General features: G+C 49.4%; 107 protein-coding genes, 2 tRNA genes and 2 pseudogenes. 68 read left to right on the top strand and 43 right to left on the bottom strand.

Features of this window, described 5'->3' with window-relative positions:
• Positions 1 to 192: 192 nt before the first annotated feature.
• On the bottom strand, positions 193 to 387 hold the full coding sequence (locus tag HZB62_16525; GenBank protein ID MBI5076752.1) for a hypothetical protein: 195 nt from the start codon (positions 385 to 387) through the stop codon (positions 193 to 195).
• A gap of 294 nt (positions 388 to 681) precedes the next feature.
• Here HZB62_16525 and HZB62_16520 point away from each other — a divergent pair, with 294 nt between their 5' ends.
• From HZB62_16520 to HZB62_16510, 3 genes are all read left to right on the top strand, one after another.
• Positions 682 to 1,560 carry a restriction endonuclease gene (locus HZB62_16520; GenBank protein MBI5076751.1) on the top strand — a complete coding sequence of 293 codons (879 nt, stop codon included), beginning with the start codon at positions 682 to 684 and terminating at the stop codon, positions 1,558 to 1,560.
• A gap of 103 nt (positions 1,561 to 1,663) precedes the next feature.
• Entirely contained in the window at positions 1,664 to 2,431 is a 768-nt protein-coding gene (locus HZB62_16515) for a hypothetical protein (GenBank protein MBI5076750.1), read from the top strand.
• A 447-nt stretch (positions 2,432 to 2,878) separates the two neighbouring features.
• On the top strand, positions 2,879 to 3,223 hold the full coding sequence (locus HZB62_16510) for a hypothetical protein (protein ID MBI5076749.1): 345 nt from the start codon (positions 2,879 to 2,881) through the stop codon (positions 3,221 to 3,223).
• Here the strand turns inward: HZB62_16510 and HZB62_16505 are convergent.
• Positions 3,201 to 3,629, bottom strand: coding sequence for a hypothetical protein (locus HZB62_16505; protein ID MBI5076748.1), 429 nt, complete (start codon positions 3,627 to 3,629; stop codon positions 3,201 to 3,203). The two genes, HZB62_16510 and HZB62_16505, sit on opposite strands and share 23 nt — an antisense overlap.
• A gap of 190 nt (positions 3,630 to 3,819) precedes the next feature.
• Here HZB62_16505 and HZB62_16500 point away from each other — a divergent pair, with 190 nt between their 5' ends.
• The 3 genes from HZB62_16500 to HZB62_16490 all read left to right on the top strand — a co-directional run bounded on the left by HZB62_16500 (position 3,820) and on the right by HZB62_16490 (position 5,748).
• Positions 3,820 to 4,107, top strand: a complete 288-nt coding sequence (locus HZB62_16500; protein ID MBI5076747.1) for a type II toxin-antitoxin system RelE/ParE family toxin — start codon at positions 3,820 to 3,822, stop codon at positions 4,105 to 4,107.
• 14 nt (positions 4,108 to 4,121) lie between these two features.
• Positions 4,122 to 4,430 carry a HigA family addiction module antidote protein gene (locus tag HZB62_16495; protein ID MBI5076746.1) on the top strand — a complete coding sequence of 103 codons (309 nt, stop codon included), beginning with the start codon at positions 4,122 to 4,124 and terminating at the stop codon, positions 4,428 to 4,430.
• A 535-nt stretch (positions 4,431 to 4,965) separates the two neighbouring features.
• Positions 4,966 to 5,748 (top strand): DUF3786 domain-containing protein, encoded by a 783-nt coding sequence (locus tag HZB62_16490; GenBank protein ID MBI5076745.1) that lies wholly within the window; start codon positions 4,966 to 4,968, stop codon positions 5,746 to 5,748.
• 94 nt (positions 5,749 to 5,842) lie between these two features.
• Here HZB62_16490 and HZB62_16485 read toward each other — a convergent pair whose 3' ends face one another.
• Positions 5,843 to 6,463, bottom strand: coding sequence for a DNA-3-methyladenine glycosylase I (locus HZB62_16485; GenBank protein MBI5076744.1), 621 nt, complete (start codon positions 6,461 to 6,463; stop codon positions 5,843 to 5,845).
• Between the two features lie 79 nt (positions 6,464 to 6,542).
• On the opposite strand from HZB62_16485, the gene HZB62_16480 reads away from it, so the two are divergent.
• The 20 genes from HZB62_16480 (at position 6,543) to HZB62_16385 (ending at position 26,015) form a co-directional block, all read left to right on the top strand.
• Complete coding sequence (locus HZB62_16480) at positions 6,543 to 8,651, top strand: HAMP domain-containing protein (protein ID MBI5076743.1); 2,109 nt, start codon at positions 6,543 to 6,545, stop codon at positions 8,649 to 8,651.
• Positions 8,652 to 8,772: 121 nt separating this feature from the next.
• A complete protein-coding gene (gene phnD, locus HZB62_16475) occupies positions 8,773 to 10,473 on the top strand; it encodes a phosphate/phosphite/phosphonate ABC transporter substrate-binding protein (protein ID MBI5076742.1) in 1,701 nt (566 codons plus the stop codon).
• A complete protein-coding gene (locus tag HZB62_16470) occupies positions 10,470 to 11,960 on the top strand; it encodes a HAMP domain-containing protein (GenBank protein ID MBI5076741.1) in 1,491 nt (496 codons plus the stop codon). Before phnD ends, HZB62_16470 begins: the two co-directional genes overlap by 4 nt.
• Positions 11,961 to 11,975: 15 nt before the next feature.
• Positions 11,976 to 13,313, top strand: a complete 1,338-nt coding sequence (locus HZB62_16465) for a sigma-54-dependent Fis family transcriptional regulator (protein MBI5076740.1) — start codon at positions 11,976 to 11,978, stop codon at positions 13,311 to 13,313.
• Between the two features lie 321 nt (positions 13,314 to 13,634).
• On the top strand, positions 13,635 to 13,811 hold the full coding sequence (locus HZB62_16460) for a twin-arginine translocase TatA/TatE family subunit (GenBank protein MBI5076739.1): 177 nt from the start codon (positions 13,635 to 13,637) through the stop codon (positions 13,809 to 13,811).
• Positions 13,812 to 13,864: 53 nt separating this feature from the next.
• Positions 13,865 to 16,450 carry a molybdopterin-dependent oxidoreductase gene (locus HZB62_16455; protein MBI5076738.1) on the top strand — a complete coding sequence of 862 codons (2,586 nt, stop codon included), beginning with the start codon at positions 13,865 to 13,867 and terminating at the stop codon, positions 16,448 to 16,450.
• A gap of 18 nt (positions 16,451 to 16,468) precedes the next feature.
• Positions 16,469 to 17,263, top strand: a complete 795-nt coding sequence (locus HZB62_16450) for a 4Fe-4S dicluster domain-containing protein (protein ID MBI5076737.1) — start codon at positions 16,469 to 16,471, stop codon at positions 17,261 to 17,263.
• Between the two features lie 126 nt (positions 17,264 to 17,389).
• On the top strand, positions 17,390 to 18,061 hold the full coding sequence (locus tag HZB62_16445; GenBank protein MBI5076736.1) for a molecular chaperone TorD family protein: 672 nt from the start codon (positions 17,390 to 17,392) through the stop codon (positions 18,059 to 18,061).
• Between the two features lie 227 nt (positions 18,062 to 18,288).
• Entirely contained in the window at positions 18,289 to 19,077 is a 789-nt protein-coding gene (locus tag HZB62_16440; protein MBI5076735.1) for a ferredoxin family protein, read from the top strand.
• Positions 19,078 to 19,109: 32 nt separating this feature from the next.
• Complete coding sequence (locus HZB62_16435) at positions 19,110 to 19,691, top strand: formylmethanofuran dehydrogenase (GenBank protein MBI5076734.1); 582 nt, start codon at positions 19,110 to 19,112, stop codon at positions 19,689 to 19,691.
• Positions 19,666 to 20,010, top strand: a complete 345-nt coding sequence (locus HZB62_16430) for a hypothetical protein (protein MBI5076733.1) — start codon at positions 19,666 to 19,668, stop codon at positions 20,008 to 20,010. The genes HZB62_16435 and HZB62_16430 overlap by 26 nt, the downstream gene beginning before the upstream one ends.
• A gap of 56 nt (positions 20,011 to 20,066) precedes the next feature.
• On the top strand, positions 20,067 to 20,411 hold the full coding sequence (locus HZB62_16425) for a winged helix-turn-helix domain-containing protein (protein ID MBI5076732.1): 345 nt from the start codon (positions 20,067 to 20,069) through the stop codon (positions 20,409 to 20,411).
• A complete protein-coding gene (locus HZB62_16420) occupies positions 20,404 to 21,543 on the top strand; it encodes a molybdopterin-binding protein (protein MBI5076731.1) in 1,140 nt (379 codons plus the stop codon). The genes HZB62_16425 and HZB62_16420 overlap by 8 nt, the downstream gene beginning before the upstream one ends.
• A gap of 143 nt (positions 21,544 to 21,686) precedes the next feature.
• The gene (locus HZB62_16415; GenBank protein ID MBI5076730.1) at positions 21,687 to 23,084 is read left to right on the top strand and encodes a DUF438 domain-containing protein; all 1,398 of its coding nucleotides are present in this window, start codon (positions 21,687 to 21,689) and stop codon (positions 23,082 to 23,084) included.
• A gap of 59 nt (positions 23,085 to 23,143) precedes the next feature.
• Positions 23,144 to 24,058, top strand: a complete 915-nt coding sequence (locus HZB62_16410; protein ID MBI5076729.1) for a CopD family protein — start codon at positions 23,144 to 23,146, stop codon at positions 24,056 to 24,058.
• Positions 24,059 to 24,126: 68 nt separating this feature from the next.
• Positions 24,127 to 24,312: a ferredoxin gene (locus tag HZB62_16405; GenBank protein ID MBI5076728.1), complete on the top strand. Its 186-nt coding sequence runs from the start codon at positions 24,127 to 24,129 to the stop codon at positions 24,310 to 24,312.
• Positions 24,313 to 24,338: 26 nt separating this feature from the next.
• Positions 24,339 to 24,593: a hypothetical protein gene (locus HZB62_16400; protein MBI5076727.1), complete on the top strand. Its 255-nt coding sequence runs from the start codon at positions 24,339 to 24,341 to the stop codon at positions 24,591 to 24,593.
• A 36-nt stretch (positions 24,594 to 24,629) separates the two neighbouring features.
• Positions 24,630 to 25,103: a hypothetical protein gene (locus HZB62_16395; GenBank protein ID MBI5076726.1), complete on the top strand. Its 474-nt coding sequence runs from the start codon at positions 24,630 to 24,632 to the stop codon at positions 25,101 to 25,103.
• A gap of 38 nt (positions 25,104 to 25,141) precedes the next feature.
• Positions 25,142 to 25,609, top strand: coding sequence for an acyl-CoA thioesterase (locus HZB62_16390; protein ID MBI5076725.1), 468 nt, complete (start codon positions 25,142 to 25,144; stop codon positions 25,607 to 25,609).
• 70 nt (positions 25,610 to 25,679) lie between these two features.
• Positions 25,680 to 26,015 (top strand): hypothetical protein, encoded by a 336-nt coding sequence (locus tag HZB62_16385; protein MBI5076724.1) that lies wholly within the window; start codon positions 25,680 to 25,682, stop codon positions 26,013 to 26,015.
• Positions 26,016 to 26,049: 34 nt separating this feature from the next.
• Here HZB62_16385 and HZB62_16380 read toward each other — a convergent pair whose 3' ends face one another.
• Both HZB62_16380 and HZB62_16375 read right to left on the bottom strand, forming a co-directional pair.
• Positions 26,050 to 26,568, bottom strand: coding sequence for an HPP family protein (locus tag HZB62_16380; protein MBI5076723.1), 519 nt, complete (start codon positions 26,566 to 26,568; stop codon positions 26,050 to 26,052).
• 25 nt (positions 26,569 to 26,593) lie between these two features.
• On the bottom strand, positions 26,594 to 27,196 hold the full coding sequence (locus tag HZB62_16375) for a CBS domain-containing protein (GenBank protein ID MBI5076722.1): 603 nt from the start codon (positions 27,194 to 27,196) through the stop codon (positions 26,594 to 26,596).
• A 170-nt stretch (positions 27,197 to 27,366) separates the two neighbouring features.
• Here HZB62_16375 and HZB62_16370 point away from each other — a divergent pair, with 170 nt between their 5' ends.
• The 4 genes from HZB62_16370 to HZB62_16355 all read left to right on the top strand — a co-directional run bounded on the left by HZB62_16370 (position 27,367) and on the right by HZB62_16355 (position 30,942).
• Complete coding sequence (locus HZB62_16370; protein ID MBI5076721.1) at positions 27,367 to 28,038, top strand: cytochrome c; 672 nt, start codon at positions 27,367 to 27,369, stop codon at positions 28,036 to 28,038.
• 11 nt (positions 28,039 to 28,049) lie between these two features.
• The gene (locus tag HZB62_16365; protein ID MBI5076720.1) at positions 28,050 to 29,441 is read left to right on the top strand and encodes a cbb3-type cytochrome c oxidase subunit I; all 1,392 of its coding nucleotides are present in this window, start codon (positions 28,050 to 28,052) and stop codon (positions 29,439 to 29,441) included.
• 390 nt (positions 29,442 to 29,831) lie between these two features.
• A complete protein-coding gene (locus HZB62_16360) occupies positions 29,832 to 30,782 on the top strand; it encodes a 4Fe-4S binding protein (protein ID MBI5076719.1) in 951 nt (316 codons plus the stop codon).
• A 73-nt stretch (positions 30,783 to 30,855) separates the two neighbouring features.
• Positions 30,856 to 30,942, top strand: a tRNA-Leu gene (locus tag HZB62_16355).
• Positions 30,943 to 31,055: 113 nt separating this feature from the next.
• Here HZB62_16355 and HZB62_16350 read toward each other — a convergent pair.
• Positions 31,056 to 31,238, bottom strand: a complete 183-nt coding sequence (locus HZB62_16350; GenBank protein MBI5076718.1) for a hypothetical protein — start codon at positions 31,236 to 31,238, stop codon at positions 31,056 to 31,058.
• A 179-nt stretch (positions 31,239 to 31,417) separates the two neighbouring features.
• Between HZB62_16350 and HZB62_16345 the strand changes: the two genes are divergently transcribed.
• From HZB62_16345 to HZB62_16335, 3 genes are read left to right on the top strand one after another with little or no spacing between them, the layout of a single operon-like run.
• Positions 31,418 to 32,041, top strand: coding sequence for an NAD(P)H-dependent oxidoreductase (locus HZB62_16345; GenBank protein ID MBI5076717.1), 624 nt, complete (start codon positions 31,418 to 31,420; stop codon positions 32,039 to 32,041).
• 27 nt (positions 32,042 to 32,068) lie between these two features.
• Positions 32,069 to 34,048, top strand: coding sequence for a glycoside hydrolase family 15 protein (locus tag HZB62_16340; protein ID MBI5076716.1), 1,980 nt, complete (start codon positions 32,069 to 32,071; stop codon positions 34,046 to 34,048).
• A 9-nt stretch (positions 34,049 to 34,057) separates the two neighbouring features.
• Positions 34,058 to 34,528 (top strand): cyclic nucleotide-binding domain-containing protein, encoded by a 471-nt coding sequence (locus HZB62_16335; protein ID MBI5076715.1) that lies wholly within the window; start codon positions 34,058 to 34,060, stop codon positions 34,526 to 34,528.
• Positions 34,529 to 34,534: 6 nt separating this feature from the next.
• Here the strand turns inward: HZB62_16335 and HZB62_16330 are convergent, their stop codons facing one another.
• The 5 genes from HZB62_16330 to HZB62_16310 form a co-directional block, all read right to left on the bottom strand.
• Positions 34,535 to 35,158: a hypothetical protein gene (locus HZB62_16330; GenBank protein ID MBI5076714.1), complete on the bottom strand. Its 624-nt coding sequence runs from the start codon at positions 35,156 to 35,158 to the stop codon at positions 34,535 to 34,537.
• 15 nt (positions 35,159 to 35,173) lie between these two features.
• Complete coding sequence (locus HZB62_16325; GenBank protein MBI5076713.1) at positions 35,174 to 36,370, bottom strand: response regulator; 1,197 nt, start codon at positions 36,368 to 36,370, stop codon at positions 35,174 to 35,176.
• Between the two features lie 312 nt (positions 36,371 to 36,682).
• Positions 36,683 to 36,767, bottom strand: a tRNA-Leu gene (locus tag HZB62_16320).
• A gap of 92 nt (positions 36,768 to 36,859) precedes the next feature.
• Positions 36,860 to 37,960 (bottom strand): HD domain-containing protein, encoded by a 1,101-nt coding sequence (locus HZB62_16315; protein MBI5076712.1) that lies wholly within the window; start codon positions 37,958 to 37,960, stop codon positions 36,860 to 36,862.
• A 3-nt stretch (positions 37,961 to 37,963) separates the two neighbouring features.
• Complete coding sequence (locus tag HZB62_16310) at positions 37,964 to 39,970, bottom strand: HEAT repeat domain-containing protein (protein ID MBI5076711.1); 2,007 nt, start codon at positions 39,968 to 39,970, stop codon at positions 37,964 to 37,966.
• Between HZB62_16310 and HZB62_16305 the strand changes: the two genes are divergently transcribed.
• From HZB62_16305 to HZB62_16290, 4 genes are all read left to right on the top strand, one after another.
• Positions 39,933 to 40,535 (top strand): hypothetical protein, encoded by a 603-nt coding sequence (locus HZB62_16305; protein MBI5076710.1) that lies wholly within the window; start codon positions 39,933 to 39,935, stop codon positions 40,533 to 40,535. The two genes, HZB62_16310 and HZB62_16305, sit on opposite strands and share 38 nt — an antisense overlap.
• A gap of 121 nt (positions 40,536 to 40,656) precedes the next feature.
• Complete coding sequence (purD, locus tag HZB62_16300) at positions 40,657 to 41,931, top strand: phosphoribosylamine--glycine ligase (protein MBI5076709.1); 1,275 nt, start codon at positions 40,657 to 40,659, stop codon at positions 41,929 to 41,931.
• Positions 41,932 to 42,032: 101 nt separating this feature from the next.
• Positions 42,033 to 42,530, top strand: coding sequence for a 5-(carboxyamino)imidazole ribonucleotide mutase (gene purE / locus HZB62_16295; protein MBI5076708.1), 498 nt, complete (start codon positions 42,033 to 42,035; stop codon positions 42,528 to 42,530).
• Complete coding sequence (locus HZB62_16290) at positions 42,530 to 43,375, top strand: DUF89 family protein (protein MBI5076707.1); 846 nt, start codon at positions 42,530 to 42,532, stop codon at positions 43,373 to 43,375. The genes purE and HZB62_16290 overlap by 1 nt, the downstream gene beginning before the upstream one ends.
• 43 nt (positions 43,376 to 43,418) lie before the next feature.
• On the opposite strand, the gene HZB62_16285 is transcribed toward HZB62_16290, so the two are convergent.
• On the bottom strand, positions 43,419 to 43,730 hold the full coding sequence (locus HZB62_16285) for an RNA-binding protein (protein MBI5076706.1): 312 nt from the start codon (positions 43,728 to 43,730) through the stop codon (positions 43,419 to 43,421).
• A 170-nt stretch (positions 43,731 to 43,900) separates the two neighbouring features.
• On the opposite strand from HZB62_16285, the gene HZB62_16280 reads away from it, so the two are divergent.
• On the top strand, positions 43,901 to 44,500 hold the full coding sequence (locus HZB62_16280) for a threonylcarbamoyl-AMP synthase (GenBank protein ID MBI5076705.1): 600 nt from the start codon (positions 43,901 to 43,903) through the stop codon (positions 44,498 to 44,500).
• On the opposite strand, the gene HZB62_16275 is transcribed toward HZB62_16280, so the two are convergent.
• Positions 44,494 to 45,195, bottom strand: a complete 702-nt coding sequence (locus tag HZB62_16275) for a YwiC-like family protein (GenBank protein MBI5076704.1) — start codon at positions 45,193 to 45,195, stop codon at positions 44,494 to 44,496. The two genes, HZB62_16280 and HZB62_16275, sit on opposite strands and share 7 nt — an antisense overlap.
• A gap of 154 nt (positions 45,196 to 45,349) precedes the next feature.
• Positions 45,350 to 46,978 (bottom strand): diguanylate cyclase, encoded by a 1,629-nt coding sequence (locus tag HZB62_16270; protein ID MBI5076703.1) that lies wholly within the window; start codon positions 46,976 to 46,978, stop codon positions 45,350 to 45,352.
• A gap of 192 nt (positions 46,979 to 47,170) precedes the next feature.
• Here HZB62_16270 and HZB62_16265 point away from each other — a divergent pair, with 192 nt between their 5' ends.
• The gene (locus tag HZB62_16265) at positions 47,171 to 48,412 is read left to right on the top strand and encodes an MFS transporter (protein MBI5076702.1); all 1,242 of its coding nucleotides are present in this window, start codon (positions 47,171 to 47,173) and stop codon (positions 48,410 to 48,412) included.
• Between the two features lie 6 nt (positions 48,413 to 48,418).
• On the opposite strand, the gene HZB62_16260 is transcribed toward HZB62_16265, so the two are convergent.
• Positions 48,419 to 49,138 (bottom strand): DUF1460 domain-containing protein, encoded by a 720-nt coding sequence (locus HZB62_16260; GenBank protein ID MBI5076701.1) that lies wholly within the window; start codon positions 49,136 to 49,138, stop codon positions 48,419 to 48,421.
• Between the two features lie 142 nt (positions 49,139 to 49,280).
• On the opposite strand from HZB62_16260, the gene HZB62_16255 reads away from it, so the two are divergent.
• Positions 49,281 to 49,556: a type II toxin-antitoxin system death-on-curing family toxin gene (locus HZB62_16255; protein MBI5076700.1), complete on the top strand. Its 276-nt coding sequence runs from the start codon at positions 49,281 to 49,283 to the stop codon at positions 49,554 to 49,556.
• Positions 49,557 to 49,570: 14 nt separating this feature from the next.
• Here the strand turns inward: HZB62_16255 and HZB62_16250 are convergent, their stop codons facing one another.
• Complete coding sequence (locus tag HZB62_16250) at positions 49,571 to 51,700, bottom strand: bifunctional (p)ppGpp synthetase/guanosine-3',5'-bis(diphosphate) 3'-pyrophosphohydrolase (protein MBI5076699.1); 2,130 nt, start codon at positions 51,698 to 51,700, stop codon at positions 49,571 to 49,573.
• A gap of 6 nt (positions 51,701 to 51,706) precedes the next feature.
• Positions 51,707 to 51,880: a hypothetical protein gene (locus HZB62_16245; GenBank protein ID MBI5076698.1), complete on the bottom strand. Its 174-nt coding sequence runs from the start codon at positions 51,878 to 51,880 to the stop codon at positions 51,707 to 51,709.
• Between the two features lie 132 nt (positions 51,881 to 52,012).
• Here HZB62_16245 and HZB62_16240 point away from each other — a divergent pair, with 132 nt between their 5' ends.
• The gene (locus HZB62_16240; GenBank protein MBI5076697.1) at positions 52,013 to 52,402 is read left to right on the top strand and encodes a DUF3859 domain-containing protein; all 390 of its coding nucleotides are present in this window, start codon (positions 52,013 to 52,015) and stop codon (positions 52,400 to 52,402) included.
• Positions 52,403 to 52,421: 19 nt separating this feature from the next.
• Here HZB62_16240 and HZB62_16235 read toward each other — a convergent pair whose 3' ends face one another.
• The 8 genes and pseudogenes from HZB62_16235 to yajC all read right to left on the bottom strand — a co-directional run bounded on the left by HZB62_16235 (position 52,422) and on the right by yajC (position 60,980).
• Complete coding sequence (locus HZB62_16235; protein MBI5076696.1) at positions 52,422 to 52,943, bottom strand: DUF3859 domain-containing protein; 522 nt, start codon at positions 52,941 to 52,943, stop codon at positions 52,422 to 52,424.
• A 128-nt stretch (positions 52,944 to 53,071) separates the two neighbouring features.
• Complete coding sequence (locus HZB62_16230) at positions 53,072 to 54,286, bottom strand: tetratricopeptide repeat protein (protein ID MBI5076695.1); 1,215 nt, start codon at positions 54,284 to 54,286, stop codon at positions 53,072 to 53,074.
• A complete protein-coding gene (locus tag HZB62_16225; protein ID MBI5076694.1) occupies positions 54,270 to 55,436 on the bottom strand; it encodes a tetratricopeptide repeat protein in 1,167 nt (388 codons plus the stop codon). The genes HZB62_16230 and HZB62_16225 overlap by 17 nt, the downstream gene beginning before the upstream one ends.
• A gap of 201 nt (positions 55,437 to 55,637) precedes the next feature.
• Positions 55,638 to 55,947: pseudogene (locus HZB62_16220) on the bottom strand (Bro-N domain-containing protein).
• Between the two features lie 171 nt (positions 55,948 to 56,118).
• Positions 56,119 to 57,906: a DHH family phosphoesterase gene (locus HZB62_16215; GenBank protein ID MBI5076693.1), complete on the bottom strand. Its 1,788-nt coding sequence runs from the start codon at positions 57,904 to 57,906 to the stop codon at positions 56,119 to 56,121.
• A 123-nt stretch (positions 57,907 to 58,029) separates the two neighbouring features.
• Positions 58,030 to 58,944 (bottom strand): protein translocase subunit SecF, encoded by a 915-nt coding sequence (gene secF, locus HZB62_16210; protein ID MBI5076692.1) that lies wholly within the window; start codon positions 58,942 to 58,944, stop codon positions 58,030 to 58,032.
• Positions 58,945 to 58,952: 8 nt separating this feature from the next.
• Complete coding sequence (secD, locus tag HZB62_16205) at positions 58,953 to 60,575, bottom strand: protein translocase subunit SecD (GenBank protein ID MBI5076691.1); 1,623 nt, start codon at positions 60,573 to 60,575, stop codon at positions 58,953 to 58,955.
• A 78-nt stretch (positions 60,576 to 60,653) separates the two neighbouring features.
• Positions 60,654 to 60,980 carry a preprotein translocase subunit YajC gene (yajC, locus tag HZB62_16200; GenBank protein ID MBI5076690.1) on the bottom strand — a complete coding sequence of 109 codons (327 nt, stop codon included), beginning with the start codon at positions 60,978 to 60,980 and terminating at the stop codon, positions 60,654 to 60,656.
• 307 nt (positions 60,981 to 61,287) lie between these two features.
• Here yajC and rpmH point away from each other — a divergent pair, with 307 nt between their 5' ends.
• The 7 genes from rpmH to HZB62_16165 all read left to right on the top strand — a co-directional run bounded on the left by rpmH (position 61,288) and on the right by HZB62_16165 (position 66,422).
• Positions 61,288 to 61,428: a 50S ribosomal protein L34 gene (gene rpmH, locus HZB62_16195; GenBank protein MBI5076689.1), complete on the top strand. Its 141-nt coding sequence runs from the start codon at positions 61,288 to 61,290 to the stop codon at positions 61,426 to 61,428.
• A gap of 20 nt (positions 61,429 to 61,448) precedes the next feature.
• Complete coding sequence (gene rnpA / locus HZB62_16190) at positions 61,449 to 61,793, top strand: ribonuclease P protein component (GenBank protein ID MBI5076688.1); 345 nt, start codon at positions 61,449 to 61,451, stop codon at positions 61,791 to 61,793.
• Complete coding sequence (yidD, locus tag HZB62_16185) at positions 61,756 to 61,965, top strand: membrane protein insertion efficiency factor YidD (GenBank protein ID MBI5076687.1); 210 nt, start codon at positions 61,756 to 61,758, stop codon at positions 61,963 to 61,965. Before rnpA ends, yidD begins: the two co-directional genes overlap by 38 nt.
• 2 nt (positions 61,966 to 61,967) lie before the next feature.
• Positions 61,968 to 63,554, top strand: a complete 1,587-nt coding sequence (gene yidC / locus HZB62_16180) for a membrane protein insertase YidC (GenBank protein MBI5076686.1) — start codon at positions 61,968 to 61,970, stop codon at positions 63,552 to 63,554.
• Positions 63,555 to 63,774: 220 nt separating this feature from the next.
• Entirely contained in the window at positions 63,775 to 65,157 is a 1,383-nt protein-coding gene (gene mnmE / locus HZB62_16175) for a tRNA uridine-5-carboxymethylaminomethyl(34) synthesis GTPase MnmE (protein ID MBI5076685.1), read from the top strand.
• Between the two features lie 281 nt (positions 65,158 to 65,438).
• Positions 65,439 to 65,936, top strand: a complete 498-nt coding sequence (locus HZB62_16170) for an ACT domain-containing protein (GenBank protein ID MBI5076684.1) — start codon at positions 65,439 to 65,441, stop codon at positions 65,934 to 65,936.
• A 114-nt stretch (positions 65,937 to 66,050) separates the two neighbouring features.
• The gene (locus HZB62_16165) at positions 66,051 to 66,422 is read left to right on the top strand and encodes a hypothetical protein (GenBank protein MBI5076683.1); all 372 of its coding nucleotides are present in this window, start codon (positions 66,051 to 66,053) and stop codon (positions 66,420 to 66,422) included.
• 96 nt (positions 66,423 to 66,518) lie between these two features.
• Here HZB62_16165 and HZB62_16160 read toward each other — a convergent pair whose 3' ends face one another.
• Complete coding sequence (locus HZB62_16160) at positions 66,519 to 66,788, bottom strand: hypothetical protein (GenBank protein MBI5076682.1); 270 nt, start codon at positions 66,786 to 66,788, stop codon at positions 66,519 to 66,521.
• A 195-nt stretch (positions 66,789 to 66,983) separates the two neighbouring features.
• On the opposite strand from HZB62_16160, the gene HZB62_16155 reads away from it, so the two are divergent.
• Positions 66,984 to 68,009: a 4Fe-4S binding protein gene (locus HZB62_16155; protein MBI5076681.1), complete on the top strand. Its 1,026-nt coding sequence runs from the start codon at positions 66,984 to 66,986 to the stop codon at positions 68,007 to 68,009.
• Here HZB62_16155 and HZB62_16150 read toward each other — a convergent pair.
• On the bottom strand, positions 68,006 to 68,629 hold the full coding sequence (locus HZB62_16150) for a transglycosylase SLT domain-containing protein (GenBank protein ID MBI5076680.1): 624 nt from the start codon (positions 68,627 to 68,629) through the stop codon (positions 68,006 to 68,008). The genes HZB62_16155 and HZB62_16150 overlap by 4 nt on opposite strands.
• A 257-nt stretch (positions 68,630 to 68,886) precedes the next feature.
• A complete protein-coding gene (locus HZB62_16145; protein MBI5076679.1) occupies positions 68,887 to 69,213 on the bottom strand; it encodes a type II toxin-antitoxin system HicB family antitoxin in 327 nt (108 codons plus the stop codon).
• On the opposite strand from HZB62_16145, the gene murA reads away from it, so the two are divergent.
• The 4 genes from murA to HZB62_16125 all read left to right on the top strand — a co-directional run bounded on the left by murA (position 69,128) and on the right by HZB62_16125 (position 73,529).
• Complete coding sequence (gene murA, locus HZB62_16140; protein MBI5076678.1) at positions 69,128 to 70,381, top strand: UDP-N-acetylglucosamine 1-carboxyvinyltransferase; 1,254 nt, start codon at positions 69,128 to 69,130, stop codon at positions 70,379 to 70,381. The two genes, HZB62_16145 and murA, sit on opposite strands and share 86 nt — an antisense overlap.
• 18 nt (positions 70,382 to 70,399) lie before the next feature.
• Positions 70,400 to 71,506, top strand: coding sequence for a HAMP domain-containing histidine kinase (locus tag HZB62_16135; GenBank protein ID MBI5076677.1), 1,107 nt, complete (start codon positions 70,400 to 70,402; stop codon positions 71,504 to 71,506).
• Positions 71,499 to 72,869, top strand: a complete 1,371-nt coding sequence (locus tag HZB62_16130) for a sigma-54-dependent Fis family transcriptional regulator (protein ID MBI5076676.1) — start codon at positions 71,499 to 71,501, stop codon at positions 72,867 to 72,869. The genes HZB62_16135 and HZB62_16130 overlap by 8 nt, the downstream gene beginning before the upstream one ends.
• Positions 72,870 to 73,064: 195 nt before the next feature.
• Positions 73,065 to 73,529, top strand: a complete 465-nt coding sequence (locus tag HZB62_16125; protein ID MBI5076675.1) for a hypothetical protein — start codon at positions 73,065 to 73,067, stop codon at positions 73,527 to 73,529.
• Between the two features lie 60 nt (positions 73,530 to 73,589).
• Here HZB62_16125 and HZB62_16120 read toward each other — a convergent pair whose 3' ends face one another.
• From HZB62_16120 to HZB62_16070, 11 genes are all read right to left on the bottom strand, one after another.
• A complete protein-coding gene (locus HZB62_16120) occupies positions 73,590 to 74,345 on the bottom strand; it encodes a competence/damage-inducible protein A (GenBank protein ID MBI5076674.1) in 756 nt (251 codons plus the stop codon).
• A 72-nt stretch (positions 74,346 to 74,417) separates the two neighbouring features.
• Positions 74,418 to 75,074, bottom strand: a complete 657-nt coding sequence (locus HZB62_16115) for a hypothetical protein (GenBank protein MBI5076673.1) — start codon at positions 75,072 to 75,074, stop codon at positions 74,418 to 74,420.
• Between the two features lie 23 nt (positions 75,075 to 75,097).
• Positions 75,098 to 75,619 (bottom strand): YcbK family protein, encoded by a 522-nt coding sequence (locus HZB62_16110; protein ID MBI5076672.1) that lies wholly within the window; start codon positions 75,617 to 75,619, stop codon positions 75,098 to 75,100.
• Positions 75,616 to 76,470, bottom strand: a complete 855-nt coding sequence (locus HZB62_16105; protein MBI5076671.1) for a L,D-transpeptidase family protein — start codon at positions 76,468 to 76,470, stop codon at positions 75,616 to 75,618. The genes HZB62_16110 and HZB62_16105 overlap by 4 nt, the downstream gene beginning before the upstream one ends.
• A 32-nt stretch (positions 76,471 to 76,502) precedes the next feature.
• A complete protein-coding gene (locus HZB62_16100; GenBank protein ID MBI5076670.1) occupies positions 76,503 to 76,871 on the bottom strand; it encodes a hypothetical protein in 369 nt (122 codons plus the stop codon).
• 164 nt (positions 76,872 to 77,035) lie between these two features.
• Positions 77,036 to 79,492, bottom strand: coding sequence for an NADH-quinone oxidoreductase subunit NuoG (nuoG, locus tag HZB62_16095; GenBank protein ID MBI5076669.1), 2,457 nt, complete (start codon positions 79,490 to 79,492; stop codon positions 77,036 to 77,038).
• A complete protein-coding gene (locus tag HZB62_16090; protein ID MBI5076668.1) occupies positions 79,493 to 81,403 on the bottom strand; it encodes an NADH-quinone oxidoreductase subunit NuoF in 1,911 nt (636 codons plus the stop codon).
• A 5-nt stretch (positions 81,404 to 81,408) separates the two neighbouring features.
• Positions 81,409 to 82,338, bottom strand: a complete 930-nt coding sequence (locus HZB62_16085) for an NAD(P)H-dependent oxidoreductase subunit E (GenBank protein MBI5076667.1) — start codon at positions 82,336 to 82,338, stop codon at positions 81,409 to 81,411.
• Between the two features lie 24 nt (positions 82,339 to 82,362).
• Entirely contained in the window at positions 82,363 to 83,130 is a 768-nt protein-coding gene (locus HZB62_16080; GenBank protein MBI5076666.1) for a response regulator, read from the bottom strand.
• A gap of 48 nt (positions 83,131 to 83,178) precedes the next feature.
• On the bottom strand, positions 83,179 to 83,568 hold the full coding sequence (locus HZB62_16075) for a sigma-54-dependent Fis family transcriptional regulator (GenBank protein ID MBI5076665.1): 390 nt from the start codon (positions 83,566 to 83,568) through the stop codon (positions 83,179 to 83,181).
• Complete coding sequence (locus HZB62_16070; GenBank protein MBI5076664.1) at positions 83,565 to 85,142, bottom strand: HAMP domain-containing protein; 1,578 nt, start codon at positions 85,140 to 85,142, stop codon at positions 83,565 to 83,567. Before HZB62_16070 ends, HZB62_16075 begins: the two co-directional genes overlap by 4 nt.
• Before the next feature lie 127 nt (positions 85,143 to 85,269).
• On the opposite strand from HZB62_16070, the gene ndhC reads away from it, so the two are divergent.
• From ndhC to typA, 15 genes and pseudogenes are all read left to right on the top strand, one after another.
• The gene (gene ndhC, locus HZB62_16065; GenBank protein MBI5076663.1) at positions 85,270 to 85,626 is read left to right on the top strand and encodes an NADH-quinone oxidoreductase subunit A; all 357 of its coding nucleotides are present in this window, start codon (positions 85,270 to 85,272) and stop codon (positions 85,624 to 85,626) included.
• Positions 85,596 to 86,150: pseudogene (locus HZB62_16060) on the top strand (NADH-quinone oxidoreductase subunit B). Before ndhC ends, HZB62_16060 begins: the two are co-directional and overlap by 31 nt.
• 80 nt (positions 86,151 to 86,230) lie before the next feature.
• Positions 86,231 to 86,764, top strand: a complete 534-nt coding sequence (locus HZB62_16055) for an NADH-quinone oxidoreductase subunit C (GenBank protein ID MBI5076662.1) — start codon at positions 86,231 to 86,233, stop codon at positions 86,762 to 86,764.
• Between the two features lie 34 nt (positions 86,765 to 86,798).
• Positions 86,799 to 87,989: an NADH-quinone oxidoreductase subunit D gene (locus tag HZB62_16050; protein ID MBI5076661.1), complete on the top strand. Its 1,191-nt coding sequence runs from the start codon at positions 86,799 to 86,801 to the stop codon at positions 87,987 to 87,989.
• 36 nt (positions 87,990 to 88,025) lie between these two features.
• On the top strand, positions 88,026 to 88,490 hold the full coding sequence (nuoE, locus tag HZB62_16045; protein MBI5076660.1) for an NADH-quinone oxidoreductase subunit NuoE: 465 nt from the start codon (positions 88,026 to 88,028) through the stop codon (positions 88,488 to 88,490).
• 4 nt (positions 88,491 to 88,494) lie between these two features.
• Positions 88,495 to 89,760, top strand: coding sequence for an NADH-quinone oxidoreductase subunit NuoF (gene nuoF / locus HZB62_16040; protein ID MBI5076659.1), 1,266 nt, complete (start codon positions 88,495 to 88,497; stop codon positions 89,758 to 89,760).
• Complete coding sequence (nuoG, locus tag HZB62_16035; protein ID MBI5076658.1) at positions 89,757 to 92,345, top strand: NADH-quinone oxidoreductase subunit NuoG; 2,589 nt, start codon at positions 89,757 to 89,759, stop codon at positions 92,343 to 92,345. The genes nuoF and nuoG (HZB62_16035) overlap by 4 nt, the downstream gene beginning before the upstream one ends.
• Before the next feature lie 41 nt (positions 92,346 to 92,386).
• Complete coding sequence (gene nuoH / locus HZB62_16030) at positions 92,387 to 93,397, top strand: NADH-quinone oxidoreductase subunit NuoH (protein MBI5076657.1); 1,011 nt, start codon at positions 92,387 to 92,389, stop codon at positions 93,395 to 93,397.
• Positions 93,397 to 93,951, top strand: a complete 555-nt coding sequence (gene nuoI / locus HZB62_16025; GenBank protein ID MBI5076656.1) for an NADH-quinone oxidoreductase subunit NuoI — start codon at positions 93,397 to 93,399, stop codon at positions 93,949 to 93,951. Before nuoH ends, nuoI begins: the two co-directional genes overlap by 1 nt.
• 2 nt (positions 93,952 to 93,953) lie before the next feature.
• Positions 93,954 to 94,466, top strand: a complete 513-nt coding sequence (locus HZB62_16020) for an NADH-quinone oxidoreductase subunit J (protein MBI5076655.1) — start codon at positions 93,954 to 93,956, stop codon at positions 94,464 to 94,466.
• A 2-nt stretch (positions 94,467 to 94,468) separates the two neighbouring features.
• Positions 94,469 to 94,771, top strand: coding sequence for an NADH-quinone oxidoreductase subunit NuoK (nuoK, locus tag HZB62_16015; protein MBI5076654.1), 303 nt, complete (start codon positions 94,469 to 94,471; stop codon positions 94,769 to 94,771).
• Positions 94,772 to 94,775: 4 nt separating this feature from the next.
• Positions 94,776 to 96,695 (top strand): NADH-quinone oxidoreductase subunit L, encoded by a 1,920-nt coding sequence (nuoL, locus tag HZB62_16010; GenBank protein MBI5076653.1) that lies wholly within the window; start codon positions 94,776 to 94,778, stop codon positions 96,693 to 96,695.
• 3 nt (positions 96,696 to 96,698) lie between these two features.
• On the top strand, positions 96,699 to 98,234 hold the full coding sequence (locus HZB62_16005) for an NADH-quinone oxidoreductase subunit M (GenBank protein ID MBI5076652.1): 1,536 nt from the start codon (positions 96,699 to 96,701) through the stop codon (positions 98,232 to 98,234).
• Between the two features lie 19 nt (positions 98,235 to 98,253).
• Entirely contained in the window at positions 98,254 to 99,681 is a 1,428-nt protein-coding gene (locus HZB62_16000; protein ID MBI5076651.1) for an NADH-quinone oxidoreductase subunit N, read from the top strand.
• Positions 99,682 to 99,866: 185 nt separating this feature from the next.
• Entirely contained in the window at positions 99,867 to 101,681 is a 1,815-nt protein-coding gene (typA, locus tag HZB62_15995; GenBank protein MBI5076650.1) for a translational GTPase TypA, read from the top strand.
• A gap of 71 nt (positions 101,682 to 101,752) precedes the next feature.
• Here typA and cysQ read toward each other — a convergent pair whose 3' ends face one another.
• The 4 genes from cysQ to HZB62_15975 form a co-directional block, all read right to left on the bottom strand.
• Positions 101,753 to 102,592: a 3'(2'),5'-bisphosphate nucleotidase CysQ gene (cysQ, locus tag HZB62_15990; GenBank protein ID MBI5076649.1), complete on the bottom strand. Its 840-nt coding sequence runs from the start codon at positions 102,590 to 102,592 to the stop codon at positions 101,753 to 101,755.
• Positions 102,593 to 102,723: 131 nt separating this feature from the next.
• Positions 102,724 to 103,359: a PAS domain-containing protein gene (locus tag HZB62_15985; GenBank protein MBI5076648.1), complete on the bottom strand. Its 636-nt coding sequence runs from the start codon at positions 103,357 to 103,359 to the stop codon at positions 102,724 to 102,726.
• Positions 103,360 to 103,594: 235 nt separating this feature from the next.
• Positions 103,595 to 104,356 carry a hypothetical protein gene (locus HZB62_15980; protein MBI5076647.1) on the bottom strand — a complete coding sequence of 254 codons (762 nt, stop codon included), beginning with the start codon at positions 104,354 to 104,356 and terminating at the stop codon, positions 103,595 to 103,597.
• A gap of 3 nt (positions 104,357 to 104,359) precedes the next feature.
• The gene (locus HZB62_15975) at positions 104,360 to 104,950 is read right to left on the bottom strand and encodes a rhodanese-like domain-containing protein (GenBank protein MBI5076646.1); all 591 of its coding nucleotides are present in this window, start codon (positions 104,948 to 104,950) and stop codon (positions 104,360 to 104,362) included.
• Positions 104,951 to 105,313 lie beyond the last annotated feature (363 nt).

The following is a 105,313-nucleotide window of genomic DNA, read 5'->3' as shown; positions in this document are numbered from 1 at the left end:
CTCCAGTGCGACCTTTGCTTTGAATGTTGCTCCATGGTTCCTTCTCGGTCTTCTTGCCATTGTCACTGCTCCTTTCTATCCCTCTTAGTTTAGAGCAGCTTTATCACTTATACCACTGTCCAGTTTTTCCAGACCCTCTCTTCCCGCCGGATGTTTTGAAGATATCGAACGCCCTGAAAAAGAATAGAAGTGCTATACCAGCACTTTTGGAAACAACCTCCCAAAGCCCTTCTCACAGCCCTTCTCAAAGTCCTTGTCATATAAGTCATAACGTATTATCATTAAGCACTTCTTATTGGAGGGAATGTGGTGATAGGGGAAATAAGAAAGACTTTCAGAAACAAAAACAGGCCGGGTCTTTTTCCCTCTTCCGCCGTCTCCGCCCATCCTCCTTATCCTGACAGCAATAGCATATTGCTCCGGAATATCTATACATTTAATGGTAGCTGCGTATTGAGCAGAAAACTCGATAATACTGCTAACGGAATATTAGTCAGTCAGATTAATACGTTAAATCAGTTAGTTACGACAATATCATTGTTCTTGACGACAAAGCGAAGATGGGAAATTCCGTTAGCGAGTTAACTCGCTAATCGCTGGTTATTTTAATGATTGATAGAGATGAGCGTACAAAAAATGGCAGATGAGCTAAAGCATACATAAGGCAAGAAGGGAAACCCAATGGAATTACCAAAATTTCACGAAACATTCAATCCGATCCTTGACATTTTGAGCGATGGAAAGACGATACATCACAGGGAATTGCTCAAAATTGTTGTTGATAAGTATTATTCCAATCTTCCCAAAGAGTTGCTCGACGAAAGAATGAAAAATGGAGAACTCCTTATCCTTAACCGGATTGCCTGGGGCAAATCATATTTGAAAAAGGGCGGGTTCATCATATATCCGGAACGCGGAATGGTGCAGATTACTCAGAAGGGAAAAGAAGCTGCTCAAAAACCGCTGCATCTTCCAGATATTGAAAACGACTCAAATTTCCTGCAATTTTATGCAGAGGAAAAAACTAAAACAGCTGATCGGAATGAAATTAGGAACTCTTCGCCGCAGGATCTAATTGATTCGGGTTTCTCTGCTATCGAATCACAAATTAAGAATGAGCTTTTGGAAAAGCTGAAGAATATTGATCCATATTATTTTGAAAAGGTTATTCTGCTTCTTTTAGAAAAAATGGGATATGGCGAGTTTATTGAGACTTCCAAGTCTAACGATGGTGGCATTGATGGGGTCATTAACGAGGATAAATTGGGACTTGACAAGATATACATTCAAGCAAAGAGATACAATGAAAATAAAGTTAGAGAGAAAGAAATCCGTAATTTTATCGGAGCCATGAGTGGTGACACAACCAAAGGGGTTTTTGTAACAACCTCAACATTTGATGATTCCGCCATTAAGAAAGCTTACGATGCGCATCATAAAATCATCCTCATCGAAGGAAAGAAACTTGTAGAACTTATGTATCAATATGGTGTTGGGGTTCAGGTAAAAAATGTCTATGAAGTGAAGGAAGTTGACGAGGACTTCTTTGAAGCCATATAGAAAAGAAATATGCACTTGACAATGGACAAAGAGGAGTGTTCATAACCAGCGCCTCCACAGCGACGCGCCAAATGCGGCGCGCGTTGGGTATGTTTCATAAAAGATGAAATTGCGAATCCCGTGCATGCACTGCTTACAAGAACTCGGCAAGCCCACTGACGAAATGGTAGAGGTGGAGCTCCGCGATGATGGGCTATACTCCGTAACTTGCGAGCGTGGCCACGCCACTGTCACCGCCGTTCAGCAGCAGAAATATGAAATCCTGATCGACATCGCTGCCATGGCCCTACTTGATGGTTATCCTCGGGAAGCCGTGGTGACCATGGCGGCCGCTCTCGAAAGATTCTATGAGTTTTATGTCCGTGTAATTTCTATAAAGCACCGCGTCGAGACGAAGACATTCGCCACCGCCTGGAAGCAGGTGGAGAACCAATCTGAGAGGCAGTTTGGCGCGTACCTCTTTGTTTCTTTGCTGGATAAACCCAACGGGGTTCCAAAGACAATTGAGGAAGAGCAACCAATCCTATCGGGTGTCTCAAAGGGCCAAACACGCATTTGGCGGGCCTTTCGCAATGCGGTGGTACATAAGGGTTACATTCCATCTACTGACGAGTGTCTGGCCTACGGTGATATTGTGTACCGCCACATAAACGAGCTGACGCAAGAGTTAAAGAGTTCATCCGCTGAGCATGTCAAAAAGGCGACATTTGAACATCTCTCCGGAGCGCAAAGCGGCAATGCTGGCAAGCAGGTTTCCACTATGTCCATACCAACCCTTTTGTCACTGTTTCGGTCTGAACGCCCTGCTGGGTCTTTGTCGGAAGCATTGAAGGAACTGGAAAGATACCGGATTTGGCTGCACCACAAATGAAACCCAACAAGGCATTCCAGCGGATGCCGGGAAGCTTATCGGCCTAACGGTCACGCGCATTGGCGGCACCGCTGAATTTTAACGTTGAATCGGATAAAAGCCGGGAGAACCAAATCCCATAAGGAGGTTACATGCCTAAATATTCGACAGGGTTGTTGAACGAATTTGCTCCACATATAACAGAACTTACCGAATGCAATATGCCCGACTTATCCGAACAGAAACCCTTGGCGCAAACTTGGCTATCCTCGTTTATTTTAAACAGCGCATTTTCCGCTAAATATCCCGATCCATTTCATAAGTACACAATAACCTTTCTGAGAAAATCAGAATATGCTTTCAAAAATACTTCGTTGCAAAAGACGCCCTCTCAGAATTTGTGAAAACTCCAATATTAACCTCTGATAACCCTAACTCACTACTTGAAGTTTTGCGAGTCTTCATCACATGGAAATGTCTATTTCATTGATCTACCAATCCTACTGTGTATTTGAGAAAATCATTGCGAATGGGCGTTTCTGGAAACAAGGCGATGGTTCTGCCTTAGAAAAAATCAACCTTTTATACAATCATATAAAACATGCGGAAGACAGAATTAATGAATCCCTTGTCGAGCTCGGTTATCACATCTGGCTAACAAACTCAGGAGTATCTTGCGAAAAAGGGGCCATCTCATATTTAGAAATCACTCAAACCCTAATAGAGTTAGCTGAAAATGCCGCCTACTATTGCAATCCTCGAAAAGTTCTTGAAGACATACAAAAACAAATTAATGCTGATCAACATCCATAACAACTACTGGCTCTTGATACTCATCATTGCAGTCCAAGAGAACATACATTGCCTGGACAGGCACATATATACTCTCCCATGTGCCTACGACAAGCATATTATCATCTAATTGTTCAAGGCAGTCTCGAATTTGCTTTACGGTATATCCTGTATGGATTTCACCTGCTCTGTGAAGACGCATTACTTGTTTTGAAGGTTTATCTTGCAAAAGGTTTTTCATAAAATTTGTTTCAACCAGGACGCTCGACAGCGCCGCGTAATGGCCCGGCAGGCGAGGATTGGGAATTATCATGGCGCATAAGAAGCGTTCACGCAAAAAATGGTGGGAATACGAACTATGGAAAGATGCGCCGCCTTCAGCCTCAGTGTGGTGGAAGTCTGCCGGGTTCTGGATCATCGTTTTCATTTAATGGCCGCAGGCTCGGCTATAGTGTACTCCGGTTGGGACGCTATTAATCAAGGCCATTTTGAGATAGATCGGATTTCAAGATCATCTTTAGGCGGCATAGTCGAAGCCTCTAAGGAGGGTTTTCGGGCAGGACGCCTTCCAGGTTTCTCCTTGACTTTGGGCTTTCTTGTTGCGATACTATTGTTAGATGATAGCATCATTCAGAGATGAAGAAACCGAATGCATATGGAAGGGCCGGTTCTCGAAGAAGATAAAACTGCCGGTTCAGCTTCATAATGTGGCGAGACGGAAATTGAGAATGATTGCTGCTGCAACGACTCTGGAGACGATGAGAGTCCCTCCTCATAACAGGCTTGAGGCGCTAAAGGGCGACAGGGAAGGGCAGTGGAGTATCAGGATAAATGATCAATGGCGTATCTGTTTCCTATGGAAAACCGGAAATGCCTTTGATGTTGAAGTAACCGATTATCATTGAAAAGGAGTGCTACAATGAGAACATTAAAGAATATACATCCTGGCGAAGTGCTTAAGGAAGAGTTTCTCGATCCTATGGGAATATCTGTCTATCGCATGGCTAAAGAGACAGGTCTTTCGCAGACAAGAATGGGGCAGATCATAAAGGGCGAAAGAAGCATTACTGCAGAGACCGCTGTAAAGCTGGGCAAGTTTTTCAGCGTGCCTTCGGAATTCTGGATGAACCTCCAGACACTTTATGACATTGAAGAAGCGCAGAAGCGTTATAAGAAGGAAATTGAATCCATTCACACCGTCCAGGAACTTCAGCACGCAACCTCATAGATCTGCTGCTATTTTGCCCTGTCCTCTTAGGGAGAACTCTTTGGGCCGTTGTTTCTAAATATATAGTCCGGGAATAGTAGGGGCAGATCCTAATCCTTAATTCCCAGGACTGCAACACTCAGCCTCGGTTCTGTTAGATCCTAATAAAGAAATATGCTCATATTTTCCATAATCGCGTCCAGCCCCAATTTTCTTCTTCATTCTATCCCCTCGCTCCCTGCTGGCCCATGGCTCTGCCAGTTACCGATAGACTTCGGCCCATGCTTCTGATAGCATCATCATAAGGAAACAAGGTTCCCGAAAGCATTGCGTATGAACTGCAGCACAAAAGGAGACTGACCATGGGAGACAAAGGCGGCAAGAAGGACAAAGAGAAGGGACAGAAACAGAAGTCGGTCAAGCAGGCACAGGACCTGAAGAATAAGCAGGGCAAAGAGCCAAAAAGCGCAAAGAAATAGAATTAACGAGGACAGATCCCGAGGCGGCTAAACACAGACGTATGGGATCTGTCCTTATTTTTTTCTGCTGATTTGAAATGATAGCCATATACAAAAAACTTCCGTGTACGAACTGCGGCAAATGCGGAGAAGCAACCTGCATGGCCTTTGCGATGAAGGTGAAGAAAGAGCTGGCAAGCCTGGGAGATTGTCCTTTTACCGAAGCCGTCATGCCCGAAGAAGCGCAGCCCCAGCCGGCTGCAACAGGATTCAGTAATTATGAACAGGTGAGCGATGAGCTCGAAAAAAAGGCGCTGAAGGTTGACTTCAGGGCTGCGGCAGGATCTCTGGGGGCAGAATATCAGTATTGTGGCGGCAGAGAAACGTTAAGTCTGAAGATGCTCACCCGGGATTACGAGGTCCGTAAGGACGGGCTTTTCATGGACAATAAGTACTGCCGCGATGCATGGACAAAGATCATTGTTTATGACTATATCCGCAGGCAGGGCAGAACACCGCTTACCGGAGAATGGATCAGCCTCGGCAATTTCCCCCATACTGCCTCGCACGTCAAGGCCTTTCAGGCCAGCGCGAAGAAGAAAGTGGCGGAGACCTTCGGAAACGATTTTAACGGTTTAAAGCAACGCTCTGCTGAAATGGGAGGGAGAGAGATCGAGGGCAGGATAAAGGCCGATTTTACCGGCTGTTTTGATCTTCTTCCCCGCGTTCCGCTCTATCTTTTGTTCTGGCAGGCTGATGAAGAATTTGATCCTGACTGCAAGATCCTGTTCGACAGCGGTGCAGAAGACCATATAGATATCGAATACCTTGCCTATCTTCTGGAGCTGTTCGTGAAGGAGTTGACAGGCGATGAACGTTAGAGACTGGCAATGAATGGGCAAACTTTTTACGAGTCTGATCACGCGCTCTCCCCAGTTTCTCCCGCACCATAATGCAGGAATCGGCCCTCCCGCATTATGGTGTGGCGGATCCGATTATCTCTTTTCTTCTAAAGCAGTCGATCGAATGGTCATTTACCATACCCGTGGCCTGCATATGTGCATAGCAGATCGTTGACCCCACAAATTTGAATCCTCTCTTCTTCAGGTCACGGCTCAATGCATCCGACTCATCACTTGTTGCTGCATAATCGGCCAGCTTTTTTATGGTGTTTATCTTCGGCGTATGGTCCACAAAGCCCCATATATAATTCGAAAAGCTGCCGAGTTCCTTCCGGACCTCAAGAAATCTGCGGGCATTGTTTATTGAGGACTCGATCTTCAGACGGTTTCTGATTATGCCAGGGTCCTGGATCAGCCGCTCAACATCTGCTGCCTTGAACCGTGCCACCTTTTCAGGATCAAACCCTTTATAGGCCTTCCGGTAATTATCCCGCTTGCGCAAGACCGTGTACCAGCTCAGACCAGCCTGGGCTGCCTCCAGGGTCAGGAATTCAAAGATGGTCCTGTCATCATATGTTGGAACACCCCATTCCTTATCGTGATACTCGACATAATCCGGTTTGGACAGATCGACCCAGGGACAGCGGCAACGTTCGATGAGAGGCGTTTTATCATATATGTTCTCAGCAGGCATACTGTAATATATCAAAAAGATGTCCTCAAGTTGTTATGTCGTCTGATATAATGCAATTCTGAATTGATTTAGACGAGCCATGACCAATATAAAAGATGTAAAAAAAGGCCTCAAATTCAGGATCCTTGCTGTCGTCGTATCCATACTGACGATCGGCATCATTATCGCTTCGATCATGTCAATTTCGATCCAAAAGGCCACTCTCTACAGCATTACCGAGATCAATACCCGCAGAACGGCAAATATCATTCTTCGCAATCTCGAGACAGCCATGATCGAAGGACGCAGCGACATCATACTGAAGGTCATTGAGGGGGCCGCCGGAACGGAAGGCATGGAGTCCATAGATATTGTTGATTCCGACGGTCGTCCGGCTTTTCATAATAAAAATGCGGCGGGAGCCGAAGATGCAGCAATGAAAGAACTGAAGTCTGGAAAAGAGCGTCTCATCCTTAGAGAGCCGCAGCGGTTTGTTTACTATCTGGCGCTTCGAAACGCTCAAACGTGCCATGCCTGTCATGATAAGAACAAACCGGTGTTAGGTGCGGTACGCATTGTTGTCAACATAGGGAGCGAGTATAAAAAAGCGATGTCCCTGATAACACTCGTTATCCTGATCACGGTCAGCGCCGCTATCTTCTTCAGCGTTATTCTCTGGTTCATGCTCAGGAAGATGGTCATCCGGCCCGTACAGTCAATTGAAGCTGCCGCGGTCAAGATTGCAGAAGGAGATCTCACGTTTAAGATCGACTCTGCAGCGGACGACGAAATTGGCAGAGCCGGCCGGCTTCTTGGAGAATCATTTCAGAGTTTCGAACGGATACTCCTGAGGATCAAAGGACTTTCCCAGCAGATACTGACGGTAGTCAGAGAAGTTGATAACCAGATTCAGGAAGTGCTGCGGGGTGCGAATAAAGAGGCAGAGGCGACCGAGAGCATATCGTCAGCGATCAGGGATATGAATGCAACAACCGCTCTTATTGCAGCAAAAACCCATGACCTGGCCAGTTCTGCCGAGCGCTCGTCCGGTTCCATTGAACATATGGTCCAGAACATAAGCGAGATCAACGCAAGTATGCAGCAACTGGGCGGCGTTGTCGATACAACAACAATTGAGATCGAGCACATTTCCGAATCCGTGATGGAGTTGTCGAACCGGTCAACAGACCTTTATGGTTCATCGGAGGAGACAGCCGCTGCAATTTCTGAAATAGCGCAGCTTTCAAAGGACATCGAGATAGAATCACGGGAATCAGCCATTATTTCAGCGCAGGTAACAACAGAGGCGGGTGCTCTCGGTATGTCCTCGATAGCCAAGACCCTGCATGGCATGAAGGAAATAGACTCCTCGGTCAAGCTTACCGGGCAGCGTATCGAGGCTCTCCTGACGAGATCACGCGAGATCGAGAAAGTGCTTCACGTCATTCAGAATGTTAACAGCGAGATAAACCTGCTGTCCCTGAATGCTGCTATCCTGTCATCCCAGGCAGGCGTTCATGGTAAAGGCTTCTCTGTTGTTGCCTTTGAAATGAAAGAACTGTCGGACCGTACAGAAATGTCGACAAAGGAGATCGCAGCACTGATCCATGACATACAGGAAGATGTGCGAAATGCCAATCAATCCATGAAAAAAGGCATCAGTGCGGTCGATGAAGGCATGAAGCTCGCGCATGATACTGAAAAGGCGTTTAGCACGGTCTTAAGCAGTTCTACGCGGTCATCCGAAATGACGCTGTCCATAAAAAAGTCTGCCGAGAACCAGACGATGGCAGCGGAGAGAGTTCTCGAAACGACACGGAGGGTTCAGGAGATGGTCGGTATTATTGTGCAGGCCATTTTAGAGCAGACCGAAGGGGTATTCCGATTAAAGGACGCGTCCCAGCACCTGAAAACCCTTTCAGGGGAGGTCAGTCGTGCAGCAAACGAACAGGCCTCAAGCAGTCGTGAGATCACCGGAACCACCAGACTTGTTTCTGAAAGCAGCCAGGAGATCTCTGAATCACTTATTGAACATAACAAGGGAACTGAAAAAATTTATCAGAGCATTGAGTTGGTCAAGGACATCCCCGTTGAAAGCCGGGAACTTGCACTGCAGGTCATATCTACGATCAATAACCTCAACAAGGATGCAGAGCTTCTTCTGGAGGAGATCAAGAGATTTCATTTTTCATCTGACAAAGAGAAATAACATCCCGGCCTCGGGTTGCATCCCCTGCATTCTCTCATCGCTCCGCCGGCGACTTTTGTATTACATGCGAGCCGGTTATCTTGCTGTAGATAGGAAGCCAGCATATAATAGGACCTAAGGTATGTTAAAGAAATATCTGTTTATAAGTCTGCTCCTATCCTCTGCCCTGCTCATCTGTTTTCCGCAGACCGTGTCTTCTCAAAAGAACGATGTGATCAAGATCGGCGTTGCCTCGATGATAACGCCGGTCGATGCGGTTAAATACTATCAGGACGTCATCGATTATATCGGTGAGCAGATCGGTCAACCGGTCCAGATGGTCCACAGACGGACGTATGATGAAATGGACTCTCTGCTCGAAAAGGGCGAGATCAAGATAGCCTTCATCTGCTCGGCCCCGTATGTAAAGAACCGTGAACAGTTCGGGATCGAGCTTCTTGTCGCGCCGAGTGTGAGCGGCAAACCCTTGTATCACTCCTATATCATTGTGCATAATGACAGCTCCATGAAGACCTTCCCGGAACTTAAAGGAAAGGTCTTTGCCTTTACAGACCCCAAGTCCAATACCGGCAAGCTCTATCCGACATACCTGTTAAAGACGATGGGATTTACGCCTGAAAAGTTTTTTAATAGATTTCTCTACAGCTACAGCCACAATAAATCGGTTGAGATGGTCGCAAAGAAGATCGTGGATAGTGCTGCGGTCGAAAGCATTGTATATGATCACATGCTCAAGACCGGTTCTCCCTACGCCAAACAGACAAAGGTCATTAAGCGGTCTCCGCCCTATGGGATACCTCCTGTGGTTGTGACAAAGGATATTGATATTTCAATCAGGAAAAAAGTAAAAAACGCCTTCCTCTCCATGCAGAATACACCAAAGGGCAAAGCGATCCTCGCTGCCATGATGATAGATGGCTTTGTCGAGGTTCCTGACAGGAACTACGACACCATCAGGGAGATGGAGCGTGCTGTTACACTTAGCTCAAAGGCCACAGGGAAGATAAAGGAAAAAAAGACCGTTTATTTTGGCGTCATCCCGAGGGACAATCCGAGGATCATGTATGAGAAGTATCAACCTCTTCTCGATTATCTTGCATCGAGAACGCCTTATACCTATGAACTCGTTCTGAAGAAGAATTATGAGGAGACCGTGACAGCCCTTGGAAACGGAGATATGGATATTGCGCTGCTCGGCCCGCTCACCTATCTTGAGGCACATTCAAAATACGGAGCGATCAGTATCTTAAAGCCGAAGGGGGGGGACGGCACTTCAAGTTACAGAAGCGTTATCATTAAAAAGAAGGACTCTCCTGTAAAAAATCTCTCCGAACTCAAGGGGAAAAGCGTTGCCTTTGCCTCTACCAAATCCACCTCAGGCAATCTCATGCCCCGCTACCTGCTCGCAAGTTCGGGAATTCATCTGAGCGATCTGAGCAGTTACGCAAATTTCGATTACCACGATTCTGTTGTAAAGGCCATACTGAAAGGGCAATATACTGCGGGCGCTGTTCGGGATTCGACGGCAAGGAAGTATATGAAACTCGGGATCGAAACCATTGCCGAATCGGAAATGATCCCCACAGGGCCGCTGGTCGCAGGCCCAGGCACTCCCTATGCAGTCATAGAAAACATCAGGAAGGCGCTTCTTGAACTAACCCCTCAGGACAGCAGCGGCCAAAACGTATTGAGACGCCTGGATGAAGACTATAAGAACGGTTTTGTTGAGGCATCCGATAAAGATTATAGTGATATACGATCGAAGATCAATGCTGTCCCTCAAACGTGCGGCAGGGGCTGCCATCCGAAGATAAGATTATGAACAGGTTAATCAGGTTACTTTCCAGGTTGGGCCTTCAGTATAAGTTTATTCTGATCACCACCTGTGCGATCATTGTTGTCATGAGCGTTGTTGGCTTTGTGGCGGTCGAAAGAGAAAAGAAGATTCTCTATGCAGAGGTGGAAAAGCAGGGTCGACTGCTCGGCGAGACACTTGCCATTCCAATCATTAATGACCTCATTTACGAAAGACTCGGTCTTGTGGAGGAAGGCGGACTTCTCGATAACTATATCCTTGAGATCTTCAACCGGAAGGATACCGATCTGCTCTATATCGCGATTCTGGATGAGGAAGGCAAGGTAATTTCTCATAATGACATCACAGAATACGGCAAAGTTTACGCTGATGCACTGACGCAGAAAGCACTCAGGGGTGACAGCACGGTCATCCAGCATTTCCCTGGTAAAGAGCACAATGCTCTTGATTTCGGTGTTCCTCTTTCTATCGGCAAGAAGCGGTGGGGCACGCTGAAGTTCGGCATATCACTCGAAAAGGTCGAGCATGAGATCCTTGCCACAGTCAAGAAGATCATTGCTCTGACCATTGCCCTTGTTGTTGCGGGATTTGCAATAATTCTGCTTTTAAGCAGAAGGTTCATAAGCCCCATAATCCAGCTTGCAAATACCATGGAGCAGGCGCGGAGCGACTATCTCGATCTCAGAGTTGACGTAAAGGGTCATGACGAATTGGCTGTCCTTGGCGAGAGGTTCAACAGCATGATCGAGAGGATCAGGCAGGCGAATGAGGAACTGAAAAAGACCCATGAAAAACTTGTCCAGTCCGAAAAGCTCGCCTCTGTCGGAATACTTGCTGCCGGCGTTGCCCATGAGATCAATAACCCCCTTGGCGGTATATTCAACTGTCTCCAGATGCTCAGGCAGAACGGCGGGAACCCTGAACTGAGAGAGAAATACCTGGATCTCGTCAATGAAGGGCTGGACAAGATGGAAAATACCGTCAGCAAGCTCTTATGGATGTCCCGGAAGGCCGAGCATGCGCCCGTTGAAATGAACATCAGGGACTCTGTGGACAGTGTTTATTCTTTTCTTGAGTACAAACTGAAAAAAGGCAAGATCGCATTCAGCAATGATGTGCCTGATGACCTTCGTTTCGTCTTTGACGTGCACGATTTTCAGCAGATGCTTTTGAACCTCTTTATTAATGCGATTCATGCGATGAAAGATGGCGGAACTCTTACGGTCACAGGCAACAAGAATGCTTCAGGGATGTTCATCGAGGTTTCGGACACAGGCTGTGGAATCGAGCCTGAGAATGTCAGCAGGATATTCGATCCCTTCTTCTCCACCAAGCCTGTTGGCGAGGGGACCGGTCTGGGGCTCTGGTTGACCTATGAGATTATCAGGAATTACCATGGTGAAATTTCGGTGGAAAGCGATGTAGGGAAAGGCAGTAAATTCATTCTGCGTTTTCCGGTCCCAATTCCCTCGCCCCTTCGGGGAGAGGGTTAGGGTGAGGGGTGTGACATGAAAAAAACAGTTCTGCTTATAGAAGATGAAAAGATCATGCGTGTTACGCTTGAGGATGCGCTCAAGGCCGCTGGATTTGAGGTCATGGCCTTTGAAACAGGCGGTGCAGCCATGCAATCATTCGGGGACAATTCCTTTGATGCCGCAGTAACGGATGTAATGCTCCCTGATATGAACGGCTTCGATATTGTAAGGGAGATTACAAGTAGAAGCGACACTCCCGTAATTGTGATGACAGCCTATGGTACGATCAAGGACGCCGTTGAGGCGATGAAGCTGGGCGCGTTTGACTATATCACCAAGCCCTTCAGCCTCGATGAATTTCTTCTGCTTGTCCAAAGAGCTCTCGAAATAAAACAGCTGAAGGAAGAGAATGTCAGGCTCAGGAAGGACCTCGGCAAGTGTTATTGCGGCCCCAATATTATCGGAGAAAGCGCAGAGATGAGGAAAGTATTTTCCCTTGTCGAAAGGGTCTCTGCGTCGGATGCAACTGTCCTGATTTTTGGCGAGAGCGGAACGGGTAAAGAGCTTGTTGCTACGACGATCCATTACCAGAGCGGGCGAAAAGACAAGCCGCTGATAAAGGTCAACTGCGCCGCGCTGCCTGAAGGTCTTATTGAGAGTGAGCTGTTCGGCCATGAAAAGGGAGCGTTCACCGGCGCGGCGAAGAAAAAACCCGGAAGGTTTGAGCTTGCTGATGGAGGGACTATCTTCCTTGACGAGATCGGGGATCTCCCTCTTCCCACGCAGTCGAAGATATTGAGGGTCATACAGGAGAGGCAATTTGAACGGATCGGTGGAACGACAACGCTGAACGTCAATGTCAGGATCATTGCAGCGACAAACAGCAATCTCGAAGCTCAGGTCAAAGCCGGACGGTTTAGGGAAGACCTTTTCTATCGCTTCAATGTGATCCCCATTACCCTCCCCCCACTCAGAAACCGCAAGGAGGATATCCCGGAGTTGATCGAATTTTTTATGGACAAGTTCAGGAAAAAACTCTCCAAAAATATCCGGTTTTCGAAGGATGCCGTTGATCTGCTTATCGCCTTTGACTATCCCGGCAATGTCAGGGAACTTGAAAATATCATTGAGCGGTGCGTTACCCTTTCCACGTCTGAGGTTATCAGCAAGGAGGAACTCCCCTCTTTCATGCTGCCGGAGAATCCGAGTGCAAAGAGCCTCCTTCTGTCCGACATTGCAGCCGGTGCCGAAATAAACCACATCAGGAGGGTTCTGCATACAACGCAGGGCAATAAGACAAAGGCTGCTGAACTTTTAGGCATCAGTAGAAAGACCCTTTGGGAGAAGATGACGTCCTATCGTATTGAATAGGTCTGCCTTCGATAGTGTTACGTTATCGTAACACATTTTTCCCGCAGCGTTTCCTTTTCGAAACACCACAATAAAATAATCATTTTAAATCAATATGTTGAAGCTGGCAGGAAAACTGCATATATAATATTGATTAAATGCGCAAGGCTTCAGTGGACAGGGGAACATAACGCCCCCTTCCCCCTCTTGCCTCAAGAGGGGGTTAATTCCTCCCCTGAAGATAAGGGAAGGCGAGGAGGGGTTATGATTCTTCCCCGCTTCGCTGAATGGTTACTCGAATGCAGTTTTTACGTCTATTAATATTGCGCGTGAGGTGAAATAATGTTTGGATTGGGATTGCCGGAACTTGGAATAGTGCTTACGATTGTAATTGTACTATTTGGATCTTCAAAGCTTCCCCAACTCGGCAAGAGTATCGGCGGAGTGATCACCAATTTCAGGTCATCTATCGCAGGAAAAGAGGATGTCGAGTCAAACGTCAATAAGGAACTGAAGTAAAAGTATCTATGTAAAATGGCATGTTTTGAAATTAACCCAAGGAGGCAAGAGAAATGAAGATTAAGAGAAGAGATTTTCTGAGGGCGAGCGTAGCCGCCGGAGCAGCAGTTGCATTAGCCGGCCCTTCGCTCAATGCTTTTGCTGCGGCGCCCAAGCCGTTCGCAGGCGAAAAAGTCAGCGGTAGCACAGACGCAGGGAAATGGGTACCATCAACCTGTCAGGGTTGCACAGCCTGGTGCCCGGTGGAGTTTTTTGTGCAGGAGGAACGGGTCGTCAAGGTGCGCGGCAATCAGTTCAGCAAGGCCAACAGCGGATACGTCTGCCCTCGTGGCCATTTGATGATCCAGCAGACCTACGATCCTGACCGCATCAAGGTTCCGATGAAGCGTACCAACCCGGAAAAAGGCAAAGGGATTGACCCCAAATTTGTACCGATTACCTGGGACGAGGCCCTGAATCTGGTAGCCGACAAGATGTTGGAACTGCGCAGGGCCGGTAATCCGGAAAAACTTACCTATATACGTGGTCGTTATTCTCCTACATCCACAGATCTGCTTTACGGAACACTGCCCAAAATCTATGGTACCGGCAACTATTTCTCGCATAGCGCCATCTGCGCCGAAGCAGAAAAGATGGGTCCTGGTTATACTCAGGGTTTTTTCGGATATCGTGACTATGATTTAGCCAAGACCAGGTGTCTGGTGGCCTGGGGTTGCGACCCGCTCTCTTCAAACCGCCAGGTGCCAAACGCCATCAATAGGCTTGGCGATATATTCGACCGTGGCACAGTTATCACTGTTGACCCTCGTCTCTCCTCAATCGCCGCCAAGTCCAACGAATGGCTGCCGCTCAAGCCGGGAGAAGATGGCGCATTAGCCGGCGCTCTGGCCCATGTACTTTTGACTGAAGGGTTATGGAGCAAAGAGTTTGTCGGAGACTTCAAGGATGGCAAGAACCTGTTCAAGGCAGGCGCAACTCTTGACGAAGCTGCCTTTATGGAGAAACAGACCAACGGATTGATCAAATGGTGGAACATTGAACTGAAGGATAAGACCCCAGCCTGGGCCGCCAAGATTACCCTTATACCGGCGAAGCAGATCATACGCGTGGCCCGCGCCATGGGCAAGGCAGGCTCTGCCTGTGCCGTATACATGGGGCCTGGTGTTGCCATGACCCCCCGCGGAACCTATGCAGCCATGTCTGTTTATGCGTTAAACGGTATCCTTGGCTCCATCGAGACAGAAGGTGGGGTATTCCAGTCATCCGGTTCGCCTACCAATAAATTTCCTGAGATCAAAGACGAATTTGTCGATGAAGTGGCAAAGAAGGGCAGCAAGAGTAAAAAATTGGACGGTCGCGGCGCCAAGGATATGCCTGCCATTATGGGCGGCTATACCAAAAAAACGGAAAAGGACGGTAAGGTTACGGAAAGCGTCAGTGCAAACGTAGTCACAAACGCCATAGCCGACGGTATGCTGAAGGATCCGGCAGCCTGCCAGATCATGATCAGTTCCTGGACCAACTTCACCTTCTCCTGTACAGGAGCTCAACGCTGGGAAAAGGCTCTGGCCAAAGTTCCTTTCTTTGTGCATATGGTAACCAATGCGTCGGAGATGACCCAGTTTGCCGACATAGTCCTGCCTTCTACCTTTGCCCCGACAGAGAAACTTTCTATTGTCACCAACATGGCCAACCTGCATGGCCATGTTTCCATTCAGCAGCCGGTTGCCAAGACTCTCTGGCAGGTAAAGGCAGAAGAGACCGAAGTCATGTGGCTGTTGGCCGAGAAGTTGAAGGCCAAGGGTTTTGCCAATCTGTATGACTACTATGCCTCGTTTGAAGATCCTGAGACCAAAAAGAAACCGACTACTTCCGCTGAGTTTGCCGAGATCGCCGCAAAAATCACCAGCTCGAAGGTGTGGGACGGCAAGGAGAAGATGAAGGGCGATCAGATTACGGGTTGGGCCGATTTCAAGAAAAAGGGTATTTACAACTCCGAGACCTATGCGTACAAGAAGAACTGGGGCAAGTTCAAGACCGATACCAAAAAGTTCGAGTTCTACAGCGTGACCTTGAAGAAGACCCTTGGTCTTTTCGCCGAAAAGCACAAGACCACCATCGACGACGTGTTGAAGTCCAGTGGTTATGAAGCCCAGGGCGAATTGGTCTTTGTGCCGCATTACGAATCTCCAAAGCGTCACGGCAGCGAGAAGGATTATCCCTTCACCTTCATCGACTACAAATCGAGACTCAACCGGGAGGGCAGGAGCCAGAACACGACCTGGTATCAGGAGTTCAAGAAGGTTGATGTAGGGGACGTAAGCTGGGAAGACGTGGCCAAGATTAACCCGGTTGACGCAAAGAAGCTGGGGATCAAGGATGGCGACAAGATCAGGCTGACATCCACCAACGGATCCATCACCTGTTCAGCCCGTCTCTGGGAAGGTGTGCGTCCCGGAACCGTGGCAAAGTGCTATGGTCAGGGTCACTGGGCCTATGGTCGCGTTGCCGCCAGGGAATACGGCAAGACAGCGCGCGGCGGAAACAATAATGAGCTTATGCCGTCTGATTTTGATCGGCTTAGCGGCGCTACGGCAAGAAACGGCGGCTTCACCGGCGTAAAGATCGAAAAGATATAAGAAAGGAGGATATGATAAATGCCTAAATACGGAATGGTCATAGATCTGCAGAAATGTGTGGGCTGCGGCGCATGCGCGTTAGCCTGCAAGACAGAAAATAATACCCAGGACAGGACTAAGGGGCAGGCCTTCAACTGGGCTGACTTCATCATGAAGGAAGAAGGCAAATTCCCTGATATGAAATTTACCGCAAGACCGGTGCTCTGCAATCACTGTACGGATGCGCCGTGTGTAAAGGCCTGTCCTGTAACGCCGAAGGCAATGCATAAGCACGAAAACGGCATGACGATCCACAATCAGGAAAGGTGCATCGGTTGCCGCCGGTGTCAAAAGGCATGTCCCTACAGTTCTGAGGATTTGGACAAGAGCAGGGCAGCTTACAGCGTAATCAGCTTTAATGACTTTGAGGATGCAGTTCATCCCTTTTACCATGATAAGAAGGAACTTATCCCGGGATGTACTTCCTCAGGCGCTGACGTGTCAAAGAATGCCGGGGCCACCCCTCCGCATCGCTCCATGTACAAGCATTCGGACTATGCAAATGTGAGAGAAAAGGGCAAGGTCGAGAAATGCATGTTCTGCGAACACAGGGTGGTCAACGGCGAATTGCCTTATTGTGTCGCTTCATGTCCTGCTAAGGCAAGGATCTTTGGAGATATATCAGATCCTGCGAGTGAAGTTAGCCAGCTCATCAAGAAACACAAAGCGGTCAGTCTTAAGAATAACAAAGGCGAGCTTTTGAAGCCGGGTGAAAAGGGTACGCAGCCCAATGTTTATTACATAAGGAGCTTTAAGGCTGCAGCCAATAAATAGCATTCAAAGGAAAAGGCAGCTAATGCTTAATGAGTAAATGAGTAATGGAGCAGTTAAACGCTCCATTACTCCGGTTTTATACTTGTGTGTATTCGTGTTTTCATACACTGAACAAAAGAGGTGACGATGGATATCAAGGAATTTGTCTGCCGTGAACAAGTGAGAGGTGACTGCTTCAGGCTCCTTTCAGCATGTTATTATCAGCCCGAGAAGGAGTTATTTCTTCAGGATGGTATCCTTGAAAATCTCGAATCATCGCTAAAAGAGATATCTCCCGACGCCTCAGTCTTTGCCGGCGGGATGAAGACAGCCTTCTCAATATCAAAAGAGGTAGATCTGAATGTGGATTATGCAAAGCTCTTTGTGGGTCCCAATGAGCTTCTCGCCCCTCCGTTTGGTTCAGTGTATCTCGACGGAGAAAGAAAAGTTATGGGCGACTCTACGATGGAAGTCATAAAAATGTATGAGGCCCACGGGCTTTCAATGGATAGAGAATTCGGGAATCTGCCTGACCATATTACGGTAGAACTTGAATTTATGTATTATCTGATATACAGGGAGATTGAGGCACTTGAAAAATCTGACATAGCAGCAGCACTCAGTCATATAAAGGCTCAGGAATTATTCCTGAGCAGATTTCTAAGGCCCTGGATTGAGCCATTCTGTAATAATCTGAGGGCAGGTGCAGACAGCGGCTATTATAGATCGCTTGCAGACTGCACTCTTTCCTTTGTGATGGTATTTTATCCGGGAGATGCATTCCCAGAAGAACTGCTGAGAGAAAATGTGCAGGTTTGAAGATGATTAAAGAAAAGATAGCAGACAGGGTCCTGAACACTGCGAAAAGTATTGAAACCAACCGCTCACGGTGCCTGAGAATGCGTTTTAATCGCAATTCGTGTTCAGCATGCAGAAGTATCTGCCGCTCAGAGGCAATAGTAATTGATGAAGATGTGCACATTGATCCGGCAAACTGCTCTGAGTGCATGCTCTGCGTTTCTGCGTGTCCATCTGATTGTTTTGAGATGACGGGACTCGATTTTTATTCCTTGATCGGCAGGCTTAAAAAAATCTCTGCGTCTGTTTCATTTCCTGTTCTGGGCTGCACCTCAAGTGCAAATACTGCCTGTCACGTTAAAACTTCCTGCCTCGGTTTTTTGTCAGAAGAACATCTCCTGTTTTTTTCTGTATTCCTTGAGGATTCTCTGCAGATCGATTTAACGGGATGCTCAGACTGCAGAAACGGGTTTATTGTGGATGTCCTTATCAATAGGATCAAGAGTATCGAGGCAAAGACTTCCCTTATGATTTCTGAGAGGATAAAACTCGTCAAGAAGAAAGAGGATCTGATATTTCAGGAGATAGGTTATGATCGGCGGGGATTTTTCACGGCAATAAAAAACATGACTTTTTTACATGCAGCCGGGTTATTTGACAGTGATGATTCCGGAGAAGATTTGCAATCATATTCATCAAAAAAACTGCCTTTAAAAAGAGACTTATTGAACAGGGCCTTAAAGGCGTTACCGAAAGAGGAGTCTCAGACCTTATTGAAGAGATATTTCTACCTTGTTACGGTCACGGCAGACTGCAATAACTGTTTCGCCTGTATTGGCATGTGTCCTACAGGGGCACTGAAAATAGAAAACAGCGAGGATCGGAGAGCCCTATATTTCAGCAGTTCTCTCTGTAATGGCTGCGGGTTATGTGAGGACTTTTGCATTCATAAAGCTTTGAGCATAGAAAAGGGATTTCTTGGTGAAAATCCTTTTGCATTGAGTAATACTAAAAAAGACCTGTTATGTTCAGTTTAAATACTTATTGTTATTTATGGGCTCTGAAATAAATGAATTTTGAAACTCTTCTTGAGGAGTCTGCGAGGATCCACGGCCATCTCTGCCCGGGGCAGGTGCTGGGCGTGAAGATGTCCATGCTCGGACTGAGGGAGATCGGGATCAATGATCCGAAGGGAAAAGATAGAAAGAGCATCATTGTCTTTGTCGAAATGGATAGGTGCGCGACCGATGCAGTGCAGTCCGTGACCGGCTGCAGTCTTGGCCACAGGACCATGAAATTCATGGACTACGGCAAGATGGCAGCCACTTTTCTGAATCTGAAGTCCGGCAGGGCTGTCCGTGTTGTTGCGAGGGAGGATGCGAGGGACAGGGCAAAGATCTGCTTCCCTGACATTGAAGACAAATATAGGGCGCAGCTTGAAGCCTACAAAATTATGACGGATCATGAACTCTTTGATAAGATGGAAGTAACTGTTAAAGTGAGGCCTGAGGACATGCCCGGCAGGCCGCTGAGTCGAGTCCGCTGCCGCGAGTGCGGCGAGTACGTCCAAGATATGAAGGAGGTGCACAGAAATGGCAATGTATTGTGCAGATCATGTGCAGGAAATGGCTATTACACGGTGGCAGACTGACGTTATTGTAAACGATACAATCGTTCCGGTGAATGAATTTACCCAAAATTACATCGGGAATGTTCTTTTGGGCATTGCTATGTCCCTTGGTCACACCTGCAGGGATGTGGCGGTCCATATAGACGGCAACGGACTTTCCATTTATACAGAGAAGGGTGAGCTGCCCTTGCTGAAGGACTTTGCGCGCCTGCTTGTGGAGAGTACATTAAAAGGCATGGTTTCGCCATTGAGAGGCGTCTTCTGGCTCCAGAGTCTCATTGTAACGACCAAAGTCGCTGCTGACAAAGTGACAGTGTCTGAGCGGCAGCCGGCAAGATGAAGTTTTTTTGTCGTGAAGCGTTATGCAGTTATTCCATAACGGATGTGTAATGAAAGATGGAGATTAAATCAAAGCTCTGGATAGAGGCTGACGGCAAGCCGGTCTTTGGCCGAGGCAGAAGATTTCTGCTTGAGGCAATAGACCATTACGGCTCTATTAACCAGGCGGCAAAAGAGATCAATATCTCTTACAGAAAGGCCTGGGGTTACATTAAGGCAATGGAAGAGCGACTTGGGTTCAAACTTATCGAGCGGCAGACGGGTGGCAAAAACGGTGGAGGAGCAGTGCTGACGCCTGCTGCAAGAGATTTTCTGAAAAAGTACCGGTCAATGGAAGAAGGCATCAACGAATTTGTAGATCAACGATTTAAAATGTTTTTTAAAGGGGGCAGCCATGTGTGAAATCCATGAAAATAATCCCAAATCCAATACAAAGACCATTTCTGTAGCAGATGCAGTCGGCACTGTTCTGGCGCATGACATCACAGAGATAACACCCGGCCAATTTAAAGGGTGTGCATTCAGGAAAGGCCATATAATCCAGCCAGAGGATGTCACACACCTGCAGAGACTCGGCAAGGAACATCTCTTTGTATTAGACGTCAAACCGAATGAGATGCATGAAGACGAGGCTGCTTATGCACTGGCAAATGCCCTTATGGGGGAGGGAGTAAAGATCCAGGGCGATCCCAGAGAAGGAAAGATCAATATTATTGCCAAGAGATCAGGACTTCTGAAGATCGACAGGGAATTGCTGCATCAGTTCAATATGTCAGGCGATATCATGTGTGCCACTCTTCATAATAATACTGTTGTAAAAGAGGGCCAGACTGTAGCGGGCACAAGAGCGATCCCACTGGTGGTTAAAAAAGAGGTGATTGAGTGCGCTGTCGCTATTGCGAATAATGGGCATAAGATAATTGAAGTAAAGGAGATCCGAAGACCGAAGGTCGGCGTTGTTATAACGGGCAATGAAGTTTACTACGGCAGGATTCAGGATGCATTCGGGCCTGTAATAAAAAAGAAGCTTGAGGAATATGGTGGAGAGGTCTCCGGCATATACTTTGCCCCTGATGATGAGTCGTATATAGAAGCAAGACTCAGGGAACTGATCGATGCAGGCTGCGACCTGCTGATCACCACCGGCGGCATGTCGGTTGACCCTGATGATGTCACACGCTTTGCCATACGGAATCTTGGTGCTTCTGATATCACATACGGCTCAGCAGTACTGCCCGGAGCCATGTTTCTGATAGCGTATCTTGACAGCAGCACTCAGCCTTCAGCACTCAGCGCTCAGATCGAAGAAAAAGACAGGCAGTCACAGATCACGCATTACGCATCACGCGTCACGGTCTTGGGTATCCCTGCCTGCGGCATGTATCATAAGACCACGATCTTTGACCTGATGCTTCCACGGGTGCTTGCAGGAGAAAAGATAGGAAGGAAAGAACTTGCTGAGCTCGGCCACGGCGGCCTCTGCATGAACTGTGAGGTCTGCCGATACCCTGTCTGCCCGTTTGGCAAAGGATAGCGTCTGTACCTGATCGGCACATGTTCCCTCTTTCTTCAGGGGAAGTGGTTATTTAATCAATGCTCCATAAGAACAAAAGATAATTATGATAGACTGTTAAAGACGGACCCGAAGCAGGCCACATTATTATTGGAGGGATTTTCATGGAACTGAGTTCAAGGACAAAGATCGCTGCGCTGCTTTCCCAGTATCCCTTTATCAAGGACTATCTCACCAAACTGAATACGAATTTTAAGGCTCTTGATAATCCCCTTATGCGAAATACCCTCGGCAGAATGGCGACGCTGAATCAGGCTGCCCTTGTGGGCGGCGTTGATCTCGATGCTCTCATGCAGGGTATTGCCGGGGAGATCCGAAAGATGACCAACGAGATCATATCAATTAAGAGCGATGAAACATCGCCTGAAAACAGGGAAGAGATCCTGAAGGGGATCATCAGGGATATCCATAAGGGCGTTGATATCGGGATCCTGAAAAAGAGATTCCTGGAATTGATCAAGGACGTGTCGCCCTATGAGATCGCTCAGATGGAGCAGAAACTGATAAGCGAGGGCATGCCTGAGCAGGAGGTGAAACAGCTCTGCAGCGTCCATGTCGAGGTCTTCAAGGAGTCTCTTGAAAAAAAGACCCTACCCGGCCTGCCTGTGGGTCATCCTGTCCATACCCTTATGCTCGAAAACCGTCACACTGAGTCCATCACGCAGGAGCTGGAAGGGCTCAAAGATAAGGCCGGCCTGCCGCACCTTATCGAAAAGCTCTCTCCGATAGAAAAACATTATGCAAGGAAGGAAAATCAGCTCTTTCCGATCCTTGAGACAAAGGGCATTACCGGACCGTCCAAGGTCATGTGGGCGCTTCATGACGACATACGCGACATGCTCAGACATGTAAAAGCAGGAGCAGTTGACAAGACAGTCAAAGACCTGGAGATCAAGACACTTATTACCATGATCAATGACATGATCTACAAGGAAGAACATATTCTCTATCCCATGGCGCTCGAAACACTGAGCGATGAGGACTGGTTCAAGGTCAAAAAGGGCGAAGAGGAGATAGGTTTTGCCTGGCTTGATAAGGTGGATGAGTGGGTACCATCCGGCATGTCCGGGTTGGCGCTCGCTGAAGAAAAGGTTGGCAGCATTAACCTTGATACGGGCCAGATCACGCCTGAGCAGGTAAATCTCTTGCTGACCCATCTGCCGGTTGATGTATCATTTGTGAACGAAAACGATGAAGTGGTCTATTACTCTGCTACGCAGGACCGTATTTTCCCGAGGAGTCCCGGCATCATCGGCAGGAAGGTCCAGAACTGCCATCCGCCCAGGAGCGTTGATATTGTCGAAAAGATCCTCGAAGCCTTCAAACGAGGGGAAAAAGACGATGCTGACTTCTGGATACAGATGCGCGGCAGGTTCATTCTGATCAGGTATTTTGCCGTGCGCGATACAAAAGGCAAATACCGCGGCACCCTTGAGGTGAGCCAGGATGTGACAGAAATACGTGCCCTGACAGGAGAAAGACGGCTTCTCTCCTGGGACTGAAATTCGCCTCTGATATCAGATATACGCTTGCATATGTCATGCAGAGGAGATAAGGGTGAATGATAATCCGTCGTAATGTAGTGGTGCTCATATTCCTGTCTATTATTATCTTCTCTCCAACAAGCGGTTTCTGCACTACCGAGTATGCGGGACAGACCGGCAGGATATGCAGTGACTGCCATGTCGATCCCACAGGCGGCGGAAAACTCACGCAGAAGGGAGAGTCATTCAAGGATGATCTCAGGATAAAAGGACAGTACCGGGTGCTTAATCCGGCCCAGCACGTGATCCGGTTCATCATTGGCTATCTCCATACCATGACAGCTATTGTCTGGTTCGGAACCATTATCTATGTTCATATTGTCCTGAAGCCGGCCTATGCTGCAGGAGGACTGCCCAGAGGAGAATTGATGCTCGGCTGGGGATCGATCATAATTATGGCAGTGACCGGCACCCTTCTTTCGATCGCCCGGGTGCCGACCTGGCAGATGCTCTTCCATACGCGGTTCGGCATTCTTTTGACGATCAAGGTCATCCTCTTTCTCATAATGGTATCAACAGCCGTATTTGTTACCTTTGTTGTGGGACCGAGGCTGCGCAGGAAGAAACAGAGTGAACTTAAACAGAGCCCGCAGGACCTTACCCATGATCAGCTCTCACCGTTCGACGGGAAAGAGGGGCGGCCTGCGTATGTGGCATATCAGGGCACTATCTATGATGTCTCTGCAAGCAGACTCTGGAAGGATGGCAGCCATTTCAGAAAGCATGCTGCGGGGATCGACATGACTGATGTTCTGAAAACAGCGCCGCACCAGGAAGACAAGATCCTCAACATGCCTGTTATTGGGAAGCTGATTCAGGGGGCTGAGAAGAAAACACCGCTCCAGATAAGGATCTTTTACTTCTTTGCTTACATGAACCTTTTTCTTATCTTTTCGATCGTTTTTATCATCTCCCTCTGGAGATGGTGGTGATGATGCAAAAAAGACGGATCGTTTTTGGCGCTGCAGTGATATACTGACAATTACAGGAGGCATATCTCATGAAAAAACCGGTTGTTGACTATGAAGCATGCATCGGCTGCGGGTCATGCCCGGAGATCTGTCCTGAGGTCTTTCAGATGAGGGATGACAAGGCGTGGGTTGTTGGTGCGGAAAAATGCGCTGCCTGCAATTGCCAGGAGGCGATCGATGTCTGCCCTGTTCAGGCGATCAGCTGGCAAGAATAAATTTTGAGAAGTGAGAAGGAGGAAATATGGGATATACGAATGTGGCGCTCAAAGATAAGATCATGGAGATGTTTCCGGAGATCGAGAAGTATGGAATATCAACGAGTCTCGATTTCAGCAGCGAAAAGAATGCCTATATACTGAAGTTTAAAAAGGGCAGCCATGAACTCACCACGCACCTCGAAAAAAAGGATGCAGATGAATGCATGGACGGCATAAAATGCGTCTATCTCGGTATGCAGGTAGGCCAGTTCATAAATAATTTCGGCCAGGCCGGCTGAAAGCTGCCCTCGATTTTATTGAGGAAAGGAGATGTCATGATAAAAAGAAAGATTCTTCCCGTTTTTTTAATTTTTTGGATATTTGTCGGATCCGGGTTGTCCCTCGGCAGTTCTGCGGCTGAAGCCGCTGAGACGAAATGCAAGATGCATTTCAGTCTTCGCGGATGGTCAGCCATTTATCAGACTGCCACAGGAGCGGCCACTATCACCTGCGACAACGGACAGTCAGCAAAGGTAGTGATCGATACAAAAGGCGGAGGACTCACGGCAGGGAAATCCAGCCTGAAAGGTACAGGCACGTTCTCCGGCGTATCTGATATCTCGGAGCTCTATGGCGCCTATGCAAAGGCAGAAGCGCATGCAGGAGTTGTAAAGTCTGCCGGTGCACAGGTGCTCACTAAGGGAGAGGTCTCTCTTGCTCTTGCCGGAACAGGCAAAGGCATTGACCTCGGCATTTCTTTCGGCAGATTTTCGATCAAACCGGCTGGGCCAAAGAAGGACAAGAAATAGTGACGAACGGTAAGACAGTCAGGGAAACAAGTGTCACCATGGCGCAGGTGATGCTGCCCCAGGATGCGAACCCGGCCGGTAATGTGCATGGAGGCGTGATCATGAAGCTCATTGACACGGCTGCCGCAGTCGTGGCAAGCAGGCATGCCCGCTCAAACACGGTTACCGCCTCTCTTGACCGGCTTGATTTTCACCATCCTGTCTTCGTGGGAGACCTGGTCTTCCTGAAGGCGAGCATCAACATGGCCGGCAGAACTTCCATGGAGGTCGGCGTAAGGGTGGAGGCAGAAAACTTCATTACCGGAGAGGTCAGACATACCTCGTCAGCCTATCTGACCTTTGTTGCCCTTGACGAAAACTGCAGGCCTCGGGCAGTGCCTCCTCTGATCTTTGAAACTGACGACGAGAGGCGGAGAAACCAGGAGGCCCTCACACGGAAGAAGATGCGGCTCGATCAGAAGGCAAAAGAGGACAGATGCCAGAAAGACGGCATCTGCGAACTGTAGCAGTTTTTATTGATGGCTTCGTAGGTTCTTAGGGATTGGAAGATGTCAGGTGATTTTGATAAAATAATAGATGAGCAAGGTTATTGCATATCAGAACACGGCCCGGCATTGTTTTAGTCAGATCAGGTTTGACAGCAGAGAACGGATTCTCATCTCTGTTGCAAACCACCCTGTCCATAGCATCAAGGTAATAAAACTGTTAGCTGGTATCATTCCCTATAAGACCGTATGGGAATTCAGCCTGCCAGAGGGAGTGACGGATGGTCCTGCGAAACTGATCTCGTTGTTTGCAGACAAGTCAGGTAAGAAGGTCGATCATCCTCTTGATGCTATAACAACAAAACTCCTCGCCTGCAGATCCTGCAGTGAAGCTGTCCGGGCCTTGCAGCAGTCAGAGAGAAGCTGATCGCCTGATTGGAAAAACACTGCTGACGTATCGATTAAAGCCAGAACTCCGGATAGCGTCTGTTCTTCGAGATGTTATTCACCAGCAGGGCGATGATCAGCATGATCAGCACGCCTCCGCCAACCGGGAAGATCGCATACATGAACCCGAGATTATGGATCTTCTCCCCTCCGATGACCGCAATGAGCGCGGTTGCACCGCCCGGCGGATGGAGCGTTTTCGTTGCATGCATGACCGCTATTGCCGTGGCAACAGCGACTGCTGCTGCGAGCCAGATATGGCTGTGAAAGACCTGGTATGATGCTACACCTGCGATCGCTGAAAAGAGATGGCCTCCTATGAGGTTTCTTGGCTGCGCAAGAGGACTCTTGATCGCTCCATAGATCAGCACTGCAGAGGCGCCAAAGGAGCCCACGATCATCAGCAGATCTATTTTTTCAAAAATATGGTAATTGGCAAAAGATATAAATCCGATGCCGAGGAACGCTCCGAGCCAGGACCAGGCGATCTCCGATAGACTGACGCGGGGAGGGCTCTTGGTCGTACCCTTCATCTTTTCAAAATAAGCCTTCAGCACGTTATTGCCGCCTGATCAGCTGAGCCTTCAGGATATCGGCTCGCGAAACAATGCCTGTCAGTTTGCCTGAACCGTCAACAACCGGCACCCGGTTGATATTCTTCTTATTGAAGAGGTCTATGATCTCAAAGGCTGAGCTTTCCTCCTGAACGGTTATTGCTGGTGACGCCATGATGTCAGAGGCTTTTTTGCTGCGGATCGGGGCTGCCAAACATCCCTTTCCATCCAGGCACGCAGAAATGATGCCCATTACATGTTCTGTATCTGAGCTGCCCATAGAGACCAGAAAATCTTTTTCCGAGATGATCCCGGTAACGCTCCCTGTCTCGTCAAGGACAGGTACACCGGAGATTCTCTTTTCTGCCATGATCTCTGCAACATCCCTGAGCGGGGTATGTGTCTTTACAAAGTACACGGCCCTTGTCATGATCTCCGCGGCTCTTACTGAGCGGCTGAGCCGGTCGATTGCATGGCGGTATGCAAAGCGGAATATCTCTTTCAGGTCAGCAGGAGTGATGTCGAGATATCCGGGGATATCCTTCATCGCCTCATAGATGTCAGCGTCAGAAACTTCCAGGGGAACCACTACATCTTTTTTCTGCATGGGTGTTTGTTCATCAGGTGACATTGTCTCTATGCCTCACGCTGTTTTTACCGTAAATCTTTTACTTTTACCCTACCTGCTTATGAGTCAGATGCATATGATTAGCATCATACCAGTATGCGGCGCTGCCTGCTATGGTAAAAGCAGAAAAAACAAAGGAGGTGTTCCTCATGAGCAACAAAGCAGCAAGAAATCTTTTCATTCTCGGCAGTCTCTTTTTCTTTGCGATCTTTTTAGGGCTGACCTATGACACCATGGGAAAGCTGGATAAGAGGGCCCCTGAAATCACGGAGAAGGTGAACGCCGGAAAGATGGTCTGGCACAAGTATGACTGCATCGGCTGCCATACGATCTTCGGGAACGGATCGTATTTCGCACCTGATCTGACCAAGACAACGTTGAACAAGCCGAAAAGCTATCTCAAGCAGTTCCTGATGGACCCGAAATCTGCAAACCCCAACGCATCCATGCCAAAGCTCGGTATCAGGTCTGAGGAGGCTGATGATCTTATCGTCTTCCTGGACTGGACTTCCAAGGTTGATACCAACGGATGGCCGCCAAAACCGATCCTGGCAGCAGCAGGAGGGGTCGCAGGCAGGGAGCTTACAGAAGGCCAGAAGCTCTATCAGTCCCATGGATGCTCTGCATGCCATACGATCAACGGCATCGGCGGCACAACAGGACCTGATCTTACCAGGGTCGGTGCAAAGCACGACAGGACGTGGCTCGTCGGCCACTTCAAGGACCCTGCCGCTTTTGTTAAAAACTCGGCCATGCCAAAGGTTGAGGCGCCTGAGTCTGAGATCGAAAAATTAACCGATTACATGCTTACATTGAAATAGGAGGTGATACCATGAGTGTGAAATATCAAAGTCAAAAGATAGCAGAATACTTCTATACCTTTGCGGTCGTCCTGTTCCTGGTCCAGGTGCTGGTCGGGATCATCGCAGCTCTCCAGTTCATCTGGCCGAGTTTCTTTATCCTGAACTTCAACACGATCAGGACCCTGCATATCAACGCCCTTGTTGTCTGGCTTCTTAGCGGCCTGATGGGAGCAACATACTATGTTGTGCCTGAGGAGTCTGAGACAGAGCTCTGGAGCCTGCCCCTTGCAAAGCTCCAATTCTGGGCAACGGTCGTGGCGATCACTGCTGTTGTGCTGGGCTATATCTGGATGGGGCTGAATCCCCAGGCCAACAGTCCGATCATGGGCATTAATCCGCTGAATGAGGGCAGGGAATATATCGAGGCCCCGCGCTGGGCAGACGCGCTGATCGTTATTTCGGTCCTGCTCTTTCTATTTATTAATTTCATGACCATGATGAAGACAAAGAAATGGACCGGCATACAGGGCACGCTTGTCGGCGGCCTTCTGGTGCTTGCCCTGATGTATCTGCCGGGCATGTTCTACAGCAAAAGTATGGTAAAGGACCAGTTCTGGTGGTGGTGGGTCATCCATCTCTGGGTTGAAGGTGCATGGGAGGTCATCGCCGGTGCTCTTCTTGCCTTTATGCTTATGAAGGTTGTAGGCGCCAAGAGAGAGGTTGTCGAGAAATGGATGTATATCGAGGTGGGGTTCGTTATGTTCACCGGCATCCTCGGCACAGGCCATCATTATTACTGGATCGGCACCCCAAGCTACTGGCTCTGGGTCGGCGGTATCTTCAGCTCGCTTGAACCTCTTCCGTTGCTCTTCATGGTCTGGGATGCATTCAGAACTACAAGAGAGGCCAGGAACGTAGAGAACAAGGCAGGCTTGTACTATACGGTTGCCCATGCTATCTTTAACTTTGTGGGAGCAGGGTTGTGGGGGATCATCCACACGCTTCCCCAGATCAACAAGTGGACGCATGGGACCCAGATCACGACCGCGCACGGCCATCTTGCATTTTATGGCGCATATGTCCTGCTTGTCATGGCCATGATCTATATAACGCTTCCTGCAATACGCGGTGTGAAGTCGTTTGACGCATCCCGCGCCTTTACATCTTTTTGGTGGATGACCATCTCTATGGTCTTTATCGTTCTGACGATCACAGGGGCCGGCATGGTTCAGGTCTATATGGAAAGGCTGATGGGTCTTGACTATGTGGCGGTAAAGGCAAACTATAACCTCTGGTTCTGGGTCCTGCGCGCGATCTTTGGTGTAGGCTTCCTGATCGGTGTTGGTATCTTTGTAATTGACTTCTTCAGACTCGGCAAGGGACCTGCTCCGGCAGTATCAGCCGCGCCGGAAAGGGCGTAACATTTTTTATCAGCTCTTATCAATCAGGGGGGCGGTTGCATCTGCCCCCCTGGATTATTCTGATTCGACATGCCTCGGAGCCTGAATCTTATAAAAAAGACGTAACCCCCTTTCATAAAAGGATATTTTATTTTCTTGCCCGCATGAATCCGGTCCCCCCCCTGGTCGTCTTTGTCAGAGCTCTGGTACGCCGGGCATAACTTATCAAGAAAATATGATTTACATCATATCCCCTATTAAAAAATCATAGTACGATATATAATATTATTGTCCCCAGAGGCTGCCCCTGTCCCCTCCAATAAACCGGGGCAGCCTCCCCCTTTTCCTATCTTTTTGTTCTGTATGACGTAAATCATGGCAGTGCTCCGGCTTCAGTGGTAGAGTTACATCATGAACATTACCGTTTACAGAAGAACAACCCAGATAGCCTTTATCCTGCTCGTTTTCCTTATGCCTGTGCTGAATATATTCAGGTATGACACTGCCACAAAAGAACTGATCATTTTCGGACAGGTTTGGAGCCTTGGATTGAAAGAGGCGTTCTATGCTGACCACAGTGTTCGCGCAGCAGGCCATGTTGCTTTTCAGATATTTCTGAAGGCTATCCTGCCCTGGATCGTGTTTCTGGCTATCTTTCCTCTTCTGGGGTTTCTGAGCGGCAGGTTCTTCTGCGGCTGGTTCTGCCCTGAGGGAACGCTTTTTGAGCTGGCCGACAATCTTACGCTCAAGTTTCTCGGACGCAGAAGCCTTTTTGTGAAGAGGCCGAATGATCCAGAGGTATCAGGAGAGAGGAAATTTCTCTATGTGCTCATTGCCCTCCTGAGCATGGTTGTTCTTCCGTTGATCGGCGGAGTGGCGCTTACGGGTTATCTTGTTGCTCCCAAGACCATCTGGGCCCAGATCATGAGCTGGAACTTTACCTTCGGCGTAAAGGCCGGTATTATTGGTGTTTCTATCTATATGCTGGTCACATCGATCCTGGTGCGCCATTCACTCTGCAAATATATTTGTGCTGCCGGGCTTATGCAGATGCTTTTTGGCTGGACAAGTCCTGTTTCCCTGCGGGTGAGGATGAACAATGAACGCGCCGATGAATGCACGAACTGCAAGGGCTGTGAAAAGGCATGTTTTATGAATGTTCTGCCGAGAATGAACAAACGCGACATCTCCTGCGTGAACTGCGGGGCCTGTATTGCGGCATGCCATAAGGAACTGGGCGAGGGCAAAGGGCTATTTCATTTTCAGTCTGGAGAAAAGAACTCAGCTGAAGAGTGCCGGGAGTCTCAGGGTAACTGTTCTTCCCGGCCTTGCAATAAAGAGCAGATCATCATTACAGAATGAATCCGCACCGTAAGTTATGAGCTTTCCCCAGGTTGACAAGATCCCTTTTGGAGATTAATATAGTAACCTTCGTGCCGAAGTGGCGGAATTGGCAGACGCGCCAGATTCAGGTTCTGGTGGTGGAAACGCTGTGGGGGTTCGAGTCCCCCCTTCGGCACCAACTTTTCTATTGATCAGTTGGTTCATTTCTTAATGTCTTCAATAACAGCGCAACCGAACTATCACATAGACTAATTCCCTTTTTGATCTCCACCTCGTCTTTATTGCATCTGTCTATTTGGAGATATATGCGTTCAATCCGATTGTCAGGGGTTTGCCGTTTACCATGCAGTCTGTCTTCATATTGCCTCTTGTACTGACCACAACAAGTGTTTTTCCTGATGCGCTCGGTTTAGGCTCCTCCAGGTCGCACGTGATAATGAGCCTGGTTCCTTCAATTTTCGCGTCAATAGCCATGTCTATCTCCTCAGCGTACAGGCGCCCCCAATTTTCCTCCCTTATATCTTACCAGTTACGTGATGTTCACGAGATGTTGTTACCTTCGAGGTCAAATAACCCTCACTATCTATGCAATACGTCCTCAATGACGTATAATCTAAAACAGAGAACGATATCCTTCAACAAGAGAGCAGATCATGAAAAAACTGTTGCACATTATTGCCACACCCCGGGGCGACGATTCCCGCACATTACGTGTATCAGAGGCATTTCTCGAATCATTCCGCACAACACATCCTGACTGGGTAATGGAAGAATTGAACCTGGCAGCAGAAGAGCTTCCCTCCCTCAATACAAAGAGAGTGGATGGCAAATACGTGCTGCTCGGAGGCAATGAGCTATACGGCGAGTTAAGGGAGGCATGGCAGGAGATCATATCGCATATCGAGCGGTTCCTGTCGGCTGACGCCTATCTTATCAGTACGCCCATGTGGAACTTCAGCATCCCCTATATGCTGAAACACTATATTGATATTATTGTTCAGCCCCGATATCTTTTCCGTTATACAGAGACGGGTGTCGAGGGTCTCGCCCCGAACCGGAAGATGGTCGTGATCACGAGCCGCGGGGGTGAATACGCTTCAGACGAGATGCGGCCTTTTGATTATCAGGAGCCGTATCTGCGCATGATATTCGGTTATGTGGGGATTAAAGATATCGAATTTATCACGGCCCAACCGACCGATCTGGGGGCTGAGCTTCAGGAAAAGGCCATTGCCGGGGCGCGGGAAACGGCAAAGGCGCTCGCAATTCGGTTTTAGCACGCAGAGAGGAGAATAAGCCAGACCATGCCAAGAGACATCCCCATAGGCAACGGGAACATCCTGATCGCTTTTGATAAGAATTACCAGCTGCGTGAGTTTCATTATCCCCATGTCGGCGAAGAAAACCACACCAGGGGAGAACCCTTTCGGCTCGGCGTTTGGACAGACAACAGATTCAGCTGGGTCCCTCATGGCTGGAAGATAAGGATGGATTATCTTGATGATTCGCTGGCCTCCAGCGTAGAGCTGATCAATGATGCGTTAACGCTGCGCATTGTTGCCCTTGACCTCGTCGATTTTCATGAGAACATATACTTCAAAAAGCTGGTCGTCGAGAACCTCGCGGATGAGGACAGAGAGGTGCGCCTGTTCCTGTCGCACGATCTTCATATCTACAACAATGAATTCGGCAATACTGCTGCGTACCGGCCTGAGGCAGGCGGCATACATCACTATAAAGGCGAACGTCATTTCCTGATCAATGCCTATGCCAACAAGAAATTTGGCATAGATCATTTCGCTACCGGCAACAAGGAATTCAATAATGACGTAGGGACCTGGAGAGATGCTGAAGACGGTCTGCTCGGCGGCAACCCGATCGCACAGGGCTCTGTGGATTCGGTGATCGCCATACATCTGAGGCTTAAGGCAGGAGAGCAGGAGACGATCTATTACTGGATATGCGCCGGAAAGAACTGGAATGAGGTGAACAGTCTCAACAGTCAGGTCACTAAGAGGAAGCCTGAGATCTTCATAAAACGCACCGTAGATTACTGGAAGCTCTGGGCAAATAAGGAAGACCTGCATGACAGCCTTCTGCCGGAGAATATAAAACGTCTTTATCAGAGAAGCCTTCTGATCTGCCGCAGCCAAATAAACAACTGCGGCAGCATTATTGCGGCAAACGACTCTGATGTCATCCAATATAACCGCGATACCTACAGCTATGTATGGCCCCGTGACGCAGCCTTGGTTGCTTATGCCCTCGATCTGGCAGGACATTTCGAACTGTCCAGAAATTTCTTTGCCTTCTCTGCAAAGCTGATTGAAAGGGACGGTTACTTCCTTCACAAATACACGCCGTCCGGATCCCTGGCAAGCTCCTGGCATCCCTGGCTGAAAGACGGTAAGCCGCAGCTTCCCATTCAGGAAGATGAGACAGCGCTCGTGATCTGGGCGTTATGGAATCACTATAATATGTATAGGGATATAGAATTTATCAAGCCGCTTTATAAGCCTCTGATAAAGAATGCGGCGGATTTTATGATGAATTACCGGGACACAAGAACCGGACTTCCCCTGCCCAGTTATGACCTCTGGGAAGAGCGGCAGGGCATACTTACCTTTACCGTTTCTGCAGTATACGGCGGCCTAATGGCAGCGGCGAATTTTACTGAGGCCTTTGGCGAGACCGATCTGGCGCAGGAATATCGCGAAGGGGCAAAACAGATGCGTCAGGCAATGGACAGATATCTTTATCTCGAGAAAGAAAAGCGCTTTGCCCGTATGATCAATTTCAGAAAAGACGGCACTCTGGACATTGACGCAACGGTGGATGCCAGCCTATACGGGATATTTGCATTTGGCGCCTATGCTTCTGACGATCAGAGAGTAATACATACGATGGAGCAGGTTTATGATATCTTGTGGTGCAGAACCGGTGTAGGCGGCCTGGCGCGCTATGAACATGATCAATACTATCGTGTCAATGATGATGGGCCCGGAAATCCCTGGTTTGTGGCAACGCTCTGGCTGGCCCAGTATTACATCGCTGCGGCAAAGGATCAGGATGAACTGCAAAAGGCGTTGGCGATCATGCACTGGGTGGAACAGCATGCCCTGCCGAGCGGCGTGCTTGCAGAGCAGGTCAATCCGAACACCAACGAGCCCCTTTCGGTCTCTCCCTTGACCTGGAGCCACGGCACGTACATCGCTGTGGTGCGGGAATATCTGAATAAATATTCTGAGATAAAACAGAGCGGTGCAACCGCACCAAAAACATGAGGTGAATATATGGAAAACATGGACCTTCTGAGAAATATCTCTTTTCTGAAAGACCTTTCTACCGGAGAGCTGATCAAGGTCAATATCATTACCGAGAATGTATCTTTTGCAGAGGGGGAGGAGATCATGCGGGAAGGGTCTCCCTGTGATGCGATCTATATCGTAAAATCAGGAGCGGTCAGAATCATGAAAAGCGGCGCCCATCTCGAAACCGTTGAGGCAGGGGAACCGCTTGGCGAGATAGCCTTTATCGACAAAGGTCCGCGCTCTGCCACTCTTGTTGCAGCCACCGATGCAGCCCTGATAAAGCTGGCATCAGACAAGTTCGAACAGGTTTTGGCGCACGACAAGGAACTTGCAAACAAGATCTACCGGTCGATCATCAGGACCCTCTGCAGGCGGCTGCGTGATGCAACGGAGGCATTGAAGATTATCCCCGACTATGTCATGGAGTCATATAAGAACTTCGAAAATATTTAGCGTCGGTTACGCATCCAGGATCTTCAGGGAATAACAGCACATATGATTGTCGAGGATCTTGTCCACAAGATCCCGTGGCACGCCGCTTTCAGCCAGCCATTTTTCCGCAAAACCCTTTTTGCCTGAGCCGGCCTTGCAGCCAAGCTGCGTGATCTTTATCTTCTTCCCGCCAATGGTGATCTTCTCGGCAAAGGCGCTCCGCATCGGCTGATGTACCGAACAGAAGGGGCTCACGCCTGCTCCCTCGCCAACCCGGAACTGGTCTGTGATATTGCTCGGCTTGTTGAACTCAGCCGTAAAATCCGCGAACCCGTCAGGCAGTTTCTCAAAGACCTGGGTGTAATTCTTTATGGACGGACCAAAGGGACAGTATTGAAGACCGAAAACAAAATTGCCTGCATGGGTCGCCTTGCCCTCGATCATGGTGATAGGGTTTGTAGCGTTCTCTATTGCAGCAAGATAGTCCTCAAAGGCCGGATAGTCCACCTCGGAGATCCTCTCCGCAGTCTTGATAGCATTCCTGATGAGAGTTCCCTTTGCGCTTGCTGCTCCGCTCAGGGTTATCATGATCTTGATCATGTCCAGGAAACTGACATGTGCTATATCGAGTATCTTTCCTTCTTCAGCCATGACTTGCCCCTTGACCTAAATTGATGCTGCGACAGCAAGCTCGCCGCAGTGCTTTTTCAGCTTCAGTCTGATCATGCCGAGGTTTGCGTCCTTATCCGCAATGATGACGAGGAACGCATCATCACCTACCGGGGACAGCATCACCGGCCCCTTCTCGAATTCGATCATGCTGATCGCCATATTTCCCTTGCCGAGCTGTTTGCCCATGGACTCTGATGCTCCAAATCCGCTGGATGCGATCGCGCCGACCATTTCTGTGTCGATCCCTGTGCGCGCAATGCTGTCCAACAGAAAGCCGTCCCGCGCCACGAGGCACACTGCGTCAACGCTCTGGATCTTTGCGAGTTCGTTGAGTATCTCCTTTGTTGTTGCCATCTTATCCTCCTTTGTAATTGCTTTTGGTGTCTGTTTTGTCTGAGCAGCGTCTTCTTCGTTTATCTCTTTGAGGAACGTGCCAAAATCCACTGAATCAGGCCCGACCTCCTTTGCCTGTGCGTGGATCGAGGATTGCACCGCCGCTGCCTTCATTTTTTCATCCCTGATCCGGTACCCTTCCATCAAAATATAGGTCAGCGGAGGCTGGATGTTCCGGGTCTTTTTTCTGCAGATGCTTTCGATCTCTATCTCGGGATCATCCCAGCATACGATGTCCAGCGCAGCCTTCTCATGCTCGTCACTGCCATTATCAGCGTCGATCAGCACGCCCTCCTGAAAATAAAGGAATCCGTTCCTCCCGTGAGAACCGATCCTGAGCGTGCAGGTCTTCTTCTCCATCTCGACAAGCTGCAGGAACGCCGGCAGCGTGATGCCCTGGATATATCCTTTTGAGACCGCATTCAGCTCTGCAAAAATATTATCAACGAACTCCTGAAAATCGATCGGCTTCTCAAGGATCGTAAAGGCGCCGAGGCTCTTCAGTCTTGCCTTGATCTCAGGAGTGCAGTACGCGCTCATCATGATGACCGGGATATTCGGATGTTTCTTGCTCATATGCGAAAGAAGGCCAAAACCGTCCATTTCCGGCATCTTCAGGTCAGAGACCACAAGATCAACTTTGGTTGAACTGAGCACATCCACAGCTGCCTTGCCGTTCTGCGCAGTCAGGGTATTGAAATCCGCTGCGTACGCATCAAGCCCCTGGAGCAGACTCAGGAGAAATGATTTCTCGTCATCAACGATCAGCACATTTTTCATTTTCCCGTTTTTTTCCATAGTGCTTTTAATAAAAGCAATGGTCATGCCAGGAGGAAAGATAACTCCTGAAGTTGGAGTTGGGGACGATGAAAGGCGAAATATCAAGGAGTTACGTATCAAGGCATCTTCCCCTGTCACCTCCATCGGGGTATTGCAGCTAATGCAGACTGACTAATGCATTTTGACCTATTCAGTCCGATACAATTCCGAGCGGGAGAGCTGCATCCTATAGATAATCAGAGCTGCAGATGCGCTGCAAGCAGGGAAGCATTTGGCGGGCGTACTTGAGGCATTTAGCAAGACAGCTGCTTGATGCTCAAAAGAGAGAGATGGTGCCGAAGGCGGGACTCGAACCCGCATGGATTTCTCCACACGCCCCTCAAACGTGCGTGTCTACCAGTTCCACCACTTCGGCAGTAAAGAAGAATATACACCATTCGGGGCTCTGTTTTCAAGGGAAGTATGTGTGAACCTGTCCATGACTATCATGAACCGCCTGTTTTTTTATCAGGAACTGAAGACGTTCACCTTTTTCAACGACCGGATGAAATTCTCCACAAGAAGGGGATTAAAGTCCTTTCCAGAGGAGTCGTTCATAAGCCCGATAATGACCGGGACATCAAGAGCCTTCCTGTACGGACGGTCTGTCCTGAGCGCGTCAAAGAAATCTGATATGGCAATAATCTGGCTTATGATATGCTGTGTCCTGCCCTTTCTCCTCGTTGCCGGATATCCCTGGCCATTGAACTTCATGTGGTGCTCGTAGGTGGCGACAAGGGCATATTTGGGAATGTCAGGGAGCGTGGCAAGATACATGGCTCCATAGACAGGGTGCTTCTTCATCTCTACCCATTCCTCCTCATTCAGCTTTGCCTCCTTTTCGAGTACCTCGGCCGGAACAAACATCTTGCCGATATCATGGAGAAGGCCTGCCATGCCAATATCGTGGAGAAGGTCATGTTTTACGCCAAGGGTCTCTGCCTGGAAGATAGAGAGCACAGCCACATTGGTATTGTGCGCATAAGTATATTCGCTGTGAGCTTTGATCGGACTTACAACATTCAGGACATTTGCCTCCTGCTTGAGCGTTGTTATGAAGCTGACCACCACATCCTCAAGCCCAATCATGTCGAGCCGTTTGAACCGGGAAACCCCATGATAGACACTCTTCACCTTTTCGATATTCTCGGTCATCACAGCCCCGATGTCGCCACCACCTCCTCCGCCAAGCTTCACCTCGATAATGCCTGACGTAATATGGGGATAGGAGCCGGTGATCCTATCAGAAAGGGCGATCTCGGATATGAAGTCCTTCAGCTCAGCTGCTGTCACTCCCCGGGAGATCACGATCTTATCGATCCCTTTTCTCTTAAGCTTTTTTATGCAGCTGCTCACGTGCATATGTCTGGCCGGCAGGGACTGTTCGTTAATGATAATGCTGTCACCCAAAAGGGCCATACTGAACTTCTCCTCAATAAAGAGGGTGTCAAGAGCAGCCGCAGCCTTTTCGGAAAGATACATGACAGCCGGATGCTCCTTGCTGTAAAGAGAGCAGTTCGACATCGCTACCATGATATCCGATAGAAATGAAATGATCTTTTCAGACATCGGTCATTTTCCTCTATGCTCCCCCGTATGCAAGGCCACGAGGAGCTTCTCACTCAAGGCATGGATCTCGTCATTGCGCGATCCAAGACCGAACTCGATAAGCTTTCTGACAGACTCCAGGGGATAGTTTTCGAGAGATCTGAATATCTCCACCTTCAACCCCTCCAGGTCGCCCCGGTAAAAGAGTGCCCGCGCATGACAGATCTTTTCGAGCGCTTCCATTGCCCTGACATCGCCTATCTCTCCGAGCGCCCTGACCAGGTCTGTTTTATAATACGCCTCGGTCCCAAAGAGATCCCGCTTCTCCAGATACTTTATGAGATACGGCACAGATTCTTTCACCCGGTAGCTGCCGGCTAGGCGTATGGCGCCGGTCCGGATATCCTGCTCCTCGCTCTGGAGGCATGACCGCAGCTGGGGTATGGCATCCGGCGTCCTGAAATGCAGCAGCGTACGCAATGCCTCCATGCGGACATGCCCATTCTCATGTTTTAGGAATTTGCGGATCTTTTCGGTCTGCTGCGTTGCATTGCAGTCACGGATAATACAGATCATATTCCTCACGACAAACCAGCGGTTGTCATTGAGCCTCTTGAGCGCAAACGGGATCACATCGCTTCCGATCGCCTCAAGCATCGAGATCAGGAACTTTCTCATACTTGCATCCTTCTCTTCGTCGAGGACATCGAAAAGCGGGGTAACGATGGTACGCCGCAAGGCCCTGGCAAGTCTGAACGCTCCGTCGCGGTCCTTTCTTCCCCAGAGCCTGAAGGCGTCGACAAGCCTGGCGATGAACTCCTCAGAGTGAAAGAAATAGTCCACAATGCTGGATGCCTCGTTTCTGAACCTTCCGCTCAGAACATGGGTAATGAGTGTGTTGTACGTATCCAGGATCTCCTCAAAACGGCCGGTCTCGGTAAAAACGTTCATGAACTCGGAGAGCTTGGTTATGAGCGTCAGGTAGTCTTCGGACTTCAGGTAGTCCTCATGCAGGAGTTCGAGCATGATATCGAGAGCTTCCCTGTCAATAGCCTCTTCCTCGCATTCCTTCCTGAAGCGGATGAACCGGGTATTGTCCTCTGCCTTGACCCCGAGCATGCGATCGAGCTCTCTCTGGTAATCCTTCCCCACATAGGAGTGGAAATGGTCCTCGCCGAAGAGCTTGATCACTTCATCGCCAAGCTCGATATCATGCAGGACCGCGGTATCGTTATAGAAGAAATCAAAGTGCCCCCGTTTCCCCTCCTTGATAGAGGAAAGCTTATCAATCAGATTTTTCAGGGTTACCGGAATGATCGAAGAATTCTCGGTCAGGAGCTCCGCGATCTTTTCAAAACCCTCAGGGGTCATGCCGTTGATGATGCTCTCGACATCCCCGATATCTTCGGTAAGCCGAGCTCCTGCCCGCGAGAGAAACTGCCGCTTTATCTCAGGCCTGAGCCTGTCTATAAAAGCAAAGAATTTATTGAACGCCTCCCTGCTGATCTTTGATTCGCTCTTTTTCTTGATGTACGCAGTTATCACCCTGTCATAAGACTCAGTGCCGGCGCTCTCCGGCAAGGCTGCATTGACCATGTCAGCTACTATATCCGGCGGGATCGAAAGGATGTCCTGAAGGTCGCCTCCTTCCCCCAGTTTTCCCTCAAGCAGGCCATACACATAGTCTTCCCAGAGATCTCCGCAGGCCGAGGCGGACCTCTGTGTGCCTTCAACAAAACAGAAATTCACGAGGTCAATAGCGCTGAGTCTTATGCGGGAGATCTCCTTTTCTGCCAACGCAACGAGGTCCTTGCCAATGGGTGTATCCTGCGCTGAAATGAGCTCGTGGAGCCGCGTCAGGTCTCTCTGGTTCAGGCCGGTCGAAAACGTAACCGCAGCAATGCCCTTTGTATGCAGCGTCTGGGCAAACTCCCGGAAGACCGGATTTCTGCGGTCAAGGGTGAATTCATCAACAATAAGCGCGTCCCGGGCAATGCCGAGGGTGATCTCGGCCCTTATCTCAAAAAGCATCTGCAGATGCTCGAAAGCCCTTTCGATGGAGGTCCTGACAATGGGATGTTCAGGCGGGTACAAACCGACACTGCGCCGCGAAATATTCAGCTCAATAACAGCGTCTGAAAGCAGCTTTGCATCAAGCGGAAGTTTTTCCTGTTTTTCTTCTGGCATAGTATTTCTGCTCTATCATTCTGCTATGAACGACAGGCTGATTATAGCATGCAATTTCATGATATCGACACTCTGTTCTGCATTTGCAGAGGTCCTTTACCTGTTGTCACCAGTGATGATACAATCCTTCTCCATGACCCATAAGAGCATCAAGGAATGGCCGGAGAACGAAAGACCGCGCGAGCGGCTGCTCAGACACGGGGCGGCAAGCATGTCGGACGCTCAGTTGCTCATCTTTGTCCATAATCATCCAAGCGGCAACCCCTCTCCCAGCCGCGAAGATATCCTCATCACCGAGAGGCTTGCCGGCGCCGGCGATATTGTCGGCATAGAGGTCCTGGACCACAGCATTGTCGCTGAAAACGGGTACACCAGCATGCTCGAAAAAGGCTATTTGAAGGCAGGATAAAGTATAATAGTCAGCATTCAGTGGTCAGTGGTCAGAATAATTCCTTGGCAGTCAAAACGCATATTCTTCATATTCTGTCTTCTGAATTCTGGATCCTGAATTCTCGGATGGGGGTATTATTATGAAAGTACTGGTGATCGGCAGCGGGGGACGGGAACATGCGATCTGCTGGAAGCTCTCCCAGAGCAGGTCAGTGGACAAGATCTACTGCTGCCCCGGCAATGCCGGTATTGCAGAGATAGCAGAATGTATTTCGGTCAATCAAAACGATTTTCAGGCTCTTCTTGATTTCGTCAAGTATGAATGGATCGATCTCACGATCGTCGGGCCGGAAGACCCCCTCTCAAGAGGCATTGTAGATCTCTTCGAAAAAGAGGGGCGGAGGATCCTCGGGCCGACAAAGGCGGCTGCGCAGCTGGAATCGAGCAAGGTCTTCTGCAAGGACCTTTTGAGGTCCCACGGCATACCAACGGCTGAGTACAAAGCCTTCACATCCTATATCCATGCAGAAGAGCATGTGCGCTTCAAAGGCGCCCCTATCGTGATAAAAGCTGACGGCCTTGCTGCAGGCAAAGGCGTTTTTATTGCCTCTACCGTGGAGGAAGCCCTTGACGCCCTCAAGGTTATCATGAAGGACAAGGCTTTTGGAGAAGCCGGTGAAAGAGTGATCATCGAAGAATGCCTGCAGGGCGAAGAAGCTTCTTACATGGCATTTACGGACGGCAAGACCATCGTGCCGATGGTAAGCTCCCAGGACCACAAGAGGATCTTTGACGATGACAAGGGACTGAACACCGGCGGCATGGGAGCTTACAGCCCTGCGCCGATCATAACGCCGGAAATGGAAAAGATCGTCATGACTAAGATCCTTGAGCCCACAATCAAGGCGCTCCGATCAGAAGGCATTACCTATAAGGGCATTCTCTATGCAGGTCTTATGATCCACAACGGCATGCCATCGGTGCTTGAGTACAACTGCAGGCTTGGCGATCCGGAAACACAGCCGGTGCTTTCGCGCCTCAAGACCGATTTCATGGAGATCGCCATGGCCATTGCTGAAGAGCGGCTCGCTGATATTGATATCGAGTGGATGCCTGATCCGGCAGTCTGTGTTGTGGTCTCATCAGGGGGATATCCCGGGAATTACCGTAAAGGCGACGTTATCACCGGCATTGATGAGGCAAACAGGCTCGAAGGCGTCCAGGTCTTCCACGCCGGCACTGCATTTAAGGATAATAAAATCGTCACTTCAGGCGGAAGAGTCCTTGGCGTAACAGCGACCGGGCAGGATATTGCGACAGCAAAATCACTGGCCTATGAGGCTGTCCAGAAGATCCATTTCGATGGCATGCATTACCGTAAAGATATCGCCGACAGGGCATTGAAAAGGCATTAAAGGGTGAAGAGTAATGAGTCAGAAATAAACACGAACTGCCCTGATCCTTTTTTCTCATCACTCATTACTGATTACTCATCACTGATTTAGGGAGGAAAACTATGAAGCCAAAAGTCCTGATCATCATGGGAAGCGACTCTGATCTGCCTGTTATGGAAGAGGCTGCAAAAGTCCTCGCTGATTTCAATATTCCCTGCTCTATGACTGTTGCCTCTGCTCACAGGACACCTCAGAGGACGGTCAGCGTCATAAAGAATGCTGAAAAAAAAGGCGTTGACGTTATTATCGGTGCAGCAGGCATGGCAGCTCATCTGCCCGGAGTGATCGCATCCCATACCGTGCTGCCGGTGATCGGCGTGCCGCTCGATGCATCTTCGCTCAACGGCATGGATGCCCTTCTCAGCATTGTGCAGATGCCTCCAGGAATACCGGTAGCAACGGTCTCGATCGGCAAGGCAGGCGCAAAGAACGCCGCTATCCTTGCTGCACAGATCATTGCCAGAAAAGATCCAAAGCTGACCAAAAAACTGCTTGAACACAGAAAGATGATGGCAATAGAAGTGGAGAAAAAAGCAGAAAAGGTAGAAAAAAAGAGATAATGAAGACCTTCATGGACTGTCTGCCCTGCTTTTTGAGGCAGACGGTCATCGCCTTGACGCAGTATGGATGCGATGAAAAGACCCAGCAGGCCGTCTTCAGGGATGTGCTTTCGATCATGCAGGATACAGACATGAGCAAACCTCCTGCGTATACCACGACACTGATCCATAGGGCCATACGCAAGGGCATTGCAGGAGATCCGTTCGAGAAGATCAAGCGGGAGTACAATGACATCGCGCTCTCTCTGTACCCAAAACTCCGGGAACAGGTAAAAAACAGTCCTGATCCGGTAAAGACCGCATCACGGCTCGCCATTGCAGGCAACATCATAGACTTCGGCATATTCACCAGCATTGATATCGAAAAATCAGTTGAGCAGTCCTTGAGATCAGAGATAGCAGTAGATGACTATGGTGCCTTTATGCAGGACCTTTCCTCTGTTCAGGAGATCCTTTATCTGCTGGATAATGCCGGTGAGATCGTTTTTGACAGACTCCTGATCGAGGAGCTCAGACTTAGGGGTAAGCGGGTCAAGGCTGTCGTAAAGGGCTCGGCAGTGTTGAATGACGTTACACGGGAAGATGCTGTCCAGGTCGGTCTTGATACCCTATGCGAGGTCATCGACAACGGCTCTGACGCGATCGGCACCATACTTCCCTGGACATCATCGGGTTTCCAAAAGGAATTTGAGAGAGCAGAGCTTATTATCAGCAAAGGACAGGGAAATTTTGAAACGCTCTTTGGAACTGCAAAAAGGACTTACTTCCTCTTTCAGTCAAAATGCGACGTGATTTCCAGGGAATTGGAACTTCCGGTCTGCTCTATGCTCTTCAGAAGATCCTGAAGAGCTGATCAGGCTGCCTTAACTCTGATACTGCCCGGATGGTCTAGTCTCTGTCTCTTGAGCCGCCTCTGCCGCCGGACCTCTGCCTGAATCCGCCTTCTCTTTTCTCCATAGGCTTTGCCTCGTTCACGACGATTGCACGCTCCATGAACTGCTGACCATTGAACATGGAGATCGCCTTCTGGCCGTCCTCATCAGAGACCATCTCAACAAAGCCGAACCCTCTCAGCCTGCCTGTGGCATTGTCCTTGATCAATTTTACGTTTGCCACTTCACCTGCCTGCGCAAAATGGTTCTGCAGGTCTTCCTCTGTCGCCCTGAATGAGATGTTCCCAACATACAGTCTCGTACCCATGCTTCCTCCTAACGATATAAACCTCCTGAGCACCAACAGATGCTGTCACAGGATAGCCTAAATATGCCTAATGCCCGAGCTTTTGTCAAGGAATTATTGCGGAACTTCCTAAAGATGACAGGGCTGTGCTACCATCTCCCATGGAGATCATCAGGTTATCTGAATCAGGCATGGATAACGCCGTCGTGCGTCTGCGACAACTGCTGGATAGTGCAGAGATCATCGCCTATCCTACCGAGACTTTTTACGGTCTGGGAGTAAAATATGATCAGGGAGAAGCTCTTGAAAGGCTTTACCATATAAAGCAGCGGCCCCGGGACAAGGCTATGCCGCTCATTATCGGCAGAACCGGGCTTCTGACTCTTCTTACCCCTGCAATATCGTCTGCCGCGGAAAGGCTCATGGGAAAATTCTGGCCTGGTCCCCTCACCCTTATTTTTGAGGCTTGCGGCAATCTCTCTCCTTATATTACCGCCGGCACCGGCAAGGTAGCCGTCCGCGTCCCGGGTAAGTCCTTTGCTCTTGACCTTGCCAGACATCTCGACTACCCTATCACCGCAACAAGCGCTAATATCACCGGTATGCCTCCTGCGGAAACTGCCGACAGGATCATGGACTATTTTGGCAACTCGATATGCGCAGTCGTCGATGCTGGAAAGACACCCGGGCATATTCCTTCCACCATTGTTGATGTGACCGGTTCGGAGATCAGGATTATGCGGCAGGGGATAATCCCGCAGAAAGAGATCACCGCTGCTGTTTATCAGTAGCCGAAGACAGTCAGGAGCAGCAGGAACAGAAAGCCTTTTGCCATCTCGATCCATCCGGTCGTCTGCAGTCCAACCCGGTACATGGTCAAGGCAAAGACCATATTATCGATGAGCGGCAGGAGTACGAATATGCGATATCCCACACGATAAAAAAGCACGGCTGCAGTCCCAACGTAACAGAACAGGAGTATCCGGTAAAGCATTTTTTTCTTGAGCTGTAAGCGCACGCGGAAGACCCCTGCAACAAAGAAGACCGCAACAACGATAAAGAGGCTCGGATCAAGACCGCTGCCGACAATGGCCTTTGCAACCAGGGCAGCGAGTGACAGAAGGATAAAGCCGAGCACCTCGGTAGCGATGGCATGTTCTCCCAGAAATCGCAGAGACAGAAGATAAGCCGCAGGAAAGGCAGCATAAGGGAGAAGCTGAAGAAGTCCGTGATTGTTATAGAGCGGGTAGAGGAGAACGGAAGCACAAAGGATATGCATGATAACGATAGTCCCCGGCTCAATTCTCTCTTTTGCCGCTGTTCTCATCCAGATCGTAACAGCCTGTTTGGCATTGATCAAAAGCGCAAGGGAAAGAAAACCTGCCAACGCATTAATGTTGATATGACGGGCGGCGATAAGTCCGGACAGGTAGGCCATCGTCATGACACCCCACGACCCGTATTCTTTCAGGAAATATTTATGCAATGTTCCCTCCCCACAGTTTCACTTTTGCCATAGTATCTCATGTCCGACAGCAGGAGAAAATGAGCTGGATCATATCCCGCAGCAATGAAAAGATATAAGGAGTGAACGACTCAGGGGGGCATTACCACAGCAGAGATAACCCGGGTTCGGACGATCAGACCCTGTGGTTCTTGCTTTTTTTGTTCTCATACATCATCCGGTCACCCCGATCCAGAAGTTCCTCGATCGTGCAGGGTTCTTCAGGATCATAATACGCAATGCCATAACTTATGGAAATCTGATAGCTTCTGCCGGCCCGGGCATTGACCAGGGCGATATTGTTATGCAGGCGCGCCAGGATTGTCCCAAGCGACGCATTGCTGATCACCGCAGGCATGACCACGAACTCGTCGCCGCCGATCCTGGCAGCAACGTCAGATTCGCGGAAGGTTTCCCGCAGAATACCTGCTGCCTCGATTATTGCCCTGTCGCCTTCCTTGTGACCAAAAACATCGTTGATGGTCTTGAGATCATCGAGGTCGGCATAGAGGATCGATATTTTATTTTTCATGCGGTTGACGATCTTCAGATACTGGTCAGCCAGAGCAAGAAATCCTCTGCGGTTATACAGTCCGGTAAGCTCATCGGTCAGCGACAGCGACAGCAGCTCTTCTTCCATACGCTTGCGGTCACTGATGTCCTTCGAAATGACCGTTATGGCAACAATGCTGCCGGATAGGTCTTTTACCGGGCTCAGGGTCTGCAGAAAGTATTTATTGTCGCGCTTGCTCATGTGTTCGCTCTGGACGGAATCTCCGGTCTCAAAGACCCGATTAACATGTTCCATGAACTTTGATGTCTCTTCAGGCGAGTGAAATTCTTGGTAATCATGGCCAAGGACCTGATCAGGGAGCAGGCCCATCCGATTCAGATGCTTCTTGTTGATAAAAAGATAACGACAGCTCTTATCAACGAGATAGATCGAATCCTCGGTCGATTCCACAAGCGATTGATACTTTGCCTCAGTGTCCTGGAGATAGCCCTCCACCTGCTTTTTCTCAAACATCTCTTTTTCGATCTCCTGGTGCGCCCTCACGATCTCCCGGGTCCTCTCTTCAACAAGCTTCTCAAGATCATCCTGATGTCTTCTCAGTTCTTCTTCAGCGCTGTCACGTGAGCGAATGCTTCGGTTTGCATTTACGGCACTGAGAACAACCCCCACCAGGAGACAAAGGGCAACAACGAACACAACTGCTGATGACCTTGAAATAAGGCGGCCAAGTTTTTCCCTGCTTTTCGTTATATCGTAGTAGAGCTCAAAGGCGCCATCAAACTGTTGTCCGTCCATAAGAGGCACATAGGTCTCTACAACATCAGTGTTCATCACCTGGCCCTCGAGAGACTGCGACGACTTTTTCACCACCTGCGTATAGCTGCTGCCCCTGGCAACGATCTCTATAAAATATTTCTTGCGGTTTATCTCGCCGATGTCTTTGGGATCGGTGGAGTAGATGATCTCTCCTGAGGGAGCAAATACCTTCACTTTTACCAACTGCATATCCTTTGCACTCTGCTCTATCGCCTGCCTGAAGGCAGGAGTTATCACCTCTCTGGTCAATCCGCTGTTGACGGGGATCAGCCGGGAAGCAAGATGTGCTGCAAAACGGGCAGCCTCTTCTTCTGTCCTTTCGGTCAGGAGCCTGTCAAAGGACGGATATAGAAAAAAGAGGGTATAGACGGGAAGGAACACTACCGAACAGAGTGATATCAGGAGAATTCCCCTCAGTAGATTAGACTTGACCAATCGTGATATACCCTCCCCGTTCGTAACTCGTTGGATAACATAGATATTCTCATGCTTTTCATTATTTTGCAAGCACATAGTCGCATTGGCGCTACCCGCGCAAATGCCGGGGACTCTAATATGCATAGCGGTTGCATCGGAATGGCGCGTGCGCTGCAGACGAAAAAAAGAATCCCTGATAATATAAAGGCCATGAGCGCAGGTTTTTCAGAGTACCTTCAGGTCTTCAAGAACAGACGAATCGGCATAATGCTGCTGTTGGGCTTCTCATCAGGCCTTCCCCTTGCTCTTATCAGCGGAACCCTCCAGGCATGGATGGCGGTGGAAGGCGTTGATCTTAAGACCATCGGCATCTTTGCCCTTGTCGGTACCCCGTACGCCATAAAATTTCTCTGGTCTCCTTTTATGGACCGCTTTGTGCCGCCTTGGCTCGGCAGGCGCCGCGGCTGGATCATAACAACACAGTTTCTCCTTATGCTCGGCATAGCTGCAATGGCTTTTCTATCGCCAAAGGATTCCCCCGTTATTGTCGCTGCTCTTGCTGTCTGGGTTGCCTTCACGTCTGCGTCTCAGGACGTTGTCGTAGATGCATACCGGACAGATATTCTGAAAGAACAGGAGCGTGGTGTCGGTGCAGCAGTTTTTGTCACGGGGTACAGGGTAGCCATGCTTGTATCAGGCGCCCTTGCCATGATCCTTTCGGAACGCATCGGATGGCGATCAACATATCTGTTGATGGCAAGCCTCATGGTTATTGGCATGCTCACCTCGCTTTTCGCCCCTGAACCTGAAGTGAAGATCCTCCCGCCAAGGAGCATTATAGAGGCTGTCTGGGGCCCCCTGAAAGATTTTTTTGCAAGGCGCTCTGCACTCCTGCTTCTGCTGCTCATTGTGTTATACAAACTCTGCGACGCATACGCAGGAAGCATGACAACCGTCTTTCTGATCAGGGGAATGGGCTTCACTGCAGGGGAAGTAGGCACGGTGAATAAAGGATTCGGGCTTGTGGCTCTCATTATCGGCGCAACCTTCGGGGGAGCGCTGATGGTAAGGCTCGGTCAGTTTCGCTCGCTTCTTTATTTTGGCATCCTCCAGGCAGTCTCGATCCTGTCGATGACCGTTCTTGCATGGATGGGCAAGAATTATGTTGTGATGATCCTGGCAGTAGGCCTCGAAAATATTACCGGCGGCATGGGAACCGCAGCCTTTGTTGCCCTTCTCATGGCACTCTGCAATCAGCGGTTCAGTGCAACACAGTACGCGCTTCTGTCATCTCTTGCATCCCTCGGCCGGATCTTTATTGCGCCGACCTCAGGATTTCTTGCCGCATCGGTCGGCTGGCCGCTTTTTTTCATCATAGCAACGCTGACCGCAGTGCCCGGACTCATAATGCTGATAGCCCTGAAGAAGGAAATCACACATATAGCAACGTGAAGATATTCATGCTTTTTCCGGTAACGGTCTCAGCACGATCAGCCCAGGCTTGCCCTTCATATACTGCATGAAATCCTGATCGACTATTTTACGAAGATCAGTTGATGAGGAAGCATGCCGCAGGAAAAGAGAAGCGCCGGCCCTGAAAATGATCCCGACATGAGACACATCGAGCCCAACTTTGTCTGAATAGATGCCTGCATAGTCTCCTGTTTTCAGGTTCTGTATTATTGGCGCATCAATTTTGTCTGTGGGGATATAGGCAATTGTTCTTTCAACAGGATCTATGCCTTGCAGAAAAAGAGTGCCGTCATCTTCTCGATTCAGCGTCTTTTGGACTTTCTTAGCCTGATTCAGCCCTGTCTCTATGGTTGCATCTTTCACAAAGGCAGAGCGGTATGCAGCCCAGTCAGTAAAAAAATGGTGCCTTGTTCTGTATGAGACAAGGCCCCCTCTGTATCTAACCTGCTTAAGTGTATCCTGAAAGTCTGAAAATGACCTTGATAATCTCATCGCCTCAACATAATCGAGAAAGGTGAAGCAGTCCAGTCCGCTGAGGTCCACAACAAGCTTCTCTTCAACCCGCTCGCTGCCGATAAGAGTCGATTCCTGATAGGGGGTGTTGAGAAAATATTCTGAAAGAAGGGCGATGCGCTCTTCGGGATCAGCAATTCTTGCTGCCTCGCAAATGTTTCGGTCCAGTTCGTTTTCAGTCCATCTGCCCATATTGATATACATTAAGGAAAATTATCAGATGGCCCTCAAAATAGCAAGGTTACCAAGATAATCGCGAGGCCGTAGAAAGGCACGAGCAGAAGGCGCAGCCCTGCGATAACTGCCCATTTCTTCACTGACTCTTGAATCTGCAGTGTCCCGGCCACAGGCAGTTTTTAACAATGAGGAGTTATATTCCACTATATTCCATAAAGCCTCAGCCCTGGCCGAGTCTCTTATAAAAAACCATTCGTTCCTTGACGGGAACAAGAGAACAGCGATAACATCAACCGCAGTTTTTCTGCAGATGAACGGCCATGTGTTAAAAGCCTCACAGAGGGGACTCGTAGACTTCACTCTCGAATTGGCAACCAATAAATCATACTTTGACCAGGCTGTTATTTGGCTCAAAAAATACAGCAGCAATTAGGGGAAAATAAAAGCCTATCTTCTGATCCGGAGAATGCCTTCCATCTGGGTGATCTTGTGCATGAGCGACTTGAGCTGCGTAAGGTCCTTAACCTCAATGACAAGGGTTATATGGCCTTTCTTGTCCTGGGTCGATGATGCCTCAAGATGCACGATATTGATATTGAGTGACGAGATGAGGACGCTGAGATTTGCGAGAATGCCGGGCTTGTCAACGGTCTCGACATAAAGCTTGGTGTTTGCCATACTTTGGGCTGACGGCTGCCATTCAACATCCACGAGCCGTGCATTTTCGATGGCAAGCCTTTCAAGGTTCAGGCAGTCCTTTCGGTGGATCGTAACTCCTTTGCCGATCGTGACAAAGCCTACAAGGCTGTCGCCCGGTACAGGGAAACAGCACTTGCCCGTATGGTAGAGAATATCATCAATGCCCTTGATGCTGATGCCTTTATGTTCTTTTGCCGGCCTCCGGATCTTTACTGCCTCTTCTTCGGTAACCTCTTTTTCCGGCCTGAGCCGGTTGATCACCTGATGCGGCGTGATCTTGCCGAAGCCGACAGCCACAAAGAGTTCTTCAAGATTGCCTACGCCTAATGCCTTGGCTACATCCAGTATCTCATCTGATTTCATCAGCGCGTGGCTCATGCCGTGTTTTCTGAAGTCATTCTCAAGCAGCTTGATGCCGAGTTCAACGCTCTGTGTGCGTTCTTCTGCCTTGATCCACTGTTTTATTCGTGCCTTTGCCCTTTGTGTGACAACAAACTTGAGCCAGTCCCTGCTCGGGCCATGTGCAGGCGAGGTGATGATCTCGACCGTATCGCCGTTTCTCATCTTGTATTTCAGAGGCACGATCTTGCCGTTGATCCTTGCGCCGACGCACTTGTGACCTATCTGGGTGTGGATGCTGTATGCAAGATCAACCGGTGTTGAACCGAGTGGCATCTCTTTTACCTCTCCTTTGGGAGTGAAGACATAGACCACCTCAGGCACAACCTCTCCCTTGAGGGCCTCCAGAAAATCGACTGCATTCGGTTCATCTTTCTGCACCTGCACCAATTCCCTGAGCCAGGTAATATACTTGTTGTTGTTTTCGTCAATGGTTCCCTTTTCCTTATATTTCCAGTGAGAGGCGATGCCTTGTTCTGCAACCTTATTCATCTCGTCAGTTCGTATCTGAAACTCGACACGCTCCCCTTTCGGGCCTATGACCGTAGTATGAAGGGATTGGTACATGTTCGACTTGGGCACGCCGATATAGTCCTTGAATTTGCCCGGAATGGGTGTCCAGAGAGAGTGAATAATGCCGAGGATAGCGTAGCAATTGGCATTGGTGTCTGTAATGATCCTGACGCCTATGACATCATGGATCTCATCAAAGGTGATCCTCTGCTTCTGCATCTTCTGGTAGATGCCGTAAAAGTGTTTTACCCGCCCTTTGACCCTGCCCGGGAGTTCCTCTTCTTTCAGCTGCTGTTCGATCAGGGCAACGACCTCTTTTATATACCCCTCCTGCTCTTCTCTGCGCTTTGCGACTTTCCTGACCAGATCATCGTATAGCTGGGGCATGAGATATTTGAAGCTCAGGTCCTCAAGCTCGGTCTTAAGCCATCCGATACCAAGCCTGTTCGCTATCGGCGCATAGATCTCAAGCGTCTCAGCTGCGATACGCTGCTGCTTGGCCTCAGGCAGAAACTGAAGTGTCCGCATGTTATGGAGCCTGTCAGCGAACTTGATGAGCATGACGCGGATGTCCTCTGACATGGCCAGCAGCATCTTTCTGAAGTTTTCAGCCTGCGCCTCCTGCTTTGTTCTGAACTCGACCTTGGCGAGCTTTGTGAGGCCCTTTACAATAAAGGCTATCTCTTTGCCGAAGATGACCTTGATGTCATCCATCGTAACTTCAGCATCTTCAACCGTATCGTGGAGCAGGCCGGATGCGATTGAAAGCGTGTCCATCCTCATGTCAGCAAGGATATAGGCAACAGCAAGGGGATGATTAATATACGGCGAGCCTTCGCTTCTCTTTTGGCTGCAATGGGCCTCGCGCGAGAAATGATATGCCCGCTGAACAGAATTAAAATCAGCATCCTGGCTATAAGAGCGGACCTTGTCGATGAGCCCGGTTAGGGATAATGTCTCAGACATAGCCTATTATACTGCTAAACCGCGAAGAGTGAACAGTTCAGCTTTGAAAAAGGCCGTATACTGTGTTGCGCTCGACACTGCGACGTATCCGAGCTTGTCCTTGCGCCTTGCAAGGGCTGAGAGCTTCAGCAATGCTCGGCCAAGCGCCCGGAAATCTACTACAACAAAATGTGCTAACATATTTATGTGACGTCCCGGAACTGTTGGATAGTAGCCATATTGCTATGTTGCAGCCTGCTTTACACTGTAGCGTTTTGCGCTGCAGAGCCAACAACTGCATCTATCACAGCGTATGGCCGCTATACTGGTGAGTTGACATCTGAAGTCCCCACCAGTGATAAAACCAGCGGCGGGGTAATTATTAAGAGAAAAAATGTCGAGCATTTTGAAACAACTGCAGTTATTCCCTGCAGGCTGAATGAAATTTGGGGCGTTACGGTAAAATTTCAGAATCTGCCGGCGGACAGGCCCTTCAAGTTGAAAAACGTCATGCATCACCCGCCGATAAAGCAGCCAAATGGTGAGACCCTTACCACAAGCGTTCGTGATCGTATAGTTAGTGCAGGTAATGATCCTTCAGGCCATTTTACCTGGTCTTTTGTTAAAGGCTATGAATATGAATTAGTCCCAGGGAAATGGACCAGGAAGATCTACATTGACGACGTGGAAGTCGCTTCGATGACCTTTGATATTATAAAATAGTGCCGCATAGCTCAACTATTCACTCTGTGGTCGGCGCGTAGACAGTTAAGGACTTTTCAGCCAGTTTCTTGCCCTGCACCCAGATTTCAAATGTCCATATACCGGGGATTATTTCCCATTCGTTGTCAAAGCCATATCCGTCATAGGTTATTTGCCCGACCTTGGCAGGCTTTGTAGAACGATAAACTTCCTGCGTTGAGCCATCAGCTTTTTTCATGGGTCGCGGAAATTTAACCATTCTGATGTATTCGATGTTTTCGTCCTTCACGGGGCCATTGATTTTCCATTTGACTCCAAAACGATTGTTGAGTTTTCCCGGTATCCTTTCTGTCTGCTCAACGAGTTGAAGGCCTGTTACCTTATTGCGCGTTCCTGTTGGGCTTGGTTCGTCTTCTACCTGCTTCAAGTTACCAGCTTTATATACGCCAAACTCTACTATGTCGGCCGAGTAGGATTCTCCTGCGTTAGCATTATGCGCCACGACAAGACCAGCCAAAACAGATAGCACAAGACCAACAATGACCGATAAGTATTTCATCATTACCTCCCGTTCAATGGTTTTTTTGTATTTGCTTTTCAGAGCAAAGCCTTCGTCATCTCAATGCCGTAGGCTGTATGCGGTTTTACCACTCAGGCATGCCGTTCTCTCCGGTGAGAAGTTTCATGCTATCACTGCCGCTGCCCGGTATCGTTACCTCCTTTCAATAGTGCCCCATACACCTTATTGTTCGGTGCCTTACTGATGGCATACTCGGAGTATTTCCGATAGTCTTTACCGCTATTCTTGTGGGCAAATGCAAGCAGATAATTATAATCTGGATCTCGCGGATTCTTCTCATAGAGGTTTTGTGCGACAACAAGAGCTTCCTGATACTTCAGGTGGACAAGCACAATCGCAAGCGCTTCCAGTTCTCCAGCGGTAAGCTCGCTCCACTTTGCAAGTATATTGTTCAGCATAGCTTCATCGCCCTTTCTCGCCTTCAACCCCGCATAGTAGATAGAGGTTGTATCTCCTCCCGGCGGCTGGGTGCCTCTGAGCATTTCAATGACGGCATCAGCTTCATAGTCAAGAACGAAACTCATAAACGCAATCTCGCTGTTGAACGTTCCGGTATTTTTCATCCGAAGCTGCCTGGTATGTTTCTTCGCGTCTTCATTATTCCCGCTGTGGTAAGCTGCAATACTGAGAAACTGGATTCCCACGTTCTCGCCATATGGGCTGATCCCATCAGCCTTTGCTTTTTCAAAGCGTGCACTACATATTGAATAGTTGCCAAGCGCAGATTCTATCATCATGGAGTTGAGAATGTAATTGATATTACCTGCGTCAAATTGTAAAAGTTCATCGTAGGTTTTCTTAGCCTTCTCATACTCACCCATGGATTTGTAGATGCGGGCCTTTTCGTCCAGTACCCAGCCGCGTTCCTTTTTGTCTTGAGCCGCAAAAGCTCTTGCCTGCTCTATAGTCTCCAGGGCCTTTTCATATTCCTTCTGCGCTGAATAGGCAGAGGCCAGGCTTAGGTATAGGGAAGACTCTTTAGGGTATCGTGAAATACTTGCCTTAGCGGTTATTTCTGCATCCTTCGATTCACCGAGTCTTATCTGCAGGTGAATCATAAAGCCGTACCAGCCTATGTCCCGCTGGTTCTCAGGGGCCTTGAGCATCAACTCTTTGGCCTTTTTCGTTTCACCAGAAAGATACAGCGCGTTGACTTTGTCCGCATCAGCGAATTTTGGCTTTTCTGCAGCAGATGCTTCATTCATATTCAGCATGGAAACACTGGCGATAATCAATACCATTGCTATGATTTTGAAGTATTTCTCCATAGTATCTCCTCCACTTCCCTTGCTTATAGTTTTCGAGGCACTATTTTTCATTGCCATCTAACATCCTCAGCATGGCCTTTGAAGTTTCCGGTTCCATGAAATCCTGCACGCCGGTGTCAATGCTTTTCCTGAAGTACTCTTCTGCCATTCCGGTAGCTCCCTGCAAAAGAAGCTTTTCGGCGATGAAATAATATGCCTCGCAGAGCCGCCCGTTGATGTCATCGGTATCTTTACCCTTTTTCGCCTCTTCTATCAGCTTTCCCTCATTCATGCTGTCTCCAAGAAGATAGCCTGCGAGCTGCACTATCCATTGATCAGCGGATTTTTTGGAGAAGAGGACAGATAGCATATGAGTAAAGTCATCGAGTCCTTGGATATTGCTTTTTCGACCAGCAATGTGCGCATAAAGAAGAACATAATCGTAGGTCCTTGCCTTGTCAGTGACCGATGTAAAGTCCGCAAAAGCATTCGCAAATCGCCCGGTGCGATAGTATACAAGACCTCTATGGATATATGCGGTGTCGTGGTTTGGCTCACACTCAGTGGCCTTTGTGTACTGTATAATGGCCTGCTCTGTTTCTCCCTGTTGCATGAGATAATCACCAAGCATATGAAATTCACAGCAGGCTTTCGGATTTAGTTCAATAGATTTCTTCATGTCAGCCGCAGCCATACCATAATCGTGCAGAACACTATATGCTTCTCCCCTGAGACGATAAGTATCGGCACGCTTGCTATCCATTTTGATCGACCGGGAAAGGTCATCAATGGCAAGTTCATACTCCTTGAGGTCGCTATATGCAGCGCCCCTCATTGCAAATACGGAAGCTGTGTGCAGATTAAGCCCTATGGCCCGGTTAAAGTCGGCGACTGCACGCTCATATTTCTCCTCTCGGGCATAGATTGAACCCCGCCTCTCATATGCCATTACCATTGCCGGATCAATATCAAGGGCCTTGTCATAGTCAAGGAGAGCACGGTCTATCTGATCTTCCTTATGATATTTTTCAGCTCGATTAAAGTAGTCCTGTGCAGTTATCGGAACAAAAAACGTGGGCTCAGCTTGGGACAACTTGGCCAAGATAATTTCCAAAGTTCCAGTTTTTTCATGGTATGAAAGCAGATCTTCGGCAATTGCTGTCTGCACAACAAGAAGCAATATCGTTACAGCGAGGAATAGCTTAGCTTTGTCACTCGTGACCTTCATCCCGTCTCCCAGTATTTATGCAGCCCTCCTTATACTTCAGTTTCATTGCTTTAATGGAGATATGGAATAGAACATGGACCAAATACTATTCACATAGATTCAAGTTATTTGGGCCATGTTCGCATAAAATATCATAAACCCAATAATTCCCTAATTTATTTGCAAGTAGCCAATATGGCATTGCCATCAATGATGGCATGCAGGCTCAGCCTTAGGTGAGGGGATAGACTGGATAATGCGGAACATGCCTTCGGTATTGGCGCAGTCGGTTTCATATTTTTTTACCGTCTGCGCTTTCCAATTTCAGTTGTATCCAAACTGGGGACAACTGAAGATCCAGAAACTCGCGCTGCTTAACCTTGCCCCAGTATTGCCTGGGAGTAGGACTATCCGTCAGCACGGCAATTACATCAACGACCGAAAACCACCACTCCTTGTTATGCAGGGTCTTTCTGATCGCCTTGCCCTTAAACAGGGCGATATGATTATTCTGTTCTTTGTCGCTCTTCATTTCACGTCCCCCATTACCTTACGGCAACAAACTTGTCAAATTATAGCAGAAGTTTGGGCAGATCTATCGGAAGAATGTAAAGATGATGCGCTATTGCATAACGGATTTGGACAGGGAATAAATGGTGGAGCTGATCCCAACTCGTCGGGACGACCCCTTGAACGGCTTTTGCTACGCAGAGGGGCGAAGTCCCTTGAGGACAAGCTGGATGCTCCTGTTGCCGTTCCAGTCGTTATACGAGGGCGTAAAGACAGCGTCAAAGATAGCTGCCTGGCCGAGATCTTCAAGCAGGTGGCCCATGTCCCAGCCTATGGCATCAATATACGATGCGCTTTTTTTGAGCTTCATTTTCAGGTGGCGGTCCTTGAGCACTTTTGGATACATGATCTCGAGCTCCCTGGCGCCAAGGAGAGGTTCCGGGTTGCCATGGCCAAAAGGTTCGAGCAGTTCGATCTCATGCATGAGTTGTGTGTCCAGCTGGTTGAGCAGAACAGAGGCATGTATCTCAAGGGTGGGGACAAGGTCTTCCGGGGAGACGTCTCTTTGAATGATCTGCCGCAGCCGCTGTTCAAAGGCAGGGAGGTTGTCTGCCCTGAGTCTTACCCCTGCAGCCTGCTTGTGGCCGCCAAAAGCGATAAGAAGATCCCTGCATTCTGAAAGCCCGGCACAGATATCAAATGCCGGAATGCTGCGGCTGGAGCCCTTGGCGATGCCGTTCTCGATCGTGAAAATAAAGGCAGGGAGATTAAAGGAGTCCGCAATCTTTGATGCCGCAATGCCTAACACGCCGGGATGCCATCCTTCTTTGGCAAGCATGATTACCGCTGCCGGATCAATTCCTCTTAGTTCTGACAGCGCATCCTGATAAACGATCTCCTCGATCTTCCTGCGTTCGCTGTTTGTCCGGTCAAGCCACGCTGCAAGATCGTAGGCCTCCTGCTCAGCATCAGAGAGAAAAAGCTTCACCACGTCCTGTGCATCGCCGACCCTGCCTGCGGCATTGATCCTCGGGACCAGGGTGAAGGCAAGAAGGCCGGTTCTCAGCTGTTTATTGTCCAGTCCCGCGGCCTGCTTCAGCGCCCTCATGCCGAGCCTGTTCCCATCCTGAATATGCTGCATGGCCTCCCTGACAATGATCCTGTTCTCGCCGATAAGGGGAACGACATCTGCAATCGTGCCGAGGGCAGCAAGGTCCAGGAGCGGCATAAGGTCATCTTCTGAAAAGGTGATGTCGTTATCTATTGCCATTGCCTGGGCAAGCTTAAAGGCAATGCCGGCGCCGCAGAGGACCGTGAGGCGTGAACCATCAGGAGAACACTTTGGATTGATGACTGCCACGGCATGAGGAATCATAAAATCCGTGATGCGTGACGCGTGATGCGTAACCAGTTCTTGACCGTCACTGGAATCCTCTGCCCCTTGCCCCTTGTTCTTTGTCCCTTCTTTCCGTGTCGGCTCGTGGTGGTCAGTGATGATCAGGTCGATCCCCAGGCTTTGCGCATGAGCTGCAGCTTCAAAAGAACTGATGCCGCAGTCTACGGTTATGATCAATCTTGCGCCGGCCTTTTGGGCTGTTTCCACGCCTATGATATTAAACCCGTAACCATGGGTCATCCTGCTGGGAATAAAGTAGTGGACGTCCAGACCTGCTGTCCTGAGCGCACTCACCATGATAGCTGTGGCTGTCAGGCCGTCTGCATCATAGTCGCCGTGAACAAAGACCCGCTCCCCCTGTTTGCGCGCAGCCTTGATCCGCTCAATTGCCGGCCTTACATTGTGAAGGTCAAAGGGGTCTGATAGACCGGTAACCCGAGGGTGCAGAAAGTCCTGCACTTCGGCTGCTGTCTTTATGCCGCGATTGATAAGGATCTGGGAGAATACCGGGGAGATCGAAGCTGCACGGGAAAGATAGGAAATGAATTCAGCGTTGGTCTTGTTAAGGAGCCAGCGCCTATGCATAGAGGCCGTAACGCGTGATCTGTAATGCGTAATCAGTGTGAGAATGAAACAAAAGAGACTGTGGCCGATTAAATAAAGACGCAATCCTCTCGTCTTTATGCATTACTCTTTACTCATCACACATCACGATTTCTTTGCAAAGGCCTTGTTGCCGCCCCAGAGGAGCACGATCGGGCTTGCAACAAAGATCGATGAATAGGTGCCGACCAGAACGCCCAGGATCATTGCCAGACTGAAGTCGTGGAGCACCTCCCCGCCGAAAAAGAAGAGAGCGATCGACGTAAGGAGAACCGTGAACGATGTAACGATGGTCCTCGACAGTACCTCATTGATGCTCAGGTTCATTACGCCTTCAACCGGGTCCTTAAGCCGCGTGCGGAGGTTTTCCCTGATCCTGTCAAAAACAACGACCGTGTCGGTCAGCGAATAGCCGGCGATGGTCAGCAGCGCGGTTACAAGGATGAGATTGATCTCCTTGCCTAACAGGAAGAAGATGCCTAACACTGCGGTTACATCGTGAAATGTTGCAACGGTAGCGCCGACCGCAAAGTTGAGCTTGAACCTGATCGCAATATAGATAAGAATGCCGATCGTTGATACGACGATCGCCATGCCCGCATCTGCGCGAAGCTTGCCGCCGACCTTGGGGCCGATCTCAGTTGTCGAATCCACAACAAACTTGTTTTCCGGAAACTTCTGACTGATAACGCTGGTGATCTGTTCTGACACCTTGCCCAGCTGTATCTCGATGTTCTTTGCCCGGATAAGTATCTTGTTCTCACCGGTCAGTTCCTGGAGGTCAAAGTCCTTGATGCCGCCATCCTCAAGCGCTTTTCTGATGTCATGAACCTTTGTTGGTTTTTCGAACTTGAGCTGCACGGATGTGCCGCCCGCAAAGTCTATGCCGAGGTTTGCCCTGCCGTGTGCGATCTGATATATCGCGAAAAGGCCGATGATCGAGATGAGGCCGGACAGGACAAAGGCAATATATTTTTTCCCCAAAAAATCTATCTTTGTATTTTTAACGAGTTCAAACATGGTCTCTCCTATATGCTCAGCTTCTTGACGTCGCTGTTGGAATTTATCAGATCGAAGACGGACTTGGTCCCGATCAGCGCTGTATAAAGGTTGATCATAACGCCGAGGCCCAGTGTGACCGCAAAACCTTTGATCGGCCCGGTGCCGAACTGGTAGAGAACAGCAGCGGTGATCAAGGTTGTAATGTGAGAGTCAAAGATGGTCCAGAACGCCTTCTTGTAGCCTGAATCAACCGCAGACCGCGGGGTCTTGCCTGCGCGCAGTTCGTCCCTCATTCGTTCGAACATCAGCACGTTGGAGTCAACAGCCATACCGATCGCCAGAATGATGCCTGCGATGCCCGGCAGACTGAGCGTTGCGTTCAGGGATGCCATGGCACCGAAGAGCAGGATAATATTAAGGGTCAGGGCAAAGTCAGCGATAACGCCTGACAGCCTGTAGTAGAAGATCATAAACAATGCCACGGCAATCGTTCCTGCAATGCCTGCCATTTTGCCTGCCTCGATCGAGTCGCTGCCTAACGATGGTCCGACGGTCACGTTTTGAAGCATCTTGAGCGGAGCAGGAAGTGCTCCAGCCTTGAGAACGATGCTCAGGTCTTTAGCCTCTTCCATGCCATAGCTTCCGGTTATCTGGGCGCTGCCTCCCCCGATTTTCTCCTGGATCACCGGTGCTGAATAGACCGTGTTGTCAAGAATGATAGCAAGTCGCTTCTTTACATTTGCACCGGTCACTTCCTCGAACCTTTTCGCGCCTTCGGGATTGAAGGTAATGGATACATGGGGTGTGCTGAACTGCGTATCAAGGGTGACCTTTGCCTCGCTCAGGAGTGCGCCGGTGAGCATAGCGTCTTTTTTCACAAGAATGGGGAACTTCGTCACAGCACCGGTTTCCTTGTTCACCTTCTTCTCAAAAAGGATCTGGCTGTCAGCAGGTATCTTGTCAGCAAATTGGCTCAGTATCTTCTCCTCGTCGCCTGGTGTTATGGAAGAAGGCAGCTGAGAAGCAAGCGGCGCTTCATCGTTTACGATCTTAAACTCAAGCAGCGCAGTTCTGCCGATCAGATCTCTCGCCCGTTGAGGGTCTTTTACTCCGGGTAACTGCACCACGATCTCATTCTGCCCCTGTCTGTGGATCGTAGGTTCAGCAACGCCGAACTGGTCTATCCTGTTCCTGATCGTCTCGAGCGCCTGGTTTGCCGCATTGTCCTTAATGAACGATCTTTCTTTTTCGTTCAGCCTGAGAGTGACCATCTGTCCGGACTCGGATATGTCGAGGTTGTTATACCCTTCCCTGAGCGCTTTCATGATGTCCTGAGAAGCGGGTGTTACCTCAATGTTCAGGTTGTTCTTTTTTACTTCTGCCTGGAGTTTCCTCTTCTGAAGCATTTCCTTTATGGTGAAAGCGTAACGCTCGATTGTGGACTCGACTGCCTTGTCTGCTTCTACCTCATAGACAAGATGCAGGCCGCCCTGAAGATCGAGGCCGAGCACTATGCCCTTGTTCGGCATGTTCTTCTGCCACCACTCCGGCATACTCTTGAATACGGGAGTATTGGGCAGAAAAAAGACAACTGCAGCAACAACAGCTATCCCGATAAAAAGGAATCTCCAGAAAATGCTCTTATTCATCTAATAACCTCCGCGAAATAAACTCAAATGATTTTTCTGCAATGATGACCAGTGAAGAAACTGACTGATTACTATGGACTATTCGTCTTCTTCTGTCCTTACCGAAGCGATAAAGCCCTTGCCGTACTTTACTTTAACGTTTTCAGCTATCTTGACAATGACGGTGGTCGGCTTGACCTCTTCGACAACACCATATTCGCCGCCAGAGGTGATGACCTTGTCCCCTTTTTTCAGGTTCTCGATCATGGCCTTTGTCTCTTTTGCCCTTTTCTGCTGGGGTCTGATGAGCATGAAATAAAAAATGACAAATATAAGGATAAGAGGAAGGAATCCCATAAGTCCCCCGCCCTGTCCCTGTCCTGCCTGAGGGTTTGTGCCCATTGCATAAGCCAAGTTTGTAAACATGAGAGACCTCCATACGAAAAATTAGTCTGATAATATACCTTCTTTATATTACTTTTATCAAGAATTGACTGGTTTGCATAAAGTCCGCATGCTGTGTTGCGCTTCGAAACTCATTACGGTACGCAATTCTCAATTATGCCGCATTCCCTGTTTCTTGCGCGCCTTGCCATGGAGCTTTTTTCAAACCTGTCTCGTATTTCCCCTCTATTTGATATTTCTGCGAATTTAACGGAAAATGCTTTATCCCGGCCTTGCCTCTTGACATTCTTAAAAACCTATGGTTATAATTCTCGCTCAGGAAAAAACTATGGGAACATATACAACATTTCATCCACACAACAAGAAACAGAAGAGGACGCACGGCTTTCTCGTAAGAATGAGCACGGTCGGCGGCCGCAACGTGATCAAGAGGAGAAGGAAAAAAGGACGGAAAAGACTGGCTGTTTGAAGAGAAGCCTTCTTCAGACGCTGACTCGAAGAGGAGAATTCAATCACGTCTTTGAGCAGGGCCGTAAATTTCCTTCCCGTCACCTTATTCTCTATGTGCATCCTAATGGCCTCGAACAGAGCAGGCTCGGCTTTGTGGTGAGCAGAAAGGTCGGGAATGCGGTTACGAGAAACAGAATCAAGCGGCGTCTCCGGGAGATCTTCAGAAAGTTGCTGACAGGAAATCCCCTCTGCTGTGATATTGTTGTGGTTGCACGGAGCACAGCTGCGGAGGCCGAGTTTCTTGACCTTGACAGGAGCATATGCAGGGTCGTTGCAGGATTAAAGCATGAGAATACTATTCATAGCGATCATCAGGCTCTATAAATATATGATATCACCCCTTTTCCCCTCCAGTTGCAGGTTCATACCATCCTGTTCTGATTACGCGATTGATGCGGTCAGGAAGTATGGCGCCTTGAAAGGCTCGGCCCTTGCCGCACGCAGGATTCTCAGATGTAATCCTTTTCAAGAGGGCGGATTTGATCCGGTCAAATAACTATGGATAACAGAACCGTTATAGCCGTTGTGCTTTCATTTCTTGTGATCGTGGGATCTCAATACCTTTTTCCGGGCGAGTCCCAGAAAGCCCCTGTGCAGAAACCTGCTGAACAGCAGCCCGCACCAGAGGCAGCAAAAAAAGATCCGACCCAAAAGGCTGAAGCCCCGAAAGCCATTGCTGAAACGGTTGTTGCGGATGAGAAGGAAATCACCGTGGAGAATGATCTTTTTGCCGCGGTATTTACCTCGCGCGGCGGCACGATCAAGTCCTGGACCATTAAACCGTATAAGGACAAGACAGGCAAGGATGTTCTTCTTCTCAAAAAACCGGGCGTTGTCCCTGCTGTCGGGATCGGAACCAGTAGTTCCTTTGATCTTGCAAACGTCAATTTCTCTGTCCTTGGCAGAGACCTGAAGCTGGATAATAAGAACAAGACAGGCAGTCTTGTGTTTGAATATGCAAAGGATGGCAGGTCGGTTAAAAGAACCTATACCTTTTCAGATGCGTCATACCTGGTTGAACTTACGGATGAGGTTTCCGGCGTTCCTGAATACTGGATCACGCTGGGGAGCGATTTCGGCATTGTTGAGAAGGATGACTCAATTCATGTCGGGCCGACCGTTCTGACCGGCAGCGACCTTAAGGACCTGAAAGCAGGGGATTTGAAAGAACCGAAGGTGTTTCATGATAACCTCAAATGGATTGCGCAGCAGGACAAGTATTTTTTCGCAGCGCTTGTGCCTGCAACCCCTGTTGAGGAGGCAAAGGCATTATTGGTGCAGGATTCCCCTGTCGTGGCATTCAAGGCAAAAAGCGGTTCGAACAAGTTCCATCTGTACGCAGGGCCAAAAGAGAATGACAGGCTTGAGGCGCTTAACATTGGGCTTGAGCATGTCATAGATTTCGGGTTCTTCTCGATCATTGCGAGACCGCTCTTCTGGATACTCAAGTTCTTTTATCAGTTCCTGGGCAACTATGGCTGGGCCATCATTCTTATTACCATTGTCACAAGGATCCCCTTTGTCCCGCTCATGACAAAAAGCCAGAAGTCCATGAAGAAGCTCCAGGAGATCCAGCCTTTGATGAATGAGATCAAGGAGAAATACAAGAAGGATCCCCAGAAGCAGCAGGCGGAAATGATGGGGCTTTACAAAAAACACAAGGTCAGCCCTTTTGGAGGCTGTCTGCCGATGCTTCTTCAGATACCGGTCTTCCTTGCCCTTTATCAGGTCCTGCTGAGAGCTATAGAACTGAGAGGTGCACCGTTCATGCTCTGGATCACGGACCTCTCCGGTCCTGACACGCTCTTTGGCCATATCCCGGCAGTCCTGCCGCTTATCGGAGGCTTTGCCTTAGGTCCTCTGCCGATCCTCATGGGTGCAACCATGTTCATTCAGCAGAAGATGACACCGTCAAGCATGGACCCGACGCAGGCAAAGATGATGCTGATGATGCCGATCGTCTTCACCTTTGTTTTCCTGAATATGGCCTCAGGCCTGGTCCTGTACTGGCTTATCGGCAATGTGCTTGGTATTATCCAGCAGTTCTTCGTCAATAGAAGCCTCGCAAACGAACCAGCACATTAGCTTATCACGCATTGCCTTCAGACTTTTCCCTTTAATTTCATATAATACAGGTATGTCTATCAAGCCGGGAGTTTCTAATAAGTGCATTGCGTATATTTAATCCCCAATAAATCTCCCCTTACCCCTCTTTGCCAAAGAGGGGCAGTTATCCTCCCTTTGGCAAAGGGAGGGCAGGAGGGATTTTATAATTGAGAGTCTTTATACTTATGAGTCAAAAGTTATGAACTATCCTGATGACACCATAGCTGCCATATCAACCCCTGTAGGTCAGGGAGGGATCGGCATTGTCCGCCTGAGCGGGCCTGATGCTGTTGCGATCGCTGAAGGGATCTTCTGTTCAAAGAATAATGAGAGGCCTTCAGATGCTCCGTCCCATAAAATGCTCTACGGTCATATTGTCGACCCTGATGACGAACACGTTGTGGATGAGGTTCTCCTTGCGGTAATGCATGCACCGAACTCATATACCCGGGAGGATGTTGTTGAGATCAACTGCCATGGCAGCATGCTCTCAGTAAGGCAGATACTTGAGCTTGCGCTCAGACAGGGAGTCAGGGTTGCAGAGCCCGGAGAGTTTACAAAGCGCGCATTCCTGCATGGCAGAATAGATCTCAGCCAGGCAGAGGCAGTCCTCGACATCATTAATGCAAAGACTGAGGAAAGCATGAGAATAGCCAGTGAGCAGCTCAGAGGCGGACTGACAGAGAAACTCTCCGCAATACGAGAGCAGCTTATAGAGATAACTGCTTTTGTTGAGGCGCATATCGACTTCCCTGAGGATGAGATCGAGGCAACGTCAAAAAATGAGATCGAAAGAAAACTGTCGGACACAACTGCAGAGATCCTGAAACTGTCAGATACGTTCAATGAGGCGAGGTTCTTCAGGGAGGGTCTCTCTATCGCGATCGTGGGAAGGCCGAATGTCGGCAAGTCATCTCTGCTGAATGCCCTGCTTCAGAAGGACCGTGCCATTGTTACCGATCTGCCGGGCACAACGCGTGATCTCATCGAAGACTATCTGAATATCCATGGCCTGCCGGTCAGGATCATGGATACTGCAGGCATACGAAGCTCTGATCAGATCGTTGAGCAGGAAGGTATCAGAAGGAGTATGCAGGCGATAGAACATGCTGATTTCATCGTTGCCCTGTTCGACGGCAGCGAGCCCTTTGGGCAGGAGGACCATGACCTCCTTGCCCTTATCAGAGACAAGAATGCCCTGATGGTCATTAGCAAGGCTGACCTGCCTCAGAAAATATCCTTTGAAAACAGCGCGGCTGAAGGGAAGGGATCTCTTTGTATCTCCGCAGTCACCGGCGAAGGGATCGAGAGGCTCAAGTCAGTTATCTTCGAATCAAACCTTCGTGGCTGGCAAGAGGAGAGGGAGGGTGTGGTGATCACGAACATCCGGCACAAGGCTGCACTCGACGGTGCCGCAGAATCGCTTAACAGGGCAGGCGTTCTCCTGTCAGGGGATGACCCCCTTGAACTGTTCTCTATTGAGATGAGGGGAAGCCTTGACCGGATCGGAGAGATTACAGGGACCATCACAACCGACGAAATTCTCATGAAAATCTTCAACAGTTTCTGCATAGGGAAATAAAAAGGAACAGGATTGAGACACAAAATCCACACTTCATGCCAGCATTACTATAGAGGGAAAGAGGACAGGCTGCAAGGAGCAGGGGCGCACATTGAGTGGCAGCTTTGATACAAGATCTCTTTCAGTCTGCCTGATGCATGTGTTCGGCATACTCTGAGCTTGTCCTGCAGTCTCATGATGTTGTAAATTAAAGTCATTTCATGCAGCAACAGAAAGATCGGTCAAACAGTTTTTCCCCTGGCATCCCTGGGTGGCAGGAATACATCTCAAGGAGACGAGTCATGGCTAAAGCAGCTAAGAATGTGACCCCGAAGATTGTGAAGAAAGCCGCAGCAAAACCGACGGCGAAGGCATCCGCAGTTCCGGCATTCACTGCCAGGCCTGCAAAAGAGATCACCGCAACGTTTCTCGACAGCACGGGATTGACCGCAAAAGTGGCAGCAGCGCTTGCAGCAGAGAACGTGAACATACTTGCCGGCACCGGCTATTCGGCCAGCGGCATGAGCCGCAGGGCAACATTTACCCTGATCGTGGACGATCTGGTAAAAGCAGAGAAGGCCCTCGACAAGATCGGAGCTGATGACATACAGGAGTCGTCAGTTATTCTGGTGGAAATGGCAAACAAGGTGGGAGCGCTCGAGAGGATATCAGAGATCATCGCGGATGCCGGTATCAATATCTACTATTTTTATTCCACGACCAGTTCCGGAAAGACCGCAACCTGTGTGATCAGGACCGCAGACGACAAAAAGACGATCAAGGTTCTGCACGCAGCATAGTGAACTATCTGCCTCTCCCGGGGAGACGGAATACTTGCTATAGCGCCGGACGGGAATGATATAGTTTCCTGACTTATGGAAATAGCCAAGCAGCTGCACAGGCGGGAAAGGTTTGTGAGATTTCTCAAAAAGCGGTTCTTTCTCCGCTTCCATATGTCACTTATTCTCATCGGCACAGCTCTTTCCGGTCTTCTCGTGAGTTGGACCTTGCTGCATCTGCACGTTGGCAGCATGCTCATCAGGTATCCCATAGCAGTGATCTGTTCTTATCTCTCCTTCTTCGGTTTCATCAAGTTCTGGCTCCTCCATATGACGTCCTCCGGCAGCAGCAAAAATAATGCAGACAGCTTCATTGAGAATGCTGATGCCGTTAATATCGTTCCGGATGTCTTTCCGGGCGGCGGAGGCTCCTTTCCGGACAGTCTGCCGTTTGGAAGCGGCGGAGGTCAATTCCAGGGGGGCGGGGCATCAGCTTTCTTTGACTAGGGGGCAACATCTGTTCAGGAGACACTGCCGGATGCGGTTTCCTCAGCAGCTGAGTCCGCAGGAAGCAGCGCAGCCAGCGCTGCAGGGGATGCAGCATCAGGGATAGTTGATGTTGAGGATGCCGGCATAGTCCTTCTCATCCTCGCACTGCTTCTTGCCGTTGTCTTCGGAGCTGCCTTCTATCTTGTCTATGCAGCGCCTGCCATACTGGGAGAGGCTGCCTTTGATTTTCTCCTTGCCACCGGTCTTGTGAAGAGTATGAGGCGCATGGCCAATCCCGACTGGGTGGGCAGTGTCTTGGGAACTACGGTTATCCCCTTTGCGATCGTGTTCTTTATGACAGTTGCAGCTGCAGGAATTGCTCATTCTGTTGCTCCTGGCGCAACAAAGATGTCAGAAGTGATCGGTATTCTGCTCTCCCGATAGGGTCCTTACGGTACGACGTCATAGCGTAGTGTGGCGATCGGCATTGCAACAGAAAGTGCAGCCTGCAGCCGACGCTCCAGGCCATATGTCCTAAATCATACTATTCTTCAGCCTGTTTTCTTTACACTAATAAGCATGGGAAATATAGACCGGGCGTACGTGCGCTATCTGCGCTACACAATGCAGTGGGGAATAGTTCTCTTCCTGCTTTATGCCGGGTACCACTTCTTCATCTTCACTGACCACTTTCTCAGCAGGGAAGCGTTGCCGGCGGGAGGTGAAGAAGAGGTGCTGAAGAACCGGTTCCCTGGAGTTGAAGGTTTTCTGCCGATCGGCGCGCTTATGGGCCTTAAGCTCTGGATCATGGAAGGCGTATTCGACCGCATTCATCCCGCAGGTCTTGTCATCTTTGTCGCAGCCATTGTCCTGGCCGTTGTCCTGAAAAAAGGATTCTGCGGATGGATATGCCCTGTGGGCGCTTTCTCTGACGGCGTATGGAAACTCGGCAAGAAGATCTTTGGCAGGAACTTCGCTATCCCCCGCTATGCAGACTATGGCCTGAGATCAGTGAAGTATCTGCTTATGGCATTCTTTATCTACGTGATTGTTCTGAAGATGCCTGCGTTTGTGATATTCCGCTTTCTTGAGAACGACTATTACAAAATAGCAGATGTGAAAATGCTCTTCTTTTTCACAGAGATGACAAGAACAACGATGATCTCCCTGTCACTGCTTTTTGTCTTTTCCCTGGGTTACAAGAACTTCTGGTGCAGATATCTCTGTCCCTACGGTGCTCTTCTCGGTCTGCTGAGCATCCTGAGCCCTCTCAAGATCAGGCGGAACGAACAGGCATGCATCCACTGCAGGAAGTGCACTGAACATTGCCCTTCGCTTCTGCCGGTGGAAACACTGTCTCAGGTGAGATCTCCGGAATGTACGGGATGCCTGACCTGCGTAAGTCATTGTCCCGCAAAAGGTGCGCTCGATATATCTCTTCCCGCGAGAAAGGCAGCGCATCCCCTTCTGTTCGTCTGCCTCATCATTGTCTTCTTTTTCGGCAGCATCACTATTGCCAAACTGACAGACAGATGGGGCTCCTCAGTCTCGTATCAGGACTACCAGCGTATTGTTCCAAAGTCCAGACAGCTCGACCACCCCTAATTAAGCCAGTCTGCCGTACCGGGCTTATGGTTTGAATATTGTGCCAGCCTGATCTGTTGCTGCGCCTGTAAGACCTTAGTCGCGTACCAGGACGCGCCGCCCACATACCGGACCAGTGCTTTCCTGAGGTCATTTGTTTCCAGCAGATACGTCTCAAGCACATGAGCACCGGCAGCTATATTGCCCGATATCTTGTACAAATCATCTTTCTCCCGTATAATGCCCTGTTCCTTCAGTTCCTTTACCCAGACGCCCGGCATTATCCCCATAAGACCGATCGCACCCTTGTCGCTTTCCGCGTGCGGGTTGAAGTTGGATTCCACGAGGCAGATGGCAAGGATCAGGTCCCTGTTGCCGGTGACAGCTGCGGCGTTGTAGATCTTTGATAATACCTGCTCTGATACGGCAGAGTTCTCTGCCATCCAGTCCAGGATCCTCTTTTTCGCAGCATCCTCACCGTTGATATTGAGCGATGAAAAGAGCTCAGCATTTGGTCGCACTCCCGGTACAATTGCTGCAAATGCCAGTATAAGAGTGATCATGGCCATAAGAACGAGAAAAATGTGCGGAATCAGCGAGGTCCGTTTAGCCTGTACATCAATTGTCATCTTTTTCGACATGCATACCTCCTTAATCCTGCCCTTAAAACAATTACAGAGGGCCGTAACGTTCTGAACGTTATATCCTTGTAAAACCCCTGTTTATTATTAAATTGGCTGCATGAGAACATATGGGGAAAAAGCGCGATGAGCCGGGTTGTTTTAGGGAAGATCTTATGATTTGTTGTGCAGTTATTTAAACACAGGAATGGGTGGCTTTGTCAACTTTTTGCGGGCAGATAAGGCGTCAGAATGCCTGTTTGCAGATGGGCAGCAGATCAGTCCTCACACCTGCAGGGATAATATATCTTCAGGGCAGCCTGGATTTTTTCGAGAGCCTCCTTCCGGGTCTTGCCCCGCATATGCACACCGGGGAGCTCCTTTGTCTCGGCAACCCACGTCCCGTCGTCATCCTGGTAGATCACAAATTCTCTCATATCTGAAATATACCATATTTCGGTTGTGCCAAATAACTGCTTTTGTATTACAATACCGAAAAAGAAGTAAGGGGAGGCTGATCTGGACAAGCTCGTCGTGAGAGGCGGAAAAAGACTTAAGGGCACGGTTACGATCAGCGGATCGAAGAATGCTGCGCTTCCGATCATGGCTGCCACCCTCCTTGCACCCGGAGAACATATCCTCAAAAATGCACCTCATCTCAGGGATGTTTCTACCATGGGACGGCTGCTCGCAAATCTCGGTGCAGGTTTTCATCTCGAAAAGAACAAGGCTATTCTTGACTGCACGGCAATAAAGAATTTTGAAGCCCCCTATGACCTGGTCAGTACCATGCGCGCGTCAGTGCTTGTATTGGGTCCGCTTGTTGCGCGGCTCGGCAAGGCAAAGGTATCTCTTCCCGGCGGATGCGCGATCGGCGCTCGTCCCATAAACCTCCACCTGAGGGGCCTTGAAAAGATGGGTGCGACCATAACGCTCGATTCAGGGTATGTGATCGCAAAGGCAAAGAAGCTCAAGGGCGCGCATATTTATTTTGATATGCCGACCGTGACCGGCACCGAGAACCTGATGATGGCTGCCACACTGGCAGAGGGAAGGACATATATTGAGAACGCGGCACGCGAGCCAGAGGTGGTTGACCTTGCGAATGCTCTCATTTCTATGGGGGCAAAGATAAAAGGTGCGGGAGAGAGTGTCATAGAGATCGAAGGGGTCAGGAAACTGAAACCGCTCAGGCATACGGTCATACCGGACAGGATAGAAGCAGGCACGTTCATGGCAATAGCAGGCATAACCGGCGGCGATATTACGATCAGGAACTGCAGACCGGATCATCTCGATGCGGTGATCAACAAACTGGCGGATACCGGCATTGTTTTTAGGCCTGTGAAGACAGGCATCAGGGCCATCGGGCCTCAGAGGCTGAAGGCAGTGAGCACAACAACCATGCCCTATCCGGGATTTCCGACTGACATGCAGGCCCAGCTCATGGCGATGATGTGTATTGCCGAAGGCACCAGTGTGATATCCGAGAAGATATTCGAGAACCGGTTCATGCATGTTGCAGAGCTCAAGAGGATGGGTGCGGATATCTCGACCGAAGGCGGCATTGCCACGATCAAAGGCGTAAAGAAGATAAAGGGAGCCCCGCTCATGGCAACTGATCTGAGGGCAAGCGCCTCGCTTATTGTGGCTGCTCTTGCTGCAGAGGGAGAAACAACAATAAAGAGGATATATCACCTGGACAGGGGGTATGAGAAGATCGAAGAGAAGCTGATAAAGATCGGTGCTGATATAACACGAGAAAAAGAATAAGGCCGAAAACGAGGTTTCATGAAAAACGCGGGTGCTAATGAGCAGACGATCACCTGCTCCCACAGGGGAGAGGGAAAGTCATGCCCGATCAGCAAGACACCGTGCCTTGGCGAGTGCATCTATGCGAACATCCTTGATGATATCAACCTCGGCATCATCGGCTTTGATATCTCGAAAAAGGAAGTATTTTTTCAGAACAAGCTGGCGGTCGAAATATTCAAAGGCACGATAAAGCCGAAGGATTACGAAGCACTGGTCTCGCTCCTCCTCTCGGACATCGAAATCCCCTTATTGGCTGCCACCCTTATGGAGCCACGCAGTATTCGGTACGGCAGCAAGTTTATCGGATATACCATTTATCTTATTTCAGATACCTATCTCTGGGTCTATGTGACCGACATAACAGAACGGACCAGGCTGCAGGCCATAGCAGAGGCTGTGAATACCATGGATAATCTTGGCTATATTTTCTCCGGGATAAGGCATGAACTGGGTAATCCGATAAACTCCATCAAGACAACACTTGCCGTATGCAAGAAGAATCTTTCAACCTATTCCAAGGAAGCGGTCAATGAGTTTCTCGAAAGGATGCTTTCGGACATCGGTAGGGTAGAAATCCTTCTAAAAGACCTCAAGAATTTCAGTATGTACGAGAACCCTGAATGCCGGGAGGTCCATATCGCGTCCTTCATGAACAATCTTCTTGCCATGGTCGAACGCGACTTCAGCACCCACAAGATCAGGATCAAGACCTTCTTCAGGCCTGATGCTGAATATGGCCTGTTCGACCCGCGTGCCCTGCAGCATGTAATGCTGAATGTCCTGACCAATGCCTCGGATGCTCTTCAGGAGATCGAATCGCCTGAGATCATGATCAGCACGCTCAGGTCTGACAGCAGGCTCATTATCAGGATAAGGGACAATGGCTGCGGTATGCCTGATGAGCAGAAAAAGCATCTGTTCCAGCCTTTTTCAACGACCAAGAGTCATGGCACAGGCCTGGGCCTGGTGATCATAAAGAAGATGATGTTCAAAATGAATGGGACGGTTGAGGTCGAGAGCCAGGAGAAGATCGGGACTATTGTCATCTTAAGCCTTCCTGTAAGTCGCAGCGGCAATGCATAAAATAAAGAGGAGCATTCTGGTCGTTGATGACGACAGAAATTTCTGTGCGTCGGTCCAGGAGTATGTAAAGGCAGACGACACAGAGGCCCCTGTCGCGCACACCGCTGAAGAGTGTCTTGATATCTGTTCAAAAAAGCAGATTGATGTCCTGCTCCTTGACCAGCAGCTGCCTGATGGCGAAGGCCATACTCTCTGTCCGGCAATTCTGGATTTTAACGGCCAGACGAAGATCATCTTCACCACTGCCTTTCCGAGCTTTGACAATGCCGTAAAAGCGGTCAGGGCAGGGGCCTTCGACTATCTCTCAAAACCCTTTGAGCTTGAAGAACTTGGACTTGCCATAACCCGGGCACTCAGGACCGGTGATCTTGAGAAGGTTGAGCAGTTCCAGAACTACCGGTCAGACAGGGAACGGGAAGAACATGTATTTGTGGGAGAGAGCAGGGGCATAGCAGATATCCACCGGCTTATCAGCCTTGCTGCCAATGCAGATGCTCCTGTCCTGATCACTGGCGAAACCGGATCGGGCAAGAACGTTGCTGCGCGCTCGATCCATTACGGTGGCCAGTTCAGGCATAGCCCGTTCATCAGCATCAACTGCGCAGCGCTCCCTGAAAGCCTGATCGAGGCTGAGCTCTTTGGTTATGAAAAAGGAGCTTTCACCGGCGCCGTTGCCATGAAAAAAGGCATGTTCGAGATGGCAGAGGGAGGCACGATCTTTCTTGATGAGATCGGTGAGATGCCGATAGCGCTTCAGGCAAAGCTGCTGGGTGTTCTTGATGACGGGACATACCGCAGGCTCGGGGGCACAGCGCTGCTCCATGCACGGGTCAGGGTCATTGCTGCCACAAGCGTTGACGTTGAAAAGGCCATAAGGGCCAGAACATTCAGGGAGGACCTCTATTACCGTCTTGGTGTCATAAAGATGCATCTGCCGCCATTACGGGAAAGAAGAGATGATATCCCGGCGCTTTGTGATGTCCTTGTAACTAAAGTTGCAAAAGGAAGACATCTCAGACTTGCAGACGGTCAGATCGAAAAGATGATGCAGTACGACTGGCCCGGCAATGTGAGGGAGCTGAGAAATGTGCTCGAACGGGCTGTTATCCTGCAGCAGGGATCAGTGCTGCAGCCGGCTGAGCTTCTTGCCGTCGCGGTAAAGAGGGCGCAACAGCCGTTGAGGACGACGGAGCAGAAACCTGCAACAGGCCCATCTGTAACTCTTGATGATGTTGAGAAAAATCACATTCTTTCTGCCTTTGCAGAGCATGCAGGCAATTACAGCAGGGCAGCACGAGCTGTCGGCGTATCCCTCTCCACCCTGAAGCGAAAGCTGAAGAAATATCACGCGGACTTAATGTAATTTCAAAGTCCCAAGAAATAGAGAACGTATGCGGCTTGTGATAATTACTGTCTTCTGAGCTATCGGCAGGATGATTTAAATCATAGCGAACTTCAACCGGCTGTTTTATACTCTAACCATAAGCCAGACCAATGCAATGGCAGATAACAATATAAAGGAGGCAACACAATGTCAGAAGGATGCGGATGTTCAAGTATGAAACCGGTGAACTTTTCAGAGAAGCAGACTGCAGCAGCAACGGCAGGGGACGAGTGTCCTGAGCTTCAGAACTGGCCTATTCAGCTGAAGTTGATAGGGACGGGAGCACCCTATCTCAATGATGCTGACATCCTGCTTGCCGCCGACTGTACGGCATTCTCGGCAGTTGGTTTTCACAGCAGATTCATCAAGGGGAAAAAGGTTATCATCGGATGCCCGAAACTCGATAACGCGCAGGAGTATTTTCAGACCCTGACCGAGATGTTCAAGCAGTTCTCGATCAAAAGCGTAAGTGTTGTCCGCATGGAAGTCCCCTGCTGCGGAGGCCTTGCGTATATTACCCAGCAGGCTATCAAGAACTCAGGAAAAGATATTCCGTACAGCGAAACGATCATTGGGATAAAAGGAGACATCAAACAGGAAGGTATGGCACCGATGATCCCGAAGCTTCAGACCGCATAAGTTTGGTGTCCGCCAACGCTCATACAACGAAGGACCGGGGCAGATGGCCCCGGTCCTTCATCAGCCTACTTTTACGATGATTTCGCCTGGGAGTTTCTGAAGGAGTTCCTCCAGGGCGCTTTTAAGGTCAGCTTCTATTTTTGACTCTGCAGTCACAATGATCTGATAATCGTCATTGCCGATGATGGGATAGGAGCCGAATGTAACGCAGGCATTTTTTTCAACTACCGTGTTAAGGATGGCAGCAATGTCTGCCTCGTTCGCCCTGAGATAGATCCGTTTCAGGAAAAAAGCTGATGTTCTGAACCTCTCCTTGACAAGGGTGAACTTCTCCTGCAGATAGCGCGGAATACCAGGGAAAATATAGATATTCCTGAAGGCTACCAGCGGAAAATTATTGGTAGTAAACTCCATGACTTCAGCACCTTCCGGCACTTCGGCCATCTTCATAATAGCATCATTTGCCGCTTCCCCATACCGCCTGTGAAATGCTTTTTCAAGAACAGGATTCCGCACGAGCTGAACGCCGAAGGCCCTTGCAATGCCCGACATGGTGATGTCATCATGCGTCGGTCCAACTCCGCCGGTAGTAAAAACGAGATCAAAGGCCTTTGAAAAGAGAGCGGCCTCTCTGCTGATCATCTCAAGGTCATCGGGTATCACGGATATGCGGATGAGGCTTACACCAAGGGATCGGAGTTCGGCCGCAAGGAAGAAGGAGTTCTGGTCCTGAGTTTTTCCTGACAGGATCTCATTGCCGATGATGATAAGTCCGGCTGTTCTTATGGATGCCTGATCGCAATTCGTCATAACCATAATGTATCAGAAAATTGCTGAGAATGTCCCGAGATTTTTCTGCGGGAGAAGACGGCGAGCAGATCGAAAACGCTATGCAGTTTTTTTCGGAGGCTCGATGATGAAACTCATCCATATCAGATTAAAGACATCACCATAATCCTTGAGATAGTCATGCATGGTGCCGTCCTGCTTCACATTTCTGATATAGCGCTTGAACTGTTTATCGATATTGGCAAGGACCTTTTTTTTCTGGCTACGGTTATAGGGATAGACACAGGCGCTTAAAACATCGACGTTGTCGAGCTTGAAAAGCCGCGTTGCAAACAGGTCGCCTTTTTTGAGGCTTTGCGTGAGATATTTCTCTCTCAGTTCAGCATCCCTGTCAAGAAGGATGTCTTTAAGCAGGACCCTCTTATCCTTAGCCACAGAGGTGACCTCAAAGAGGCTTATGACAGAATCTTTTGATCTGCGGAGAAGTGCGACCGCCTGGTCGTCAAGATCTTTGTTATCACTTATGAAAAAGTCTATATAGGTATCGCCTTCTTCATTGACCTTATGATCAAATATCATCCAGTCTTCAAAATTGTGAAAACCGAGCGTCAGTGCGCTGCCGCCCAAAAACTCGTCAGGAGTTTCCCCATCCCAGAAATAACTGTACGCCTTGTCTATGCCTTCCGTATGATTGACCCGCACATACTCAACGATATCGTTAAAAAGTTCCTTCAGCTGTTTTGCTTCTTTTCCCATGTCTGTTCCTTCAATAAAAAAGTTTACCAGTATCTGACCGGCCCGACATCAATATGAACAAACTGCCGGTATTTTCCCACGCCGCCTGCATAAAAAGATTTGGCGATCCCTGAGAGAGTTTTTTTGCTCATCCCGCTGACAGTAAAATCAATTGCCAACCCCTGCATATGATAACTGTCGCGCGCGACCTTTCTGCTTCTGGTCCTCAGATATTCATTATATTCAGCCGAACGGTACCCGGATACGATCTCAATGCGCCGGTCCTTATGGAGCCGGTCCTTAATATCGCACAGCAGATCCAGGACCCCTGTATCGATCGGTTTAACCTCATCTGCATGGTGGCATCGCATAAGATGATTGATCCTGGCGAGAGCTTCATAGTCATATGATCCGTCAGAAAAGTATGTGACGTCGAGACTCTCGTCCGTATGAACATTATAAAGACTTAATGTCCTTTCCGATGGAGTGCTCCCAAATGCCTTTGTATAGGGCAAGAGAACAGCAGCAACGGCCAACCCCTGTATAAACGTCCTTCTTGATATCATAGTGTTACATCCTCGGCAATGCCTGAACGTTCTTTCAGGACCTTTTCAGCTTTTTGCCAGTCAACCTTATGTACAACACCGGTTTTTTCCAGTTGTCTCTTTGTCTCTTCCTTCATGTTTTTGATCCTGCCGTAGAAATCCTTGTGAACTTCGAGGAAGATCCGCCCCTTGTCAGAGACAGCTGCTTTGACAGGCATATATAATAACTCACCCGATGCATTCGGCTCAACTTCTTCGAAGAATTTTTCCATGTTTTCGGAAAGTACGCGGATACAGCCGTGGCTTCTGTACTGGTTGACGGATGCCGGCTTGATCGTGGCGTGGATCATAATACCTGGAAGAGTGGTCTTTATCGCATATTTCCCAAGTGGATTGTCCGGCCCGGGCGGGATTGAGGTTATGACCTCTTTGCCTTCAAGTTCCATTTCTTCCTGTATAGAAGGGGGCACATGCCACGTCGGGTCTTTCTCTTTTGCGATCACCCTGAACTTTCCGATTGGCGTTTTCCAGCTTGAAGATGTTTTGGACGTAAGAAGACCCATCCCAACGGGAAAGGACCTTACAAGCTGACTGTTCTTGAAAGAATAAAGCGTTCTGTCCGGGATGTTGATGATAATGCCGTTGTCCATTGCTATCGGAACGATCTTTCGTGTATTGATCTTCAGTTCCTGTCCGGGCTGGAGGCGTTTTTTTGTATCAATATTATTATCCTTGGCGATCTTCCACCAGTACACACCTGTGCGAGCTCCAACAAGCTCGATGGTGTCCCCCTTTTTTACTGTGTAGACCGTATCGCCGCCGATGATCATGCTCGCCGATGACATGCCGGGCAGGAGAAGTAGAGATAACAATAAGACAATCATCTTCACGAACTGAGGGGGCATTAGTGGTTAGTGTTCTGTTCCTTTTTCGATATCTTTTCCATGGCCTTGATCGTGGTCTCTTCCACGTCTTCAAGCATCTCTGCGCGGGCCTTTTCAAGACGATCGATGGGCATAGTTAATTTCCGGCTGATCTCTTCAAGAGGGATCTGCCTTATAAAATGGTCTTCGGCAATGATCACCTTCAGCACGTCATCAAGCACAATCTGCTTGAGGGACGGGTCATCGATATTGACTGATGCGCTTGCGCTGACGAAATCAAAACCCTTTGCCAGACCCTCGCGTATTTTTGCCAGGGCATGCATATATGTTTTTTCAGCCTGCGATAAAAAAGCGTCATCTGGCAGTTCATCAGACCATTTTTCAGTCATAATTCCCCCGTAATTGCGAATGCTTATATATTACCACAGCGGCAGGTCATGCCTATAATCCCGCAGGGTCTGCGCTCGTGAAAAAGATCCGGGATGTCTGATGTGCAGAATAGACTGATCATGTCGGCAGCACTATAGAGCGGACAGATGATTGTCTGTCCGCTCTATTTAGTAGACTCTACATTTACGGCGCAGGAACAGGCCGTTCCATTTTCCGGATAATAGAGTAGGGTGTTTACGCGGCCGTGCGGAAAATGTGTTGACGAAAAAACAGTGCCGGCAGGCACGGAGTCTGTCACCTTGGCTTTCAGATAGATCGTGCCCCTCCTTGAGGAAACCTTCACATGACTGTTATCCGACACACCGAGTTTGGTCGCATCTTCTTCATTGAGTTCAAGATAAGCCTCGGAAACGACAAGATCGAGGGACTTGGATCGTGTCGACATGCTGCCAGAATGCTGAAGCACATCCCGGACTACCAGTGCCAGAGGATATTCGGCAGACGGGGCCTCTCCCGCAGAATACGGCACTGCATGAAAGGTCCTTTTGTCAGCCGGATCCTTCTCATCATGTACTGTTTTCTTTATCTCTTCAGACAGCCCCTCAACGCTTCGCGTGCCTATCTCTTTGCCCATGGCAAGAGCAAGGTTTCTCAATATCTGCCAGTCCGGCATGGCCTGGCCCGGCGACTCAATGATCCTCTGGAGTTTCTGGCTGATACCTTCAGCATTTATAAATGTCCCATCCTTCTCTGACCAGCCTGCAGCCGGAAGCACAACATGGGCAAGCTTTGCGGTCTCGGTGAGCGCAATGTCCTGCACGATCAGCAGGTCCAGGGCCTTGAGCACAGACAGGATCTTTGAGCTGAACGGATATGCGGATACCGGATCTTCACCCATGATGAATAGTCCCTTGACCGCGCCCTGTTCATAAAGCATATTGAAGATATTTTTCGCCGCTGCCTCCGGGTGCAAAGCCATTTTTTCCATGCCGAGAGTGTTTGCGTATTCCGCTGGTATCTGGAGTGCATCGGGTTTATCGCCAAGGAGGATTATAAGGTTTGCTGCTGCAAGCACCATGTCCATTCCCTTGGTATTTTCAGACGCATTGATGGTGAAGGAGATCATGCGGCTTTTTGCCTTTGCAAGTAATTCGGCTGTTCCTACGATCTCTGCTTCAGAGATCTGCGTTATCTTTGAGACCTTGTCAGGGGTAAAAGCATCAAGACTTTTTTCAAAGGCCTCGAAGCCTTCAATTTTTGAGACCACTGCCCTTTCGAAAAGGTTCTTGTCAATGATGACCTTTATCAGGCCGTTTATGAAAGCCACTGAAGTGCCGCTTTCCATCCTGAGATGAGAACTGCTGTGGCGGGTCAGTTTTGTTTCCCGGGCATCTGCTACGATCAGTTTTGAGCCTTCACGCTTTGCTCTCAGTATGTTCAGGCCAAACACCGGGTGAGTAGCACTTATGTCAGATTCGATAACCATTATGACATCTTTCCCTATAGGATATTTCATGTCAATCGTGTGAGACTTTGAGCCGAAGGCCATGTTCAGGGCTTTCTGGACTCTCCGGTATCCGAAGGCTGCGGACGAGTCAATATTGCCTGAGCCGACAACAGTGCTCATGAACTTCTTGAGCATATAGTTGTCCTCATTAGAGCACCGGTGAGAGCCGATCGCACCTACCGCATCTCTTCCCTGGGCAGTGATAATGCGGATCAGGCTGTCGCCTGCATGCTTCAGGGCCTCATCCCATGTTACCGCAACAAGTTCTCCCTCTTTCCTGATGAGAGGAGTCTTAAGCCGGTTCTCGCTGTATATGTAATCAACGCCGAACCTTCCCCTGCCGCAGAGATTGCCCTCGCTTCTCCCATTGTCCTCTTTTGCCCGAGATCTCAGGATCTTGCCTTCCCGCGTTCCTATGGTTAGTGTGCAGCCACAGCCGCAGAAAGGGCATATCGTGTCTTTTTCTTCGAGGAACCAGGCACGTGCCTGGAACTTCATAGGCTTGCTCAGGAGAGCGCCAGTGGGGCAGATGTCAATGCATTGGCCGCAGTAGTCGCATTCAAGGATCTCTCCGAATGCAGGCTGGACGACCGTAGGGAATCCCCTGCCGATAAAGCCGAGAGCGCCTCGTCCCTGGTGCTCGGAACATATTCTTACGCACTTGCCGCAGAGGATACACCGGTTTGCCGTGAGCTCAACAAGCGGGCCCCTCACATCAGAAGGCATGGCCTTTCTGTGTCTGATGAACCGGCCCTCAGGCTTGCCATACTGAAAAGCCATATCCTGGAGATCGCATTCACCTGCCTTATCGCAGATCGGGCAGTCAAGAGGATGATGTACGAGCATGAGTTCGAGGACGGTCTGCCGTACTTTCCTGAGCTTCGGCGTATCGGTCTTTATTACCATGCCCGCTGCTGCCGGTGTAGAGCATGATGCGAGCAGCCTCGGATTGCCCTCCTGTTCGACAACACAGATCCTGCATCCGCCGTAGGGTCTGAGTCTCTTGTCATAGCACATATTCGGTATATTGATGCCGATCTTTTTTGCCGCCGCGAGAATGGTTGTATTTTCCTCAACAGATACTTTCTTGTCGTCTATGATGAGCTCGATCATTTACTTGACCTCCTTATTGCCTGCTGAGGCCTTTTCGAGGAACTCGGTCGGGTCGCCTTCAAAGCCGGCCGGCAGGATCCTGATCGAGTTGAACTTGCACGTATCAAAGCAGGATCTGCAATGCACGCAGAGTTCCTGGATGATCTTGTGCGGCACCTTCTTCTCTCCGACTATTGCCTTTGCCGGACACGCCCTGAGACATGCTCCGCAGGCCTTACAGAGTTTCTCGTCGATCATGAAGGTAGTGAGATTCCTGCATACCCCTGCCTTGCACCACTTATGTCTTATATGAGATTCATATTCATCCTTGAAGTAGCGCAGCGTCGAAAGCACAGGATTAGGTGCCGTCTGTCCAAGACCGCAGAGTGACGTTGTGATAATGTCCCTGCTCAGATCTTCGAGTGTTTCTATATCTCCCTCACTGCCCTTGCCTTCTGTTATATCTGTAAGCATATCGAGGAGAATCTTTGTGCCCACTCTGCAGGGCGTGCACTTGCCGCAGGATTCGTCAGCAGTGAACTCGAGAAAGAACTTTGCAGTCCCGACCATACAGGTATTGTCGTCCATGACAACCATGCCGCCTGACCCTACAATGGCGCCGGTAGCCATGATATCTTCGTATGTTACGGGGATATCGAGAAGATGTTCCGGTATGCAGCCTCCAGATGGTCCGCCAAGCTGAACAGACTTAAACTTCCGTCCCTTCGTTATTCCGCCGCCTATGTCGTATATGATCCGTCTTAACGGGATGCCCATCGGCACTTCAACGAGACCGACGTTGTTTACTGCTCCCGTGAGGGCAAAGACCTTGGTGCCGGCGCTCTTTTCCGTGCCTGCGGTCCTGTACCATTCCGGGCCGTTCAGAATGATCGGCGCTATCTGCGCCAGGGTCTCGACGTTGTTCAATACCGAAGGCTTGTCCCAGAGACCCTTGACTGCAGGGAACGGCGGCCTGGGCCTTGGCATGCCGCGCTTCCCTTCAAGAGATCTCATCAGGGCAGTCTCTTCGCCGCAGACAAATGCCCCTGCTCCGAGATAGATACTGAGCTCAAAGTCAAAGCCGGTATTCAGGATGTTCTTGCCTAAAAGACCCATCTCGGTTGCCTTGTCAATGGCCATCTGCAGCCTCTTGACCGCAAGCGGATACTCAGCTCTGACATAGATATATCCGTAATTTGCTCCAATAGCTTTTGCGCCAATGATCATTCCCTCAATGACAGAGTGAGGATCAGCCTCCATAACTGATCTGTCCATGAAGGCACCAGGGTCTCCCTCATCACCGTTACAGAGCATGTATTTTGTTTCCGAAGGCACCCTTGAAGCGAACTCCCACTTGAGTCCGGTAAGGAAGCCGGCACCGCCCCTTCCTCTTAGGCCGGAGTCCTTCACCGTTTTGACGATATCTTCTGTTGTCATCCTGGTGAGGGCTTTTGCAGCTGCAAGGTACCCATCGCGTGCAATATATTCATCGATGCTTTCAGGATCCATGAAGCCTGTGTTCCTGAGAACACGGAGCTCCTGCAGATTCATGAAGGGCATATCTTTCCTGGCAGGCAGGGCCATAGATGTTACCACCTGACCTCCGGCAAGATGCTCCTTTACGATCTTTTGCGTCTTTTCACTGTTGAGGTCGCAATACTTGACCGGCTCTGCTCCATGCTGCTCTACCGTCATGATTGGCTCTCTTCCGCAGAGGCCGGCGCACCCTGATGAGGCAATCAGGATGTCGGTGATGCTGTTGTTCTTCACCTCTTCGACAAGCGTGTCCATAACCTGCTTTGCTCCTGCCGCAAGTCCGCAGGTACCCATATGCACGGTTACCTTTGTTTTGAACTTGCCGCTGTCAGGTCCAAATGCTGCCTTGTTCTTCTCATGGAGCGCAGTAAGATCTTCTATATTCAGTTTAGTCATGACGGTCATTCCTCCTGTCCTGCAAGCGCTTCCTCTTCATTGCCTGCAGCTGCTTCTGCTGCAACAGGTGAGTAGCGATTGATCACTTCGATCGCCTTTTTGGCAGACATGTTGCCGAAGGTGTCTTCATCTATGACCATGACGGGTGCAAGGCCGCATGCGCCGAGGCAGCGGACGCCTTCGAGAGAGAATTTCTTGTCGTCTGTTGTCTCCCCGATATCGATCTTGAGCGTTTCCCTGATCTTCCCGACAACGCCCTCAATCCCTTTGACATAGCATGCTGTTCCGAGACATACCCTGATATTATGATCGCCTCGGGGCTTCATGGTGAAGAACGAGTAGAATGAGACAACGCTATGAACCTCTGCCTGAGGCACGTTCAATCCCTTTGCTATCCTCTTCTGCACGACCGGCGGGAGAAACCCCACAATTTCCTGCGCTCTCTGGAGAACGGGGATGAGGCAGCCCGGCTTATGGCGATATTCACGGATTACTCTGTCTATCTCTGCTGCCATGGCAGGGGGAAAGACCTCAAGGCCTTTTTCCTCTGCAGGTTTTCTTCCTTCAGCCCACTCTACGGCTCTTTTTGTCACGTCAAGGAGGACAGAAGGTGTAAAAGGCTTTGGCACATAATCTATGATCCCGAGTTCGAGCGCTTCCTTCATGGTGTCCTGTGACGGATAGCCTGTGATGATGACGATCCCTGTGTTCGGCCGGGACTTTTTGACCCAGCGAATAAGGGTGATACCATCCACCTCCGGCATCTTCAGGTCGGTGAAGACCAGATCGTAATTTCCCTGCTCCATCTTCAGGATAGCTTCCCGTCCTCCGAGAGCTCCCTCTATCTGATAGCCTTCGCTTTTGAGGACCCGTTCAGCGCTCTTGATGACAACTATCTCATCATCAACGACCAGGATCCTGGGTTCATCAGCCATATAATCCTCCTCAGTGAAGTTCTTTTACAGTGCGATCGGTTCTATGCGGGCAAGCCAGAGAAGCCAGCCTTCGCTCAGGTTGTCACGCACCAGTGCGCTCATGGCGGTGTTTGCATGATGGTTGACTTCTCTCACTCTTCCTGTCATGGGAGCGATCAGATCGTCAGTCTGGCCGCTGCTCGAAAAAATCTTGCCAAAGCTTTCCCCTGCCATGATCGTCCGCAGATTCTGAGGAAGTTCTATGGATGCGAGCTGACCGGCGAGGAGCCAGTAGCGCGCATCGCAGCCGACTTCCCATATGTTGTCTTTCAGCGGCCGCGCCCAAGTGCCTTCCTTATAGAACAGAACCGGGTTCTGGGTGTCACGGAGATTGACAATGTCGTTTCTGAAATCATCGATAAATGCCTTTCTCAGTATCCATCCCCGGGTATCGAATACCTTCCGTGCAACATTCAGCATGAAGTCAGGGGTGAACGGTTTTTCGATAAATTCAAAGGCGCCTAAACGGACGGACTCTTTTGCTTCATCAAGGGTTGGGTATCCGGTAATGATCACCACGTCAAGCTTGGGCTGAACGATCTTTGTTTCGCGCAGCACCGAAATCCCGTTCATGTCAGGCAGTCTTACGTCTGATATCAGAAGGTCGAACTCTTCATTGGATACCTTCTTGATAGCGTCTTCTCCCTTATCAACGGTGATGATATTAAAACCCTCTGCGCCAAGGATCCTCTTGCAGCTCAGGGTTACGACAGGATCATCGTCAAGAACCAGAATTTTACCCTTACTTTCCATGACTGCCCTCCTTTATCTCTGCTTGCGCTGTTCCGCTTATTCTGCTGTTCACGAAATAAGGCCCTTATCTTTTCGAGTCCGAAAGACGTTTGCAACGGTTGCGAGGAGCGAATCAGGCGTGAAGGGCTTTTCGACATAGTCGAAAGCGCCGATCTTGATCGCCTTTACCGCGGTTTCAACGGTCTGATACCCGGTAACGATGACCACATCAGTCTTCGGCCACTTTTCCTTAATGGTCCCCAGCACCTCTATGCCGTCCATGTTCGGCATTTTGAGATCAGTGAGCACAAGATCAAAGGTCTCTTCCTCGAGCAACTTCAGACCCTCAGGGCCGTTCTTCGCCATTTTCAGCTCATATCCTTCGGGAACAAGAGAACGGCTGCAGCTCAAGCGCACAATGTCTTCATCATCTATGACAAGAATCTTTCCCTTGCTCATGCGGTCTCCTTCAGCGCCGGAAGCCAGATAAAGAAACTGGTGCCCTCACCAATTTTTGTGCTGATCGTGATCTTCCCGCCATGGTCCTGTATGATGCCGTGGCTCACGGCAAGGCCAAGACCTGTGCCTTTGCCGACAGGTTTTGTGGTAAAGAAGGGCTCGAAGATCTTTTCGAGGGCTTCGTCCTTAATGCCATGTCCGGTGTCTCTGAATTCGATCTGGGCATAATCCTGTCCGCTGTCATTTACATTTGAGGTTGTTATGGTGATAGAACCCTTTCCTTCGCATGCATCAGCCGCATTTACGATCATATTCAGGAAGACCTGCTGAAGTTGCGGTGCGTCCGCCTTGACCATGGCAAGCGAAGGGTCCAGACTTGTCGAAAGTTTTATATTGAAGAAATCTGCCTTGTTCTTGACAATATTGAGTGTGCTGTTCAGCACGTCATTGATATTTGTCGGAGCCTTATCTGCAGTTGTTGCGCGGGCAAACCCCAGAAGCCCTTTGATGATGTTGGAGCAACGGTTTGCCTGGTCGATAATGACCTCGATATCTTCCCGGTCTTCAGTGCCCTCCGGGAACTTCTTCAGAAGGAGATGTCCGAAGGTCACAATGCCGGTAAGCGGACTGTTAATTTCATGCGCAACGCCGGCTGCCATTCTTCCCAGGGATGCAAGCTTTTCCGAATGGATAAGCTGCTGCTGCGCCCGATGGATCGCCTCGGTCTTCTCTTCCACCTTCTTTTCGAGCGTGTTGCTCCACTCCATGCTTTCCTTCTTTGCCTTCCTGAGTTCGTCGCTCATCGCATTAAAGGTGTTGGCGAGTTCGCCGATCTCATCTTTTCTGTTGATCGTTATTTTAAAGTCGAGATCGCCTGCTGCAACCTTTCTCATGCCCTGTGCGAGGATCGATACCGGAGTAGAGACAAAATTCCAGATGATAATGCAGAGAACGCCGGAGATCACGATGGAAAAGGCCAGGACATAGACCGTGATCGCAATGCCCTGCTGTTTAATGCTGTGATCGAGAAGTTCGAGCGAAAGGTCAACTTCGACAATGCCCAATATGCGCTGATTCGCAGGATGGACATGGCAAGAGGCATTGTAACAGGCGGGCTCGTTATATATCGGCTGGACTATGTTCAGGACCCGGTGCACTTCTCCTTTGGCAATACGCCAGCTTGGTGTATCTTTTGTCGGGCCGGAGGCGGTATGGCATCTGAGGCAGAGCGGCGAGTTCTTGTCAAGGACGGTGTCGATATTCTTTCTGTCGGAGGCATAGGCGACCCTGCCTTTGCTGTCGAAGATCCGCACATTCTGGATGCCCTCTGCAACACCGACCGATTCGACGGTCTGCTGAATGAGCGGGCCCTGCGCAGAGAGCATTCCATATCTTGTTGTATTTCTGATATAGTCAACGAAGGAATAGCCGTATTTTACGGAACTCTGCAGGAGTTCTTTCTCCTGGTATTTGAAAAGGAACAGCCAGAAGAGCATGCTTCCGGCGATCATGAGCGTGCCGATGGTCAGGATAAGTTTTCCGGTCAGTGAGTTAAGAGATTTATTTACGAGCATCGCTAAAAAATTTATATCATTTACAACAATTAAAGCAAGAAAAAACCTAAAGCTGGAGATTCATTTTTTTACTTGACTTATTAGTTTGGATGTCCTATAAAATTATACCGTTATGCCCGGAACTTTTATGCCTTCAGAATATTTGCCTGTTCTCATCTTCCTGATGGTCGCAACGGCCTTCGGCATAGGTTCATTGCTCATCGGTGAACTGCTTCGTCTCAGGCGGCCTTATGCGGAGAAGCTTATGCCTTATGAATCCGGGAACGCTCCTGTTGGCGGGCCTCACATGAGGTTTTCCGTCAAGTTCTATATTATTGCCATGCTGTTTGTTGTGTTCGATGTTGAAGCGGTGTTTCTCTATCCCTGGGCAGTGGTGTTCGACAAGATCGGGCTCTATGCCTTTATAGAGATGGTCATCTTCATGGTGATCCTGCTGGTCGGGTACATCTACGCATGGAGAAAGGAGGCATTTGTATGGGATTGATCACAACCCTCAGCACCCCTTCGCAGTCGCTTGTCGAAGTTGAAGAAGGCGTAAAGATTCTCGCGCCGAATATTCTTATCACATCGATGGACAAGTTGATCAACTGGGGAAGAAGCTCATCGCTGTGGCCCATGACGTTCGGACTGGCCTGATGTGCCATCGAGATGATGGCCGTGTATGCCAGTCACAACGATCTTGACAGAATGGGAATCATCCCGAGAGGTTCTCCCAGACAGTCGGACTTCATGTTTGTCGCCGGAACGGTAACAAAAAAGATGTCCGAGATAGTCCGGCGTGTCTATGACCAGATGCCTGAGCCGAGGTATGTCATCTCGGTAGGAAGCTGCGCAAACAGCGGCGGCATATTCAATACGTACAGCACAGTGCAGGGATGCGATACGTTCCTGCCGATAGACGTATATATCCCCGGATGTCCTCCCAGACCCGAGGCATTTATTGATGGGATAATCAAGCTTCAGGAGAAAATAAAGGCTGAGCAGTTCCGCTGGAGCCGCTGGAGATAATAGAGATTTAGGGGCTAGCGGCTTGGGATTGCATCATGCAAATTCCCGGCACTAAATCCCGAATCTCGTTGAGTTAAACTATGGAACCACTACAGATAGCAGATAAGCTGAAGGAGCGTTTTCCTGATGAGGTCCTTGATGTCAGGGAGTTCAGGGGGCAGGTCTCTGTTACTGTCCGCAAAGGGAAAATTGTGGAGATCAGCAGGTTCCTTCATGATGAACCTGATCTCTGTTTTGACTATCTTGTGGATCTGTGCGGTGTGGATTATCTCGGCAAGAAGGAGATCAGATTTGAGGTTGTCTATCATCTGTACTCCATCAAACACAGGCATGCCCTGCGTATCAAGGCAGAGGTTCCAGTAAATGATGCGAGAATAGATTCAGTAATGCCGGTCTGGGTCGGGGTAAACTGGCATGAACGTGAATGCTATGACATGTATGGCATTGTCTTTGCCGGACATCCTGACCTGAGAAGGGTACTACTGCCTGAAGACTGGGAAGGATACCCGCTTAGGAAAGACTATCCTGTAAAAGGACCGGCACAGGAATGGAGCGGGTTCCTTGATGTGCTCGACAGGTCGAAAAAATACAGGCAATACGATTGGCAAGGCTAAAAGGCAGTAACGGACGGCATATAACCGGCAACCTATGGAAGATATAGAAAAACCATTTGAGACAAAAGAACTGACGATCAGCATGGGTCCGCAGCACCCGGCGACCCATGGTGTCCTGCGTTTGGTATTGAACCTCCAGGGAGAGAACGTCATTAAGTGTACTCCCCATGTGGGATACCTTCACCGGGGCATAGAAAAGCTTGGTGAGAACAAGACCTATTTTGCCGCTCTTCCGCTGACCGACAGGCTTGACTACATATCCTCCATGAACAACAATGTGGGATATGTTGTCGCTGTGGAGAAACTTTTCGGTATTGAGGCGCCTGAGCGGGCAAAATATATCAGGACCATACTTGCAGAGATGGGACGGTTATCCAGTCATATCGTCTGGCTCGGCACCCATGTCCTCGATATTGGCGCCACAACACCGTTTCTGCATGCCATGGTGGCAAGGGAGAAAATTCTCGATCTTTTTGAGATGGTCTGCGGTGCACGACTGACTGTCAGTTTCCCTCGCGTAGGCGGCATACGTAATGATATCAGCCAGGAGTTCCTTGATCAGCTTTATGCTTTTATCCTCGATTTTCCTTCCAAGATGGATGACTATGAGACACTGGTTACGGAGAACAGGATCTGGAAGGAAAGGACTGTTGATATCGGCATTATATCACTGGAAGAGGCCGTTAACTGGGGTCTGACCGGAGGAACGCTCCGCGGCTCAGGCTCTGACTATGACGTAAGAAAATATTTTCCCTACGATGCTTATGACAAGGTCGATTTCGACGTGCCGGTAGGAAAGAAGGGCGACTGTTATGACCGTTACCTCGTCAGAGTCGGCGAGATGAGGCAATCCATCAGAATCATCAGGCAGTGCATCGAAAATCTGCCTGCAGGGCCTGTCATGGCAGACGCACCGAAGTTCACGCTTCCACCAAAGGACATGGTCCTCAAGGACATGGAGCATCTTATTCATCAGTTCATCCTTATTACCAAGGGCCCGACCGTGCCTGAAGGTGAGATTTATGTCGGAAGTGAGGTGCCGAAAGGAGAGCTCGGCTTCTATTTTGTGAGCGACGGAACCGGGAAGCCTTACCGGATGCGTGTCAGGTCGCCGTCCTTTGTACATGCCTCCGTACTCACAAGGCTTTGTGAGGGTGGTCTTATAGCAGATGTTATTGCGAATATCGGGACGATCGATATCGTTCTGGGTGAGTGCGATCGGTAATAAAAAGGCTAAGGCAGAGGTCAAAAAATATAATTTATGTTTAATGATGCATCGATAAAAGAGATAGCGGAGATCAGGACGAAATACCCGAACAGCCGGGCAGCTCTCCTGCCGGCGCTTTATGTGGCGCAGCGGGAATACGGCTGGCTCTCGCCTGAGGCCTATGAAGCGGTCGCTGACCTGCTTAATGTGCCTAAAGCGACTGCCCGGGGAGTGGGGACCTTCTACGCGATGTACAAGCAGAAACCGATGGGCAGGCACCTTATCCAGCTTTGTACGAATGTCTCCTGCATGATCCTTGGAGCCGAAAGACTTATTGATTTTTTGAAAAATAAATATGGTATCGAGCCCGGAGGCATATCACCTGACGGCAGATTTTCCCTTGTTATCATGGAGTGCATCGGAGCGTGCGGCACGGCACCGGCAATGCTGATTAACGACGACTTTTACGAGAACCTGAACGAAATAAATCTGGACGAGATCCTGGGGAAATACCAATAAGAGAATTATGGAAGCGGCACTGTTAAAAAATATAGAAAATCCGAACTCCGCAGATATCCTTGAATACAAGAATATCGGCGGGTACAAGGGCCTTGCGAAGGCACTTGAGATGGAGCCCCAGCAGATCATTGACGAGGTGAAGAGGGCCGGGCTTAGGGGCCGCGGTGGTGCGGGTTTCCCGGTAGCCATGAAATGGACCTTTGCAGCAGCTGACCCGAAGTTCCCGAAATATCTTCTTTGCAATGCAGACGAAGGGGAACCGGGGACGTTCAAGGACCGGCCTATTCTTGAGAAGAACCCGCATATTCTTATTGAAGGCATGGCAATTTCAGGACACGCGCTTAAGGCGGAATACGGTTACATCTACCTGCGCGGTGAATACCCTGCAGCAAAGCATATTCTGAACAAGGCGATCAAGCAGGCGTATGACAACAATCTTCTTGGTGAAAATATCCTCGGGAAAGGCATCACCTTCCATCTCGCGGTACACCAGGGAGCGGGGGCATATATCTGCGGTGAAGAAACCGCGCTTATTGAGTCACTTGAAGGAGATAAGGGACAGCCGAGGATCAAACCCCCGTTTCCGGTTAACGTCGGCGTTTTTTCGAAACCGACGGTTGTCAACAATGTCGAGACCCTCTCGAATCTGCCCTATATCATGGAGATCGGCGGTGAAGCATATGCAAAGATCGGCACACCGGATTGCCCCGGCCCTAAGATATTCTGCGTCAGCGGCCATGTCGAAAGACCGGGCGTGTACGAGCTGCCCATGGGAACAAAACTGAAGGATATCGTATATACGCATTGCGGAGGCATCAAGGGGGGAAAGAAGCTTAAGGCCGTGATCCCCGGCGGAATATCAACGCCTGTGCTTCCTCCTGACAAGATAGATTGCCCCATGGATTTTGTGAATATGCCTAAGCATGGCAGCATGCTTGGTTCAGGTGCGGTCATTGTTATGGATGAGTCTGTCTGTCTTGTCAAGGTGTGTCACCGGGCCCTGAAGTTTTTCGAGCATGAGTCCTGCGGCAAATGCACGCCTTGCCGGGAAGGAACCGGCTGGCTGCGTGCCATTCTCGGGCGCATCGAAGAAGGCCATGGCGCGGAGGGAGATATTGATCTGCTGCTGTCTGTTGCAGGGAATATGCTCGGTAAAACGTTCTGTCCGCTTGGCGATGGTGCAGCCTGTGTTGTTCAAAATTTCATCAAGCATTTCAGACCGGAGTTCGAGGATCATATTAAAGAGAAGAAATGCACGGTGAACGGATGAAAATCATAACAATAACGATAAACGGGAAGGAAATAAAGCTTGAAAAGGCTGTGACCGTCCTTGAGGCTGCGCGCTCTGCAGGCATCAAAATTCCGACGCTCTGCTATCACGAGCAGCTCGAAAAATATGGCGGCTGCAGACTCTGTCTCGTTGAAGTTGAAAAGATGCCGAGGCTTCAGACTGCCTGCACACTTATGGTGACTGACGGCATGGTAGTCAGGACCGAGACAGAGCAGATTGCTGATGTGCGGCGCGGCATACTTGAGTTTTTGCTTATCAATCACCCGCTCGATTGTCCCTACTGCGATAAAGCGGGCGAGTGCGACCTCCAGGACCTTGTTGAAAAATACGGCCCTGCAAAGGGGAGATTCAAAGAGAAGAAAAGAAAAGTAAAAGAGAGTCTGGCAGACTCTGCGATCGTCAGGAATATGGAGCGCTGCATCATGTGCACGCGGTGTGTCAGGATGTGTGAAGGCCGGCAGGGTGCCTCGGCCATTGCAGTTATTGACCGCGGCGGACACTCACATATCGAGCCGTTTTCCGGCGGGAAATTCGACTGCGAGTACTGCGGCAATTGTGTCTCGGTCTGTCCGGTAGGCGCGATCATGTCAAGACTCCACAGGCACAGTTATCGGCCCTGGCAGGTAAAGGAACAGCATGAGACCGTATGTCCGTACTGCGGTGTCGGTTGTACGGTTGTGGCTCAGGTGCGTGATGACGTTATTATGAGGGTGATACCGAAGCTCGGCTCTGCTGTGAACAACGGCATGCTCTGCTCCCGTGGAAGGTTCGGTTACGAATTTGTCGGCAGCAAGGATAGGCTCACTACACCGCTTATCAGGAAGAACGGAACGCTTGTTGAAGCGACCTGGGAAGAAGCGATAACCCTTGTTGCGAAAAAGCTCAGTAATATAAAGGTCATGTTCAGCAGCCAGGCGATCGCAGGTATTGCTTCCTTGCGGTGTACAAATGAGGACAACTATCTCTTTCAGAAGTTCATGCGTGCTGCAGTGGGCACGAACAATATAGACACTACTGCACGGACCGGATTCGCGGGGGCCCAGAGCTTTATTGAGAATATCTTTGGCCAGGGTGCAACAGCGAACATCATCTCAGGACTGGCAAACTCCGATACGGTCATGGTGATCGGCGGAGATCCGACCACCATGAACCCTATTCTTGGTCTTCAGATAAGGGCTTGTGCAAGAAGAAACGGCAATGTCCTGACGATCGGCAGCATAGATGGTCTTAGAAATTTTGATCCAACGAAACTCCTGCCAAGACTGCAGACAGAAACGGCCCTGCTGGAAGGGATTGTGACCGCACTCAGGGAAAAGAAAGGTCTGCCAGGATCAAATGCGGCCCTTGAAGCAAAAATAAAAGATATTACGATTTCGGCTGCTGAGGTAACCGACAAGACCGGTGTAACGGTAAGCGAGCTTTCAGTGTTTGTTGATCTGCTTGCTGCAGCAGCAACATTCAGCCTTGTTATCGGCAAGGATATTGTCCAGAGCGCAGGAGGAAGCTATAAGCTGCTCCTGCTCTCGGCGATAAATTATCTTGCCAATGGAAGGATCTACCTTCTTTCAGAAAAAGCCAATGAGCAGGGTGCCCTTGACATGGGCTGTGCACCGGATATCCTTCCCGGATACCGGCCTGTTGCGTACCCCGAGTTCAGAAAGAAATGTGAGAATGTCTGGCACACCGAATTATCTGAAAAGCCGGGACTCAATCTCTTTGAGATGGTGGATGCTGCTGAGCAGGGAAGCCTCAAGGCTGTCTATGTAATGGGTGAAAATCCTCTCTGCAATATCCCGGACTCGGGCAGGGTCGAAGCAGCATTCAGGAAGCTCGACTTTCTGGTTGTGCAGGACATCTTCCTTACGGAAACAGCCAAGCTTGCAGATGTTGTGCTCCCCGCACTGAGCTGGGCAGAAAAAGACGGCACATTTACGAATATGGAACGCAGAATCCAGCGCGTACGGAAGTCTGTGCACAGAGAGGGCATGGATGACTGGAAGATCATCGCTGAAATATCAAAGAATATGGGATACGGCATGGACTATAGGAGAGCAGAAGATGTGTTCCATGAGGCAACAAGAGTGTCTCCGCTTCACCGGGATCTGACGTATGAAGACATAGAGAATGGCGACAATATCTATCCCTATAAAGGTGAGCCTCTGCGTGACGCGAAGGAAGATATACTGATTGACAGATCTGCACCCGCTGCGGCGACAGGCAAACTTTATCTGAAGATCGAGAAGCCGCTTTTTCATTCAGGCACAATGAGCACAAAAGCACCTGCGCTTATCAACATCTATCCCCAGTCAGTGGCCAGGATCAGTGCAGAGACAGCGCAGATGCTCTCACTTACCGAGGGAGACGTTGTACGGGTCAAGACGAAAACAGGTTCCCTTGCCCTTTTTGTTGCCATTGAAAAGGACGGCGACCGTTCGTCAGTCAAGGTCGGCAACAACTTCGAGGGCAAAGGTGCGTTCAGGCTTACTGACTGCATTCTTGATCCCGTAACCAAGGCCCCCTGTCTGGACAGCATAGAGATAGCCATAGAAAAGGTGACTGCATGAACAGCTTCCTTGAACCGATCCTTGCTCCGTTTCTCGGCATGATGCTGACCAATATTGTTATTATTCTTGTAAAGGTTGCGATTGTCATTGGCATAACACTTCTGCATGTTGCCTATGCCACCTATTGGGAGAGAAAGGTCATCGGCTTTATGCAGTTCAGACTGGGTCCGAGAGAAGTGGGCTGGTTTGGCTTGCTGCAGCCTATCGCTGACGGGGTAAAGCTCTTTTTCAAAGAAGATATCATACCGGCAACTGCGGACAAACCGATATTCTATCTGGCTCCTGTTATATTTTTTGTGTCTGCGCTCACCTCTCTTTCGGTATTGCCTTTCTTTGATGGTTTTGCGGTGGCGAATATCAATGTCGGCCTTCTCTTTCTTCTTGCCATGTCATCTCTTGGCGCATATGGCATTGTGATGGCAGGGTGGTCTTCAGGATCAAAATATTCATTCCTCGGCGGTCTGAGGTCAGCTTCGCAGGTTATCAGCTATGAGATTGCCATGGGCCTGAGCCTGGTCGGCGTCATGATCATGTCAGGCTCCCTTAATTTGACAGAGATCGTGAAAGCTCAGCACAACTACCCTGCAGGTTTCTATGCCATTCCGCAGGTGCTTGGGTTCTTTGTCTTTTTTGTTGCTATGTTCGCAGAAACGAACCGGCTGCCCTTTGACCTCCCTGAGGCAGAAAGCGAGCTGGTGGCCGGATATTTTACCGAATACAGCGGCTTCAGGTTTGCCATGTTCTTCCTTGGCGAGTACACAGGGATGCTCATCATGTCCGCCATAGGTACGCTCTGTTTTCTTGGCGGCTGGACATTGCCGAAATTTGTTATGGACCTCCTGCCGTTTCTGTCCCAGCTGCCGCCGATCGTCTGGGTTGTAGTGTTTCTCGGCAAGGTCTACTTCTTTATGTTCCTGTATTATTGGGTGCGAGCAACGCTTCCACGGTACCGCTACGATCAGCTTATGAACATTGGATGGAAGGTCCTCATTCCGCTTGCCCTGGTGAACATTGTATTTACCGGCACGCTGAAGATCATGGGATGGTTCTGATGAAGAATTCTTTGATAAAAATAATGTTTTTTACCGAGATACTGAAGGGCATGGCTCTTACGTTCAGGACACTTTTCAAGCCGGCAGTTACACGACGGTATCCGCTTGTAAAGGTGCCGGCTCAGCCCGGGTACCGCGGCCTGCATGCGCTTGCCAAAGATAATACGGGAAGAATGAAGTGTGTGGGATGCGGTCTTTGCGGAGCCTACTGTCCGTCGCAGTGCATTCATATCTATACAACAGAGGGCGAAGACCATAACAAGGTCGTTGACCGGTATGAGGTCGACGTAGCCCGGTGCATCTTCTGCGGCTTTTGTGTTGAGGCCTGCCCTTTTGGCGCCATAACCCTGAGCGAGCACTATGAATATTCCAACTACTCGAGAGATGCATTTTATATGAACAAGGAGAGTCTGCTTTCAAACTGGGACAAGTATTTCGAAGGTGAAAAAGGGAAACAGTATTTTAAGAAATTCTGGAGGCCCCTGACCGAAGACTTCAAGGGCAACCCTGAACAGGCAATGTTCAGCAAAATACCCGGAAAGGAAAAACGATAGGCATGCTGCAACAACTTTTCTTCGGCTATTATGCAGTTACGATCATCGTGCTGTCGCTGCTTGTCGTAACGCGCAGGAACCCGGTGCACAGTGTGATGTGGATGCTGCTGCTTTTCTTCCATATCGCAGGCCTGTACCTCTTCCTGAATGCTGAGTTCATTGCGGCGATCCAGATAATTGTCTATGCCGGCGCGATCCTGGTCCTATTCCTTTTTGTGGTCCTGCTGCTCAATCTGAAGGAAGAGATCTCGATCAAACAATTTGTCGGCTCATGGCCTGCCGGACTGTTTGTTACCGGACTGCTCTTTGTTTCTATCGTGTCTGCGCTCGGGTCCTATATTCAAGGGCCGGTTGGCAAACATACCATTGAAGCTGTCAGGAGTGAGACGCACACAAAGGCCCTGGGAAGGCTCCTGTATACCGAGTATCTGTTCCCCTTTGAAATAGCATCCCTGATCCTGCTTGTGGCTGTCGTCGGTGCGATAGTCCTTGCAAAAAGGAAGCTGAGGAGTTAATGATGGTTCCTTTGAACTGGTATCTGATCCTGAGTGCAGCGGTTTTTATGATAGGCATGTTCGGCTTCCTCACCAGGAAGAATGTTATCATCATGTTCATGTCGGTTGAGTTGATGCTGAACGCGGTGAATATCAGCCTTGTATCATTCAGCCACTATCTGCAGGATATGCGCGGCCATATTCTTGTTTTTTTTATCATTACGGTAGCAGCAGCAGAAGCGGCAATAGGGCTTGCGATCATCCTTGCACTGTTCAGGAACAAGCAGACAGCACATGTCGATGAAATGAATGAGATGAAGGGATAACCGAATGAACCTTTATGTAATGATACCGTTCCTGCCGCTTGCCGCTTTTTTGATCAACATCCTTTTCGGCAGGAAATTACTGAAGGAAAATGCGCACTGGGTCTCTATCGCGGCCGTGGCCGGGTCTTGGGTTGTTGCGGTGATGGCGCTCACGGATGTGCTTTCCGGCGCAAAGATCAACTATGATGTATTCACCTGGATACTCTCCGGAGGGTTCAAGGTATCGGTAGGGTTCCTCATCGACCAGCTCACAGTTGTAATGCTTATCGTGGTAACGACCTGCAGCCTGCTGATCCATATCTACTCGGTTGGGTACATGCATGGCGATCCCGGCTATTATCGCTTCTTCTCCTATCTTAGCCTCTTCACCTTCTCGATGCTTATGCTTGTCATGGCAAACAACTTTCTGCAGCTCTACTTCGGATGGGAAGGCGTGGGTCTCTGTTCCTACTTCCTGATCGGCTATTATTTCAATAAGAAGTCAGCGTCTGATGCAGGCAAGAAGGCGTTCATTGTGAACCGTTTCGGCGACTTCGGCTTCGGCATCGGTATCTTTATGATATTCATCACCTTCGGCAATGTATATTATGAGCCGGTCTTCAGCCAGGCGGGCAGCTTTGCAAACACAAGTGTGAACTTCCTCGGCTTTGACGTGCATCTCATGACACTCATAGCGCTCCTGCTCTTCTGTGGCTCGGTCGGAAAATCGGCACAGATGCCGCTCCATGTCTGGCTGCCTGATGCCATGGAGGGCCCTACACCGGTCAGCGCGCTCATTCATGCAGCAACCATGGTCACTGCCGGTGTATTTCTTGTTGCACGCTGCAGTCCCATCTTCAGCCTGTCAGAGACTGCGCTTATGGTCGTTGCTCTCACCGGAGCAATAACCTCGCTCTTTGCGGCAACCATCGGTCTTGTGCAGAATGATCTGAAAAGGATCATTGCATATTCGACGGTAAGCCAGCTCGGCTATATGTTTTTGGCCTGCGGGGTCGGCGCATATACTGCCGGGGTATTCCATCTGTATACGCATGCATTTTTCAAGGCGCTCCTCTTCCTCTGTGCAGGAAGCGTCATGCATGCCATGGGCGGAGAACTCAATATCCAGAAGATGGGAAACCTTAAAAAATATATGCCGGTCACCTATATCACCATGCTGATCGCCTCGTTCAGTATCTCGGGAATACCGGGTCTTGCAGGATTTTTCAGCAAGGACGAGATCCTCTGGCTCGCCTATTCAGGCCCGAGTCCTGTCGGAAAATTTGTTTGGGCAATCGGCACACTGGTAGCGTTCCTTACGGCATTCTATTCCTTCAGGCTTATATTCCTGACATTCCATGGCCCATTTCGAGGGACACACGAGCAGGAGCACCATCTCCATGAGTCGCCGAAGTCCATGACCGTACCGCTGATGCTCCTCTGCATCGGTGCGGTGGCAGCAGGGTGGGTCGGTATTCCCCATCTCGTCGGCGGCGGCGCCCATTTCACCGAGTTCATGAAACCGGTGCTGGGACATCCGGAGGGGCATGGCACACATGCAGAGGAATGGATGGTCATGGGCATATCTGTAATGGTAGGACTTGCGGGAATCGGTCTTGCCTATTTCATGTATTTGGTCAGACCCGAACTGCCTGCAAGGATAAGCCAGCAGTTTGCTGCTGTTCACAGGATTCTCTTTAACAAGTATTATGTTGATGAACTTTACGACCTCATAATCATCAGACCGACTATCTGGATCGCAAAGAACGTTCTGATAGGGGTCACGGACGCACGGATCATCGAGGCTATTGTCAATGGCGTGCCGAATGCGATTGCTGCCTTCAGTTCCGGACTGAGGCGAATTCAGACAGGGCTTATGCAGCACTATGCGACTATTATGGCAACCGGTATTCTGCTGATTATTGCCATGATGCTCCTGAGGTAGAGGATGGAACAGACGATGAATAACGCATTGGGATTTCCGATACTGAGCATGCTGATCTGCTGGCCGCTGGTCGGGGCGGCCTTTCTCCTGTTCATCAATCGGACGAATGAGCAGGCGATCAAGCTGGTGAGCCTTCTCATTAGCGTTGCAACGTTTCTCCTCTCCATCTTTCTCTTTACCCATTTCGATAAATCAACGCATATGATGCAGTTTGCCGAACACTATGCATGGATACCGATCCTGAACATGAATTACCATCTTGGACTCGATGGTATCAGCGTGCTTTTTGTCCTTCTGGCGACGCTCGTCACGGTCCTCAGCGTGCTGATCTCCTGGGAATCGGTCAGGATGAAGATGAAGGAATTCTTCATCTGTATTCTGGTGCTCGAAAGCGCCATGATCGGGGTCTTCTGCTCCCTTGATTTCATGCTTTTCTATCTGTTCTGGGAGGCTATGCTCATCCCGATGTACCTGCTTATCGGTGTATGGGGCGGACCGAACAGGGTTTATGCCGCCATAAAGTTCTTCTTGTACACCCTTGTCGGTAGCGTGCTGATGCTTGTCGGTATCATGGTACTCTATTTCTATGCAGGCAGGACCTTTAGTATTCTTGAGCTTATGACAAAGGCTTATCCGTACAAGATGCAGCTGATGCTCTTCTGGGCATTCTTTGCAGCCTTTGCCGTGAAGGTGCCGATGTTCCCGGTGCATACCTGGCTGCCTGATGCACATACCGAGGCGCCGACTGCCGGCAGTGTCATCCTTGCTGCCGTGCTTATCAAGATGGGCGCATACGGTTTTCTCAGGTTCTCGCTGCCGCTTCTGCCCGATGCTTCCCGTGAGATGGCACCGGTAATGCTCGTACTGTCGGTAATAGCCATCATCTACGGCGGCATCATCTGTCTTGCACAGACCGACCTGAAAAGGCTTATCGCTTACAGTTCCGTCAGCCACATGGGGTTTGTGACCCTCGGCATCTTTGCCCTGAACACACAGGGCGTTGAGGGCGGGATACTGCAGATGCTGAACCACGGCATTGTTACCGGCGCCCTGTTCTTAAGCGTCGGCATCATTTATGAAAGGACGCATACGAGGGTTATCGCTGATTATGGCGGTGTTGCCTCGGTAATGCCGATATACTCCTCGCTCTTTATTGTCTTTACCTTTGCGTCCATAGGCCTGCCTGCGACAAACGGTTTTGTGGGAGAGTTCCTCATTCTCCTTGGCGGATTTAAGGCCAGTCAGTGGGCCGGAGTGCTCTCGGCATCAGGTATTATCATCGGCGCAGGGTACATGCTCTGGCTTTATCAGCGGGTATTTTTTATGGAGACGAGTCAAAAAGTTGCAGGACTTCAGGACATAACAACAAGAGAACTGATGACGCTTCTTCCAATGGTTGTCCTGATATTCTGGATCGGCATTTATCCGAACACTTATCTGAGCTTTATGCATCCGTCAGTACAGCACCTTCTTGAGAGGGTGAACGGTGGCAGCGCACCGGCAGTGGCGGCGAATGTTATTACGCAGATCTTGAAATGAGACCGGAGGATTACTATAGATGCCCCTGACAATGCCTAACCTTACGCCTGTGATGCCTGAAATGGTGATGACGGTTATGGCGATCGTCATGCTCATGGCTGAGCTTGTGATCAAGAGGAAGGAGACGATCGGATTTCTTACGATCATCGGCGCGAGCGCTGCCTCTTTTACGCTTGTAGGTTCCCTGGGCACGACCTTTGGCGGCATGTATATCTCTGACGGGTACAGTACCTTCTTCAAGCTCATCTTTCTCGTCAATCTGATTCTTACGGTCCTGATGTCTTCGAAATACCTCGAGACCGTGAAGATCAACTTCGGCGAATACTACAGCCTTATCCTCTTTGCAACGCTCGGTATGATGCTTATGGCATCTGCAGCCGATATCATCGTTCTCTATCTTGGTCTTGAGCTTATGGCCCTGAGCACGTATATCCTTGCCGGCTTCATCCGGTATGATATCAAGTCGAACGAAGCTGCCATGAAATATCTGCTCCTGGGCGCCTTTGCATCAGCTATGCTCCTGTATGGAACGTCAATGATCTACGGGCTCACCGGCACGACGAACCTCAGGGACATAGCAGCATATATCGTGAAAACCAATCTTGCTTCAAATCCTGTGCTGATGCTTTCGATGATCCTGTTTGCCGCTGCTTTTTCCTTCAAGATCGCTGCGGTGCCGTTTCATATGTGGGCACCTGATGCATATGAGGGAGCCCCCACGCCAATAACCTCATTCATGTCAGTCGGGCCAAAGGCAGCAGGGTTTGCTGTGCTCGGCCGGGTTTTTCTCACCGCATTCGGCTCCGTTCGTATTGACTGGGCTGTGATATTCATTCCGATAGCGATCCTCACCATGGCTGTCGGAAACATCGTTGCCCTTTCACAGACGAATATCAAGAGGATGCTGGCTTACTCCTCGATCGCACATGCCGGGTACATGCTTGTCGGTATCATAGCAGGAACTCCTGACGGCATGGCGAGCGTGCTGAACTATATGTTCATATACGCATTTATGAATATCGGCGCTTTTGCCATTATCGTCATGCTCAGGACAGAAGGGTTCAAGGGAGAGGAGATTACTGATTATGAGGGGCTTGCCAAGACCCACCCGACGGCAGCAGCACTTATGCTCATCTTCATGTTCTCGCTTACCGGCATACCGCCTATGGCAGGGTTTATGGGCAAGTTCTACCTCTTTATGTCTGCCATCAGTGCCGGTTACACCTGGCTTGTGATTATCGCAGTTCTCTTTAGTGCCATATCCGCATACTTTTATCTCAGAATCGTTATGCTTATGTACATGAAAGAGCCGAAAGAGACCGTACAGCTGAACAGTTCTCCGGGATTGGTGCTGGTATTTACCGTAACTGCCGCTGCAGTGCTTTTCATCGGCATATTGCCGTCAAAGCTCCTGCTGCTCGCCAGGCTGGCAATCTCCGCATTTTAGCGCGCGTCGTTTGTTTTGATCCCTAGTTCGGGATAACGGCATGCCTTTAGTTGCTTTTTCCGTGTCAAGCCCAGTAAACTATGAACCTGTAGTCACTCCTGGCCGTAAATCCCGGAAATGTACTTCGATGCGATAGTTATGCCTGTTTGCGGACCCGGAGATATTTTAAATAAAATGAGGTAGCAATGAAACGCGAGAATTTGAGAAACATAGCAATTATAGCCCATGTTGACCATGGCAAGACGACGCTTGTTGACGGCATGCTCAGGCAGTCCGGTACCTTTCGGGAGAACGAGAGGGTGCAGGAGCGGGTCATGGACAATATTGATCTGGAACGCGAGCGCGGCATTACGATCATGGCAAAGAACACTGCGGTGGACTATCACGGCACGAGGATCAATATCATTGACACGCCCGGCCATGCCGATTTTGGCGGCGAAGTAGAGCGAACGCTCAAGATGGTCGATGGCGTTCTTCTCCTTGTTGACGCCTCGGAAGGTCCGCTGCCGCAGACACGGTTCGTGCTGAAAAAGGCGCTCGAACTTAATCTCCCGCCCATCATTGTGGTCAACAAGATAGACAGGCCTGATGCACGCATTCAGGATGTGCTGAACGAGGTCTATGATCTCTTCATCGACCTCGATGCAACCGAGGACCAGCTGGATTTCCCGATCGCCTATACGAACGCAAAGCTGGGCACGGCAAAGCTCGACCTGAACGAAGAAAATAATGATCTGAAGCCGCTTTTTGAGCTGATATTGAATACCATTCCGGCTCCTCAGGGAGACGAGAACGGAGTGCTCCAGCTTTTAGTTACGAACATCGATTACAACGACTATGTGGGCAGGCTTGCGATCGCCAGGGTCTTTTCCGGAACCGTAAAGGTTGGAGAATGGGTGGCTGTTGTGAACAGCGATGGAGAGACCATCAAGACAAAGGTGACACAGCTCTATGGTTTTCAGGGTCTTGACCGAGTTGATATCAAAGAGGCCTCTGTGGGCGACATTGTCGCTCTTGCGGGCATTGAAGGTATAAACATCGGCGATACGATAACAAATATTGATAACCCGAAGCCTCTTCCGCGCATCACGGTTGATGAACCGACCATATCCATGGTCTTTGCGGTGAACACTTCTCCCTTTGCAGGCAAGGAAGGGAAATATGTAACGTCAAGAAATATCAGGGAACGACTCGAAAAAGAGCTTCTCTATAATGTTTCGATCAAGGTTGATTTCAGCAACATGGACGCCTTCAGGGTTATGGGCAGGGGCGAACTGCAGCTCGCAATCCTCATCGAGATGATGAGAAGGGAAGGATACGAGCTTTCTGTTTCCATGCCCGAGACCATCACAAAAGAGATCAACGGCAAGGTGCATGAGCCGATGGAGATGCTGGTGATAGACGTGCCCGAGGAGTATGTCGGCGTTGTTACCCAGCAGGCCGGTATGCGCAGGGGAAGGATGCAGAAGATGCAGAACAACGGCCACGGGAGAGTACGGGTCGAGTTCCGGATACCTTCGCGCGGGCTTATCGGATTCCGTTCCCAGTTCCTGACGGACACGCGCGGCACCGGACTGCTGAACCATCTGTTTGACGGGTATGAACCCTGGCAGGGGCCCATATCAAAGCGTCAGACCGGCGCTCTCGTTGCAGACAGGGCCGGCAAAACAACGACTTATGCACTTTTCCATCTCCAGCCCCGCGGCACACTTTTTGTCCAGGAAAATGTTCCGGTATACGAGGGCATGATCATCGGTGAGAATTCCCGGGACAATGACCTTGACGTGAACGTTATCAAGGAAAAGAAGATGACGAATATGCGGGCGTCAGGCGCGGATGAGGCGCTCCAGCTCATACCCCAGAAACTCATGAGCCTTGAGCAGGCAATAGAATTCCTCAAAGAAGACGAATTGGTCGAGATAACGCCCCAGTCCATCAGACTCAGGAAAAAGGTGCTTCAGGCAGGCAAGAGACCGCGCCATAAAGATATAGGCGCCTAATCCGCATAAAGGGCAAACGAAAGCAGGGCTCTTATAAGGCGCAGCGTCACGAGAGGCAGAGGAAAAGGCTGTTACGATCTGTACACGATAAAGCTTGGATTAAGAAGGTTCTCTTTATTGTAAGACAGGGGCTCTCGTGAGCCCGCCCTGAGGACCCTGCCGCCTGCCTGTTCCACAATCGCCTGTCCTGCTGCTGTGTCCCATTCCATGGTAGGGCCAAACCGTGGATAAATGTCTGCCTTGCCTTCAGCGATCAGACAAAACTTGAGGGAACTCCCTGCTGCCAGAAAATCGACCTTTTTATATTTTGTCCTCAAGTCATTGATGAACTGTTCTGTTTCCGGTGACATAGGTGAACGGCTGCCGATGACCGTAACGCGAGAGGCAAGGGGCAAGAGGCAAGGGGCAAGAGGAAGTTTTATTGAACATTTGAGGATTCTGTCAATGGACTGGGATAACAGCACATCGCCATTCTCCAGCTTGAACGCTCCGAGATTTTCTGCTGCAAAATAGAAAACATTCTTCACCGGGATGTATATGACGCCGAGCAGAGGTCTGCCGTTCTGTATCAGTGCGATGTTCACGGTAAATTCGCCGTTGCGCTTGACGAACTCCCTGGTCCCGTCGAGCGGGTCGACAAGCCAGAACATATCCCAGATCTTCCGTTCTTCATAGGATATATTCCTTCCCTCCTCGCTCAGCAGGGGGAGGGGCCAGTCCTGTAAGGCCGCAAGCTCCACGGCTATAATCTCGTGCGAGCGTCTGTCCGCAAGCGTAAGCGGGCTTTTATCGTCCTTTTGCTCGACAGCAAAGTCAGAGTTGTAGACTTCAAGAATGGCCTTGCCTGCTTCCCAGGAGAGTCTGAGCAGGTTGGGAAGGACAGAAAAGAGTTTTTCGCTAACAAGTGGCATCATTTGAAAAGGTTCAGAAAATCTGTGCCTCAGGCTGAGGCATATCTTACTGGCTGTCGGCCTCCTCTTTCTTAACTTTCTCTATGCAGTCAGGACATATTCCATGAGTGAAAAGCGCTTCAGTGTGCTTTTCAACATACATTTCCACCTGACTCCAGTAACCCCTGTCGTCGCGGACTTTCCTGCACCATGCACACATGGGGATCATTACCTTTTAATGTGTTGATATTTTCAAGTGCTTCTTTCAGCTGCGCAATGAGATCCTCTTTTTCCATCTCCGCATTCTTGCGTTCGGTTATATCCCTGACTGCCTCAATGCCGGCGACAATCTCGCCACGCGCATTTCGCAACGAAGATGAGATGATCTCGTAATAGATTTTGCCGCTATCGGTAATCCTGAACTGCTCTTTCTTGTGAATTTTTCCATCTTTGAAAGAAAGCGACAGATGACATCCCGCGCAAACATGGTCCTTTTTCTGATAGGCCCTGTAACAGTATTCACCGGCATGATCGCCGACAAGCCGCTTGTGCTGCTCATTCTGAAAAAGGACCTTGTAGTGAATGTCCTGAATGCTGATCCCATCTCCCAGGGTTGCTATGATAGCCTCAGTCTTTGCCTTTTCGTCATTTGCCCGCACAACAGCCTCTCTCATCATCTTCTGGACACGGTTGAACTTGGCCCTGAGCTTTTCCATCTCCGCGGCCTGTTGGCGCATTTCAGTCAGTTCGGCAATGAGCTGATCTTTTGTCTTGTTTTTATCTTCCATTATGATGTTTTATGGATGAACGATCCTATCCCGCATACATATTTATCTTGTTGATTTTGCGGGATTATTGCAGGAAATGTAAAGTGCTCATGAATAAGCAGCAGCGGAAATACATTAGGGTGGATAAGCACAAAATGCGTATACAAAGAAATCTGCTGAAAACGCTTTGTCTCTGCGCGGTTGATAAACAAGGAAGGCAGCTCATAGCTTGCCTTCCTTGTTTATCGTCCGAATACTATTTTTTTGTTATCTCGTATTTCCCGTCTTTGTCGATCTGGATAACTGCGTTCAAAAAACGGGTCTTAAAGCCTGCTTCCTTGAGATCCTCAAAGACGTTTTCAGCACGAATGCCCGTGGCGCAATGCGTGATGATCTCCTTGTCCTTTGGCAGTTCCTTGAGCCTGTTCTTAACAGTGCTCTCAGGAATATTGGTGGCTCTCTTGATCATGCCGTTCGCGGTTTCATCAGCTTCTCTGACATCAAGAATAATCTTGTCAGGAGAACCCTTTTCTGCAATTGCCTTGAATTCTTCGATCGCTATTTCGCCGGGTCTTGGTTTTGGCACATACGATATGATTGTAGCGAGTTTACCTTTCTCCGCCTTGCCGCCATCCTTTGTCCAGGAGGCAAGGCCGCCGTTCAGCAGAGACGTATTGCCGTATCCCCAGCTTCTGACTGCCTTAAATGCTTCTTCATCAAGCTTGTCTGCATAGAGGATAATAGGTGCCGACTTGTCGCCAGGGAACTTGTCTTTTGCTACTGACAGGTCTTTTGCAGGAATGGAGACTGCTCCCGGGATAAAGCTTTTCTCAGCTTCCCCGGCATCCCGAAGGTCGATAAGTACATGGGCAATATCCTTGTCCATAAGGTCTTTGAGAGCTGCAGATTCTGAAACTATGAGTTTGCCGGCCTTTTTCCATACGGGGATCCCTTCGTGAAATACCTTGACGTTAGTGTAGCCTGCTACTTCTGCCCGACGGGCAGACTCTGGGCTCAACCTTCAGGTTACGCCGCCGCAGTAGAAGATAATGAGTCTATCCTTCTCCTTTGGCAGCATTTTGTCTTTCAGTTCGTCGAATTTGGTGTTATCGAGGGATACCGCATGAGGGATATGCCCCTCGTTGAATCTCGGCTTGGGTCTTGAATCAACGAGCAGATAGCTGCCTTTTTCAGGGCCCATAGCGACAAGCTTTGATATCTCGTCAGCAGTAACGAGCTTTTCGGGAGCGACCTTTGCCGGCGGCTTTACCGTAAGGCTTACAGCATAGGGTTTCTTCTCGTCGCCGGTGAACCTGATGCCGATCTCTTTATCCTTGGAGACAGACAAGAGTTTGTCGGCGCCGGTGATCTTCAGATCATCGCCATAATTGATTATCCATACGAGTTTCTGCCCCACCTGGACATTGATGGTCTTGAATTTTTCCGAGACAGATACGAGAGTGCCCCTGACCAGGTCTTTTTCAGGCTGGTGACACTGTTTGCATGGAGCCAGGACTGTAGGCTTTTCTGCAAATGACAGCCCTGCCGTTCCAAGAAGAACCATTGCTATCATCGAAGTCAGAACAAATAATCGCATTCTCTTGTTAACCATAAATAACCTCCTGTCTAAAATTGTAACTATAGGTTAAGTTTATTCGATACTCATTAACTTGTCAATATGGGGGCCAGTGGCATGGTAGTGAGTACCTGATCATGGATAAGATCTGCTAAAGACCAACTGATATATGAAAAAACATATTGAATTAATTGGCAAAATGGGGAAAATATAAGCTGAGTAAGGTGCTAAAGGCATAAGCAGCATCTGGAAAGACTGCGAGATACAATCAAAAAGTGTGTAAATAGATAGAAGGCGGTGTATCCTTTCAAGTTGCGACCAAACAACAAAGGAAGGAGCCACCACCATGAAGAAGGGTATCACCGAGACAGAGAAGCAGTCAAGAGCAACGTATGACGT

This window comes from Nitrospirota bacterium (genome assembly GCA_016214855.1).
GTDB lineage: Bacteria > Nitrospirota > Thermodesulfovibrionia > Thermodesulfovibrionales > UBA6898 > UBA6898.
This window is presented reverse-complemented; position numbering and strand designations above follow the sequence as displayed.

Coding starts and splice junctions, on each gene's coding strand:
- HZB62_16145 (MBI5076679.1), bottom strand. CDS start 69,213: ATGATCGGAAGCGCAGCATTCTTCGATCCGCTGATCGTAACCGTGCCC.
- HZB62_16360 (MBI5076719.1), top strand. CDS start 29,832: ATGAACATTACCGTTTACAGAAGAACAACCCAGATAGCCTTTATCCTG.
- HZB62_16115 (MBI5076673.1), bottom strand. CDS start 75,074: ATGGGAAAAGAAGCAAAACAGCTGAAGGAACTTTTTAACGATATCGTT.
- HZB62_15985 (MBI5076648.1), bottom strand. CDS start 103,359: ATGGAAGATAAAAACAAGACAAAAGATCAGCTCATTGCCGAACTGACT.
- HZB62_16370 (MBI5076721.1), top strand. CDS start 27,367: ATGAGCAACAAAGCAGCAAGAAATCTTTTCATTCTCGGCAGTCTCTTT.
- HZB62_16515 (MBI5076750.1), top strand. CDS start 1,664: ATGAAATTGCGAATCCCGTGCATGCACTGCTTACAAGAACTCGGCAAG.
- secF (MBI5076692.1), bottom strand. CDS start 58,944: ATGTTTGAACTCGTTAAAAATACAAAGATAGATTTTTTGGGGAAAAAA.
- yidC (MBI5076686.1), top strand. CDS start 61,968: ATGGATAACAGAACCGTTATAGCCGTTGTGCTTTCATTTCTTGTGATC.
- HZB62_16405 (MBI5076728.1), top strand. CDS start 24,127: ATGAAAAAACCGGTTGTTGACTATGAAGCATGCATCGGCTGCGGGTCA.
- HZB62_16325 (MBI5076713.1), bottom strand. CDS start 36,370: ATGGAAAAAAACGGGAAAATGAAAAATGTGCTGATCGTTGATGACGAG.
- HZB62_16290 (MBI5076707.1), top strand. CDS start 42,530: ATGAAGACCTTCATGGACTGTCTGCCCTGCTTTTTGAGGCAGACGGTC.
- rpmH (MBI5076689.1), top strand. CDS start 61,288: ATGGGAACATATACAACATTTCATCCACACAACAAGAAACAGAAGAGG.
- nuoG (MBI5076669.1), bottom strand. CDS start 79,492: ATGATCGAGCTCATCATAGACGACAAGAAAGTATCTGTTGAGGAAAAT.
- HZB62_16410 (MBI5076729.1), top strand. CDS start 23,144: ATGATAATCCGTCGTAATGTAGTGGTGCTCATATTCCTGTCTATTATT.
- HZB62_16265 (MBI5076702.1), top strand. CDS start 47,171: ATGAGCGCAGGTTTTTCAGAGTACCTTCAGGTCTTCAAGAACAGACGA.
- HZB62_16345 (MBI5076717.1), top strand. CDS start 31,418: ATGAAAAAACTGTTGCACATTATTGCCACACCCCGGGGCGACGATTCC.
- HZB62_16280 (MBI5076705.1), top strand. CDS start 43,901: ATGGATAACGCCGTCGTGCGTCTGCGACAACTGCTGGATAGTGCAGAG.
- HZB62_16330 (MBI5076714.1), bottom strand. CDS start 35,158: ATGGCTGAAGAAGGAAAGATACTCGATATAGCACATGTCAGTTTCCTG.
- nuoG (MBI5076658.1), top strand. CDS start 89,757: ATGAAAATCATAACAATAACGATAAACGGGAAGGAAATAAAGCTTGAA.
- nuoH (MBI5076657.1), top strand. CDS start 92,387: ATGCTGACCAATATTGTTATTATTCTTGTAAAGGTTGCGATTGTCATT.
- cysQ (MBI5076649.1), bottom strand. CDS start 102,592: ATGCCACTTGTTAGCGAAAAACTCTTTTCTGTCCTTCCCAACCTGCTC.
- HZB62_16505 (MBI5076748.1), bottom strand. CDS start 3,629: ATGAAAACGATGATCCAGAACCCGGCAGACTTCCACCACACTGAGGCT.
- HZB62_16485 (MBI5076744.1), bottom strand. CDS start 6,463: ATGCCTGCTGAGAACATATATGATAAAACGCCTCTCATCGAACGTTGC.
- yajC (MBI5076690.1), bottom strand. CDS start 60,980: ATGTTTACAAACTTGGCTTATGCAATGGGCACAAACCCTCAGGCAGGA.
- typA (MBI5076650.1), top strand. CDS start 99,867: ATGAAACGCGAGAATTTGAGAAACATAGCAATTATAGCCCATGTTGAC.
- HZB62_16490 (MBI5076745.1), top strand. CDS start 4,966: ATGATAGCCATATACAAAAAACTTCCGTGTACGAACTGCGGCAAATGC.
- HZB62_16130 (MBI5076676.1), top strand. CDS start 71,499: ATGCATAAAATAAAGAGGAGCATTCTGGTCGTTGATGACGACAGAAAT.
- HZB62_16230 (MBI5076695.1), bottom strand. CDS start 54,286: ATGGCAATGAAAAATAGTGCCTCGAAAACTATAAGCAAGGGAAGTGGA.
- nuoL (MBI5076653.1), top strand. CDS start 94,776: ATGAACCTTTATGTAATGATACCGTTCCTGCCGCTTGCCGCTTTTTTG.
- HZB62_16480 (MBI5076743.1), top strand. CDS start 6,543: ATGACCAATATAAAAGATGTAAAAAAAGGCCTCAAATTCAGGATCCTT.
- purD (MBI5076709.1), top strand. CDS start 40,657: ATGAAAGTACTGGTGATCGGCAGCGGGGGACGGGAACATGCGATCTGC.
- HZB62_16465 (MBI5076740.1), top strand. CDS start 11,976: ATGAAAAAAACAGTTCTGCTTATAGAAGATGAAAAGATCATGCGTGTT.
- HZB62_16245 (MBI5076698.1), bottom strand. CDS start 51,880: ATGTTAGCACATTTTGTTGTAGTAGATTTCCGGGCGCTTGGCCGAGCA.
- nuoE (MBI5076660.1), top strand. CDS start 88,026: ATGTTTAATGATGCATCGATAAAAGAGATAGCGGAGATCAGGACGAAA.
- HZB62_16495 (MBI5076746.1), top strand. CDS start 4,122: ATGAGAACATTAAAGAATATACATCCTGGCGAAGTGCTTAAGGAAGAG.
- HZB62_16520 (MBI5076751.1), top strand. CDS start 682: ATGGAATTACCAAAATTTCACGAAACATTCAATCCGATCCTTGACATT.
- HZB62_16235 (MBI5076696.1), bottom strand. CDS start 52,943: ATGATGAAATACTTATCGGTCATTGTTGGTCTTGTGCTATCTGTTTTG.
- HZB62_16250 (MBI5076699.1), bottom strand. CDS start 51,700: ATGTCTGAGACATTATCCCTAACCGGGCTCATCGACAAGGTCCGCTCT.
- HZB62_16110 (MBI5076672.1), bottom strand. CDS start 75,619: ATGATATCAAGAAGGACGTTTATACAGGGGTTGGCCGTTGCTGCTGTT.
- nuoI (MBI5076656.1), top strand. CDS start 93,397: ATGAAGAATTCTTTGATAAAAATAATGTTTTTTACCGAGATACTGAAG.
- HZB62_16390 (MBI5076725.1), top strand. CDS start 25,142: ATGGCGCAGGTGATGCTGCCCCAGGATGCGAACCCGGCCGGTAATGTG.
- HZB62_16125 (MBI5076675.1), top strand. CDS start 73,065: ATGAAACCGGTGAACTTTTCAGAGAAGCAGACTGCAGCAGCAACGGCA.
- HZB62_16150 (MBI5076680.1), bottom strand. CDS start 68,629: ATGTCGAAAAAGATGACAATTGATGTACAGGCTAAACGGACCTCGCTG.
- HZB62_16020 (MBI5076655.1), top strand. CDS start 93,954: ATGCTGCAACAACTTTTCTTCGGCTATTATGCAGTTACGATCATCGTG.
- HZB62_16510 (MBI5076749.1), top strand. CDS start 2,879: ATGGAAATGTCTATTTCATTGATCTACCAATCCTACTGTGTATTTGAG.
- HZB62_16430 (MBI5076733.1), top strand. CDS start 19,666: ATGGCTATTACACGGTGGCAGACTGACGTTATTGTAAACGATACAATC.
- HZB62_16500 (MBI5076747.1), top strand. CDS start 3,820: ATGATAGCATCATTCAGAGATGAAGAAACCGAATGCATATGGAAGGGC.
- HZB62_16380 (MBI5076723.1), bottom strand. CDS start 26,568: ATGAAGGGTACGACCAAGAGCCCTCCCCGCGTCAGTCTATCGGAGATC.
- HZB62_16100 (MBI5076670.1), bottom strand. CDS start 76,871: ATGACTGAAAAATGGTCTGATGAACTGCCAGATGACGCTTTTTTATCG.
- HZB62_16120 (MBI5076674.1), bottom strand. CDS start 74,345: ATGGTTATGACGAATTGCGATCAGGCATCCATAAGAACAGCCGGACTT.
- HZB62_16090 (MBI5076668.1), bottom strand. CDS start 81,403: ATGACTAAACTGAATATAGAAGATCTTACTGCGCTCCATGAGAAGAAC.
- HZB62_16460 (MBI5076739.1), top strand. CDS start 13,635: ATGTTTGGATTGGGATTGCCGGAACTTGGAATAGTGCTTACGATTGTA.
- HZB62_16155 (MBI5076681.1), top strand. CDS start 66,984: ATGGGAAATATAGACCGGGCGTACGTGCGCTATCTGCGCTACACAATG.
- HZB62_16455 (MBI5076738.1), top strand. CDS start 13,865: ATGAAGATTAAGAGAAGAGATTTTCTGAGGGCGAGCGTAGCCGCCGGA.
- HZB62_16440 (MBI5076735.1), top strand. CDS start 18,289: ATGACGGGACTCGATTTTTATTCCTTGATCGGCAGGCTTAAAAAAATC.
- HZB62_16435 (MBI5076734.1), top strand. CDS start 19,110: ATGAATTTTGAAACTCTTCTTGAGGAGTCTGCGAGGATCCACGGCCAT.
- HZB62_16285 (MBI5076706.1), bottom strand. CDS start 43,730: ATGGGTACGAGACTGTATGTTGGGAACATCTCATTCAGGGCGACAGAG.
- HZB62_16050 (MBI5076661.1), top strand. CDS start 86,799: ATGGAAGATATAGAAAAACCATTTGAGACAAAAGAACTGACGATCAGC.
- mnmE (MBI5076685.1), top strand. CDS start 63,775: ATGAACTATCCTGATGACACCATAGCTGCCATATCAACCCCTGTAGGT.
- HZB62_16400 (MBI5076727.1), top strand. CDS start 24,339: ATGGGATATACGAATGTGGCGCTCAAAGATAAGATCATGGAGATGTTT.
- HZB62_16365 (MBI5076720.1), top strand. CDS start 28,050: ATGAGTGTGAAATATCAAAGTCAAAAGATAGCAGAATACTTCTATACC.
- HZB62_16260 (MBI5076701.1), bottom strand. CDS start 49,138: ATGGGCAGATGGACTGAAAACGAACTGGACCGAAACATTTGCGAGGCA.
- HZB62_16135 (MBI5076677.1), top strand. CDS start 70,400: ATGAAAAACGCGGGTGCTAATGAGCAGACGATCACCTGCTCCCACAGG.
- HZB62_16350 (MBI5076718.1), bottom strand. CDS start 31,238: ATGGCTATTGACGCGAAAATTGAAGGAACCAGGCTCATTATCACGTGC.
- HZB62_16080 (MBI5076666.1), bottom strand. CDS start 83,130: ATGGAAAGTAAGGGTAAAATTCTGGTTCTTGACGATGATCCTGTCGTA.
- HZB62_16445 (MBI5076736.1), top strand. CDS start 17,390: ATGGATATCAAGGAATTTGTCTGCCGTGAACAAGTGAGAGGTGACTGC.
- yidD (MBI5076687.1), top strand. CDS start 61,756: ATGAGAATACTATTCATAGCGATCATCAGGCTCTATAAATATATGATA.
- HZB62_15975 (MBI5076646.1), bottom strand. CDS start 104,950: ATGGTTAACAAGAGAATGCGATTATTTGTTCTGACTTCGATGATAGCA.
- HZB62_16215 (MBI5076693.1), bottom strand. CDS start 57,906: ATGCATAGGCGCTGGCTCCTTAACAAGACCAACGCTGAATTCATTTCC.
- HZB62_16055 (MBI5076662.1), top strand. CDS start 86,231: ATGGAACCACTACAGATAGCAGATAAGCTGAAGGAGCGTTTTCCTGAT.
- HZB62_16525 (MBI5076752.1), bottom strand. CDS start 387: ATGGGCGGAGACGGCGGAAGAGGGAAAAAGACCCGGCCTGTTTTTGTT.
- HZB62_16340 (MBI5076716.1), top strand. CDS start 32,069: ATGCCAAGAGACATCCCCATAGGCAACGGGAACATCCTGATCGCTTTT.
- HZB62_16305 (MBI5076710.1), top strand. CDS start 39,933: ATGCCGAGGGTGATCTCGGCCCTTATCTCAAAAAGCATCTGCAGATGC.
- ndhC (MBI5076663.1), top strand. CDS start 85,270: ATGCCTTCAGAATATTTGCCTGTTCTCATCTTCCTGATGGTCGCAACG.
- HZB62_16225 (MBI5076694.1), bottom strand. CDS start 55,436: ATGAAGGTCACGAGTGACAAAGCTAAGCTATTCCTCGCTGTAACGATA.
- HZB62_16070 (MBI5076664.1), bottom strand. CDS start 85,142: ATGCTCGTAAATAAATCTCTTAACTCACTGACCGGAAAACTTATCCTG.
- HZB62_16170 (MBI5076684.1), top strand. CDS start 65,439: ATGGCTAAAGCAGCTAAGAATGTGACCCCGAAGATTGTGAAGAAAGCC.
- HZB62_16005 (MBI5076652.1), top strand. CDS start 96,699: ATGGAACAGACGATGAATAACGCATTGGGATTTCCGATACTGAGCATG.
- HZB62_16335 (MBI5076715.1), top strand. CDS start 34,058: ATGGAAAACATGGACCTTCTGAGAAATATCTCTTTTCTGAAAGACCTT.
- HZB62_16315 (MBI5076712.1), bottom strand. CDS start 37,960: ATGTCTGAAAAGATCATTTCATTTCTATCGGATATCATGGTAGCGATG.
- HZB62_16375 (MBI5076722.1), bottom strand. CDS start 27,196: ATGCAGAAAAAAGATGTAGTGGTTCCCCTGGAAGTTTCTGACGCTGAC.
- purE (MBI5076708.1), top strand. CDS start 42,033: ATGAAGCCAAAAGTCCTGATCATCATGGGAAGCGACTCTGATCTGCCT.
- HZB62_16075 (MBI5076665.1), bottom strand. CDS start 83,568: ATGAGCAAGGGAAAGATTCTTGTCATAGATGATGAAGACATTGTGCGC.
- nuoK (MBI5076654.1), top strand. CDS start 94,469: ATGGTTCCTTTGAACTGGTATCTGATCCTGAGTGCAGCGGTTTTTATG.
- HZB62_16395 (MBI5076726.1), top strand. CDS start 24,630: ATGATAAAAAGAAAGATTCTTCCCGTTTTTTTAATTTTTTGGATATTT.
- HZB62_16425 (MBI5076732.1), top strand. CDS start 20,067: ATGGAGATTAAATCAAAGCTCTGGATAGAGGCTGACGGCAAGCCGGTC.
- secD (MBI5076691.1), bottom strand. CDS start 60,575: ATGAATAAGAGCATTTTCTGGAGATTCCTTTTTATCGGGATAGCTGTT.
- phnD (MBI5076742.1), top strand. CDS start 8,773: ATGTTAAAGAAATATCTGTTTATAAGTCTGCTCCTATCCTCTGCCCTG.
- HZB62_16450 (MBI5076737.1), top strand. CDS start 16,469: ATGCCTAAATACGGAATGGTCATAGATCTGCAGAAATGTGTGGGCTGC.
- HZB62_16160 (MBI5076682.1), bottom strand. CDS start 66,788: ATGAGCAATTCCTGCAGCTGCAACTGTCATAAAGAACACGATCGCAAA.
- HZB62_16420 (MBI5076731.1), top strand. CDS start 20,404: ATGTGTGAAATCCATGAAAATAATCCCAAATCCAATACAAAGACCATT.
- HZB62_16470 (MBI5076741.1), top strand. CDS start 10,470: ATGAACAGGTTAATCAGGTTACTTTCCAGGTTGGGCCTTCAGTATAAG.
- HZB62_16000 (MBI5076651.1), top strand. CDS start 98,254: ATGCCCCTGACAATGCCTAACCTTACGCCTGTGATGCCTGAAATGGTG.
- HZB62_16385 (MBI5076724.1), top strand. CDS start 25,680: ATGAGCAAGGTTATTGCATATCAGAACACGGCCCGGCATTGTTTTAGT.
- HZB62_16415 (MBI5076730.1), top strand. CDS start 21,687: ATGGAACTGAGTTCAAGGACAAAGATCGCTGCGCTGCTTTCCCAGTAT.
- HZB62_16085 (MBI5076667.1), bottom strand. CDS start 82,338: ATGGCTGATGAACCCAGGATCCTGGTCGTTGATGATGAGATAGTTGTC.
- HZB62_16310 (MBI5076711.1), bottom strand. CDS start 39,970: ATGCTTTTTGAGATAAGGGCCGAGATCACCCTCGGCATTGCCCGGGAC.